117 protein-coding genes, 1 tRNA gene and 1 pseudogene (2 of these 119 only partly in view) are annotated in these 111,252 nt (G+C 62.0%); 70 read left to right on the plus strand and 49 right to left on the minus strand.

Annotated elements, in window-relative coordinates; translation table 11 throughout:
* The 6 genes from EP165_RS08860 to EP165_RS08885 form a co-directional block, all read left to right on the plus strand.
* Positions 1–581: the 3' portion of a beta-keto acid cleavage family enzyme gene (locus EP165_RS08860; RefSeq protein ID WP_127521555.1), read on the plus strand. It extends 277 nt beyond the left edge of the window; only the last 581 of its 858 coding nucleotides appear in the window; the start codon falls outside the window, past its left edge; its stop codon occupies positions 579–581.
* 68 nt (positions 582–649) lie between these two features.
* Positions 650–2,266 carry an acyl-CoA carboxylase subunit beta gene (locus EP165_RS08865; RefSeq protein WP_127521557.1) on the plus strand — a complete coding sequence of 539 codons (1,617 nt, stop codon included), beginning with the start codon at positions 650–652 and terminating at the stop codon, positions 2,264–2,266.
* A 10-nt stretch (positions 2,267–2,276) separates the two neighbouring features.
* A complete protein-coding gene (locus tag EP165_RS08870) occupies positions 2,277–4,211 on the plus strand; it encodes an acetyl/propionyl/methylcrotonyl-CoA carboxylase subunit alpha (RefSeq protein ID WP_281039997.1) in 1,935 nt (644 codons plus the stop codon).
* Positions 4,208–5,332, plus strand: coding sequence for an anhydro-N-acetylmuramic acid kinase (locus EP165_RS08875; protein ID WP_127521559.1), 1,125 nt, complete (start codon positions 4,208–4,210; stop codon positions 5,330–5,332). Before EP165_RS08870 ends, EP165_RS08875 begins: the two co-directional genes overlap by 4 nt.
* A 72-nt stretch (positions 5,333–5,404) precedes the next feature.
* Positions 5,405–6,592, plus strand: coding sequence for a TMEM43 family protein (locus tag EP165_RS08880; protein ID WP_127521561.1), 1,188 nt, complete (start codon positions 5,405–5,407; stop codon positions 6,590–6,592).
* A gap of 89 nt (positions 6,593–6,681) precedes the next feature.
* A tRNA-Gln gene (locus tag EP165_RS08885) sits at positions 6,682–6,756 on the plus strand.
* 42 nt (positions 6,757–6,798) lie between these two features.
* Here EP165_RS08885 and EP165_RS08890 read toward each other — a convergent pair.
* The 5 genes from EP165_RS08890 to EP165_RS08910 all read right to left on the minus strand — a co-directional run bounded on the left by EP165_RS08890 (position 6,799) and on the right by EP165_RS08910 (position 11,517).
* Complete coding sequence (locus tag EP165_RS08890; RefSeq protein ID WP_127521563.1) at positions 6,799–7,194, minus strand: OsmC family protein; 396 nt, start codon at positions 7,192–7,194, stop codon at positions 6,799–6,801.
* Positions 7,195–7,208: 14 nt separating this feature from the next.
* Entirely contained in the window at positions 7,209–8,498 is a 1,290-nt protein-coding gene (locus EP165_RS08895) for a TRAP transporter large permease (protein WP_127521565.1), read from the minus strand.
* 2 nt (positions 8,499–8,500) lie between these two features.
* Positions 8,501–9,043 (minus strand): TRAP transporter small permease, encoded by a 543-nt coding sequence (locus tag EP165_RS08900; RefSeq protein WP_206075890.1) that lies wholly within the window; start codon positions 9,041–9,043, stop codon positions 8,501–8,503.
* A 7-nt stretch (positions 9,044–9,050) separates the two neighbouring features.
* The gene (dctP, locus tag EP165_RS08905) at positions 9,051–10,064 is read right to left on the minus strand and encodes a TRAP transporter substrate-binding protein DctP (RefSeq protein WP_127521567.1); all 1,014 of its coding nucleotides are present in this window, start codon (positions 10,062–10,064) and stop codon (positions 9,051–9,053) included.
* A gap of 286 nt (positions 10,065–10,350) precedes the next feature.
* The gene (locus EP165_RS08910) at positions 10,351–11,517 is read right to left on the minus strand and encodes a diphosphate--fructose-6-phosphate 1-phosphotransferase (protein WP_127521569.1); all 1,167 of its coding nucleotides are present in this window, start codon (positions 11,515–11,517) and stop codon (positions 10,351–10,353) included.
* 153 nt (positions 11,518–11,670) lie between these two features.
* On the opposite strand from EP165_RS08910, the gene EP165_RS08915 reads away from it, so the two are divergent.
* The 3 genes from EP165_RS08915 to xylA all read left to right on the plus strand — a co-directional run bounded on the left by EP165_RS08915 (position 11,671) and on the right by xylA (position 15,859).
* The gene (locus EP165_RS08915) at positions 11,671–12,993 is read left to right on the plus strand and encodes a tetratricopeptide repeat protein (protein ID WP_127521571.1); all 1,323 of its coding nucleotides are present in this window, start codon (positions 11,671–11,673) and stop codon (positions 12,991–12,993) included.
* An 89-nt stretch (positions 12,994–13,082) separates the two neighbouring features.
* Complete coding sequence (gene xylB, locus EP165_RS08920; RefSeq protein WP_127521573.1) at positions 13,083–14,537, plus strand: xylulokinase; 1,455 nt, start codon at positions 13,083–13,085, stop codon at positions 14,535–14,537.
* Positions 14,534–15,859: a xylose isomerase gene (xylA, locus tag EP165_RS08925; protein ID WP_127521575.1), complete on the plus strand. Its 1,326-nt coding sequence runs from the start codon at positions 14,534–14,536 to the stop codon at positions 15,857–15,859. The genes xylB and xylA overlap by 4 nt, the downstream gene beginning before the upstream one ends.
* A gap of 28 nt (positions 15,860–15,887) precedes the next feature.
* On the opposite strand, the gene EP165_RS08930 is transcribed toward xylA, so the two are convergent.
* From EP165_RS08930 to puuE, 4 genes are read right to left on the minus strand one after another with little or no spacing between them, the layout of a single operon-like run.
* Complete coding sequence (locus EP165_RS08930; protein ID WP_127521577.1) at positions 15,888–16,481, minus strand: nucleoside deaminase; 594 nt, start codon at positions 16,479–16,481, stop codon at positions 15,888–15,890.
* On the minus strand, positions 16,474–16,980 hold the full coding sequence (locus EP165_RS08935; protein WP_127521579.1) for an ureidoglycolate lyase: 507 nt from the start codon (positions 16,978–16,980) through the stop codon (positions 16,474–16,476). The genes EP165_RS08930 and EP165_RS08935 overlap by 8 nt, the downstream gene beginning before the upstream one ends.
* A complete protein-coding gene (locus tag EP165_RS08940) occupies positions 16,977–17,810 on the minus strand; it encodes a bifunctional allantoicase/(S)-ureidoglycine aminohydrolase (protein ID WP_127521581.1) in 834 nt (277 codons plus the stop codon). The genes EP165_RS08935 and EP165_RS08940 overlap by 4 nt, the downstream gene beginning before the upstream one ends.
* 12 nt (positions 17,811–17,822) lie before the next feature.
* Positions 17,823–19,238, minus strand: a complete 1,416-nt coding sequence (gene puuE / locus EP165_RS08945) for an allantoinase PuuE (RefSeq protein WP_127522582.1) — start codon at positions 19,236–19,238, stop codon at positions 17,823–17,825.
* A 212-nt stretch (positions 19,239–19,450) separates the two neighbouring features.
* On the opposite strand from puuE, the gene uraH reads away from it, so the two are divergent.
* Genes uraH through xdhC form a run of 5 tightly spaced genes read left to right on the plus strand, consistent with a single transcriptional unit; the run spans position 19,451 to position 24,874 of the window.
* A complete protein-coding gene (uraH, locus tag EP165_RS08950; protein ID WP_127521583.1) occupies positions 19,451–19,816 on the plus strand; it encodes a hydroxyisourate hydrolase in 366 nt (121 codons plus the stop codon).
* A complete protein-coding gene (xdhA, locus tag EP165_RS08955) occupies positions 19,816–21,291 on the plus strand; it encodes a xanthine dehydrogenase small subunit (RefSeq protein ID WP_127521585.1) in 1,476 nt (491 codons plus the stop codon). The genes uraH and xdhA overlap by 1 nt, the downstream gene beginning before the upstream one ends.
* Positions 21,291–23,633, plus strand: a complete 2,343-nt coding sequence (gene xdhB / locus EP165_RS08960; RefSeq protein WP_127521587.1) for a xanthine dehydrogenase molybdopterin binding subunit — start codon at positions 21,291–21,293, stop codon at positions 23,631–23,633. The genes xdhA and xdhB overlap by 1 nt, the downstream gene beginning before the upstream one ends.
* A gap of 50 nt (positions 23,634–23,683) precedes the next feature.
* Complete coding sequence (locus tag EP165_RS08965) at positions 23,684–24,058, plus strand: hypothetical protein (protein ID WP_127521589.1); 375 nt, start codon at positions 23,684–23,686, stop codon at positions 24,056–24,058.
* 12 nt (positions 24,059–24,070) lie between these two features.
* Positions 24,071–24,874 carry a xanthine dehydrogenase accessory protein XdhC gene (gene xdhC / locus EP165_RS08970; RefSeq protein WP_127521591.1) on the plus strand — a complete coding sequence of 268 codons (804 nt, stop codon included), beginning with the start codon at positions 24,071–24,073 and terminating at the stop codon, positions 24,872–24,874.
* Here the strand turns inward: xdhC and EP165_RS08975 are convergent.
* Positions 24,871–25,791 carry a LysR family transcriptional regulator gene (locus EP165_RS08975; protein WP_127521593.1) on the minus strand — a complete coding sequence of 307 codons (921 nt, stop codon included), beginning with the start codon at positions 25,789–25,791 and terminating at the stop codon, positions 24,871–24,873. The genes xdhC and EP165_RS08975 overlap by 4 nt on opposite strands.
* A gap of 126 nt (positions 25,792–25,917) precedes the next feature.
* On the opposite strand from EP165_RS08975, the gene EP165_RS08980 reads away from it, so the two are divergent.
* Complete coding sequence (locus tag EP165_RS08980) at positions 25,918–27,138, plus strand: urate hydroxylase PuuD (protein ID WP_127521595.1); 1,221 nt, start codon at positions 25,918–25,920, stop codon at positions 27,136–27,138.
* Entirely contained in the window at positions 27,135–28,469 is a 1,335-nt protein-coding gene (guaD, locus tag EP165_RS08985; protein WP_127521597.1) for a guanine deaminase, read from the plus strand. The genes EP165_RS08980 and guaD overlap by 4 nt, the downstream gene beginning before the upstream one ends.
* Here guaD and EP165_RS08990 read toward each other — a convergent pair.
* From EP165_RS08990 to EP165_RS09005, 4 genes are all read right to left on the minus strand, one after another.
* On the minus strand, positions 28,466–29,440 hold the full coding sequence (locus EP165_RS08990) for a WD40 repeat domain-containing protein (RefSeq protein WP_127521599.1): 975 nt from the start codon (positions 29,438–29,440) through the stop codon (positions 28,466–28,468). The genes guaD and EP165_RS08990 overlap by 4 nt on opposite strands.
* Before the next feature lie 2 nt (positions 29,441–29,442).
* Complete coding sequence (imm45, locus tag EP165_RS08995) at positions 29,443–29,784, minus strand: Imm45 family immunity protein (RefSeq protein ID WP_206075891.1); 342 nt, start codon at positions 29,782–29,784, stop codon at positions 29,443–29,445.
* Positions 29,785–29,792: 8 nt separating this feature from the next.
* On the minus strand, positions 29,793–30,839 hold the full coding sequence (locus EP165_RS09000) for a CobW family GTP-binding protein (RefSeq protein ID WP_127521603.1): 1,047 nt from the start codon (positions 30,837–30,839) through the stop codon (positions 29,793–29,795).
* 101 nt (positions 30,840–30,940) lie between these two features.
* A complete protein-coding gene (locus EP165_RS09005) occupies positions 30,941–31,696 on the minus strand; it encodes a creatininase family protein (protein ID WP_127521605.1) in 756 nt (251 codons plus the stop codon).
* 150 nt (positions 31,697–31,846) lie between these two features.
* Between EP165_RS09005 and EP165_RS09010 the strand changes: the two genes are divergently transcribed.
* From EP165_RS09010 to EP165_RS09030, 5 genes are all read left to right on the plus strand, one after another.
* Positions 31,847–32,317 (plus strand): MarR family winged helix-turn-helix transcriptional regulator, encoded by a 471-nt coding sequence (locus EP165_RS09010; protein ID WP_127521607.1) that lies wholly within the window; start codon positions 31,847–31,849, stop codon positions 32,315–32,317.
* Positions 32,318–32,383: 66 nt separating this feature from the next.
* The gene (locus tag EP165_RS09015) at positions 32,384–33,304 is read left to right on the plus strand and encodes a DMT family transporter (RefSeq protein ID WP_127521609.1); all 921 of its coding nucleotides are present in this window, start codon (positions 32,384–32,386) and stop codon (positions 33,302–33,304) included.
* 84 nt (positions 33,305–33,388) lie between these two features.
* The gene (locus EP165_RS09020; protein WP_127522584.1) at positions 33,389–34,411 is read left to right on the plus strand and encodes a LacI family DNA-binding transcriptional regulator; all 1,023 of its coding nucleotides are present in this window, start codon (positions 33,389–33,391) and stop codon (positions 34,409–34,411) included.
* Positions 34,412–34,421: 10 nt separating this feature from the next.
* Positions 34,422–35,396 carry a 2-hydroxyacid dehydrogenase gene (locus EP165_RS09025; protein ID WP_127521611.1) on the plus strand — a complete coding sequence of 325 codons (975 nt, stop codon included), beginning with the start codon at positions 34,422–34,424 and terminating at the stop codon, positions 35,394–35,396.
* Positions 35,397–35,473: 77 nt separating this feature from the next.
* Positions 35,474–35,872 carry a hypothetical protein gene (locus EP165_RS09030; protein WP_127521614.1) on the plus strand — a complete coding sequence of 133 codons (399 nt, stop codon included), beginning with the start codon at positions 35,474–35,476 and terminating at the stop codon, positions 35,870–35,872.
* A 4-nt stretch (positions 35,873–35,876) separates the two neighbouring features.
* On the opposite strand, the gene EP165_RS09035 is transcribed toward EP165_RS09030, so the two are convergent.
* Positions 35,877–36,650, minus strand: a complete 774-nt coding sequence (locus EP165_RS09035; RefSeq protein ID WP_127521616.1) for a gamma-glutamyl-gamma-aminobutyrate hydrolase family protein — start codon at positions 36,648–36,650, stop codon at positions 35,877–35,879.
* Positions 36,651–36,921: 271 nt separating this feature from the next.
* Between EP165_RS09035 and EP165_RS09040 the strand changes: the two genes are divergently transcribed.
* From EP165_RS09040 to EP165_RS20825, 3 genes and pseudogenes are all read left to right on the plus strand, one after another.
* A complete protein-coding gene (locus EP165_RS09040) occupies positions 36,922–38,019 on the plus strand; it encodes a TRAP transporter substrate-binding protein (protein ID WP_127521618.1) in 1,098 nt (365 codons plus the stop codon).
* Between the two features lie 75 nt (positions 38,020–38,094).
* A complete protein-coding gene (locus EP165_RS09045) occupies positions 38,095–39,090 on the plus strand; it encodes a TRAP transporter small permease subunit (protein ID WP_127521620.1) in 996 nt (331 codons plus the stop codon).
* Positions 39,091–39,148: 58 nt separating this feature from the next.
* Positions 39,149–40,738, plus strand: a pseudogene (locus EP165_RS20825) (TRAP transporter large permease); the annotation flags it as partial.
* Between the two features lie 1,133 nt (positions 40,739–41,871).
* Here the strand turns inward: EP165_RS20825 and EP165_RS09055 are convergent.
* The 4 genes from EP165_RS09055 to EP165_RS09070 all read right to left on the minus strand — a co-directional run bounded on the left by EP165_RS09055 (position 41,872) and on the right by EP165_RS09070 (position 46,558).
* Entirely contained in the window at positions 41,872–42,090 is a 219-nt protein-coding gene (locus tag EP165_RS09055) for a hypothetical protein (protein ID WP_127521624.1), read from the minus strand.
* A gap of 104 nt (positions 42,091–42,194) precedes the next feature.
* Positions 42,195–42,974 carry a Bax inhibitor-1/YccA family protein gene (locus EP165_RS09060; protein WP_127521626.1) on the minus strand — a complete coding sequence of 260 codons (780 nt, stop codon included), beginning with the start codon at positions 42,972–42,974 and terminating at the stop codon, positions 42,195–42,197.
* A gap of 227 nt (positions 42,975–43,201) precedes the next feature.
* Positions 43,202–45,751 (minus strand): ABC transporter permease, encoded by a 2,550-nt coding sequence (locus tag EP165_RS09065; RefSeq protein WP_127521628.1) that lies wholly within the window; start codon positions 45,749–45,751, stop codon positions 43,202–43,204.
* Between the two features lie 102 nt (positions 45,752–45,853).
* Complete coding sequence (locus tag EP165_RS09070; RefSeq protein WP_127521630.1) at positions 45,854–46,558, minus strand: ABC transporter ATP-binding protein; 705 nt, start codon at positions 46,556–46,558, stop codon at positions 45,854–45,856.
* A 57-nt stretch (positions 46,559–46,615) separates the two neighbouring features.
* Here EP165_RS09070 and EP165_RS09075 point away from each other — a divergent pair, with 57 nt between their 5' ends.
* Positions 46,616–47,242: an arylesterase gene (locus EP165_RS09075; RefSeq protein WP_127521632.1), complete on the plus strand. Its 627-nt coding sequence runs from the start codon at positions 46,616–46,618 to the stop codon at positions 47,240–47,242.
* Between the two features lie 106 nt (positions 47,243–47,348).
* Positions 47,349–47,948, plus strand: a complete 600-nt coding sequence (thpR, locus tag EP165_RS09080; protein WP_127521634.1) for an RNA 2',3'-cyclic phosphodiesterase — start codon at positions 47,349–47,351, stop codon at positions 47,946–47,948.
* On the opposite strand, the gene EP165_RS09085 is transcribed toward thpR, so the two are convergent.
* On the minus strand, positions 47,849–48,367 hold the full coding sequence (locus EP165_RS09085) for a low molecular weight protein-tyrosine-phosphatase (RefSeq protein ID WP_127521636.1): 519 nt from the start codon (positions 48,365–48,367) through the stop codon (positions 47,849–47,851). The two genes, thpR and EP165_RS09085, sit on opposite strands and share 100 nt — an antisense overlap.
* A gap of 47 nt (positions 48,368–48,414) precedes the next feature.
* Here EP165_RS09085 and EP165_RS09090 point away from each other — a divergent pair, with 47 nt between their 5' ends.
* Complete coding sequence (locus EP165_RS09090; RefSeq protein WP_127521638.1) at positions 48,415–48,714, plus strand: 4a-hydroxytetrahydrobiopterin dehydratase; 300 nt, start codon at positions 48,415–48,417, stop codon at positions 48,712–48,714.
* A 40-nt stretch (positions 48,715–48,754) separates the two neighbouring features.
* Complete coding sequence (locus tag EP165_RS09095; RefSeq protein WP_127521640.1) at positions 48,755–49,141, plus strand: YkvA family protein; 387 nt, start codon at positions 48,755–48,757, stop codon at positions 49,139–49,141.
* A gap of 3 nt (positions 49,142–49,144) precedes the next feature.
* Here EP165_RS09095 and EP165_RS09100 read toward each other — a convergent pair whose 3' ends face one another.
* Both EP165_RS09100 and EP165_RS09105 read right to left on the minus strand, forming a co-directional pair.
* A complete protein-coding gene (locus tag EP165_RS09100) occupies positions 49,145–49,588 on the minus strand; it encodes a nuclear transport factor 2 family protein (protein WP_127521642.1) in 444 nt (147 codons plus the stop codon).
* A gap of 92 nt (positions 49,589–49,680) precedes the next feature.
* Positions 49,681–50,469 carry an IclR family transcriptional regulator domain-containing protein gene (locus tag EP165_RS09105; protein ID WP_127521644.1) on the minus strand — a complete coding sequence of 263 codons (789 nt, stop codon included), beginning with the start codon at positions 50,467–50,469 and terminating at the stop codon, positions 49,681–49,683.
* Between the two features lie 67 nt (positions 50,470–50,536).
* Here EP165_RS09105 and EP165_RS09110 point away from each other — a divergent pair, with 67 nt between their 5' ends.
* From EP165_RS09110 to pcaF, 3 genes are read left to right on the plus strand one after another with little or no spacing between them, the layout of a single operon-like run.
* Entirely contained in the window at positions 50,537–51,253 is a 717-nt protein-coding gene (locus EP165_RS09110) for a 3-oxoacid CoA-transferase subunit A (RefSeq protein WP_127521646.1), read from the plus strand.
* Positions 51,253–51,924 carry a 3-oxoacid CoA-transferase subunit B gene (locus EP165_RS09115; protein ID WP_127521648.1) on the plus strand — a complete coding sequence of 224 codons (672 nt, stop codon included), beginning with the start codon at positions 51,253–51,255 and terminating at the stop codon, positions 51,922–51,924. Before EP165_RS09110 ends, EP165_RS09115 begins: the two co-directional genes overlap by 1 nt.
* Position 51,925: 1 nt before the next feature.
* On the plus strand, positions 51,926–53,134 hold the full coding sequence (gene pcaF, locus EP165_RS09120; RefSeq protein ID WP_127521650.1) for a 3-oxoadipyl-CoA thiolase: 1,209 nt from the start codon (positions 51,926–51,928) through the stop codon (positions 53,132–53,134).
* Position 53,135: 1 nt separating this feature from the next.
* On the opposite strand, the gene EP165_RS09125 is transcribed toward pcaF, so the two are convergent.
* The 4 genes from EP165_RS09125 to EP165_RS09140 are packed head-to-tail and all read right to left on the minus strand — an operon-like array spanning position 53,136 to position 59,971.
* Positions 53,136–55,208 (minus strand): hypothetical protein, encoded by a 2,073-nt coding sequence (locus tag EP165_RS09125; RefSeq protein ID WP_127521652.1) that lies wholly within the window; start codon positions 55,206–55,208, stop codon positions 53,136–53,138.
* Complete coding sequence (locus EP165_RS09130; protein WP_127521654.1) at positions 55,205–58,036, minus strand: DUF4159 domain-containing protein; 2,832 nt, start codon at positions 58,034–58,036, stop codon at positions 55,205–55,207. Before EP165_RS09130 ends, EP165_RS09125 begins: the two co-directional genes overlap by 4 nt.
* The gene (locus EP165_RS09135; RefSeq protein WP_127521656.1) at positions 58,033–58,950 is read right to left on the minus strand and encodes a DUF58 domain-containing protein; all 918 of its coding nucleotides are present in this window, start codon (positions 58,948–58,950) and stop codon (positions 58,033–58,035) included. Before EP165_RS09135 ends, EP165_RS09130 begins: the two co-directional genes overlap by 4 nt.
* A 13-nt stretch (positions 58,951–58,963) precedes the next feature.
* Positions 58,964–59,971, minus strand: a complete 1,008-nt coding sequence (locus tag EP165_RS09140) for an AAA family ATPase (RefSeq protein ID WP_127521658.1) — start codon at positions 59,969–59,971, stop codon at positions 58,964–58,966.
* A gap of 179 nt (positions 59,972–60,150) precedes the next feature.
* Between EP165_RS09140 and EP165_RS09145 the strand changes: the two genes are divergently transcribed.
* Genes EP165_RS09145 through EP165_RS09155 form a run of 3 tightly spaced genes read left to right on the plus strand, consistent with a single transcriptional unit; the run spans position 60,151 to position 62,633 of the window.
* Positions 60,151–60,756, plus strand: a complete 606-nt coding sequence (locus tag EP165_RS09145; RefSeq protein WP_501981666.1) for a DUF1285 domain-containing protein — start codon at positions 60,151–60,153, stop codon at positions 60,754–60,756.
* A complete protein-coding gene (locus EP165_RS09150; RefSeq protein ID WP_127521662.1) occupies positions 60,757–61,386 on the plus strand; it encodes a CoA pyrophosphatase in 630 nt (209 codons plus the stop codon).
* Positions 61,383–62,633, plus strand: a complete 1,251-nt coding sequence (locus tag EP165_RS09155) for a CCA tRNA nucleotidyltransferase (RefSeq protein WP_127521664.1) — start codon at positions 61,383–61,385, stop codon at positions 62,631–62,633. Before EP165_RS09150 ends, EP165_RS09155 begins: the two co-directional genes overlap by 4 nt.
* Here EP165_RS09155 and EP165_RS09160 read toward each other — a convergent pair.
* The 3 genes from EP165_RS09160 to hemF form a co-directional block, all read right to left on the minus strand.
* Positions 62,630–62,815 (minus strand): DUF1059 domain-containing protein, encoded by a 186-nt coding sequence (locus tag EP165_RS09160; RefSeq protein WP_127521666.1) that lies wholly within the window; start codon positions 62,813–62,815, stop codon positions 62,630–62,632. The genes EP165_RS09155 and EP165_RS09160 overlap by 4 nt on opposite strands.
* A 76-nt stretch (positions 62,816–62,891) precedes the next feature.
* On the minus strand, positions 62,892–63,797 hold the full coding sequence (locus EP165_RS09165) for a LysR substrate-binding domain-containing protein (RefSeq protein ID WP_127521668.1): 906 nt from the start codon (positions 63,795–63,797) through the stop codon (positions 62,892–62,894).
* Between the two features lie 273 nt (positions 63,798–64,070).
* Positions 64,071–64,985, minus strand: coding sequence for an oxygen-dependent coproporphyrinogen oxidase (gene hemF, locus EP165_RS09170; protein ID WP_127521670.1), 915 nt, complete (start codon positions 64,983–64,985; stop codon positions 64,071–64,073).
* A 117-nt stretch (positions 64,986–65,102) separates the two neighbouring features.
* On the opposite strand from hemF, the gene EP165_RS09175 reads away from it, so the two are divergent.
* On the plus strand, positions 65,103–65,360 hold the full coding sequence (locus EP165_RS09175) for a hypothetical protein (RefSeq protein WP_127521672.1): 258 nt from the start codon (positions 65,103–65,105) through the stop codon (positions 65,358–65,360).
* A 24-nt stretch (positions 65,361–65,384) separates the two neighbouring features.
* Here the strand turns inward: EP165_RS09175 and EP165_RS09180 are convergent, their stop codons facing one another.
* From EP165_RS09180 to soxR, 4 genes are all read right to left on the minus strand, one after another.
* Positions 65,385–66,044, minus strand: a complete 660-nt coding sequence (locus EP165_RS09180; RefSeq protein ID WP_127521674.1) for a hypothetical protein — start codon at positions 66,042–66,044, stop codon at positions 65,385–65,387.
* Positions 66,045–66,054: 10 nt separating this feature from the next.
* Positions 66,055–66,903, minus strand: a complete 849-nt coding sequence (locus tag EP165_RS09185) for a hypothetical protein (RefSeq protein ID WP_127521676.1) — start codon at positions 66,901–66,903, stop codon at positions 66,055–66,057.
* A 128-nt stretch (positions 66,904–67,031) separates the two neighbouring features.
* Complete coding sequence (locus EP165_RS09190) at positions 67,032–67,526, minus strand: tRNA (cytidine(34)-2'-O)-methyltransferase (protein ID WP_127521678.1); 495 nt, start codon at positions 67,524–67,526, stop codon at positions 67,032–67,034.
* Positions 67,523–67,972, minus strand: a complete 450-nt coding sequence (gene soxR, locus EP165_RS09195; RefSeq protein ID WP_127521680.1) for a redox-sensitive transcriptional activator SoxR — start codon at positions 67,970–67,972, stop codon at positions 67,523–67,525. The genes EP165_RS09190 and soxR overlap by 4 nt, the downstream gene beginning before the upstream one ends.
* A gap of 98 nt (positions 67,973–68,070) precedes the next feature.
* Here soxR and EP165_RS09200 point away from each other — a divergent pair, with 98 nt between their 5' ends.
* From EP165_RS09200 to EP165_RS09215, 4 genes are all read left to right on the plus strand, one after another.
* Complete coding sequence (locus tag EP165_RS09200) at positions 68,071–68,454, plus strand: luciferase domain-containing protein (protein ID WP_127521682.1); 384 nt, start codon at positions 68,071–68,073, stop codon at positions 68,452–68,454.
* Positions 68,455–69,012: 558 nt separating this feature from the next.
* Positions 69,013–70,872, plus strand: coding sequence for an ABC transporter ATP-binding protein (locus tag EP165_RS09205; protein ID WP_127521683.1), 1,860 nt, complete (start codon positions 69,013–69,015; stop codon positions 70,870–70,872).
* 116 nt (positions 70,873–70,988) lie between these two features.
* The gene (locus tag EP165_RS09210; RefSeq protein WP_127521685.1) at positions 70,989–72,875 is read left to right on the plus strand and encodes an ABC transporter ATP-binding protein; all 1,887 of its coding nucleotides are present in this window, start codon (positions 70,989–70,991) and stop codon (positions 72,873–72,875) included.
* Positions 72,876–72,879: 4 nt separating this feature from the next.
* Complete coding sequence (locus EP165_RS09215; protein WP_127521687.1) at positions 72,880–73,194, plus strand: DUF6665 family protein; 315 nt, start codon at positions 72,880–72,882, stop codon at positions 73,192–73,194.
* A gap of 3 nt (positions 73,195–73,197) precedes the next feature.
* Here the strand turns inward: EP165_RS09215 and EP165_RS09220 are convergent, their stop codons facing one another.
* A complete protein-coding gene (locus tag EP165_RS09220; RefSeq protein ID WP_127521689.1) occupies positions 73,198–73,542 on the minus strand; it encodes a cupin domain-containing protein in 345 nt (114 codons plus the stop codon).
* A gap of 309 nt (positions 73,543–73,851) precedes the next feature.
* Between EP165_RS09220 and petA the strand changes: the two genes are divergently transcribed.
* The 4 genes from petA to EP165_RS09240 all read left to right on the plus strand — a co-directional run bounded on the left by petA (position 73,852) and on the right by EP165_RS09240 (position 77,259).
* Entirely contained in the window at positions 73,852–74,415 is a 564-nt protein-coding gene (petA, locus tag EP165_RS09225) for a ubiquinol-cytochrome c reductase iron-sulfur subunit (RefSeq protein ID WP_127521691.1), read from the plus strand.
* Between the two features lie 19 nt (positions 74,416–74,434).
* Entirely contained in the window at positions 74,435–75,742 is a 1,308-nt protein-coding gene (locus EP165_RS09230; RefSeq protein ID WP_127521693.1) for a cytochrome b, read from the plus strand.
* Positions 75,743–75,760: 18 nt separating this feature from the next.
* Positions 75,761–76,615, plus strand: a complete 855-nt coding sequence (locus tag EP165_RS09235; protein WP_127521695.1) for a cytochrome c1 — start codon at positions 75,761–75,763, stop codon at positions 76,613–76,615.
* Positions 76,616–76,713: 98 nt separating this feature from the next.
* The gene (locus EP165_RS09240; protein WP_127521697.1) at positions 76,714–77,259 is read left to right on the plus strand and encodes an adenine phosphoribosyltransferase; all 546 of its coding nucleotides are present in this window, start codon (positions 76,714–76,716) and stop codon (positions 77,257–77,259) included.
* A 38-nt stretch (positions 77,260–77,297) separates the two neighbouring features.
* Here EP165_RS09240 and EP165_RS09245 read toward each other — a convergent pair whose 3' ends face one another.
* Together EP165_RS09245 and EP165_RS09250 are read right to left on the minus strand one after the other, a co-directional pair.
* The gene (locus EP165_RS09245) at positions 77,298–77,597 is read right to left on the minus strand and encodes a DUF6958 family protein (protein WP_127521699.1); all 300 of its coding nucleotides are present in this window, start codon (positions 77,595–77,597) and stop codon (positions 77,298–77,300) included.
* Positions 77,590–78,138 (minus strand): GFA family protein, encoded by a 549-nt coding sequence (locus EP165_RS09250; protein ID WP_206075892.1) that lies wholly within the window; start codon positions 78,136–78,138, stop codon positions 77,590–77,592. The genes EP165_RS09245 and EP165_RS09250 overlap by 8 nt, the downstream gene beginning before the upstream one ends.
* A 208-nt stretch (positions 78,139–78,346) precedes the next feature.
* Here EP165_RS09250 and EP165_RS09255 point away from each other — a divergent pair, with 208 nt between their 5' ends.
* Entirely contained in the window at positions 78,347–78,832 is a 486-nt protein-coding gene (locus tag EP165_RS09255) for a DM13 domain-containing protein (protein ID WP_127521701.1), read from the plus strand.
* Between the two features lie 5 nt (positions 78,833–78,837).
* On the opposite strand, the gene EP165_RS09260 is transcribed toward EP165_RS09255, so the two are convergent.
* A complete protein-coding gene (locus EP165_RS09260) occupies positions 78,838–79,632 on the minus strand; it encodes a DUF2189 domain-containing protein (RefSeq protein WP_127521703.1) in 795 nt (264 codons plus the stop codon).
* A 336-nt stretch (positions 79,633–79,968) separates the two neighbouring features.
* On the opposite strand from EP165_RS09260, the gene EP165_RS09265 reads away from it, so the two are divergent.
* From EP165_RS09265 to EP165_RS09275, 3 genes are all read left to right on the plus strand, one after another.
* Positions 79,969–80,181 carry a cold-shock protein gene (locus EP165_RS09265; RefSeq protein ID WP_127521705.1) on the plus strand — a complete coding sequence of 71 codons (213 nt, stop codon included), beginning with the start codon at positions 79,969–79,971 and terminating at the stop codon, positions 80,179–80,181.
* A 278-nt stretch (positions 80,182–80,459) separates the two neighbouring features.
* Positions 80,460–80,672: a cold-shock protein gene (locus EP165_RS09270; RefSeq protein ID WP_127521707.1), complete on the plus strand. Its 213-nt coding sequence runs from the start codon at positions 80,460–80,462 to the stop codon at positions 80,670–80,672.
* Between the two features lie 277 nt (positions 80,673–80,949).
* The gene (locus EP165_RS09275; protein ID WP_164742991.1) at positions 80,950–81,393 is read left to right on the plus strand and encodes a BA14K family protein; all 444 of its coding nucleotides are present in this window, start codon (positions 80,950–80,952) and stop codon (positions 81,391–81,393) included.
* A gap of 72 nt (positions 81,394–81,465) precedes the next feature.
* Here EP165_RS09275 and EP165_RS09280 read toward each other — a convergent pair whose 3' ends face one another.
* The 3 genes from EP165_RS09280 to EP165_RS09290 form a co-directional block, all read right to left on the minus strand.
* Positions 81,466–82,107 carry an MBL fold metallo-hydrolase gene (locus EP165_RS09280; protein ID WP_127521712.1) on the minus strand — a complete coding sequence of 214 codons (642 nt, stop codon included), beginning with the start codon at positions 82,105–82,107 and terminating at the stop codon, positions 81,466–81,468.
* A gap of 68 nt (positions 82,108–82,175) precedes the next feature.
* Complete coding sequence (locus EP165_RS09285; protein ID WP_127521714.1) at positions 82,176–82,460, minus strand: hypothetical protein; 285 nt, start codon at positions 82,458–82,460, stop codon at positions 82,176–82,178.
* Between the two features lie 139 nt (positions 82,461–82,599).
* Positions 82,600–83,493, minus strand: coding sequence for a branched-chain amino acid aminotransferase (locus EP165_RS09290; protein WP_127521716.1), 894 nt, complete (start codon positions 83,491–83,493; stop codon positions 82,600–82,602).
* A 241-nt stretch (positions 83,494–83,734) separates the two neighbouring features.
* Between EP165_RS09290 and EP165_RS09295 the strand changes: the two genes are divergently transcribed.
* Genes EP165_RS09295 through EP165_RS09305 form a run of 3 tightly spaced genes read left to right on the plus strand, consistent with a single transcriptional unit; the run spans position 83,735 to position 86,432 of the window.
* Positions 83,735–84,253 (plus strand): MarR family winged helix-turn-helix transcriptional regulator, encoded by a 519-nt coding sequence (locus tag EP165_RS09295; RefSeq protein WP_127521718.1) that lies wholly within the window; start codon positions 83,735–83,737, stop codon positions 84,251–84,253.
* 13 nt (positions 84,254–84,266) lie between these two features.
* The gene (locus EP165_RS09300) at positions 84,267–84,971 is read left to right on the plus strand and encodes a response regulator (protein WP_206075904.1); all 705 of its coding nucleotides are present in this window, start codon (positions 84,267–84,269) and stop codon (positions 84,969–84,971) included.
* Between the two features lie 60 nt (positions 84,972–85,031).
* Positions 85,032–86,432: an ATP-binding protein gene (locus EP165_RS09305; RefSeq protein WP_127521723.1), complete on the plus strand. Its 1,401-nt coding sequence runs from the start codon at positions 85,032–85,034 to the stop codon at positions 86,430–86,432.
* A gap of 66 nt (positions 86,433–86,498) precedes the next feature.
* Here the strand turns inward: EP165_RS09305 and EP165_RS09310 are convergent, their stop codons facing one another.
* The 3 genes from EP165_RS09310 to EP165_RS09320 all read right to left on the minus strand — a co-directional run bounded on the left by EP165_RS09310 (position 86,499) and on the right by EP165_RS09320 (position 87,983).
* Positions 86,499–86,858 (minus strand): tRNA-binding protein, encoded by a 360-nt coding sequence (locus EP165_RS09310; RefSeq protein ID WP_127521725.1) that lies wholly within the window; start codon positions 86,856–86,858, stop codon positions 86,499–86,501.
* Between the two features lie 4 nt (positions 86,859–86,862).
* A complete protein-coding gene (locus EP165_RS09315; protein WP_127521727.1) occupies positions 86,863–87,363 on the minus strand; it encodes a type III secretion system chaperone family protein in 501 nt (166 codons plus the stop codon).
* A 314-nt stretch (positions 87,364–87,677) separates the two neighbouring features.
* Complete coding sequence (locus EP165_RS09320) at positions 87,678–87,983, minus strand: accessory factor UbiK family protein (protein ID WP_127521729.1); 306 nt, start codon at positions 87,981–87,983, stop codon at positions 87,678–87,680.
* 154 nt (positions 87,984–88,137) lie between these two features.
* Here EP165_RS09320 and lgt point away from each other — a divergent pair, with 154 nt between their 5' ends.
* The 6 genes from lgt (at position 88,138) to EP165_RS09350 (ending at position 93,768) form a co-directional block, all read left to right on the plus strand.
* Positions 88,138–88,992: a prolipoprotein diacylglyceryl transferase gene (gene lgt / locus EP165_RS09325; protein WP_127521731.1), complete on the plus strand. Its 855-nt coding sequence runs from the start codon at positions 88,138–88,140 to the stop codon at positions 88,990–88,992.
* Positions 88,979–90,058, plus strand: a complete 1,080-nt coding sequence (locus tag EP165_RS09330) for a class I SAM-dependent methyltransferase (protein WP_127521733.1) — start codon at positions 88,979–88,981, stop codon at positions 90,056–90,058. Before lgt ends, EP165_RS09330 begins: the two co-directional genes overlap by 14 nt.
* Before the next feature lie 52 nt (positions 90,059–90,110).
* Positions 90,111–90,905, plus strand: coding sequence for a peptidoglycan editing factor PgeF (pgeF, locus tag EP165_RS09335; protein WP_127521735.1), 795 nt, complete (start codon positions 90,111–90,113; stop codon positions 90,903–90,905).
* The gene (locus EP165_RS09340; RefSeq protein WP_127521737.1) at positions 90,905–92,056 is read left to right on the plus strand and encodes a M24 family metallopeptidase; all 1,152 of its coding nucleotides are present in this window, start codon (positions 90,905–90,907) and stop codon (positions 92,054–92,056) included. The genes pgeF and EP165_RS09340 overlap by 1 nt, the downstream gene beginning before the upstream one ends.
* A gap of 235 nt (positions 92,057–92,291) precedes the next feature.
* Complete coding sequence (locus tag EP165_RS09345) at positions 92,292–92,711, plus strand: hypothetical protein (RefSeq protein WP_348629556.1); 420 nt, start codon at positions 92,292–92,294, stop codon at positions 92,709–92,711.
* Between the two features lie 124 nt (positions 92,712–92,835).
* Positions 92,836–93,768, plus strand: coding sequence for a ribose-phosphate pyrophosphokinase (locus EP165_RS09350; protein ID WP_127521741.1), 933 nt, complete (start codon positions 92,836–92,838; stop codon positions 93,766–93,768).
* On the opposite strand, the gene chrA is transcribed toward EP165_RS09350, so the two are convergent.
* The 3 genes from chrA to EP165_RS09365 all read right to left on the minus strand — a co-directional run bounded on the left by chrA (position 93,765) and on the right by EP165_RS09365 (position 96,393).
* On the minus strand, positions 93,765–95,072 hold the full coding sequence (gene chrA / locus EP165_RS09355) for a chromate efflux transporter (RefSeq protein ID WP_245440086.1): 1,308 nt from the start codon (positions 95,070–95,072) through the stop codon (positions 93,765–93,767). The genes EP165_RS09350 and chrA overlap by 4 nt on opposite strands.
* Positions 95,069–95,356 carry a rhodanese-like domain-containing protein gene (locus EP165_RS09360; protein ID WP_164742992.1) on the minus strand — a complete coding sequence of 96 codons (288 nt, stop codon included), beginning with the start codon at positions 95,354–95,356 and terminating at the stop codon, positions 95,069–95,071. The genes chrA and EP165_RS09360 overlap by 4 nt, the downstream gene beginning before the upstream one ends.
* A 161-nt stretch (positions 95,357–95,517) precedes the next feature.
* The gene (locus EP165_RS09365; protein WP_501981667.1) at positions 95,518–96,393 is read right to left on the minus strand and encodes a LysR substrate-binding domain-containing protein; all 876 of its coding nucleotides are present in this window, start codon (positions 96,391–96,393) and stop codon (positions 95,518–95,520) included.
* Positions 96,394–96,496: 103 nt separating this feature from the next.
* Between EP165_RS09365 and EP165_RS09370 the strand changes: the two genes are divergently transcribed.
* The 4 genes from EP165_RS09370 to ychF all read left to right on the plus strand — a co-directional run bounded on the left by EP165_RS09370 (position 96,497) and on the right by ychF (position 99,736).
* On the plus strand, positions 96,497–96,745 hold the full coding sequence (locus tag EP165_RS09370; protein WP_127521748.1) for a hypothetical protein: 249 nt from the start codon (positions 96,497–96,499) through the stop codon (positions 96,743–96,745).
* A 267-nt stretch (positions 96,746–97,012) separates the two neighbouring features.
* On the plus strand, positions 97,013–97,681 hold the full coding sequence (locus EP165_RS09375) for a 50S ribosomal protein L25/general stress protein Ctc (protein WP_127521750.1): 669 nt from the start codon (positions 97,013–97,015) through the stop codon (positions 97,679–97,681).
* Between the two features lie 18 nt (positions 97,682–97,699).
* On the plus strand, positions 97,700–98,416 hold the full coding sequence (gene pth / locus EP165_RS09380; protein WP_127521752.1) for an aminoacyl-tRNA hydrolase: 717 nt from the start codon (positions 97,700–97,702) through the stop codon (positions 98,414–98,416).
* Positions 98,417–98,632: 216 nt separating this feature from the next.
* Positions 98,633–99,736: a redox-regulated ATPase YchF gene (gene ychF, locus EP165_RS09385; RefSeq protein ID WP_127521754.1), complete on the plus strand. Its 1,104-nt coding sequence runs from the start codon at positions 98,633–98,635 to the stop codon at positions 99,734–99,736.
* Positions 99,737–99,753: 17 nt separating this feature from the next.
* Here the strand turns inward: ychF and EP165_RS09390 are convergent, their stop codons facing one another.
* On the minus strand, positions 99,754–100,446 hold the full coding sequence (locus tag EP165_RS09390; RefSeq protein WP_127521756.1) for a DUF599 domain-containing protein: 693 nt from the start codon (positions 100,444–100,446) through the stop codon (positions 99,754–99,756).
* 124 nt (positions 100,447–100,570) lie between these two features.
* Positions 100,571–100,987 (minus strand): NAD(+)--rifampin ADP-ribosyltransferase, encoded by a 417-nt coding sequence (gene arr / locus EP165_RS09395; RefSeq protein WP_127521758.1) that lies wholly within the window; start codon positions 100,985–100,987, stop codon positions 100,571–100,573.
* 279 nt (positions 100,988–101,266) lie between these two features.
* Here arr and EP165_RS09400 point away from each other — a divergent pair, with 279 nt between their 5' ends.
* The 10 genes from EP165_RS09400 (at position 101,267) to uvrB (ending at position 110,947) form a co-directional block, all read left to right on the plus strand.
* Positions 101,267–101,893, plus strand: a complete 627-nt coding sequence (locus EP165_RS09400) for a metal-dependent hydrolase (RefSeq protein WP_127521761.1) — start codon at positions 101,267–101,269, stop codon at positions 101,891–101,893.
* Between the two features lie 99 nt (positions 101,894–101,992).
* The gene (locus EP165_RS09405; RefSeq protein ID WP_127521763.1) at positions 101,993–102,454 is read left to right on the plus strand and encodes a MaoC family dehydratase; all 462 of its coding nucleotides are present in this window, start codon (positions 101,993–101,995) and stop codon (positions 102,452–102,454) included.
* A complete protein-coding gene (locus tag EP165_RS09410) occupies positions 102,451–102,921 on the plus strand; it encodes a MaoC family dehydratase (RefSeq protein WP_127521765.1) in 471 nt (156 codons plus the stop codon). Before EP165_RS09405 ends, EP165_RS09410 begins: the two co-directional genes overlap by 4 nt.
* Positions 102,922–103,123: 202 nt before the next feature.
* The gene (locus EP165_RS09415; RefSeq protein WP_127521767.1) at positions 103,124–103,939 is read left to right on the plus strand and encodes an ABC transporter ATP-binding protein; all 816 of its coding nucleotides are present in this window, start codon (positions 103,124–103,126) and stop codon (positions 103,937–103,939) included.
* Positions 103,936–104,808 carry an ABC transporter permease gene (locus EP165_RS09420; protein ID WP_245440087.1) on the plus strand — a complete coding sequence of 291 codons (873 nt, stop codon included), beginning with the start codon at positions 103,936–103,938 and terminating at the stop codon, positions 104,806–104,808. Before EP165_RS09415 ends, EP165_RS09420 begins: the two co-directional genes overlap by 4 nt.
* A 40-nt stretch (positions 104,809–104,848) precedes the next feature.
* On the plus strand, positions 104,849–105,898 hold the full coding sequence (locus EP165_RS09425; protein ID WP_127521769.1) for an ABC transporter substrate-binding protein: 1,050 nt from the start codon (positions 104,849–104,851) through the stop codon (positions 105,896–105,898).
* Between the two features lie 79 nt (positions 105,899–105,977).
* Positions 105,978–106,331: a putative quinol monooxygenase gene (locus tag EP165_RS09430; protein ID WP_164742993.1), complete on the plus strand. Its 354-nt coding sequence runs from the start codon at positions 105,978–105,980 to the stop codon at positions 106,329–106,331.
* A gap of 39 nt (positions 106,332–106,370) precedes the next feature.
* The gene (locus EP165_RS09435) at positions 106,371–106,721 is read left to right on the plus strand and encodes a RidA family protein (RefSeq protein WP_127521774.1); all 351 of its coding nucleotides are present in this window, start codon (positions 106,371–106,373) and stop codon (positions 106,719–106,721) included.
* A gap of 65 nt (positions 106,722–106,786) precedes the next feature.
* Entirely contained in the window at positions 106,787–107,728 is a 942-nt protein-coding gene (locus EP165_RS09440) for a LysR family transcriptional regulator (protein ID WP_164742994.1), read from the plus strand.
* 87 nt (positions 107,729–107,815) lie between these two features.
* Positions 107,816–110,947, plus strand: coding sequence for an excinuclease ABC subunit UvrB (gene uvrB / locus EP165_RS09445; RefSeq protein ID WP_127521778.1), 3,132 nt, complete (start codon positions 107,816–107,818; stop codon positions 110,945–110,947).
* Between the two features lie 15 nt (positions 110,948–110,962).
* Here the strand turns inward: uvrB and EP165_RS09450 are convergent, their stop codons facing one another.
* Positions 110,963–111,252, minus strand: the 3' portion of a protein-coding gene (locus tag EP165_RS09450; protein ID WP_127521780.1) for a class I SAM-dependent methyltransferase. Its footprint extends 334 nt past the window's final position; only the last 290 of its 624 coding nucleotides appear in the window; its start codon lies off the right edge, out of view; its stop codon occupies positions 110,963–110,965.

Consider the following 111,252-nt stretch of genomic DNA (forward strand, 5'->3'; position numbering starts at 1 on the left):
ATCAGGCCGCGCTCGATGTGGTGATGGAGACAAGGCCTGAGATGGCGGCCTGCAATGCCGGCTCGCTCAACTATCTCAAGCTGAAGCGCGACGGCAGCTGGGCCTGGCCGCCAATGCTCTTCGACAACACGCCGCAGAAGGTGCAGCATTTCATCGATGCGATCACCGGTGTCGGCGCGGTGCCGGAGTTCGAATGCTTCGACACCGGTATCGTGCGCAGCGTGGGTATGTATCAGGCGAACGGCATGTTCAAAGGCACGGCGCAGGTGAATTTCGTCATGGGCGTGGCGTCCGGCATGCCGGCTCGCGGCGACCTTCTGCCGATCCTGAAAGACCTCGCGCCTGAAGATTCGCGCTGGCAAGTCACAGCAATAGGACGCGCCGAAATCTGGCCGTTGCACCGACTGGCGGCCGAACTCGGCGGTCATCTGCGCACGGGGCTCGAAGACACCTTCTATCTGCCCGACGGAGAGAAAGTTACTTCCAACGGCGCGCTGATCGAGGAGATGGCGCAAGTGGCCCGCGATGCCGGGCGCGACATCGCTTCGCCTGCCGAGGCCCGGGCGATTCTGGGCATATGAAATTGCATGCCGGTGATACGGTAGGCTGAGCGAAGCGCTGCTTGGCGCCGCAAGGACAGGACAGAGACATGCCGCAACTACAGACATCGGTTTCGCCGGCGTCACCGCAGTTTCAGACGAATGCCGATGGTATGCACGCGCTGATCGACGAGCTGCGCGGGATCGAGGCGCGTGCGATTGCCGCTTCCGATGCTTCGCGGGAAAGGTTCGAAAAGCGCAACCAGCTATTGCCGCGCGAGCGCGTTGCGCTTCTGCTCGATGCCGGGCGGCCCTTTGTCGAGCTTGCCAAGCTGGCCGGCTACTGCATGGATACGCGGAACCCCGAAAAATCGGTTCCGGGCGCGGGGGTGATCGCCGGCATTGGTTATGTATCAGGCGTGCGCACCATGGTCGTGGCGTCGGACTCCGGCATTGCCGCTGGTGCGCTGCAGCCGGGCGGGCTGAAGAAGATATTGCGCGTTCAGGAAATCGCGCTCGCCAACAAGCTGCCCTTCGTGCAGCTGGTGGAAAGTGCCGGCGCGAACCTCACCGCCTACCGGGTGGAAGACTTCGTCGAAGGCGGCGCGACCTTTCGCAATCTGGCCCGCATGTCGGCCGCCGGCCTGCCGGTGATAACAGTCACGCATGGCTCGTCCACAGCGGGCGGAGCCTATCAAACAGGGTTGTCGGATTACATCGTCATGGTGCGTGGGCGCACGCGCGCTTTCCTGGCCGGGCCGCCACTTCTCAAGGCCGCCACGGGCGAAATCGCGACGGAGGAGGAACTCGGCGGGGCGGAAATGCACACCGGCATTTCGGGCCTGGGCGACTATCTCGCCGAAGACGACAGGCATGCCATTGCGATTGCCCGCGAGATCATGGCAGGCATCGACTGGCCGCAGGAGGACAGCGAAGAACGCGATTTCGCTGCACCGCTCTATGAGGCCGAAGAGCTGCTCGGCATCATGCCGATGGATTATCGCCAGCCGGTCGACATGCGCGAAGTTATCGCGCGAATTGCCGATGGATCGGAATTCCTGGAATTCGGCGAGCGCTATGGCGGGCAGACCGTATGCGGCACGATCCGTCTTTGCGGCTGGCCGCTCGGGGTCATCACCAATAACGGGCCGATCGATCCGGCAGGTGCGTCGAAGGCAACGCATTTCATCCAGGCCTGCTGCCAGGCCGGTACGCCGATCCTCTATCTCAACAACACGACCGGTTTCATGGTTGGCCGCTCCTACGAGGAAGACGGCATCATCAAGCACGGTTCGAAGATGATCCAGGCGGTGACCAACGCGACCGTGCCGCAATTCACCATCTATTGCGGAGCTTCCTTCGGGGCCGGCAATTACGGCATGTGCGGGCGCGGCTTCGATCCGCGCTTCTGCTTCTCGTGGCCGAACGCCAAGACGGCGGTGATGGGCGGAGAACAGGCTGCGGGCACCATGATCGAGGTGCAGAAGGCGCGGGCGGCGCGCAAGGGCGAGGAACTCGACCAGGCGCAGCTCGATACGATGAAGGCTGCGATCGTGCAGATGTTCAACGGCCAGATGGATGCATTCTACAATTCGGCGCGGCTTCTGGATGACGGCGTGATCGACCCGCGCCAGACCCGCGAGTTGCTGGCCGAGCTCATGTCGATTGCGCGGGCGGGCGACCGGCGGCAGCCGAACCGCATGCAGTTTGCCGTGGCGCGGCCGTGAGGAAAGCGACGTGACGAAAATCACCAAACTCCTCATCGCCAATCGCGGCGAGATCGCCGTCAGGGTTATGCGCACCGCGCGGCAGATGGGCATCGCCACGGTCGCTGTCTATTCGGAAGCGGATAAGGGCGCGGTCCATATGACGAGCGCCGACGAGGCGGTTTGCATAGGCGGTGCAGCACCTGCTGAGAGTTATCTCCGGGTCGATGCAATCATCGAGGCGGCGCGGGCAACGGGCGCCGACGCGATCCATCCGGGCTACGGCTTCCTCGCCGAAAACCCGGCACTGTCTGCCGCCTGCGCCGACGCCGGCATCATCTTCGTCGGACCCTCGGCCGAGGCGATTGCCAATATGGGCGACAAGGCCGCGGCGAAGCGGCTGATGGAGGCGGCGGGCGTGCCATGCGTTCCCGGCTATGATGGTGCCGACCAGACACCTGCGACGCTGCTTGCAAAGGCGAAAGAGATCGGCTTCCCGATCATGATCAAGGCGACTGCCGGCGGCGGCGGACGCGGCATGCGGCTGGTGAACGCGGAAGCCGACTTCGAGGCAGCGCTCTCTTCCGCCGTGTCGGAAGCAAAGTCGGCTTTCGGCGACGGCACCGTTCTTCTGGAACGTGCCATAGTCAATCCGCGCCATGTCGAAATCCAGATCATGGCCGACTGCCACGGCAATGCGATCCATCTCGGCGAACGCGACTGTTCTGTGCAGCGGCGGCACCAGAAGCTGATCGAGGAAGCGCCGTCGCCTGCCGTAGATGCCAGTCTGCGCGCGCGCATGGGCGAGGCTTCGGTGAAGGCCGCACTTGCCATCGGCTATGAGGGTGCCGGCACGTTCGAATATCTGCTCGATAGCGACGGACAGTTTTATTTCATGGAGATGAATACGCGACTGCAGGTGGAGCACCCGGTGACGGAGGCCGTGACCGGGCTTGACCTCGTCGAGCTGCAATTGCGAATCGCGGCCGGCGAGGCGCTGCCGCTCGGTCAGGCGGATGTGACGATTTCGGGCCACGCTGTCGAGGTGCGATTGTGCGCGGAAGATCCCGACGAGGGTTTCATGCCGCAAAGCGGGCGGCTCGCTCGCTGGAAGCCGGCCAATAACATCCGCGCCGACCATGCCTTGCGCGACGGTGCGGATATCCCGCCGTTCTACGATTCCATGATCGCGAAGCTGATTGCGCATGGTTCCGACAGGGATGCCGCGCTGCGGAAGCTGATCGCCGGGCTCGGCGAAACGCAGGCGCTTGGCGTACGCACCAATCAGCGGTTCCTCGCTGACTGTCTGCGGCACCCGGTGTTTGCGGCGGGCCAGGCGACAACCGCTTTTATCGCCGATCAAAGTGCTGAACTGATGCCGGATCGGGAGGACGAAGATCGCGCCATGGCCGGTCTTGCCGGGGCACTGATGCGCGCCGCGGACGGTACCTCGCTGGCGCATGGCTTCGCTGCGCCGCTCGGGCTTGCGCGCGGTGAGCGGGTCTTCTCCCCGCGCATTGTCGCTTATGGCGGGGGACGCTGCGAGATCCACGATGGCGGCGAGGTCCGGTCGGTGAGAGTTACGGGCAGGGATAGGGATTCAATCCAGTTCGAGGATGGCGGGAGATCGCGAAAGGCAGGTCTTGTTCTGTCGGGCGGTGTGGCGTGGCTTCATCTGGATGGGCGGAGCCGCGATTTCACCGATCTCACTTTTGCGCCGGAAGTCACCGCCGATGCCGCGGGCGACGGCAAGGTACGCGCCTCGATGAATGGCACCGTCGTCTCGGTCGCGGTCAAAGCCGGCGACGCCGTTGCCAAGGGGCAAACCATGCTGGTGCTTGAAGCGATGAAAATGGAACACGCGCATGTGGCCGGCGCGGATGGCACGGTTGCGGCCGTTCACGTCGAGCCCGGCGCCCAAGTGACGGCGCATGCGGTGCTCGCCGAAATCGAGATCCAGTCATGAAGTCCGAATGGGCGATCGGCCTGATGACCGGCACAGTGCTCGACGGCAATATCGACGTCGCGATGATCCGCACCGACGGCGAAACGGTCGACGAGTTCGGCCCATATGCGCTGATGCCCTATCCGGATGGGCTGCGCGATCTGCTTTTCCGCACTTTCGATGCGGCGCGCGCCTGGGGCTTCGAAGGGCCCGAACCCGCAATATTCCGCGAAGCAGAGATCGCGCTCACCAAGGCGCAGTCCGATGGGGTGAACGCGTTTATTGCCGACCATGGCTTCAAGGCGTCGGAGATTTCAGCAGTCGGGTTCCACGGGCAGACCGTGCTTCACGCCGGGCCGCGAGAAGGCAAGCGAGGCAATACACGCCAGCTTGGCGACGGGGCAATGATGGCCCAGATTGTCGGAACCGATGTCGTCTTTGATTTCCGTTCGGCAGACGTTGCAGCGGGCGGGCAGGGCGCACCGCTTGCGCCGGTCTATCACCGTGCTTTGCTGAAGCGCATAGGTGCCGGGCCGGAAACCGCGATCCTCAATCTCGGCGGCGTGGCCAACATCACCTGGTGCGACGGCGAGGAAATGGTCGCCTGCGACACGGGGCCAGCAAACGCTCCCGTCAACGACTGGGTGCGCCGACACACAGGCGCCGACATGGATGTCGATGGGCGGATCGCCGCAAGCGGTACGGTCAACGAGACGCGGCTGACGGAGCTCCTACGGCATCCCTACCTCACCGCGCCATTTCCCAAATCGCTCGACCGATTCAGCTTTCTCGCCGAAATGGCGGAGGGCGAAACGCTGGAAGATGGCGCAGCACTGCTGACGGCATTTTCGGCGGCGGCAGTCGCCAAGGCGCTCGATCTTCTGCCCAATCGCCCCACGCGGCTGGTCGTTTGCGGCGGCGGGCGGCGCAACCCGACGCTAATGCGCGAAATCGACAGACGTACAGGTACAGCGGCGGTCGCGGCGGAGGATGTCGGTCTGCGCGGCGATGCGGTGGAAGCGGAGTGTTTCGCCTTTCTTGCGGTGCGATCGAAGCTTGGCTTGCCGCTAAGTTTTCCCACGACGACCGGCGTGAGCCAACCGATGCAGGGTGGCGTTCTTGCGCCTGCCGCAACTGCCTGAGTTTTCGGAGCGTGCGTCGCGCGCTCCGGTCGGCTATCCTGACAGCAATTGCGCGACTACGAGGGGCTGGCAATGAGCGATCAATTCACCGAAACCACCTCGGTTTCCTGGTTCGGCAGGCTTCGCCGCTCTGTCGGCGGTATTCTGTTCGGCCTGATCCTGCTTGTCGGCATGGTGATGCTGCTTTTCTGGAACGAGGGCCGGGCGGTGACGACCGCGCGCTCGCTGGCAGAGGGCGCGGGCATCGTCGTGTCGGTCTCCGCCGATGCGGTGAACCCCGCGAACGAGGGCAAGCTGGTGCATGTCACCGGTACGGTGGAGACGCAGGAACGCCTCACCGACACCGCGTTCGGCGTCACCACAAGTGGCGTGCGGCTGCGGCGCAATGTCGAGATGTATCAGTGGAAGGAGACCGCTTCTTCAAAGACCGAAACCAAGCTCGGCGGCGGTGAAGAGACGGTCACCACCTATTCCTATTCGCGGGAGTGGTCGTCGGTGCCGATCGGATCGTCTGGCTTCAAGCAGCCGGACGGTCATCAAAACCCGCCTATGAACATCGAAAGCCAGAGCTTCCAGATTTCGGCGGCCAAGCTCGGCGCATTCGATCTGCAGGCGAATGTCATCGGGCGTATTGGCGGTGCTCGGGACGTACCGGTCGGCCCCGACGTGGTCAACGCGGTACGGGTGGCGACCGGCGGCAACCAGCCGGTGTCTGCGCTCGACGGACGCATCTATATTTCCTACGACCCGAGCCGCCCGCGCGTGGGCGACTACCGTATCGGCTACTCGCTTGTGCCGCTCGGTCCGATCAGCGTGGTCGGCGAGCAGCAGGGCACGAGCTTCGACGCATACCAGACCGTCGCAGGCGACAAACTCCTGATGGTGCACAACGGGATATCGCCGGCGGAGGCGATGTTTGCCGACGCCGTCACCGGCAATACTGTCCTCACATGGGTGCTGCGGATCGTCGGGCTCGTGTTTCTCGGCGTCGCCTTCGGACTGCTGTTGGCGCCGATCGGCGTGGTTGCGGATGTCATACCGTTTCTTGGACGTATCGTGCGTATGGGCACAGGGCTAGTGGCGTTCGCGCTGGCCGCTCTGGTGGGCTCCATCACCATCGCCTTGGCATGGTTCTGGTATCGCCCGGTGCTGGCGCTGGTTATCCTGATCGTGGGTACGGGCATCTTCTATGGCGTTTCGTATCTTGGCAAAAAGCGGGAGGCGCAGGGCGGCGCAGAAGCCGCGGCCGAAGGCGGTTGATGCACTGTCCGCACGACTGGACCTTGTTATCGAATAAGGGTAAAGCGTGCGCGCCTGACGCGGGCTCATTCGCCCGCCGGCCGCATTGTTGGGGCGTAGCCAAGCGGTAAGGCAACGGTTTTTGGTACCGTCATGCGCTGGTTCGAATCCAGCCGCCCCAGCCAGCCTCCGCTTGCTTCGCAAGCTATGGCTGGGCAAGCCGGCAACTAGCCCGCAGCTTTAGCAGTTACTTCGCAGTTGAGCGTGTTGCTGACGGTGCACATCGCCTTGGCGCGCGCGATGATCTCAGCTTCTCCGTCGGGTGCCCAATCGGCGATGCCGCTCACCTCACAACGCACGGTTTGAAGCCGGCCTGGAAGGTCCAGAGCCTTCTCGCCAACCACCGAGACGCTGAAAGGTCCGGCGTCGAGCTTGTCGCCTTTAGCGACGATGATGACCGATTTCACCATGCAATGCCCGACGGACGCCAGCAGCATGTCGACCGGCGTGTCGACGGGCGGGTGGGGCAAAGCGGCTCCATCCGCCCCCATCTGGAATGTTACCTCCGACCGGTCGCTGATCCGTGTGATCACCGGGCCGAATTTCTTGGGTCTGATCTTCATGGTCGTCTCGTTCTCTAAAAAAGCAGGTCGGGCAAAAACAGTGCGATTGCCGGGAAGGCCGTGAGCACGGCAATCGCCAGGAGATGGGCCAGCCAGTAAGGCACCGTAGCCCAGGCAACGCGGCCAAGGCTGAGTTCGTTGTTGGTGAGGCTGGCGAGCACCGATAGGTTGAGGCCGACAGGCGGCGTGACCTGGCCGATTTCGATGACGATGGTGATCAGAACGCCGACCCATACAGGGTGAAAGTCGAGCCCGGTCAGTAGCGGAAAGACCACCGGCAACGTCATGATCATCAGCGACAGGCCGTCGAAGAAACAGCCGAGGATCAGATAGATGATCACCACCACGAGCAGAATGCTGTAGCGGTCCAGCCCGCTTTCGGCGACCGTCAGCAATATCTGCTGCGGGATGCCGAGGATGCTCACCGACTGCGCTAGAATGGTAGCGCCCAGAACCACAAAACCGATCGAGGCAAAGAGCAGGGTCGAGCGGAACGTGGCTTCGACCAGCCGCTTCAGGGTCAGGTCGCCCCACAGAAACGAGATGATCGCTGCCAGCACGACGCCCAGCCCGGCCGCCTCTGTAGGCGTGGCCAATCCGCCGATGATGCTGCCGATCACAGCGACGATCAGCGCCAGCAGCGGCCAGATCTGACCGAAACCCAGGAAGATCTGCCATGCGCTTCTGCGGGTGGGGTCGGGCGGGGCAACGCTCGGGTCACGCAGCGCCTTGAAGAAGATGTAGGTCATGAACATGGCCGCGACCATGATCCCCGGCAGGATACCTGCCACGAAAAGCTGACCGATCGAGGTCTCCGTCAACGCTCCGTAGATCAGGAAGGACAGGCTCGGCGGGATGAGCAGGCCGAGAGTGCCCCCGCCCGCCAGGCTGCCTACGATGACATCCTTGTTGTAGCCGCGGCGCGTCATCTCCGGGTAGGCAACGGAACCGACAGCCGCAGCAGTGGAGAGGCTCGACCCGCTGACTGCGCCGAACAGGGTGCATACGGCGATGTTGGTGTGCAGCAATCCGCCGGGCACACGGCGGAACAGGGGCGAGAAGGCTGCATAGGCTCGATTGCTGACGCCAGAGCGCAGGAGAATTTCGCCCATCAGAATGAAAAGCGGCACCGCGCTCAGCGTAAAGGAATTGAACACACTCCAGATGCTGTCGACGGCAAGCGACGTTGCGCCATTGGAATAGACATGGAGCAGGATCAGCCCGGTGAGGCCGAGGGCCGCGCCCAGGGCAACGCCCGTCGAGGCGGCGAGCACCAGCGTTCCGATCAGGGTCGTCCAGAACACGGTCAGCGATCTCCGCCGGAAGTAATGTCGGAAACGTCGTCGCGCACGGGAGCGTGCTCCGGTTCCAGCAACCCAACCAGCCGGCCAAAGAAGATGAGCCAGATGGCAGCCAGCGAGAGCGGCAGTGCCGCCATCCACGGATAGAGCAGGATGCGGGCGGTTTCGGTTTTCAGATTGCGCAGCCAGGCAAATTCGAACCAGGGAATAGAGACCCAGACGATCCAGCCGAAAAACACAAGGCCGACGAGCAGAGCAGCGACGCGCATCAGCGCTCCGAAGCGCGGTCCGAGCGCGTCCAGGACAATGGTGACCCGGATGTGTTGAGAACGAAGTGTGACGAGCGGCAGCGCCAGAAACAGTGCGGTGCTGAGCATCAGGCCAACCACATCTTCGGTGAGATGAAGCGGCGTATTGGCAAAGCGCCGCATCGTCACGCTGGTGACGATGATAGCAACGATGGCGGCCATCGACAGGGTCGAAAGCGCCGCCATGGCGAGGGCCAGATATTCCAGCCCTCGCGCAAAGACCAATCTGGCCCTGTTCATGTTATCGCTAGCGCCCGAGCGCCTTCAGCACACGTTCGCGGTATTCGAGCGCATTGCCGCCGGCTTCCTCGGCCAGCATCTGCCAGGTGGCGGACACCGCCTCGAGGAACTGCTGACGGTCGGCCTCGGGGAAATCGTCACCCCAGGTGATGCCTGCTTCGACCAGTTTCTCGCGAGCCTGCAGTTCAAGCTCGAGATCCTTGTCATATTGGTTGGTGCGGTCCCAGAGGTCCTGCGCAGCCTTGGTGATGGCGGCCTTGATCTCCTCGTCGGTGCTGTCCCAGCGCTCGTCGGCCACAGCCAGCGTGTAAGGCGCAGATGCCATGGGGTAGATGAACGACGCGTAGGACGTCACTTCCTGCAGCGAGATGGTGTGTGCGTAAAGTGCGGGGTAGAGTGCGCAATCGACAACACCGGTCTTGAGCGCGACATAAAGCTCTTCCTGCGGGACGATCTGCGCAGCGACACCCAGCTTGGTGAAGGTCTCCACCTGCTCGCGCGCCCAGACGCGCAGCTTGACGTTTTTCAGCTTCTCAAGCGTGTTGATGGGCTCGTCGCGGCAGAATACCGACACCGAAAGGGTGGGGATGGCGACATACCCGACGGTGGACACGCCCCATTCGTCATACTCTTCGGCGTAGATTTTCTGGACCTCGGGCAGCACTGCCTTCAGCTCTTCCACGGTGCTGATGGCGCCCTGGACGAATACCGATCCGAGAGCAGGTGCGTCGCGCCCCAGATAGTTGGACCACATCAGGCTCATCTCGACAGCGCCCGTGGGTATCACGCGCAACAGGTCGGTGTTCTTGAGGCCGAGCGAACCGCCGCTATAGACCGTGAGCGTAAAATCCTTCCCGGCCAGGACCGCATTCACCTCATCGGCGAATTGCTCGATCTGCGCGCTTTCGGGGCGCGTTTCCGGAAGGAAGTTGTTCAGGCGCCATTCCTCGGCGCCAGTTGCGCTGAGGCTGGCGCCGGTTGCAGCAAGCGCCAGAACTGCCGTGCGAACGAAATGCTTCATTTGAGTCCTCCTTCTTGTCGTCTGTCGACCATGCGAGAGCTTAGCGATCTTCCTGGATGACGTTGCCGCCAGCCGAGCCCGGCCGATAGGTTGTTCCCGGGCGCACCATAGCGGCTTTGGAAGGAATATCTTGTAGCGATTGCCCGTCGCGATGCGCGAAAATTCGAACTGTTTTTTTGAAAAGCGGGAAAAAATGAGACCGCATTTTGCCGAGGCCGCAGCGAAAGTTGCTGCGCGGCCCGGTTTTTTGCGCGCGTCAGCGGCAGCGAAATCAGCGCCGGAAAGCTTAGACGAAGGGCCGGCCCGGCATGAACCGGCGCGGCAGCAGGCGCTCCAGATACTCTGTCCCTTCGGTCGAGACGCGGTTTTCGTCTGCCTCCAGAAAACCGTCTGGCATGTGGCGGGTTTTCCCCGCCACGTATTCGAGCGGCACCAGCGCCGGCCTGGTCGCGCCGCCGGAGTATTGAAGCGCAACCGAGCCGCTGCCGCGTTCGGCGACCTCGACCGCGAAACATCCGGCTTCGAATGCCTCGCGCTGGTCGGTCTCGCTGATCATGGCAATGGCGCCGCGCGGCAGGTAACCCAGCGTATCGACGCGCGAACGGGTGCCGGTGAGGTCTTCTGCGAGAATGCGCTCGATCGCCTGGCCGAGATCGGTGCCGGAAAGGCGGACGTTGCCGTGGGCGTCCCGCTCAAGCATCTCGGCTGGCACCAGGTTTTCGACCAGCGAACGGCCATCGGCGCCCGAAACACCTTCCGACATCGCAACGATGCAGCGGCCATGGCGCGCCATAACTGAACGGATGTCGTCGACGAACCGCGCCCGATCGAAAGCACGCTCGGGCACGTATGTGAGATGCGGGCCGCCGTTCTCGTCCAACCGCCATGCGCTGGCTGCCGCGGTCAGGAATCCGGCGTGTCGGCCCATGACGATTCCGACATAGATGCCCGGCAGGGCACGAAAATCGAGATCGACGCTGAGGAAAGCGGCGGCCACGAACTCTCCCGCCGAGATAAATCCCGGCGTGTGGTCGTTTTCCATCAGGTCATTGTCGATTGTCTTCGGCGCATGAACGCAGGCAATGGTGCTGCCCGAAGCGTCGGAGAGGATCGCCTGCGTGCCTGCCGTGTCGTTGCCGCCGATATAGATGAAGGCGGACGCATCGACCTTCTTCAGGCCGGCCAGAACCTGCTCGCAATAGGCGGCGTCAGGCTTGTCGCGCGTGGAACCAAGGGCCGCACTCGGCGTGTTGGCAATACGCATCAGCTCGTCGTGCGGCAGGGCGCCAAGGTCCACGAATCTGCCGTCCCGTACGCCGCGCACGCCGTGCAGCGCACCCAGAATGCGGGCATTCGAATCGCGCCGCCGGGCTTCAACGACCGCACCTGCCATCGTCTGGTTGATGACGGCGGTCGGGCCTCCGCCCTGCGCGATCACGATGGTGCGTGGCATCGATGGTCCTTTCAATCCGCCGTCGCCCCGATCGATTTAAATCGATTGAGTTGGCGACCTACCGGCGTCTATCGAAAATAGGCCAGCGCGTCAAACGGCTTGGTTTTGGGCGTTGCAACACATACTCTGAAAGCGAAAGCGAAGGAGACATTCTTGAAACAGCGGGACAGGCAAGGGTTGGCCCTGAGCGGTGCCAGCGGAGCGAGCGTCGGCCACTACGAGACCGCGCTTGGCTCGTTGCGCTGCTTCATCGGTGATCCGATCGCGGCAGCCGAAGCAGCCATCAAGGCCGATCCGGGCTTTGTGATGGCCCATGTCTTCAAGGGCTACATGTACGGCCTTTCGACAGAAGCGGCGGCCATGCCGGTGGCGCTTGCCTGTGCGGAAGCCGCCGCGGCGCTGCCGGCAACGACGCGAGAACAGGGGCACGCCACGGCGCTGCGGCATCTGGCGGAGGGCCGTTGGCATCAGGCGAGCCGGACGCTCGAGGACCTGACGATCGAATATCCGACTGACGCGCTTGCCTTGCAGGCCGGGCACCAGATCGATTTCTTCACCGGCAATTCGCGCATGCTGCGCGACCGCATCGCACGGGCGCTTCCCGCATGGGATGAAGCAATGCCCGGCTACCACGCGATGCTTGGCATGCATGCTTTCGGGCTTGAGGAGATGGGCGAGTATCAGCGCGCGGAGCACAGCGGAAAACGAGCGGTCGAGTTGGAACCGCGCGACGGCTGGGCGCAGCATGCGGTGGCGCATGTCATGGAAATGCAGTGCCGGCAGGCCGAAGGGATTGCGTGGATGCGGCAGGATACTGACGCATGGTCGCACGAGAGCTTTCTTCAGGTTCACAACTGGTGGCATCTGGCGCTGTTTCACTTCGATCTCGGTCAGGAAAACGAAGTGCTGGCGCTTTACGACGGGCCGATTGCGGGCGGGCAGTCCGAGATCGCTCTCAACATGGTGGACGAGTCGGCGCTCCTTTGGCGGCTTCATCTGACGGGCGTGGATGTAGGGTCACGCTGGGACCCTTTGGCGGACAAATGGGAACGACAGGCCGGCCAGTCTGCATACGCGTTCAATGACGCACATGCGATGATGGCTTTCGTTGGCGCTGGCCGGCACGCGGCCGCCGAGGCCCTGCTTGAAGCTCAGCAGCATGCGCTGGCAAGCGCGGGCGACAATGCCGAATTCACCCGAGATGTGGGCCAGCCGGTGGCACTTGCCATTCGTGCTTTCGGCCGCGGCGACTTCAGCGAAACGGTACGCCTGCTGAGACCGATCAGGCACATTGCGCATCGTTTCGGCGGCAGCCATGCCCAGCGCGATGCCATCGACCTGACCCTTGTCGAGGCGACGATCCGCTCCGGCAGTCACGCACTCGCCCGCGCGCTTGCCGCCGAACGGTTTCATGCGCGACCGGACAGCCCGCTTTCGCGCCTTTTCCTCACCCGGGCCGAAGCTCTTCCCAAGTAAATTCAAAAGCGCCATTGATTTTTTTTGAGTTTCGAAAAAAATAGGCGAGGCGCGCTTGGCATGCGGCGCTATTTGGGAGGATCGCCAACATGTTTCTCGGTCTCGACCTGGGGACGTCGAGCGTAAAGGCGCTTTTGATCGACGAGGATCAGCGGATCGTCGGCTCGGCGACAAGCGATCTCAGCGTCCAGCGACCGAAGCCCGGATGGTCGGAGCAGGATCCCGCGAGCTGGATCTCGGCTTGCGAAGCGGCCATTGGGAAGCTGGAGCAGGCGCATCGGCAGGCACTCACCGCCGTGAAGGGCATCGGGCTTTCGGGCCACATGCATGGCGCGACGCTGATCGGAGCCGAGGGCGAGGCGCTGCGGCCGTGCATTCTGTGGAACGACACACGCAGCCACGCTCAGGCCGCAGCGCTGGATGCCGACCCGCGCTTTAGGGCTCTGACGGGCAATATCGTTTTCCCGGGCTTCACCGCGCCGAAGCTTGCCTGGGTGAAGGAAAACGAGCCACACATCTTTGCAGCGACGAAAAAGGTGCTTTTGCCCAAGGATTTTCTGCGGCTTTGGCTCACCGGCGACGCGATATCGGAAACGTCGGATTCGGCCGGTACCGCCTGGCTCGACGTGTCCAGGCGCGCCTGGGCGCCTGATCTCCTTGCCGCGACCGATCTCGACGAAAGCCACATGCCGGCACTGGTGGAAGGCACGGAGCCGGGTGGCACGCTGCGCGGCGCGCTGGCCTCCAAATGGGGCATGCGCGGCAATGTCGTGGTGGCCGGCGGGGCCGGTGACAATGCGGCATCGGCCTGCGGTATGGGCGTTGTGCGGCCGGGCGAGGCTTTCGTATCGCTTGGAACGTCCGGCGTGCTTTTCGCGGCGAACGAGGCTTATCGGCCGAATGCCGGCAGCGCGGTGCACACATTCTGCCACGCCCTGCCGAACGCATGGCACCAGATGGGTGTTATTTTGTCGGCTACGGATTCTCTCAACTGGCTTGCTTCCATCACCGGCAAATCGGCAAGCGAACTCTCGACAGAAGTGGGGCGTGAACTCAAAGCACCGGCCCGCGTGACGTTTCTGCCTTACCTTTCGGGCGAACGAACGCCGCACAACGACGCAACTGTTCGCGGTGTATTTTCCGGGCTTGCACATCAAAGCGGGCGAGCCGAACTGACACAGGCGGTGATGGAGGGCGTTGCGTTTGCGTTTCGCGACAGCCTTGAGGCGTTGAAAGCCGCCGGCACCGGCCTTGAACGGGCAACCGCGATCGGTGGCGGTTCGCGCTCGCGCTACTGGCTGGAGACGATCGCGACCGCGCTCGACATCGCCATTGATCTGCCCGGAGATGGCGATTTCGGCGCAGCGTTCGGAGCGGCCAGGCTCGGCCTTATCGCTGCGACAGCGGCGGACCCGCTGGCAGTCTGCACACCACCTGAGATCACAGAAACAATCGAACCGGAGAAAGCCCTGGTTCCGGCATTTGCCGAAGCCTATTCGCGCTATCGCGCGCTTTACCCGGCCATCAAAGGAGCGAGCACGTGAGCACCGGATATTTCGGCGATATCGAGAAAATTGCCTATGAGGGGCCGAACAGCTCCAACCCGCTTGCCTTCCGGCACTACGACCCGGACGAGAAGGTGCTCGGCAAACGGATGGAAGACCATCTGCGGTTCGCCGTCTGCTACTGGCACAATTTCGTGTGGTCGGGAAACGATCCCTTCGGCGGCCAGACATTCGAGCGTCCGTGGTACTCCGATGCTGGCGCTGCAGACACGATGGAACTCGCCAAGCTCAAGGCCGACGAGGCCTTCCGCATGTTCGAATTGCTTGGCGTTCCATATTTTACCTTCCACGATGCGGATGTGCGACCGGAGGCCGATACGCTTAAAGAAAGCATCGCCAGGCTGGATGAGATCTGCGACTATTTTGCCGGCAAAATGGAAAAAAGCGGCATCAAGCTTCTGTGGGGCACGGCGAACCTTTTCAGCCACCGGCGCTATATGGCAGGGGCCGCCACCAATCCCGATCCCGACGTGTTTTCCTATGCCGCAGCGACGGTGAAATCCTGCATCGATGCCACGCACCGGCTGGGAGGCGAAAACTACGTGCTGTGGGGCGGGCGCGAAGGCTACGAAACGCTCCTCAACACCGACATGAAGCACGAACTCGACCAACTTGGCCGGTTCCTTTCCATGGTGGTCGACTACAAGCACAAGATCGGTTTCAAGGGTGCGATCCTAATCGAGCCGAAGCCCCAGGAGCCGACCAAACACCAGTATGATTTCGACGTGGCGAACGTCTACGGTTTCCTGAAGAGTTACGGGCTGGAGAACGAGGTTCGCGTCAACATCGAGCAGGGGCACGCGATCCTTGCCGGCCATTCCTTCGAGCATGAGCTCGCGCTTGCCAATGCGCTCGGCATATTCGGCTCGATCGATATGAACCGGAACGACTATCAGTCCGGCTGGGACACCGATCAGTTTCCAAACAACGTTCCGGAGATGGCGCTGGCCTTCTACCAAATACTTCTTGCGGGCGGCTTCACGAGCGGCGGCACCAATTTCGACGCCAAGCTCCGCCGTCAGTCGCTCGATGCTGAGGACCTGCTGCTGGCGCATATCGGCGGCATGGATTGCTGCGCGCGCGGCCTGAAAGCTGCCGCCGGCATGCTGGAAGACAAGGCGTTGTCGGGTCCGCTCGCGGAGCGCTATGCCGGGTGGAACGGCGCGGAGGCCAAAGCAATGCTCGACGGCCAGCGTTCGCTCGAAGACATTTCAGAGCGAGTACTCTCCGGCGGGCTCGATCCGCAGCCGAAATCCGGCAAGCAGGAGCATCTGGAGAATGTCGTCAATCGCTATGTGTAAGTAATAACTTACGCACAGCGCGACGCTGCTAGTTTAGCGGAATGTCGTTGTCGGCCTTTGTCGCCTGATAGGTGTCCGACAGTTGGTTGAATTTGTCCGAAATCGCTTCGATGCGTTTCAGCGCTGCGTCGCGCTCTTCTTCAGGCAAGGCATTCGCCATGTCGCGAAGGGCGTGTGCCGTCCAGAACGCATTTTCGCGATTGTAGCCACCCGGATCGAGCCGGAAGACTTCCTTTAGGATCTTCAGATCGTGCGGGATGGCGAAGCTGTCGCGCGAGTCTTCGTGGCTGAAGAGGTAATAGAAATTGTCGAAGCCGGTCCAGGTGATGGCGGACAGGCAGAGCGAGCAAGGCTCGTGCGTTGCAAAAAACAGGCAGTCGCGCGTGTCAGGGCGCTTGTCCTTAGGCAGCTCATAGAAGCGCTTCAGCGCATGCACTTCGCCGTGCCACAGCGGATTTTCGATCTCATTGTTGGTTTCGGCGATGACGAGCGAAAGATCCGACTTACGCAATATCGCGGCACCGAACAGTTTGTTGCCGCCTGCCACGCCGGCCTGCGTCAGCGGCACGATGTCGTTCTCGATAACGTCCAACAGGCGGTTGAGCAGTTCGGCGTCAGTCATTCGCGGTTTCCGGCAGTTCGATCAGATAGGGTTCGTCGAAATAGTGTTCTTCGAGGTTGTTTCCCTCGCCGCCGCGGTCGACGACAAGGAAGTCCTGAACCTGCGAAATCGGGGTCAGAACCGCGTGCCACAGATGGCGGCGGTAGTTTACGCCCTGTCCGGGCCGGGTGACAAACACGCGCGGCGCAAGCGGACCGCTCGGACTGTCGTGACATACAGCAACCAGGAAGGGGCTGGGAGAAAGCGGCATGAAGGCCTGGCTGCCCAGCGGGTGGCGTTCCACCATCTTCAACTGCAGCGGAAATTCATAAGGCTGGCCGCGAAAGATGGAGACGAGAACGCGGGCCGCCTCGCCCGTCGCCTCCACCTTTGCCAGATCGTGGAAGCGCTCGGTCATGCCGCCATTGATCATGCGCGGAGCGTCGCCTTCCGTGTCCAGCACGTCGCCGAATTCGGCGAAGGCGGCGCGCGTCAGCGGCTCGGCGACGATCGTCTTCATAAAGCGCCCAGCGACAAACGTGGATGGCGGTTCACGTCCTTATAAAGCAGGTAGCGGAAGCGGCCGGGGCCGCCGGCATAGCAGGCCTGCGGGCAGAAAGCGCGCAGCCACATGAAGTCGCCGGCTTCCACCTCCACCCAGTCGTCATTGAGGCGGTAGACCGCCTTGCCCTCCAGCACGTAAAGCCCGTGCTCCATCACATGCGTTTCGAGGAAGGGGATCGCCGCCCCCGGTTCGAAAGTCACGATATTGACGTGCATGTCGTGGGTGAGATCGTCGGGATCAACAAAGCGGGTTGTCGCCCAGCGCCCGTCCGTACCCGGCATCGCATTGGGCTTGATGTCCTGTTCGTTGCAGAAAAGCGGCTCGGGCGCGTCGATGCCAACCGCCTTCTCATATCGTTTGCGTATCCACATGAAACGGGCGGGTTCGGAACCGTTGTTGCGCAGCGTCCAGCCGCTTGCAGGCGGCAGATAGGCGAAGCCGCCCGGCTTCATTCGATGCGTTTCGCTAGCGACGGTCACTTCAATCTCGCCGGACTGAACGAAGAGTGCTGCCTGCGCAGTCTCGTCCGGCTCGGGTGCGGTGGATCCGCCGCTGGGTTCCACCTCCATCGCGTATTGCGCGAAGGTTTCTGCAAAGCCGGAGAGCGGGCGCGCCAAAATCCATGCACGTGTCTTTTCCCAGCCCGGCAAAAGGCTGGTGACGATATCGCGCATCACTGAATGCGGGATCACCGCATAGGCTTCGGTGAAGATCGCGCGGCTGGTGGTCAGCTCAGTCTGTGCCGGGTGGCCGCCGGGCGGCGATTGGTAAGTCGGGCCTGCCATATGCTGTTCCTTCTAGGCGGGCAGAGTGTCTTTGAGCCGAAGCAGAGCGATACGCTCGACCTGCTCGCAGGCGGTGGCGAATTCGGTTTCGCGGTCGTTGTTGATGCGGGTCTGGAACGCGGCGAGTATCTCGTCCTTGGTCCGGCCCTTGACCGCGATGATGAACGGGAAGCCGAACTTCGCGACATAGGCGGCGTTGAGTTCGGTGAAGGTGGTGCGCTCGGCGTCGGTCAGCGCGTCGAGCCCGGCAGAGGCCTGCTCGGCAGTGGATTCGGCCGTCAGGCGTTTCGCCTGTGCCAGTTTGCCGGCGAGGTCGGGGTGCGCGGTGAGCACGCCCAAACGCTCCTTATCGCTGGCCGAACGGAACATGCGGGCCAGCGCATTGTGCAGGCCGCCGGCGCTGTCATGCGCGGGTCCGAGTTCCAGCTCAAAGGCGCGCTCCGCGATCCAGGGAGAATGCTCGAAAATACCGCCGAAGCGCGACACGAACTCGTCCTTCGCCATACGGCTCGGCCGCAGTGCAGGCGCTTCATACGGAAAGGTCGTTCGCCAATGCGCGGCGATGTCGGCGCGGCGAGCGACCCAGACTTGGTCGTGGCTCTTCACATAGTCGATGAAGCGCTGAAGTGCGGCCGCGCGGCCCGGCCTGCCGACCAGCCGGCAGTGCAGCCCGATATTCATCATGCCGGCGCGGCCCTCGCCGCCTTCGCGGTAGAGCGTGTCGAAACTGTCCTTCAAATAGGCGAAGAACTGGTCGCCGGAATTGAACCCCTGCGGCGTGGCGAAGCGCATGTCGTTGGCGTCGAGCGTGTAGGGGATGACGAGTTGCGGGGCGATTGCGTTGCCATGGCCGTCATGGTCGAGCCAGTAGGGCAGTTCGTCGTCATAGGTATCGGAAATCCAGTCGAAGCCGCCTTCCGCCGCCGCGATGCGGACCGACCACGCAGAGGTACGCCCCACATAAAGGCCGCGCGGCCGTTCGCCCACCACCTCGGCGTGAAGGCGGACAGCCTCGTCGAGATCGCGGCGTTCGTCTTCCTCCGAATAGTCGCGATAGTCGATCCATTTGAGGCCGTGGGAAGCAATCTCCCAATTGGCCTCTTTCATGGCGGCAACCTGGTCTGGCGCGCGGGCAAGTGCGGTTGCGACGCCGTAAACGGTGACTGGCAATCCGGCCTCCGTGAACATGCGATGCAGGCGCCAGAAGCCTGCGCGGGCGCCATATTCGTAGATCGATTCCATGTTCCAGTGGCGCATGCCGGTCCAGGGCTGCGCGCCGACGATCTCCGACAGGAACGCCTCGGAAGCCGCGTCGCCATGCAGGACGCTGTTTTCGCCGCCTTCTTCGTAATTCACGACGAACTGAACCGCGATACGCGCGCCGCCCGGCCATTTCGGGTCAGGCCGGCTGCGGCCGTAACCGCGCATGTCGCGCACATAGCGCTTGGTCAACGCAAACTCCCTTCGGTCCGCGATTCAGTTGCGCGGTTGCTTTACGATAGTCCATCGCAACTTGCCGGTATTCCCCTCAAAAAGTTTGAAAGTCTTTTCCCCCCGTTCCGTCGCTCCATGGCTTATGCAATGTTTCGCGATGGCCCAGAGTTGGGCTCACGTCCGCGATAACAAAGACAAGGAACACAATGACGGGCAGTTCATCGGCAAAGCTGACCACGCATGTTCTGGATACGGCCTCCGGCCTGCCGGCGGCGGGGCTGGAAATCACGCTCTACCGGCTGACTGGTGACGCGCGCGAGAAGTTGAAAACGGTCGTCACAAATGATGACGGGCGCTGCGATGCGCCGTTGCTTGCCGGAGCCGATTTCGCGACCGGCCAGTACGAGCTGGTATTCGCCGCGGGTGACTATCTGCGCCGCATGGGGGCAGCGCTGCCGGAGCCTGCCTTTCTCGACGTGGTGCCGATCCGCTTCGGCATGGCGGAGGAGAAGCACTATCACGTGCCGCTGCTCATCTCGCCCTATGGCTACTCCACCTACAGGGGAAGCTGATGGCCGGCGCGCGCGATCACATCAGGTTTCTGCTCAACGGCACGGAAGTCACGACCGGCGATGTCCGTCCGGACGAAACGCTGCTCGACTATCTCAGGCTGCAGCGCAAGCTGACCGGCACCAAGGAAGGCTGCGCGGAAGGCGATTGCGGGGCCTGTACCGTGCTCGTGGGCCGGCTTTCGGATGGCGAGCTCGTCTATGAGGGCGTCAATGCCTGCATCCGCTTTCTGGCGTCGGTCGATGGCTGCCATGTGGTCACGGTCGAGCATCTGAGGCGGCCGGACGGCACGCTGCATCCCGTGCAGCAGGCGATGGTCGATCATCATGGCTCGCAATGCGGCTTCTGCACGCCGGGTTTCGTGATGGGGCTTTACGGACTCTGGATGCGCAGGCCCGACCCGAGCGAGCAGGAAATCGAGACCGCGCTGCAGGGCAATCTGTGCCGCTGCACCGGCTATGAGCCGATCGTGAAGGCGGCGAAAGCGATATCCGGCTACGGCGCTGTGAAAGACGACCCGCTGGTCGCGGAGCGCGCCGAAGTGACAGCAACACTGAAGGGCTGGAAAGACGGCAGTCGCGTCGAAATCGGCACCGACGGCGAGCGCTTCATCATTCCCGGTTCGCTGGACGATTTCGCCGATGCCTACGAAGCCAATCCGGATGCAACCATCGTTGCAGGCGCTACCGATGTCGGGCTGTGGGTGACGAAGTTCATGCGCGAGATCGCGCCGGTGATCTTCATTGGCGGTCTGGAAGAGTTGCGGCAGTCCGGCAGGTCGGAGGGCGCGATCACTCTCGGAGCAGGGATAAGCTACACCGCGGCGCGCGAGATTCTGGCTGAGGCCATTCCGGCTTTCGGCGAGCTGATCGAACGAATTGGCGGCGACCAGGTGCGCAATATGGGCACTATTGGCGGCAACATCGCCAACGGCTCGCCGATCGGCGATACGCCGCCGCCGCTGATCGCACTTGGCGCGGAGCTGACACTTCGCAAGGGGAGCCGCCGCCGCACAATGCCGCTCGAGGAGTTCTTCATCGATTACGGCAAGCAGGACCGCCAACCGGGCGAATTCGTGGAAAGCGTGACCGTGCCGCTGCCGGCCAAAGGCGCGCATTTCGCAGCCCACAAGATCACCAAGCGGCGCGACGAAGACATCACCGCAGCGCTTGGCGCATTCCATGTGGAACTCGCCGGTGACGGAACCGTTGCGAGCGTGCGTATCGCCTATGGCGGCATGGCCGCGACCCCGAAACGTGCGCGCTCCGCCGAGGCCGTACTTGTTGGCAGGCCGTGGAGCGCCGACAATATCGAAGCGGCGATGGACGCCCTGTCGTCGGACTTCACGCCGATTTCCGACATGCGGGCCTCTGCTGATTATCGCATGCTCGTTGCGCGCAACCTGCTGAAACGCTTCTTCATAGAGAGCAGCGGCACCAAAAAGCCGGTGACCGTGAAGCGGTACGAGGTGGCGTGATGAACAGGCTCGCGTCAAACCTCTCGGCCACCAGGATCTCCGGCGGTGTCGCGACCGACCAGCAGCACGATTCCGCGCACAAGCATGTCACCGGCGAAGCCGTCTATATCGATGACATGCCGGAAGTGGCCGGCATGCTGCATGGCTGCCTCGGCCTCTCGACGGTAGCGCACGGGGCCATCCTCTCGATGGATCTTTCCGATGTCGAGAGCGCGCCGGGTGTCGTGGCGGTTCTCACGGCAGCCGATGTTCCGGGCGAGAACGACATTTCGCCAACCGGGCTGCATGACGAGCCGGTCCTTGCGGAAGGCAAGGTGCATTTCTTCGGGCAGCCGGTGTTCTGCGTGATCGCAGAGACGCGGGAGGCGGCGCGGCGCGCCTGCAAGCGCGCGCGGATTGACTATGACGAAAAGCCCGGCATTTTCGACATCGGCGGCCTCGACGGCGAAAGCGACAAACTGGTCACTTCGCCGCTCAAGCTGGAACGCGGCGACATAGCGCTTGCGCTCGGCTCGGCTCCGCATCGCATCAAAGGGCAGATGCGCGTCGGCGGGCAGGATCATTTCTACCTCGAAGGTCAGATCGCGATGGCGCTGCCCGGCGAGGATGGCGACGTCACCGTTTATTCCTCGACGCAGCATCCGAGCGAAGTGCAGCACATGGTTGCGCATGCGCTGGGCGTTGCCTCGCATGCGGTGACGATCGAAATCAGGCGCATGGGCGGCGGCTTCGGCGGCAAGGAAACGCAGGCGAACCAGTTTGCAGCGCTTGCCGCTATTGCCGCCAAGAAGCTTGGACGGGCGGTGAAAATCCGTCCCGACCGCGACGATGACATGACCGCCACCGGCAAGCGGCACGACTTTCTGGTCGATTACGAAGCCGGGTTCGACGACGACGGCAAGATACTCGGCGCTGATTTCCGCTTTGCCGCGCGCTGCGGCTTTTCGGCGGACCTTTCAGGTCCGGTGACCGACCGCGCTCTTTTTCACTGCGACAATGCCTATTGGTTTCCGGCGGTGCGCGCGCAGTCTGCGCCTTTCTACACCAACACCGTGTCCAACACGGCGTTCCGCGGGTTCGGCGGGCCGCAGGGCATGGTGGGCGGCGAGCGGCTGATCGAAGAAATCGCCTTCGCGCTCGGCAAGGACCCGCTCGAAATCCGCAAGCGCAATTTCTACGGTACCGACGAGCGCAATGTGACGCCCTATCACCAGGCGGTGGAGGACAATGTCATCGAGCGCGTTGTCGCCGAGCTGGAAGCGAGTTCCGACTATGCCGGCCGGCGGCGCGAGATCGCGGCGTTCAATGCCAACAGCGAAATCGTCAAACGCGGCATCGCGCTAACGCCGGTGAAGTTCGGCATTTCATTCACCGCGACGCATTTCAACCAGGCCGGCGCGCTGGTGCATGTCTATACCGACGGTTCGGTGCATCTGAACCATGGCGGCACAGAGATGGGGCAGGGGCTCTACGTCAAGGTCGCGCAAGTGGTGGCCGAAGAGTTCCAGATCGACATCGAGCGCGTAAAAATCACCGCGACGACGACCGGCAAGGTGCCGAACACGTCCGCTACCGCCGCCTCGTCGGGCTCCGATCTGAACGGCATGGCAGCGCAGAACGCGGCCAAGCAGATCAAGGACCGCCTGATTGCCTTCGCTGCCGAAAAGTACGAGGTGCCGGAGGAGCAGGTCGTGTTCCTGCCCAACCGGGTGCGGATCGGCAATCAGGAAATCCCGTTCGAGGAACTTGTCAGTCAGGCTTATATGGGGCGCGTTCAGCTCTCGGCCGCCGGCTTCTACAAGACGCCTGAAATTCACTGGGACCGCGAAAAGGGTCGCGGGCAGCCGTTCTATTATTTCGCTTATGGCGCGGCATGCGCGGAGGTTTCGGTCGACACGCTGACCGGCGAATACACAGTCGACCGCGTCGATATCCTGCACGAAACCGGCCGCTCGCTGAACCGCGCCATCGACATCGGTCAGATCGAAGGCGCCTTCATTCAGGGCATGGGCTGGCTGACGACTGAAGAGCTGGTCTGGGACGAGAAGGGCCGGCTGAGGACACATGCGCCGTCGACCTACAAGATCCCGCTGGCCTCCGACCGGCCGAAGGTCTTCAACGTTGGGCTGGCCGACTGGGCCGACAATGTGAAGCCGACCGTGCATCGCTCGAAGGCGGTTGGCGAACCGCCCTTCATGCTGGCGATTTCCGTGTTGCACGCGCTTTCCGATGCGGTTGCGAGCGTTGCCGACCACACCATATGCCCGAAGCTAGATGCACCGGCGACGCCGGAATGCGTGCTGATGGCGGTCGAAAGGCTGAAGCGCGAGATGGCGGGTTAGCGCACATGCATTCGTGCGTTATGCTCCCCCAGAACAGGGGGATGGAGTCGATGAAGAAAAGACTGAAAATCTGGATTGTGGCGCTATCTGTGGGTATCGCAGGCGTCGTTTCTGCCGCCGCACACGACGCCGATGTCTGCAACGAAGAATCGTTCGGATATTTCAGGATCGCGAACTTCAACGGCGGGCCACCTAGTGCCGAGCTGATGAATCTCAGCGAAAACCGTCTGGTGCAGATACAGATTAAGCCATTTGAGGTTGGCTATTCGCTAAAGCTGGACCTTAGAGACGAAAATGGGAAGGTTGAGACACTTTCCATAAACGCACAGGCAAGCATCCTGAGAGAAATAACCCACCTCTCGGCGAGTGTAGGATCGTATCCACCTGGTGCCGACTATCGGGGTTGTTATCGCTTTCTGGAGTGATCCGGAGCGGCGATGAGCTCAATCCTGTCAGGTCTCCAGGCGTTTCTGGCTGCGCATAACGCGGCAGCGCTCGTCGAAGTGGACAAGGCCAAAGGGTCCACGCCGCGCGAACAGGGCGCATGGATGCTGGTGTCGGCCGAAGCGATATTCGGCACGATCGGCGGCGGTCAGCTCGAATTCCTGGCGATCGACAAGGCGCGCGAACTGATTTCGCTCAACCAGGCGAGCGGGGCGCTGGACATCCCGCTTGGGCCCGAAATCGGCCAGTGCTGCGGCGGGCGCGTTGCGCTTTCGATCTCGCTGATGGACGACGTCAAGCGCGCCGATTTGCTGGCGAGAGCGAAGGCCGGAGATGACGAGCGCCCGCATGTCTATCTGTTCGGCGGCGGTCATGTCGGCCATGCGCTGGCGACTGCGCTTGAGCTTCTGCCGCTGAAGGTCGGCGTCGTCGAGACCCGCGCGAAAGCTCTGGAAGGTCTGCCGGATAGCGTTGTCGCCAGGCTAGCAGCCGTGCCTGAAGACGCAGTGCGCGAGGCGCCCGCCGGGTCGGCGTTCGTGGTGCTCACGCATGATCACGCGCTCGATTTCCTGATCGTCGCGGAAGCGCTGAAGCGGGATGATGCCGCCTATGTCGGCATGATCGGCTCGAAGACGAAACGCGAGACCTTCCGCCGCTGGTATCTCAAGGAAGGTGGCGGAAGCGACGCCGATGCGGCGCGGCTTGTCTGTCCCATCGGCGGAAGCGACATAGTCGACAAGCGCCCGGCTGTGATCGCGGCGTTGAGCGTTGCGGAGATCGTACGCGCGCTGGGCTAACGCCCGGCCAAGGTCTCGCGGATCATGCGCTGGCAGCGCTCTGCCATGAAGTCGAGCAGCAGCCGCACCTTCGGGTCCTGGAAATTCTTGTGCGGATAAACGGCCGCCAGTTGCACCGGCGACGGAGGAAAGTCCGGCAGGATGACCTTCAGCCGCCGGTCGCGAATGAAAGGCTCAACCTCAAAGCGCGGCTTGTTGGCGATGCCGTGCCCGGCGATCGCCCAACCGGTAAGAACATCGCCGTCGTCGGTGTCATACGGGCCTCGGACTTCGATTTTCTGCGGGCCCTCCGGTCCATTCAGCGTCCAGGTGAAGTCGCGCGAACCAGGGTAACGCAAGAGCAGGCAGTCATGTTTTTGCTGAACAAGGTCCGCCGGTCTGGCGGGTTCGCCGCGCTTTTCCAGATAGGTTGGGGCGGCAACCAGAACACGCTCGCAATCCAAAATGCCGCGCATGCGCAGGCTGGAATCTTCCAGCACGCCGACACGGAAGGCAACGTCGATGCCCTCCTTCATGATGTCGACATTGTGGTCCGACAGGCGCAGCCGCACCTCGATGTCGGGATAACGGTCGTGAAATTCGGGAATGCCGGAAGCGATCAGGCGCCGGCCGATGCCGAGCGGCGCGGTGACGCGAATCGTGCCGCGCGGGTGGCCTGAGAGCGCGGTGACGGCGGCTTCCGCTTCATCAACGGCATCGATGATGCGCTTGGCGCCGGTGTAGAAAACCCGGCCATGTTCGGTTGGCGTCAGCTGGCGCGTGGTGCGGTTGAAGAGCCTGACGCCAAGATGTTTCTCAAGTTCCTTGATGCGGTTCGAGGCGACAGCTGGAGAGATCCGCATGTCGCGACCGGCCGAGGAAAGGTTGCCCAGCTCGACGACCCTGACAAAGACTGCGACATTGTCGAGATAGGCCATGCGGCACCACGTTCAAAAAAGCCCGGCATTATTTTCCAGTTTTTTTTGAAAGTCATCGTGCATCTCGTCCCTTTCGCTTTGGAATGCACAGCCTAAAGTCGGTCACGCATATCGGCTGAGGGAAACATGCAGGATTTTGCAATCTTCTGGGACTGGCTGAGCTTTGCCGCGCGGTGGCTGCACGTCATCACCGGCATCGCCTGGATCGGCTCGTCATTCTATTTCATCGCGCTTGATCTCGGCCTGCGGCAACGGCCCGGATTGCCGGAGGGCGCGCATGGCGAAGAGTGGCAGGTGCACGGCGGCGGCTTCTACCACATCCAGAAATATCTGGTGGCGCCGGCCGAAATGCCGGAGCATCTCACCTGGTTCAAATGGGAATCCTACTGGACCTGGATGTCGGGCTTTTTCCTGCTGGCTATCGTCTATTACGGCGGGGCAGATCTCTATCTGATCGACCCCAACGTGCTCGAGATGTCGGCGCCGGTAGCGATCGCGCTTTCGGCCGGTTCGCTGGTGATTGGCTGGCTATTCTACGACCAGCTGTGCAAATCGCCGCTTGGCCGCAACGATACATCGCTGATGCTGATCCTCTATGTGATCCTGATCATCATCGCCTGGGGTTACACGCAGATCTTCTCCGGCCGCGCGGCGTTCCTGCATCTCGGGGCGATCACTGCCACAATCATGTCGGCCAATGTGTTTCTGGTTATCATCCCGAACCAGAAGATCGTGGTCGCCGACCTCATCGCGGGCCGCAAGCCGGACCCGAAATACGGCAAGATTGCCAAGACCCGGTCGCTGCACAACAACTACCTGACGCTGCCGGTCATCTTCCTGATGCTGTCGAACCATTACCCGCTCGCCTATGCGACCGAGTTCAACTGGGTGATCGCGTCGATCGTGTTCATGATCGGCGTGCTGATCCGGCACTATTTCAACTCCATGCATGCGCGAAAGGGGCAGCCGCACTGGACATGGGGCTTGTCGGCGGTGCTGTTCATCATCATCATCTGGCTGTCGACGGTGCCCGAGGAACTAACCGGCGAGAAGAAGCTGTCGATGACGGCCGAGCGTTTCGCTTCCGCGCAGCATTTCGAAGCCGCGCGCGATACGGTCATGGGGCGCTGCGCGATGTGCCATGCGGCCGAGCCGAGTTGGGAAGGCATCTACCACGCGCCGAAGAATGTGCGTTTCGACAGCGAAAACGAAATCGCGGAGCGGGCGCGCGAGATTTATCTGCAGGCTGGCGTCAGCCACGCCATGCCGCCCGGCAACGTATCGGGTATCACGCCCGAAGAGCGCGCGCTCCTGGTCGCCTGGTTCGAGGAAGGGTTGAGCAATTGAGTTCGCCTGTCGCCGGCAAAACGACCCTCATTCGCGGCAGGCTGCTTTCATTCATCACCGAACCAGAAAGCCCTGACGACCGGGCCTCCTATTACTACGAGGAAGATGGCGGGCTGCTCATCCGCGACGGGATGATCGAGGCTGTCGGCGATTTCGCGCAAGTGTCATTAGGTATCGGTGAGGGTGCAGAGGTGATCGACCACCGGCCGCATCTCATTATGCCCGGCTTCATCGATGCGCATGCGCATATGCCGCAGATGCAGGTGATCGCAAGCTATGGCGCGGAGCTGCTCGACTGGCTGAATAACTACACATTTCCGGCCGAGACCGAGTTTTCCGATGCTGAGCACGCGCGCCGAATTGCGGGCCATTTCCTGGACACGCTGATCGCCCACGGCACGACGACCGTCGCCGCCTATTGCTCCGTTCACAGGGTAAGCGCGGAGGCGCTGTTTGAGGCCGCGATGCTGCGGGAGATGCGGATTGTCGCCGGCAAGGTGATGATGGATCGCAACGCGCCGGATGGCCTGCGCGACACGCCACAGTCGAGCTATGACGACAGCAGGGCGCTGATCGAGCGCTGGCACGGGCGCGGGCGGCTCAGCTACGCAATAACGCCGCGCTTCGCCATCACCTCGACGCCGGAGCAGATGGAGATGGCCGGCGCGCTGGCATCCGAGTTTCCGGAGCTGCATATCCAGACGCACCTTTCGGAAAACCACGCCGAGATCGACCTCACCAACGAGCTCTATCCCGACTGTGGAGACTATTTCGGCGTTTATGAACGCTACAGCCTTGCTGGACCGAAATCGCTCTTCGGCCACTCAATCCATCTCTCGGAACGGGAGGCGGACGCTATGTCTAACAGCGGGTCGGTCGCGGTTTTCTGTCCGACCTCGAACCTGTTTCTCGGCTCCGGCCTGTTCGACTATCAGCGCTACCGCAAGCGGCCGAAGCCGCTCAGGATTGCAGCGGCAACCGATGTCGGCGGCGGCACCAACTATTCGATGCTGCGCACAATGGACGAAGGCTACAAGGTGATCGCGCTCAATGGCGAGAAGCTGAACCCGCTCGCCGCCTTCTGGCAGATCACGCTGGGCAACGCGAAGGCGCTCTCCTTCGAACGCCAGATCGGTGCGCTGCAAGAAGGACATGAGGCGGATCTGGTGGTGCTGGACGCGCGGGCAACGCCTGCGATGAGCATCAGGGCGGAGCGCATCGAGACACTGGCGGAAGAGCTGTTTCTGCTGCAGACGCTGGGCGACGACCGTGCGATTGCCGAATCTTATGTCGCCGGCAAGGCGATGAAGGGCAAGGCTGTTCAGGCTTAGCCCGAAATATCGATCACGCCGCAATCGCCGGCCTCGGAGCCGAACGCGACACGACGGCCTTCACTGTCCCAGGCCATAGAGGTGATTGCCCCTTTTCCGGGGCGGCGCAGAAGCACTTCCTTCTGGTCGGCGCAGCGTGCCGCAAGCACCATGCCGTCGGCAAAGCCGATCGCGACCACCTCGTCCTTCGGGTGGAAGGCGACGCTGCTCACCATCTGGTCGCCGCGTGTGCCGAGTTCGAGCGGCGATTTGCCCATCGGGCCGTCCTTGGCCTGAAACGGCCAGACGATCGCCGCCGGTGCGCCGGAGCTCGCCAGCCAGCGGCCTTTCGGGCCCCATGACATGCTCTTCACTTTGGCGGGGTAACCGGCCATGCGCATGTGTTTGCCGTCAGCGAGCTTCCAGCCGTGCAGCGCGTTTTCCTGCATGGCCGTGACGAGAAATTGCCCGTCCGGCGAAAAGGTGATGCCGGTGTGTGCGCCGGCCCATTCCAGTTCCGCGGGTTTGCCCTCGGTGGCCGGGAAATGCAGTGTTGCGCCGTTGTAACGCGCGACAGCGATGCGCATTCCCTTTGGGGCAAAGGCAACATCCTCGACGGTGCGCGGATGCTGGAATTCCTTCACTCTGCCGTCGGATAGGCGCACGAATGCCGAGCGTCCGGCTGCCCATGCCACAGCGCCCTGCGGCCCTGCGGCAACCGCGGTAATCCATTTGCTGCCGGCATTGCCGAGTTCGGAAGTTGAACCGTCGGCAGACAGCGCAAGTACCTTGCCATCCTCGCCGCCGGTGATCAGCGTCTTGCCATCGAGTGAGGGCCGAGCAGCGGCCAGCCCGTCATGCGCTTCGATGGTCTTGTGGCCGTGGTCGAGGCGGTGAACCGCGCCGTCGGCGAGAGCGAAATGCGGCACATCGCCCAGCCAGCAGGCGGCGATGCAGAAGGCAGAGAGATCGAGTGGAGCGACGGTGGGCACGGTCAGAGTTCCTGCGGCATGGTGCGGTTGTCGGTGCGCAGCACGAGCGCGGTTTCGAGCGGCGGCGAGCCGTCATGATAGGTGTAGACGATCCAGGTCCGCCAGTTGGCGATCAGCCATTCGGTGCTAAGCCCGCCATCGGCATGCATGCTTTCCTTTGGGAAAACATGAAGGATGAGACCTGCCTTATAACCGGACGCAACAATGAGGCCGAAACCGCATTCATCGTCGCGCGGGTCGAATACCAGAAGGTCGACCGGTTCGGAGCCCGGACCGGTGTCGTAATTGTCCGACAGGCGCAGGATGTCGCCGCGGTTGAGCCGCGGCTTGTCCAGTTCGCTCAACAGCGGCATCAGGCCTGGCAGGCTTCGAAGGTGCGTTTCAGGCGCTCGCCGTCGAGATCGCGGCCAATCAGCACCAGCCGGCTTTCATGCGTCTCGCCTTCCTTCCAGGCGCGCTGGTGGTCGCCTTCGAGGATCATGTGAACGCCCTGAACCACATAACGATCGGGATCGTCCTTGAGCGCGATGATGCCTTTGAGCCGCAGGATGTTCGGCCCGTCGATCTGGGTGGTCTTCTCGATCCAGGGGAAGAACTTGCGTGGGTCCATCTCGCCGGCGCGCAGAGAAATCGACTGGACCGAGACGTCATGAATGTCCGAAGCGTGATGATGATCATGATCGCAGTCGGGACCGCATTCATGATCGTGGCCGTGATGGTGGTCGTCTTCGGTGTCCAGAAAGTGGGGGTCGTTTTCGAGTGCACGGCTGAGATCGAACGCGCCACGGTCCAGTACCTCGGCGAGCGCCACGCCTGAGCGCTCGGTCTTGTGGATTTGGGCTGCTGGGTTGATGGCGCGCACGGTTGCTTCCACCTGGGCGAGTTCTTCGGCGCTCACCAGATCGGTCTTGTTGAGCACGACCACGTCGGCAAAGGCGATCTGGTCCTCGGCTTCCTTTGAGTCCTTCAGCCGGAGCGGCAGGTGTTTGGCGTCGACCAGCGCGACCACGGCATCGAGCCGGGTCTTGGAGCGCACGTCGTCATCCATGAAGAATGTCTGCGCGACTGGAGCCGGGTCGGCAAGGCCGGTGGTTTCGACCAGGATGGCGTCGAAGCGGCCTGGCCGACGCATCAGGCCCTCAACGGTACGGATCAAATCGCCGCGCACCGTGCAGCAGACGCAGCCATTGTTCATCTCGTAGATTTCCTCGTCGGATTCCACGATCAGGTCATTGTCGATGCCGATCTCGCCGAATTCGTTGACGATCACCGCATAACGCTTGCCGTGGTCCTCGGAGAGGATGCGGTTCAGAAGCGTCGTCTTGCCGGAGCCGAGATAGCCGGTCAGCACGGTGACGGGCAGCGGCGCGGGTGGATGGGAATTTGCTGCTTCAGGCATGGCTTGGCCTTCATGCTGGTCTGGAGATTTCCTGGCCGTCATATAGTTCGTGCGCGGGGCGATTGCATCAGCCAACCGGCGAGAGAATATCCGCCAGCCGCCTATTGCAGCCGCGACAGGTCAAAACGAGCCACGTCGGCAAGAAGCTCGCGGAAGCCGGTAACGGCATGGGCCAGAATGCGCTCGCCGGCCGCGGCCGTCGCATCGGCAGCGTTGCCGGTCACGCCGTCGGGCGACAGGTCTCCGATCTTCCAGCCAAAGGCGTGCGGGCCATAAGCGCGCAGATGCTTGAACTCTTCCTGGAAGCGGGCTTGGGCGTTGGGGAACTTGCGGGCCCTCGCCATGTCCACGAGGTCCGGCCGCAGCGCCAGCATGACCGACGTCTCGATGAAGCCGCCGTGGATATCGAGTGTTTTTACCTCGTCCGGCACAAGGTCTGCAGGATAACCGAAGCGGGTCCAGCTCGTCGCTACCGCGAGCATGCCGAAGCGCACGCGCAGTTCCGTCGCCACGATTGTCATCAATGGCGAGTTGCCACCATGGGCGTTGAGCATGACGAATCTGGCAGCGCCGCGCTTGTGAGCTGCCTCACCGGCAGCGATCCAGCGGTTGACCGCTTCATCGAAACCAAGGCTGCGTGTCGCTGGAAAATCCGCATGTTCGATAGAGTAGCCGGCTTTTTCGACCGGCAAGATTTTCAGTGTCGCGGGAAAGTCAGCCGCCGCGCGCGCCACGACGGCTTCGGCGATAATCCAGTCGGTTTCCGCAGGAAGATGCGGCCCGTGCTGCTCGGTCGCACCGAGCGGCAGGACAACGATCTCGCCAGATGCAATCTGTTCGTCGGCAATCATTGTCATAGAAATGAAAAATCACTCTGGCATGAGGGACATACATGTTGCCGGCAAAGTGCCGGCTTGCGAGGGTGCGGCTGAACGAATACCGGGCTGAAAGTACCACTGCTCGGCTCAGTGCCGCAAACAACAACGATGGATTTCAAGGGAGGCACCATGGCCAAGGCAGAAAAGGGCGCCACGATCGCGAGGCTGCAGTCCGCGGCGCGGCTTTCGCGAACGATGCTTGCGTCACGGCTCCTGCAACAGGGACTTTACGCGGGGCAGGACCAGATCATGCTCGCTCTCAACGATGAGGACGGGCAGACGCCGGGCAAGCTGGCAAACAAGCTCGGTGTTAGGCCGCCCACGATCACCAAGACGATCAACCGGCTTCAGGCACAGGGTTTCCTTGTGCGCCGGCCTAGCGAGACCGATTCGCGGCAGGCGCATATTTTTCTCACCGACGCCGGCCGGGAGACGATCCGTTCGATCGAGAAATCGGTCCGCAAGACGGAGAAGCAGGCCATGAAGGGGCTCGACAAAAAAGAGCAGAAAATGCTCGTCAAGTTCCTGAACCGTGTGGAAAGCAACCTTTCCAGCGTCGAGATCGAAACTGACGAGACGGATGACAGCGACGGCGAATGAGCGCCGCGATTGCGACATGCGCACAAAAGGTAGAATAGGGAGACCGTCCTCCACCAACGGTCCCCGATGATACCTCGTACAGATCACACGGAATCGCCCACGCCGCTTCTTGCGATTGGCCTTATCGTTCTTGCGTCCGTCATTTTCTCCGCGTTCGATGCGAGCGCAAAATATGTCGCGCTAGCCGGTGTCGCCCCGCTCTTCATGGCGTGGGTCCGATATGCCGTTCATGTGGTGGCGGTGGTGCTGTTTTTTCGCGCCTGGTCGAACCCGGGCGTGTTCAGGCCCAACAGTTACCTCATGCAGCTGTTGCGTGCATTTTGCCTGTTCGGCGCCACGGTGTTCACCTTCTTCGCGGTGCGTACGCTGCAGCTGGCTGAGATGATTTCGATCTTTTTTGCGGCGCCGGTCTTCATTACCGCCCTTGCGGGGCCGCTGCTCGGCGAGTGGGCCGGCTGGCGGCGCTGGCTGGCCGTCGCAGTGGGTTTCGCAGGCGTGCTTATCGTGGTTCGCCCAAGTATCGGAACGATTTCCGTCGGGCATCTTTTCGCGTTTGCATGCACGCTCAGCTACTCGTTCTATGCAATCCTGACGCGGCGTCTCAGCGCAACGGAAAGCGCACAGAGCATGATCTTCTTTTCCGGGGTTGCGCCGGTGGTTCTGCTCCTGCCGGTGGTGCCGTATCACGCGGCGCTGCCCGACGATCCGGTGGTCACGATTGTCTTGCTGATGCTCGGAATTCTGGGTGCAACGAGTCATCTGCTTCTCATCCAGGCAAACAGGCTTGCGCGCGCGACCGTGCTGGCACCGTTCTCCTATCTGCAGATGGTATGGGCCATCATCCTCGGCTGGCTCGTGTTCGCCGAATTGCCGGACATATGGGTGCTGATCGGCGCGGCGGTCATCGTGGCAAGCGGTGTTTATATCGCACGGCGCGAGCACAAGCTCGGTGTGAATGCCGATGCGCGGGCAAGCACGCGCAGCTGAGAACGGGCGAAAAAACTTTGACTTGCGCGCGCGCGATGCCATAAGGCGATTAAACACTTTAAGAGTGTGCGGGAGGCGGTGCCGCTGGCACAGAAGATCAAGCTATCGACGATTGCCGAGGGCCTGGGGGTCTCGACCGCGACGGTTTCACTGGCGCTTCGGGACAGTCCGCTGGTGGCGGATTCGACCAGGGACCGCATCAAAGCCCATGCGCGGGAGATCGGGTACATATACAACCGCCGGGCCGCCAGCTTGCGGACGTCGCGCTCGGGCATTGTCGGGGTTGTCGTTCACGACATCATGAACCCGTTTTATGCCGAAATCCTGCGCTCGATCGAAACCGAGCTCGACCGGTCGCGGCAGACATTTCTCCTATCCAATCACTACGACCAGATCGAAAAGCAGCGCACTTTCATCGATACGCTGCTGCAGCTTGGCGCCGACGGAGTGATCATGTCGCCGGCAATTGGTACGCCGCCCGAAGACATCATGATGGCCGAGGACAACGGTATGCCTGCGGTGCTGATCGCGCGATCGGTGGAGGGTGCCGCGGTGCCGGCATTTCGGGGCGACGACGCCTACGGGATCGGTCTTGCCACCAATCACCTGATTTCGCTTGGCCATACGCGCATCGCCATGATCGGCGGCACCGACCAGACCTCGACCGGCCGCGACCGATATCAGGGTTATGTCGCTGCGATGGAAAAGGCCGGTCTGGACGTACTGCCGTCGATGCGCATTCCAGGACCGCGCACCAAGCAGGGAGGTTTCGAGGCTGCCGTCACTTTCCTGGCGCTGGAGGAGAAGCCGACAGCGGCTGTCTGCTGGAACGATCTTGTTGCCATCGGTCTCATGAACGGCATTGCGCGGGCAGGGCTGGTTGCCGGCCGCGACATATCCGTGACCGGCTACGACGATCTTGAAGAGGCGGCGATCGCGACACCTGCGCTGACCACGGTGTGGAACGGACAACGCGAAGTGGGCCGGCTGGCCGCACGCATCCTGCTCGACCGGCTGAACGGTGCCGAACTTGAACCCAGGCAGCAGTTGATCAAACCCGAACTCCACATCCGGCAGTCTACGGGCAAGCCCGTCGAGAGAACCTGACGCGATTCCGATGACAGCCAAGACATCCGACATTGCCATTCTGCTTGCCGGAAAATCGCATCCGCATGTCAGCGTGCGCGTTGGCCGCGAGTTTCGCGCAATCGAGATCGGCAAGGGCGGGATTGCAGCACTCGATGAAGCGACACGACGGGCGATCCGCGGTGCCGCGGTGATGGCCCGCGTGGACGCTGCGTTTGTCGACGCGTTGCCGGCACTCGAAATCGTCTCGAGTTTTGGTGTCGGCTACGATCATGTCGATGCGGCCTACTGCGCCTCCCGGAATGTGATGGTCACCAACACTCCCGACGTTCTGAGCGAAGAGGTGGCGGATACGGCGGTCGGGCTGCTGATCAACACCGTGCGCGAACTGCCACGAGCCGAGAAATGGCTGCGCGACGGCCGCTGGAAAAAAGACGGTGCCTACCCGCTGACGGCGGCCACGCTTCGCGGCCGGCATGCGGGGATTTTCGGCCTGGGGCGAATCGGATTGGCAATCGCGCGGCGGCTGGAAGCGATGGGCCTGGCGGTGAGCTACCACAACCGCAGACCGGTCGAAGGAGTGGCGTATCATTATCACGCGAGCCTCAAGGATATGGCCGCTGCCGTCGACACGCTCATCTCGGTCGTGCCGGGCGGCGCAGCGACCGACAGGGCGGTAAATGCCGGGGTTCTCGAGGCGCTTGGGTCCGATGGCGTGTTCATCAACATAGGCCGTGGCAGCGCCGTCGACGAGCAAGCCCTCATCGAGGCCCTTTCGGCCGGGACCATTCGGGCTGCCGGGCTTGACGTGTTCGCAGACGAACCGAACGTTCCCGAGGCGCTGCTGGCGCTCCCCAACGCTTGTCTTCTGCCTCATGTGGGCTCCAGCACGCAGCATACCCGGCGCGCCATGGCAAATCTGGTTGTCGACAATCTGGTGTCGTGGTTCGACCGAGGCACGGTCCTGACGCCGGTGCCCGAGACGGCAGGCTTGAAGCAGGAATAAGTATCCAAAATCAGCAGGTTAACGTGTCTTTAACCGGCGCCTGAGAATGGTGATGCACCGTTCGAGGGGGCCGTGCCATGGGACTTGTCAAATCGGGAACTGCGATCCTGCTGGTTGCCGGCGCGGCGGCAGCATACATGTTTCCCCAACCCGGACAGCCGACACAGGTTCTGGCCGCGCCAGGCGCAACCGCAGGTGCGTATTCGCTTTTCCGCGCCGGGCAGCCGACAGGATGCACGTTGCGAAGGGGCGCCGCAGCGGGAGACACTCAGGCGGAACTGGTTATGGACGGTTGTCAGGAGAGCCTTGGCGACTATGCAGGCCTGCGCTTCTGGCGCGATCAGGCGGACGGATCGGTGGAGTTTGTCTCCACAAACGGCTCGGTGTTGCTTCAGTTTGCTGCAGGGGACGGTGCGGCATACGAAGCCTTCGGTCCCGGAGTGCCGCTGTTTTCGCTTTCGGACGGCGAGTACTGAGCAGCTACTCGGCTGCGGTCGCAAACGGGCGCCGCTTGAGACGGTGTTCCCTGACAGCGGCCCCGAAGGCGGCAAATATCTTTGCAGAACTATCGTCGCTGTGCACCCAGTACTCCGGGTGCCATTGCACACCAACCGCAAATGCAGGCGCACCCTTAACGGACACGGCCTCTACGGTGCCGTCGGGCGCGACGGCTTCGACGGCGAGATTGGCGCCGAGCCGGCCGGCTGCCTGGCGATGAACCGAATTTACGGTGATGTCTCCAGCACCATAGATTTCGGCCAGGCATGATCCTTCGGCTATCCGCACTGTGTGTTTCAGGGCGAAACGCTCGTCGCGATCGCCGGTGTCCGCGCCGCGGTGGTCCATGCGGCCCTCCAAACTCTGGATCTCGGTGGCCAGCGACCCGCCCAGCGCCACGTTCAGTTCCTGGATCCCGCGGCAAATCGCCAGCAGCGGCACGCCGGCATCAATCGACTTGCGAATCAGTGGCAGAGTCGTTGCATCGCGTTCCGGGTCGTAAGGGCCGTTTTCTTCGCTCGCCTCACCACCATAGTGCGACGGATGGACGTTCGATTTCGCACCCGTGACGAGCACGCCGTCGACGTTCTCAAGAAGCGCATCGAGGTCGATCCGGTCGCCCATCGACGGCACAATCACAGGCACGACGCCGGCCGCGGCGACAAGTGCCTCGAGATATTGTTCGGGCGTCGCATGCCAGCTGTAGTTGTCGAACATGCGCCTGTCTGCGGTGACGGCGACCAGTGGCTGGGTCATTCCTGTGTGCTCCGCGGCTTGCAATTGGGTTTAGATTTCAATGCCGTTCGACAGGCCTAGAGGCAGACACGGGCCTGAATTGGGCCAAGTGGCGCAAGTGCCGGTTTTTTATGCAGTTTACCATGCATGTAGGTAAAAATACCATACGGCGCCCAATAGCTGGCGTGGATGCTGGACTTGGGCAAACCACCGTGTATTGTCTCATCAGATTGTCACGCGGGGAAACTGCGGGCGATCACGGGATTCGTGAGTACCAATGGGAGGAATTTCTATGGATCGTCGTTCATTTATTAAAAAGGCGGGTCTTGCCGGTGCCGGGGCAGCGGCAGCAACCACGCTCGCCGCACCGGCTATCGCGCAGAGCTCGACCGATATGGTCATCGTCTCGACCTGGCCGCGCGACTTTCCGGGCCTTGGCCTGCCGGCGCAGCGCCTTTCGGCGCGCATTACCGAGCTGACCGACGGTCGCGTGAATGTGCAGTACTTTGCCGCCGGCGAGCGCGTCGGCGCATTCGACTCCTTCGACGAAGTCGCTTCCGGCAATGCGCAGGCCTATATCGGCGCCGACTACTACTGGATCGGTAAGCACGCCGGCTGGGCGGCGTTCACCGCAATTCCGTTCGGCCTGACAGCGACCGAAATCGACGCATGGTGCAAATATGCGGGTGGCCAGGAACTTTGGGACGAGCTTGGCGACGAGTTCGGTATCCAGCCGATGGCAGCCGGCAATACCGGCGTGCAGATGGGCGGCTGGTTCAACAAGGAGATCAACTCCGCCGACGACCTCAAGGGCCTGAAGATGCGCATTCCGGGCCAGGGCGGCCAGGTGCTCACGAAACTCGGCGCCTCCACGGTTTCGCTGCCGGGCGGCCAGATCTACGAAAACCTCGTTTCGGGCGCCATCGATGCGACCGAGTGGGTCGGCCCGTTCAACGACTACTTCCTCAAGCTCTACGAGGCGGCCAAGTTCTATTACTGGCCGGGCATGCACGAGCCGGGCGCACAGCTTACCCTGGGTGCGAACAAGTCCTGGTTCACCAGCCTTTCGAAGAATGATCAGGAGATCATCAAGGCTGCCTGTACGGAAGAGAACCAGCGTACGCTGGCCGAAACCAACGCCAATAACGGTGCATATCTCAACCGGCTGATCAACGAGCACGGCGTTGAGCTCAAGGAGTTCAACGACGATGTCTACGCCGCCTTCGGTTCGGCGGCGCAGGAAGTGCTCGAAGAATCCAAGGCTCACAGCGATCTGGCCGCGCGTATCATGACTTCGGTCGAAAAAGCGCGCGCCGAGATCGGTGCTTGGACCTCGATCTCCGACATGGCCTATGTGCAGAAGCGCAACAAAGTCCTGGGCATGAACTAAGCCGCCTTCGGACGAAGCTCGCTTGTCGGGGACGGGGTGAAAGCCCCGTCCCTGCTGCAAATGGGGTAAGAGGGGATGACCGTCGATGAGAGCGGGGCCGCTCCGCGGCCATCGGGCCTCAGCAGCCTTATTCTGATTTTCGGCTGGGTGAACTTGGCCGTTCTGGCCGCGTTTCTGGCCAACAATTTTCTCGTGAATGCGTTCGACTGGCCGGGCACGGCATTTTTCTCGCCGGCGACCGGCGGGCTGGCATGGGTGCAGTTCGGGCTTTACGCCGGGGCTGTCGTTGTAGGCGCCGTGTTTGCGTTTTCGCGCCGCGACGTCGCTTTGCGCGACGAAGCCGATCGTGTTTCCAACATAAATACGTTCTTCATACGCTGGGCGTTCTGGATGGTTCTGATCGTCGGCGTCGCCGACGTGACCATCACCTTCCTGCGGGTCGAAGGCTTCCTGGAGCAGATGCTCGGCACCGAAATGAACCGCAGCCTCGGGCTGCCGGCTTATCGCGGCGTCTATGTACATGTGCCGCTGATCCTGCTCAGCCTGCTTGTGGCGATGTTCACACGCACTTTGGGCTTCACCTGGCTCGCACTGCTTATCGTGGTCGCCGAGCTAATGATCGTGTTCTCGCGGTTCCTGTTTTCATACGAACAGCCGTTCATGGCCGATCTCGTGCGCTTCTGGTACGGGGCGCTGTTCCTGTTCGCCAGCGCGTACACGCTGCTGGAGGAAGGCCATGTTCGAGTGGACGTCTTCTATGCGTCTTTCGCATCGCGAACGAAGGGTGCGGTCAACGCTATCGGCTCCATTTCGATGGGCATCGTGTTCTGCTGGACAATCCTCATTGTGGGCATGGGCAGCACCGCTTCGATTATCAACGCTCCCGTATTCAACTTCGAGGTGACGCAGTCGGCAGCGTTCGGAATGTTCGTGAAATATCTTATGGCGGCGTTCCTCGGCATATTTGCAGTCTCGATGATGATCCAGTTTGTCTCCGCCATGTTCGCCGGGTTGGCCGACTGGCGTGATGACCCGGGTCATGTCGAACACGAGGGGGCGCACGCAAGCTAGGGCTTGGTGTCGGGCAGGCAATATGGAACTTCTCTTTCTTCTCGTTCTCGTTCTGCTCATGGCTGGGGCGCTGGCGTCGGGTTATCCCGTTGCGTTTGCGCTGCCAGGGTCGGCGATCCTTTCGGTTCTGATAGCCGCTATCTGCGGTTATCTGTTTGCAGGCAATGTCGACGCCTATTTCGCGCAGGGCGGGCCGGGGCAATGGCTGTCGGCCGGCGTTACCAATCTGCGCGGCATCTATTGGGAACCTGAACGAGATACGCTCATAGCCATCCCGCTGTTCGTGTTCATGGGCATCATGCTGCAGCGTTCCCGCATCGCTGAAGATCTGCTGATCGCCATGGCGCAGCTGTTCGGCCCGATTCCCGGCGGGCTCGGCATTTCGGTCGTGTTTGTCGGCGCGCTTCTGGCCGCCACAACCGGCATCGTCGGCGCGACCGTGGTGGCGATGGGCCTGATTTCGCTGCCTGCCATGCTGCGCAACAATTATTCGCAGCCATTGGCAACCGGCACCATCGCGGCATCCGGTACCCTGGGCCAAATCATACCGCCTTCGATCGTGCTGATCATCCTTGCCGACCAGCTGGCGAGCGCTTCCGATCAGGCGGGTACCGCGCGCACCGCGCTTTACAAGCAGGCGACCGGCGAACTGACAATGCCGAGCGTCTTCAACGTTGCGCCAACGAGCGCAGGCGAGATGTTTCTGGGCGCGTTTCTGCCGGGTCTGGTGCTGGTCGTGCTTTACATGATCTTCATTCTGGTGCGGGCGCTGATCAACCCGAAAGCAGCCCCCGCGGTGCCCTATGAGGGCAAGTATGACGCCGGCTTCGCCGGCCGCGTGCTTCTGGCCCTGGTGCCGCCGCTGGCGCTCATTTTCATCGTGCTGGGTTCCATCATTGCCGGCATCGCAACGGTCAACCAGGCAGGCGCGATCGGCGCCGCGGGCGCACTGATCATGGCCGGCTACAAACTGCACGACGGGAAAGGTTTGCGGCCCTACCTGCCTGCGCTGATCGCGATTTTCTCGCTGGTGATGATGGGGCTCATTCGCACCCAGTTCGATGTCAACGTGAAAGCGATCGAAACCAGCCGAGACATGACCGGCGTCGTACTTATGGCGCTGGCGCTCGGGCTGCTCGTCTTGGCCCTGGCATGGAGCGGCCTGAGGGCAATCCGCATCGACAACACCATGTATGGCGTGATGGTGGAAACTGCGAAGACCACATCTCTGGTTTTCATCATCCTGCTCGGCGCCGCGATGCTGACGGCCGCCTTCCGTTCGTTCGGGGGCGAGGAACTTGTGCGTGAATTCCTGACCGGAATGCCGGGGGGATTCTGGGCGCAATTCTTCATTGTCATGGTGGTCATCTTTATCCTCGGCTTCTTTCTCGACTTCATCGAGATTGCCGTGGTCGTGGTGCCGATCGTAGCGCCGATCCTGCTTGCCGACCCGGGAGCAAACGTAACCGCGGTTTGGCTCGGCGTGATGATCGGCCTCAACATCCAGACCTCGTTCTTGACACCGCCGTTCGGCTTCGCGCTTTTCTATCTGCGGGGCGTCGCGCCGGCGATCGTGAAGACGATCCAGATCTATCGCGGCGTGATCGCGTTCATTCTGCTTCAGCTGGTTGCGCTGGTAATCGTCGCCTACGCGCCGCCGCTGGTGAACTACCTGCCGAACCGAGTGGCTCTGCTTTCAGAGACCTCGCCGCCGCCGCGCAATCCGGCGCTGCAATATTGCGTCGACCGGTACGTGTTCGAAACGCTGGACAAAGACGGCGACCGGATTCGCGGTCTCCTGGCGAGCGCCCAGTCAGCCGATCTGAGTGTGCTGCCTGAACGCTTCCGCGGACGTCTCACCGAGAGTTTCGAGAATGCAGGCAGTGTCTTCGGTCTGATTGGCGACGTTCGCACGGCCGAGCAGGCGGTTATTGCGGCGACACCCCCGTACCGTCCGCTCCACACGGCAGTTCGTAGCGTCGAGCGTGATGTGAACCGCCACGAAAGGGAAATCGGCGAGCTCGAAACGCGCATCTCGCGCCTGCGCGGCGACGATCCGGAGATCGTCGAGCGGCGCGAGCGGCTTGCCGTCCGCCTTGAGATACTGGTGGCCGAAAAGGACGAGCTGCTCGCCCAGATACCGGACGAGTGGGAAGCCGTGCACGAAGAGTTCGCAAAACTCACGCGCGCCGAAACACAGGCCGGCAACAATTATCGGCGCGCCGCCGACAATGCCTACCGGCCTGTATCCGACGCGGTGGTATTGCTGCGGAGCGCCGAAGCGCTCGAGGCACTGCGCGCCCGCATTGTGGAGCTGCAGGGCCAGCTTGACAGCGCTGAGCCGGCCGATCTTGCCGGCCAACTTTCCGAACTGCAGTCCGAAACCGACGCGATCGACGGTGCGAGCGATGTCCGGTCGGGCCTCGGAGATGCCAGGCGTGCTCTGGAGGGCGACAACGCTGACAGGCAGGCCGCGGCTGACGGAGTGAACGAAGCGATTGCCGCTGCCGATGAGGAACTCGCGTGGCGCAAGCCCGCGGCGGCCGAGCTACTGCCGACGCTTGGCGCATATGAGGACGCCATTAGGACAAATATCGGCCTCAGGCAGCTGCCGCGCTTCCCGCGCGAACAGGCGCTCTATGTAGCGAGCTGCAACGCCTCGCATAGGGACGTGTCGCTGAACTTCTAGGGGAGTTGGTTACGCTCACGGCCATTCCGCCGCTCCTGCGGCGGGCCTGCGCGGGTGCGCCAAACTTTGTTCGTTTTGCGTGCTCCGCTTAGTCAGGTCGCGAATTCCATAGGGGCCGGAAACCGACTGTACTCGGTTCGCAGAAACGCTTTTGCCTCGTCTTCGGTGTCGACTGACTTCCAAATCTCGTAGGGATCAAGCTCTTGTCCCTCGGGGCACAGCACCCGGGGCGTTTGGGCAAATGAAGGCGCGGACAAGCCGGCGAGGCAAGAAAGTCCGAGCGGAATGACCAGCGTCAGATATCGCAGCATGTGGTGTGCTCCTCAAATCCAACTCCGGCTGGCAGCGTGGCGGCAAGCCCGTTAACAAAAAGGGCGCCTCGCGGCGCCCTTTCGTTTGGTCCGTCAGTTCGCTGCTATTCGCGGTTGCCCAGGAACTGCAGCAGGAACATGAACAGGTTGATGAAGTCGAGGTAGAGCCGCAGCGCGCCCATGATCGCCTTGCGGCCGGCAACAACAGCGCCATCACCCTCGTAATACATCTCCTTGATCTGCTGGGTGTCGTAGGCGGTGAGGCCTGCGAAGATCAGCACGCCGATGCCCGAGATCGCAAACTGCAGCGCGGGCGAGGCGAGGAAGATGTTCACCACCATGGCGATGATCAGGCCGATCAGACCCATGAACAGGAACGATCCCATTCCGGTCAGGTCGCGCTTGGTCGTGTAACCCCACAGCGACAAGGCGCCGAAGGAAGCCGCGGTGATGAAGAAGGTCTGCACGATCGAACCGGTCGTAAAGACCAGGAAGATCGAGGACAGCGACATGCCGACAAGCGCGGCGTAGACCCAGAAGGTCGTCTGAGCTGCTGACACGCTCATCTTGTGAACGCGGAAAGACAGGAAGAAGACCAGCGCCAGCGGCGCCAGCATTACCACCCAGCGCAGCGGCGAACCGTAAATTACGGCGCCGAACTGGGTAAGCATCTTGCCGTTTCCGAGCGTGGCGACTGCCGAAGCCGGGTCACCTGTCGTTGCGAGTGACACGGTGCCGAGCGCGGCCACGCCGGTGATTGCGAGACCCAGCGCCATCAGGTTGTAGACCCTGAGCATATATGAGCGCAGGCCCTCGTCTATTGAGGCGTCCGCGCGGCTTCCTACAGATGCCGTGCGTGCCTGATAATTGCGAAGGTCAGCCATGTGATTCCTCTAGTTGCTCCGTCCCGTCGGGAGTCGGGGCGCATTTCAGACATACGCCCAGGCGCCGCTGGCGGGACTCCAGCATGCCTGAGCGGAATATGTGTGTTCTTTGTGTTCAGGACAAGTCCCGCAAGCCGCGCGAAGCGCTTTATTTTGCAGGTTTGTTGCGCAAATTCACATTCCGTGAAGCCCGCGCAAGCTCTTGTTAACCTTACACAATGGCGGAACTACAGATTGCGCAGCACCGGGGCGGCCTTGTGTCCGAGAACTCGCCACGTGCCCGCGAGGCCGAAACCGACCGTCAGGACCAGCGCTATCACGATGGTGGAAATGGCGACTTCCGGCAGGAAGGAGGACGGCAGGGTCATGATCTGCGAAACCACATACCAGGCCGCAACCCCGCCGGCGAAAAGCGCAAAGACGGCGGTGGACAGGCCGATGATCAGATATTCGAGCGAGAACGCCGAGATCAGAGTGCGGCGTGTCGCGCCGAGCGTCTTCAGCACCACGGCGTCGTGGATGCGGGCCCGGTTGCCGGCCGCGAGCGCGCCCGACAGCACCAGCACGGACGCGATGAGCGCCACCGCTGCGGCGGCGCGAATGGCTGTCGCGAGCTGGGCGACCAGTCCGTTGACGATGTCCAGCGCATCTTTCACCCGCACGCTTGTGACGGCCGGGAAGGCGCGGGTGACGGCGTTGAGCAACCGCGCATCCTCGTCCACGCCAGCGTCGTCGTCGCTCAAAGTCGCCAGCCAGGAATGCGGGGCCCCGGCGAATGTGTTGGGCGAAAAGACCATGACGAAATTGATGCCCATCGATTCCCATTCCACCTGGCGAAGATTGGAAATGCGCGCGGTGATGTTGCGGCCGAGCACGTTGACGGTGACCGTATCGCCGATCTTGAGCCCGATCTCGCCGGCTTCCTCGGCCGAGAAGGAAACGAGCGGCTCGCCGGAATAGTCGGCAGGCCACCATTCGCCCTGCGTCAGCGTGGCATTGGCGGGGGTGGTCTCGGAATAGGTGATACCGCGGTCGCCGCGGAGCACCCAGGCCCCCTCGGGCGGCATTTCCATCTTGCGCACATCGACATCGTTGAGCGCCATGATCCGGCCGCGCAGCATCGGCACCTTGTTGAGCGTACCGGATGGGGACTGCTCGGCGACAAGTTCGCTGAAGGCGTCGATCTCGGTGCTTGGAATATCGACGAAGAAGAAGTTGGGCGCCTGCTGGGCCAGATTGCCGGAAATCTGGCTGCGCAGATTGCCGTCGATAAGTGCGAGCGTGACCAGCAAAGTGAGGCCGAGGCCAAGGGACAGGACCACGGACGGCGTCAGCGCTCCCGGCCGGTGGATGTTGCCGATGGCCAGCCTGAGCGCGGTGGAGCGTACCCGCGGGCTGCGGCGCGCAATATCCTGAAGCGCGACAGCCACGGCACGCAGTACCATAAACGCAAATGCCATGCCGCCGATGAAGATGACGGCAATGGTTCGTTCGCTCGACCACCAGATCGCGAACGCGGAAAGAAGCGCTGCTATCGTGACAGAGGCTGCAACATAGATGGTGCGGGGACGGCCGCGTGCGTCGATGCCCTTTTCGCGGAACAGCGCCGTTGCCGGCACGTCGCGCGCGCGGCCGAGCGGCATCAGCGCGAACACGAGCGTGACCATGAGGCCGAAAAGGACGCCGACGGAGAGTGCTGCCGGGTAGAAGCCGGCTTCGGCCGGCAGGGGCAGAAATCCGGAGAGGAACGCCACTGCCAGAAACGGCATCGCGGCACCGATCGCTACACCGGCGGCGATGCCGATCAACGCGATCATCATGATCTGCACAAGGTAGACCGTGAAGACGAAACCACCGGAACCGCCGAGGCTCTTCAGCGTGGCGATGACGCCGCGTTTGCTGTCGAGATAAGCGCGTACGGCATTGGCCACGCCGACGCCACCGACCACCAGCGCGGTCAGGCCGACCAAAGTCAGAAATTGCGAAAAGCGTGCCACATTGCTGGCGAGCGACGGCGCGGCGTTTGTGCGGGCGCGGATGCTCCAGCCCGCTTCGGGCAGCCGCTCGCCGGCCTCTGTGCGGATCGCCTCGATGTCGGCGTCTGTCGTACCGTCGGGCAGTTTGAGCTTATAGCCGAATTCGACAAGGCTTCCCGGCTGCAGCAATCCCGCGGCGCGGAGCCCTTCCAGCGAAACCATCATGCGGGGTGCAAAACCGAAGCCGTCGGAGATGGCGTCGGGTTCCGAGACGATGCTGGCACGCAATTCGAACTCACGGCCGCCGAGCACTATGCGGTCGCCGAGCGAAAGGCCAAGCCGCTGGAACAGAAGGTCGGCGCCGGCCGCGCCATATGCGCCGTCGCGCAGCGCGAACAGCTCTTCCACCGGCATAGCCGGTTCCGTCTCGAAGCCGCCATAGAGCGGGTAGGCGTTGTCGACCGCCTTCAGTTCGACCAGCGTCTGGTCGGATGCGTCGGTGAGCCGTACCATCGATCGCATGTTGGCGTTGACGGCGACCGCGCCCTTGCTTTCAAGGAAAGACTGTTCTTCGGGCGTTGTCTCCCGGTGAACGAGCTCGAACCGCATGTCGCCGCCAAGCAATACCTGGCCCTGGCCGACGACCGCGCCGGTGATCGCCTGAGCGACGGAGTTTACGCCGCCGATGGCGCCGACGCCGAGCGCGATGCAGGTGACGAAGATGAGAAAGCCCGAGAGGCCGCTGCGCATTTCGCGCAACGAGAAGCGGACGGCAAGGGCGAGCGTGCGGGAGAAAGTCACTAATGCGGCCTCCGGAAACGCATCGGATGGCTATGCTTGTCCCTCGTCAGCGGGAGATTGCCGGCGGCGCGGAGGCGGATCGTGCAAAAGGTCGTTCGCATGTCAGGCGGATGCCGCCAGCGAGGGGGACGAAACGCCGGCCTCGATCCTGCCCGAGCGCATGGCGACCTGGCGGCTGCAGCGGTCGGCAAGCGTCGGGTCGTGGGTGACCAGCACCAGCGTCATGGTGCGTTCCCGCGCTTTCGCAAACAGCAGATCGGCGATCTGGCGGCCGGTCGACTGGTCGAGATTGCCGGTCGGCTCGTCGGCGATGAGTATCTTGGGCGAGGGCGCCAGCGCGCGCGCGATTGCCACCCGCTGCTGTTCGCCGCCCGAGAGTTCGGAGGGGTAATGCGTGACGCGGTCGGCAAGACCCACGGCAGCCAGTTCGCGTTCGGCGGCAGCGAAAGCATCAGCCTTGCCGGCGAGTTCCAGAGGAACAGCGACGTTTTCGAGCGCAGTCATATTGGGAATGAGGTGGAACGACTGGAAGACGATGCCGACATTGCGTCCGCGAAAGGCCGCCACCTCGTCCTCGCTCCGGTCGTTGAGCAGATTGCCGGCAATGCGTACGGTTCCCGAATCGACCCGTTCCAGTCCGGCAAGCACCATCAGCAGTGTCGACTTGCCCGAACCAGACGGTCCGACAATGCCGATCGTTTCGCCGTATTCGGCAGTGAGACTGATGCCCTTGAGCACGTGGACGGATGAAGCGCCCTGACCAAGCGTGAGAGACACCTGATCGAGCTGAATGACGGGTTCAGTCACGGAGAAATCGTCCTATATGCAATTCGCGGGTCCGCATCATATGGGTTGAAATCGAACATGTTCAAACGTCTCGCCATCCTGTTTTTTGCAGCAATGCTGCCGGTTCTGGCGTATTCGGCCGCGAATTCGGCTGAGCCGGCCAAAATCGTCGCGTTTGGCGACAGTCTGATGGCCGGTTACGGCCTTTCGCCGGGAGAGTCTTTCCCCGAAAAGCTTGAACAGTCCTTGCAGCAGAAAGGTCACGATGTCGTGATCTCAGGTGCCGGCGTGTCAGGCGATACGTCTACCGGCGGCCTGCAGCGCCTCGACTGGTCGGTGCCCGATGATACCGACCTGGTGATTTTGGAGCTCGGCGCCAATGACATGCTGCGCGGGATTGCGCCGTCGATCACCCGCTCCAATCTGGACGAAATGATCACGAAACTGCGGGATCGTGAGATCGATGTTCTCTTGGTGGGCATGCTCGCGGCCCCAAATCTGGGGCCGGATTATGCAGAGGCGTTCAATCCGATCTATCCGGAGCTGGCGAACGAATACGGCCTGCCGTTCTATCCGTTCTTCCTCGATGGCGTTGCGGCGCAGCCGCAGCTTCTGCTTGGCGACGGCATGCACCCGAATGCCGACGGGGTGGACAGGATTGTGGAGGGCATACTGCCGCTTGTCGAAGCGCAGCTGAAGAAATGACTGTGGGCGCGGCGGCGGTGGCATGTGCCTTGAAAGAAAAAACCTTGCCCGGGCGGCCATTCGATGATTCGCTTGCCCTCAAGCAGTCGATTCGAGGAGGTATTTCATGCCGCGTCTGTTCACCGCCCTCGAAATTCCGCGCGATGCCGCGATGTCGCTTTCGCTCCTGAGGGGCGGTTTGCCGGGCGCGCGCTGGATCGACGTCGAAAACTACCATCTGACATTGCGTTTCTTCGGCGACATTGAAGGCCATGTCGCCGATGAGGTGGCAAACGCGCTCGACCGCGTGCGCCGACCCGACTTCACGCTCACCTTGAGCGGCGTCGGCGCCTTCGGTGGCAAGAAACCGCATTCGATCTGGGCCGGCGCGTCGGCATCTGCGGACATGCATGCGCTGCAGGCGGAAATCGAGCGCATCTGCCAGCGGCTCGGGCTGCCGGCGGACCCACGCAAGTTCAGCCCGCACGTCACGCTGGCGCGGCTTCGCAATACGAGCCCTGTCGACGTTGCCAACTATCTGTCGGCGCGCGGCAACTTCGCAACTATGCCGTTCCGTGTGGGGCGGTTCGTGCTGATGTCTTCGCGCGCATCGGTGGGCGGCGGCCCCTATGTGATCGAAGAGGCCTGGCCGCTGATGGGCGCGGACACGTCGCGCGCCCCCAGTTTCGAGGCCAGCGCCTCGGATGCCTCATGGAGTATGCGGTAGACCGTTTCGAAGCCATCCGCGCCGCCATAATAGGGGTCGGGTACATCCCGGTGTCCGATGCCGGCATATTCCAGAAACAGATGCACCTTGTGTTCGGCCCGGGCCGTCGAGCGACCGATCAGCGTCTCGACATTGGACCTGTCCATGCCAAGGAGCAGGTCGAAGTTTTCGAAATCGGCAGCGCTGACCGCGCGGGCGCGCTGGGCGGAAATATCGATTCCATGGCGGGCTGCCACCTGTATCGAGCGCGGGTCGGGCGGGCTGCCCGCATGCCAGGCGCCGGTGCCGGCTGAATCGATCGCGAACCGGTTGTCGGCGCCCACCGTCGCGGCAACTGAAAGGAAAATGCCTTCCGCAAGCGGCGAACGGCAGATATTGCCAAGGCAGACGAAAAGGATGCGGCTGGGCTGTGCGGGCATGCGGCCTGCATATCCGGGCCGACACCTACGGGCAACAGGAGGCAGATATGGCGCCAAGAAGATTTGAAGAAGCAGAAATCCGGCAGGGCATGAAGGATCTGCCGGATTGGAACCTCGCCGGCGACCTGCGTTCGATCAGCCGCCGCTTCACCTTCGCAGACTTCAACCGGGCGTTCGGCTTCATGACGCAGGTGGCGATGGAGGCCGAAAAGCTCAATCACCATCCTGAATGGGCGAATGTCTACAAAACCGTCGACGTAAAACTCAACACGCATGACGTGGACGGGCTGAGCGAGCTCGACTTCAAGCTCGCCCTTATGATGGACAAGCTCGCGGGCAGCCGGTGAGCCGATTGAAATCGGCAACGCCGATGCCCATCTGAAACAGATGACCGAACAGCTCGACCACGTCACGATCGGCGCAGTTCTGGCTCCGGTGAGCGCGGAGGAAACGCGCTGGCGGGAGGAGCGCGTGCGCTCGAAATTCTGGCGCACCGTAAAACGGGCCGTGCGGCAAATCCCGTTTATGGATGAGGTGGTGGCTGCCTACTATTGCGCGCTCGACACCGAAACGCCGACGCGCGCGCGGGGTATCCTGCTCGCCTCACTGGCCTATTTCGTGCTGCCGACTGACCTTATCCCCGACTTTCTGGTTGCGTTCGGGTTCACGGACGATCTTGCGGTGCTGACCGCCGCAATCACGGCCATCCGCCCGCATATCAAGGACCATCATCGCCAAGCGGCCAAGCGGGCGCTGGAAGACAACAACCGCTGATCGTTAGAGCCGGATGAAGATATCCGGCGATACCCCGTTGCGCGCCGCGGCAATCGCACTGTCCCTCAATGCCTCGTTCGCGACTATGCGGAACGGGGCGGTATCGGCAAATACCCGTTCTTCAAGAATCTGACCTTTGCCGTTGAGCACGAAGCGATCCATGCCGCGCCATTCGATCGATCGGCCGTAGATGGACTGCGATGTCTGCCATTCGACGTAGACGACGTCACCGGCCACGGCCCATCCAAGCAGGCTCCATTCCAGATCCGGCGACATCCTGACTTGCAGCGATACAAGCCTGGGAAGCTCGTGAGGCGAGACCGCGCGGTCGACAATCGGTGTGTAAAGCTTGCCATCGGGGTGCCAGAGCGCGCGCATGGCTGCGCCGTCCCGGTTCCGCCAGGCGGTTTCGAATTCTCCGACAAGTTGTTCGGCTGATCTTGTCATACGACCGTCTCGATTCGGCTTCAGTAGATCACTGGCGAACAAAGCGCGCTACTGAAACGCGGTCACGCGCGCGACACTCCTGACAGACCGCGCTACTGCACCGCGAAATAGTTTTCGATAGACGCGGCGGCCTTCCGCAGATGCGGCAATGTCCGCGCCTTCAATTCCGCGGATGTGTATCGTCCGGCCTGGGCCGGGACGTTGATCGCAGCGACCACCTTGCCAGCACGGTCGTGCACCGGCACAGCTATCGAGATCAGGCCAAGCTCCAGCTCTTCCTCCACGATCGCATAGCCCTCCCGGGCCACATCGAGGATGGCGGCTTCGATGGCGTCGGGGTCGACCAGCGTTCGTGGCGTGTTTTGCACGATCCTTGTCTGCGCAATCAGCTGGGCCCGGGCGGCCGCATCCATGCCGGCAAGCAATACCCTGCCCATCGATGTGCACCATGCCGGCAGCCGCGTGCCGACATGGAGCGCAACACTCATGATGCGCTGGCCGGGCACGCGCGCGACGTAAACAACGTCGGTTCCAGCGAGGATTGCGGCGGAACAACTTTCGCCGGTTGCTTCGGAGACGTCATGCAGGAACGGGTGCGCATAGTCCCACAGCGAGGCCTCGCTCAGCCATGCGCGTGCGATCGACAACAGACGTGCGGTCAGGATGAAGCGCCGGCCCTCCTGCCTGGCGTGGCCGGTGGCCACAAGCGTGAGCAGCAGACGGCGTGCACCGGCGCGGGTCAGGCCCGCTTTTCCGGCGGTTTCGGTGAGTGTCAGCCCCGCAGGATGTGCGGCGAGAATTTCCAACACACCGAGGCCGCGCTCGAGCGAGCCGACAATATCCCGCGCCTCGGGCGCGATTGACTCGTCCGGTCCAGTCATTCTAATAATATCACATAGAATACTTTTGTTCGCAATGCGAACTTTTTGAATACGCGGTGAGGTGACGGTGGACAAGATCTACCCAGGCATGGCGGACGCGATTTCCGACATTGAAGACGGCATGACTGTCATGATTGGCGGGTTCGGCGGGTCGGGTGCGCCGATCGAGCTGATCCACGCGCTGGTCGACCGCTACAAAACGACGGGGACGCCAGGCGGTCTCACGGTGGTGAACAACAATGCCGGCAATGGCGGCATCGGTATCGCCGCGATGATCAATGCCGGCATGGTCGCCAAAATGATCTGTTCGTTCCCGCGATCCTCGGATCCTCGCGCATTCACGGACAGGTATCTGGCCGGCGAGATCGGGCTAGAGCTTGTGCCCCAGGGTACATTGGCAGAACGTATTCGCGCCGGCGGAGCGGGAATTCCCGCATTCTATACGCCCGCAACCTTTGGCACGCAGCTCGCCGAGGGCAAACCCGTCGCAGAGTTCGACGGCAAGTCCTATGTGCAGGAACGCTGGCTGAAAGCCGATGTCGCGCTCATCAAGGCGGAACTCGCCGACCGCAAAGGCAATCTGACCTACCGCAAAGCGGCACGGAACTTTTCGCCGCTGATGGCCGCCGCCGCGAAGGTGACGATCGTTCAGGCACGGCAGGTGGTAGCGACGGGCGGGATCGATCCGGAACACATCATCACGCCCGGCATCTTCGTGAACCGCGTGGTCGAGGTAACCGACCCTCAACAGGAAGAAGCGCTGCTGCGCGCGGAGGCAAGCTGATGGCATCGAAGCTCACCAACGCCCAGATCGCCTGGCGCGCCGCGCAGGATCTGCCCGATGGCTCCTATGTCAATCTTGGCATCGGCTTTCCCGAGATGATCGCGAAGTTCAAGCCCGAGGGCCGCGAGGTCATTTATCATACCGAGAACGGCGTGCTGGATTTCGGTGAAGCGCCGCCCGTAGGTGAGGAAGACTGGGATCTGATCAACGCCGGGAAAAAGGCGATCACGCTGAATGCGGGTGCTGCCTTTTTTCATCATGCCGACAGTTTCGCTATGGTGCGCGGCGGCCATCTCGACGTTGCGGTGCTTGGCGCCTACCAGATCGCCGAAACCGGGGATCTCGCAAACTGGAGCACGGGGCCGGGCTCGGTGCCGGCCGTCGGCGGTGCGATGGACCTCGTGCACGGTGCAAAGCAGATCTGGGTCGTTACCGACCATGTCACCAAGAAGGGGCAGCCGAAACTGCTCAAATCCTGCACGCTGCCGCTGACAGGCGTGGGCTGCGTGACCACTGTCTATACCAGCCTGGCGGTGTTCGACATTCTCGACAAACGTTTCGTCCTGCGGGAAAAGCTGCCCTCGATGAGCCTCGACGAACTGCAGGCCGTCACCGAAGCAGAAATCGTCGTCAACGGTAAGCCGCGCGACCTCAACGTACCGGAGCTCTGAAATGGCCGAAGCCTTTATCTGCGACTACATCCGCACCCCAATCGGGCGCTTCGGCGGCGCTTTGTCGTCGGTGCGCGCGGACGACCTTGCCGCCATTCCGCTTGCTGCGCTGAAGGCGCGCAACGGCGGTGTGGACTGGGAGGCCGTGGACGATGTGATCTTCGGCTGCGCGAACCAGGCGGGCGAGGACAATCGCAACGTGGCGCGCATGGCGCTGCTTCTGGCCGGGCTGCCGGAGGCAATTCCCGGCGCCACGGTGAACCGGCTCTGCGGATCTGGCATGGACGCGCTGACCATCGCGGCCCGCGCCATCAAGGCAGGGGAAGCCGAGATCGTCGTTGTGGGCGGTGTGGAATCCATGAGCCGTGCGCCCTTCGTGATGCCGAAGGCCGACACCGCCTTTTCGCGCAATGCGGAGATTTACGACACCACCATCGGCTGGCGGTTCATCAATCCGCTGATGAAAAAGCAATATGGCGTCGATTCCATGCCGGAGACCGGCGAGAATGTCGCCGAGGAGTTCAAGGTCAGCCGTGCCGACCAGGACGCATTTGCCGTGCGCAGCCAGGCCAAGGCAGTGGCGGCGCAGGAGAACGGCCGGCTGGCAAAAGAGATTACACCGGTCACGATCCCGCAGCGCAAGGGCGATCCGATTGTCGTCGACAAGGATGAGCATCCGCGCGCAGGCACGACCATCGAAGCGCTCGCCAAGCTTGGAACGCCCTTCAAGAAGGAAGGTGGCACGGTGACAGCCGGCAACGCATCCGGCGTCAACGATGGCGCGGCGGCTTTGATCGTCGCTTCCGAAGCGGCCGCGAAGAAATACGGATTGACGCCGATCGTACGCGTTCTCGGCGGGGCGACTGCGGGCGTTGCGCCACGCATCATGGGTATCGGCCCTGCACCGGCCACAAAGAAGCTCTGTGCCCGCCTCGGTATCAAGCCGACGGATTTCGATGTTGTCGAACTCAACGAAGCTTTTGCCTCCCAGGGCATTGCTGTGCTCCGCGAACTCGGTATTGCCGAGGGCGCGGAGCATGTGAATCCGAATGGCGGTGCAATTGCACTTGGCCACCCGCTCGGCATGTCCGGTGCGCGGATTTCGGGAACGGCTGCCCTGGAGCTTAAGGAACGCGGCGCCAAGCGGGCGCTGGCAACGATGTGCATCGGCGTCGGGCAGGGTATCGCGCTGGCGATGGAGCGGGTTTAGGCTACCGCCCTTCGCGGTACCACATCGCGCCGAGCGCGAAGAGAAGCAGCCCCAGGCCGAAGAACCCGGTGAAAAGCGGCACGCGGCTGACCGATTTCAGGATGCTGTCGCCGGTCGTTCGAAGCCCCATCCAGTCGCGGCCGGACGTGGTGCCGTTGCCGCGTACGGGCACGATGCCCGGCAGATCGATACTGCCGGTCAGCCCGGTTCCGATATGCCGCACGGAGCCGCCGCTCGCCTGCGCCACCGGCGCCAGCCGCTCAGCCGTCGATACGACGTCGGCGAATTCCGGCGCGTTGACCGGACCGACATGGGCAAGTGCGAAGAGGTCCTCATTGCCAACCTGATAGAGGCCGATTTCGTCAACCTCCATTGCACCTGTGAAAAGGCCCGGACGTTCTTCCGTGAGCGCGATACTGGAGGTCTCGCCTGACGGTGAAATGACCTGTGCGTCGCCGGCCTCGTCTCCCATCGTCTGGCGGCGTACCTCGAGGATCATGCCGCGGCCGCCGGCAGTCAGCCGCTCTTCCTCAAGCTCCGGTTCTTTCATCAGCCAGTGAGCAACGCGCCGGTAGAGCGCGACATGCGGCCCGCCGCCCTCGAAACCGCGAGCCCACAACCAGCCGTGATCGGAGAGAAGCATGCCGACCCGGCCTTCGCCGCGGCGGTCGAGTATCAACAGCGGCGCTTCGCCGGTACCCTTCATCACCACCTGGCCCTGCGGTTCCGAGGTGCCGATAAGCCGGAACCAGCGGCTCCAGTTCGGTGGCTCGATGGCAGAGCCTTCCAGTCCGCGCGTGACGGGGTGGCGTGCGCCCGTCTCCGTCAGGCGCGGGAAATACGCTTCTTCCACTACCTCGCCGGTGGGCAGCGCGGGCAGTGCCGGCATCAGCGGGGTTCGTGCGATCGACTGTTCGCCCGCATATTCCGGCCCTGCGGCCACCAGCAGCGCGCCGCCGTTTTCCACATATTCGGCGATGTAGTCGTAATAGAGGATCGGCAGCACGTCGCGGTGCTGGTAGCGGTCGAAAATGATCAGGTCGAAATCGTTGATCTTTTCGACAAACAGTTCGCGCGTCGGAAAGGCGATCAGCGACAGCTCGTTGATCGGCGTTCCGTCCTGTTTTTCGGGCGGGCGCAGGATGGTGAAGTGCACGAGGTCGACCGATGCATCCGACTTCAACAGGTTACGCCAAGTGCGCTCGCCCGCATGCGGCTCGCCCGAAACCAGGAGCACACGCAGATTTTCGCGAATGCCGTCGACCAGGGCTATCGCCCGATTGTTGCTGTCGGTCAGTTCCTCGCTGCCGCGTTCTATCGAAAGCTCGACAATGTTGCGACCAGCGTGGGTGATCGCCGTGGTCAGCCCCATCTCCTGCCCGATAACGGCGGTGCGGATACCGCGTTGTTCGCCGTTCACGCTGACGCGCACGTCGATTTCGCCGGCCTCGCCCGCGGCGCCGATGACGCGGTAGGTCATTTCCATCTCACGGCCGACGATGCCGAAACGCGGTGCGAGCTCAAAGCGAATGCGGCGGTCGCTTTCGTCTTCCTCGCCTGTGATCAGCGCATGCAGCGGCCCGCCAAAGGTGGTCGCGTTTTCGGGAATGTCATGTACCTGACCGTCGGTGATCATGACCGCCCCACCTACGCGGGAAGGCGGGACATCGCGCATCGCGCTTTCCAGCGCGCCGAACAGGCGCGTCTGCGTACGTTCGTCGGCCGCGCTGGCGCGGCCGGTCTCGACCGTGCGCACCTCAAACTGGCCGAACCGGCCAAGCCTTGCCTGCAGTTCGGCGAGCGCAGCGTCGGTGGTTGCTTCCCGGTCGCCGATGTCCTGGCTCTGGCTGCGGTCTACGATGAGAGCCACAACGCTTTTCAGCGGTTCGCGTTCCTCGGCAAGCAGCGCCGGGTTCGCGACTGCGACGGCGAGCGCCACGACACCCACGAGGCGCAGCAGCGCACCGCGCTGGCGCAGGAACAGACCGAAGATCGCGATAGCAATGACCGGAACGGCGATGACCGCCAGCGCCAGCCAGGGGATCAGCGGATCGAAGGAAACCGACCAGTTCATTGGCCGAGCCTCTCAAGCAGGATCGGCACGTGCACCTGGTCCGATTTGTAGTTGCCGGTGAGCATGTACATCATGATGTTGACGCCGCCGCGCAGCGCCCACAGCCGCTGCAGCGGATCGGACGGTACCGTCGGCAGCAATGGCCGGCCATTATTGTCGATCGCCCAGGCACCAGCGAGATCGTTGGCTGTGATCATGATCGGCGAAACACCGTCGCCGGTGCGTACCGGTCGGTTTTCGGAGTTGTCCGCGTCGAGCGAGGATTCCACCCAGAGGGGGCCACCGGTGTAGCGGCCGGGGAATTCCTGCATGATAAAGAACGCCTTGGTGAGCACGTGGTCCGGCGGAACCGGCTCCAGCGGCGGAATATTGAGCGACGCCAGAATATCGCGCAGGCGCTGCGTGGCCGCGCTCGCGCCGTCGCTGCCGAAGCCGGTGGAGTACTGGTCGCGTGTGTCGAACAGCACGGTGCCGCCCTGCTGCATATATGCGTCGATGCGGGCCACGGCGTCCGGGCTCGGCATCTGGGCGGCGGGGTCGATGGGCCAGTAGATCAGCGGATAAAATGCGAGCTCGTCGGTTTCAACATCGACGCCGGCCGGCGCGCCGGGTTCCAGCGCGGTCTTTTCGGTCAGGAAACGCGACAAGCCGGTTAGGCCGGCGCGGCTCACCGCGTCGACGGAACTGTCGCCGGTGATCACATAGGCGATGCGTGTTTCGGTGATGGCGGCAATGGCTTCGGCATCGCCGGGGCGCGTGTCGTCGGCCAGAACGGGGGAGGGCGCCAGCGCCCATAGGCCGGACGCCAGGGCGGCAATTGCAAGGGTGGCAGTGGCATTGGCCGCGCGGCGGCGAACGCGCGCGGCGGCGAACACGCCGCTCATCCAGAACACGGCGAGCATGTCGAGGATCATGAATATCAAGGCCGCTGCCAGCAGGAAGCCACGAAGCTCCTGCGATTCATCAAAGGCGTAAGCGGCGCTGGACACAGGAATGCCGGTCTGCGGACGGTCGATCGGCAGCAGCGCCGCCTCGCGGCCGAGCAGGTTGTGGGCGAACACGCCTTCCTCACCGCCATAAAGGCCCGGCGGATTTTCGATGGTGACCGGCTGTTCGTCGGACATGATTTCGAGAGGCCGAGCTTCGGGCGAGGGCGGCACCAGCTGGCCGTCCGCCGAGATCATGCGGTAGGGCGGCAGAGCTTCGCGGGCGCCTTCGGGGCCGGCCTCGGCGCTGCCCTGATTGCGCGAAAGCTGTACCAGCCGGCGCAGCATCTCCACAAAAGTGCCGGAGATCGGCAGGTTGGACCATGTCGCCTGCGGCGTGACATGGAACAGCACCAGAGTACCGTCTCCGCGGCTGGCGCCGGTTACCAGCGGAGTGCCGTCGGCCAGGGTTGCCCATGAACGTTCGACGATATCGGGTGTCGGCTCGGCCAGAACCTGGCGGCTGACCGTCACCTCGTTGGGCGGTGTCAAATCGGCAAATGGGCCGGAAGCGGGGAACTCGGTGAGCGGCTGCGGTTCGGTCCATGACAGCGAGCCGCCCAGCTGCCGTTCACCCAGGCGCAGGCGCACCGGCAGCATGTCTTCGTCGTTTTCGGCCGCGGCCAGCCGGGAGCCGGCGAAGCGGACCAGCGTACCGCCGCCCTCCATCCACTCGATGAGCTGAGCACGGGCCTCATCGGGCAGCGTGCCGACATCGGCCATCACGATCATCGCCGGTTTGCGCTCAAGAAGCGCGGGGATCGCTTCCGTAAGGTCCGCACTCTCAGCCTCCACGAGATCGGCGAAGGGCGCGAGGGCGCGGTCGATGTAAAATAGCGGCGACAACAGGGGCTGTGCCTGGTCGCCTTCGGCCTGCGAAATGAGACCGACCCGGCGGCGCTTGGAGCTTTCGTCGAGCACACGTACCGCTGCTGCCTGGGCCTGACCGTCAATCGCAATCGAGGCGAAATCGTTGCGCAGTTCGAAGGGGACTTCGAACTGGGCGACAGCCTGCGAATCCGCCGGCCCGAAGCTCAGGGTTGCGTCGGCGATCCGGCGCCCCCGATCATCGAAGGCCCCGACTGTTGCTGCAGCGGGTACCGGGTCGCCCGGTAGGCGGACGGCCGAGACCTCGAAGGCTCTGGCGTTGTTTTCGGCCGTCCTCAAGCCGATCATGGGCAGGCTGTCGGGTTCGACCCAAACCAGGCTTGAGATGTCGCCCCCGAGCAGCTGTTCGAATGCCTGCCGGTCGCCCGGTTCGGCAAGGCCATCGGTGAGGATGACGACAGACGCGCCCGGAACGGCCTCAAGCGCGCCGGCGACGCGGGCGTAGACGGCCGGTCTGTCGGGCGGTACGGGCTGCGGTTTGATGGCGTTGAGGCGGTCGCGTGCTGCACCCGCGTCGAATGGACCGATCTCTGCATTCAACGGTTCGGCGGTGAACGCCAGAATGACCGGCACGCCGGCGTCAGCGGCGTCGTCGATGAAACGGGATGCCGTTGCGGCGCGGCGTTCCCAGTCGGTGGCTGCGGACCAGCTATTGTCCATGACAATGGCGACCGCGCTGCCTCCGGTCGAGACGTTTTCGCGCGGATTGTACACCGGTTCGGCCAGTGCGAGGATGACCAGCGCGGCCATGAGAAGCCTCAGCAATGTCAGCCACCACGGGCTCTGATGCGGCGTTTCCTCGCGGCGGACGACCCGCGCCAGAATGCGCAGCGGCGGAAACAGCTCAAGCTGCGGGCGCGGCGGGGTGAGGCGCAGCAGCCACCAGATGACGGGCAGAAGCAGCAGGCCGAACAGGACGGCCGGTGCACCGAAGCTAAGCGGAAGCCAGCTCATGAGTGCACCCCGTGGCCGAGGCCCGGATCGACTGTCATGGCCATATGTACCTTGACCAGTGCCTCCGACGCCAGCCGGTCCGTGTGATTGACGGTATAGCTCCAGCCCAACCGCTTGCACCACATATCGAGCTCGGTCCGGCGCGCGAGGTAGAGCCGGCGGTAGTCCGCACCCAGCGTTTCGGCGCGCCCTGCGGTCAGCCGCTCGCCGGTTTCAGGATCGTGAAATTCCGTACGGCCGGCATAAGGAAAGGTCTCTTCCGCAGGGTCCGCAACCTCAACCAGATGGGCCCGAACGCCACGCTGGGCCAGCGGGCCGAGCCAGGCCTGCGTTTCTTCCGCCGGGTCCAGAAAGTCGCTGACTACGACGATGTCGGAGAAGCGGCGGATGTGCGCCATCTCGGGCCGCGCCGAGGGCGATTGAATGTGCGCCAGGCGCGCCGCCAGCCGCTCGGCGCCGTCGCGGGCCGCGAAAGGGTCGGTCACACCGGGCCAGGCGATGCGCTCGCCGGAGCGCGACAAGAGTTCGGCCAGTGCCAGGGCAAGCACCAGCGCGCGCGATTGTTTCGAAACACTCGCGCCTGCCGACTGGTAAAGCATCGACGGTGAAGGATCGGCCCAAAGCCAGACCGTGTGCGCGGCCTCCCACTCCCGGTCGCGGATATAAATGTGGTCGTCACGGGCCGAGCGACGCCAGTCGATGCGCGCGTGCGACTCGCCGTCGACATAAGGCCGGAATTGCCAGAAGTTCTCGCCGATGCCACGGCGCCTGCGTCCGTGCCAGCCGGCGATGACGGTGTTGACCACCCGCCGCGCCTCTACCAGCAGATCGGGAACCAGCGAGGCGCGCAGCCGCCCGCGCGCGAGCGCGTCGGTTGTGGTAACGGGGGCTGCGGCTCCGCCGACCGGCGCCATCAGATGCCCAGCCTCAGCCCTGTGCCCTGACCAGACGGGCGATCACGTCACGAACGCTTGTACCTTCGGCGCGGGCCGCGAATGTCAAAGCCATGCGGTGCTGGAGAACGGGTTCGGCCAGCGCGTGGACATCGTCCACGGACGGCGCCAGCCGCCCGTCGTAAAGGGCACGGGCACGGGCACACAATGTCAGCGCCTGGCTGGCGCGCGGGCCCGGTCCCCAGGCAACCTGACGGTCGGTTTCCTCATTTCCCTGGCCGGGGCGCGCGGAGCGGACCAGCGACAGGATCGCCTCGACTACGGTTTCCGGCACCGGCATACGGCGAACCAGCTGCTGGATTTCGCGCAGCCGTGCCGCCGTCAGGACGTTTTCGGCGGGAGCCTCGTCGGCGCCCGTGGTTTCAATCAGGATGCGGCGCTCGGCCTCGATCTCGGGATAGGAGATGTCGACCTGCATCAGAAAGCGGTCGAGCTGCGCTTCCGGCAGCGGGTAGGTGCCTTCCTGCTCCAGCGGGTTCTGTGTTGCAAGCACGTGGAACGGCGAAGGAAGGTCGTGCCTGCGGCCTGCGACGGTGACGTGATATTCCTGCATCGACTGCAGCAGCGCCGACTGCGTACGCGGGCTTGCACGGTTGATCTCGTCGGCCATCAGCAGCTGCGCGAAGACCGGCCCGGAAATGAAACGGAAGCCACGTTTGCCGGCCTCGTTTTCCTCCAGCACCTCGGAGCCGAGGATATCGGACGGCATCAGGTCGGGCGTGAACTGGATCCGGTTGGCATCGAGACCGAGCACGGTGCCCAGCGTGTCCACAAGCTTGGTCTTGGCGAGACCCGGCACGCCCACCAGCAGCGCGTGGCCGCCGGCAAGAAGCGCCACCAAAGTACGCTCCACAACGGCGTGCTGACCGAAAATGACATCACCGACCGCGCCCTTGACCCTGGCGATATCCGCCAGTGCCTTTTCGGCCTCGGCGATCATCTCCTTTTCGGTCGGAGCCTTGTCCTTGACGATGACGCTCATGCCCCTTCAATCCTTTCAACGGAAGCCCTCGAGCCGCCGGCCCGGCAGGCATGTCGTCTCAAATTGGCGCGACTCACCCTATGTTGCGGTGCGCACAAGTTGAACATAAATCAGCCTTCGGGACTGACAAGCGCGATGACAGTGACTATTTCGTGACGATGGCCGACCGAACAGACCCCATGAAAGGCCTTGCAGCGGCCGGGGATACCGCCGGGCTGCAGGCACTGATCGCGCGTGCGGCGCGCGCCGGCAAAGGCCTGCCGCCGGTCGAGCGCTGGAACCCCGAATTCTGCGGCGATCTCGACATGGAGATCAAAGCCGACGGCACGTGGTTCTACATGGGTTCGCCGATCGGGCGGGCAGCGCTTGTGCAACTCTTCTCGACCGTTCTGCGCAAGGATGAGGACGGCAGAACGTATCTCGTGACCCCTGTGGAAAAGGTCGGCATCCGGGTCGAGGACGCGCCTTTTGTCGCCGTGGAGATGGATGTTTCGGGGCAGGGGACGAATCAGGTGCTTACATTTCGTACCAATGTGGGCGACGTGATCGAGGCTGGGCCAGGCCATAGGCTGCGGTTTGTCGACGAAGACGGAACCGGCGGACTGAAGCCCTATCTTCATGTGCGCGGACGGCTTGAAGCTCTGGTGGCGCGGCCGGTGATGTATCAGATCGTCGAGATCGGCGAGGAGGTCGAAATCGACGGTGAGACAATGTTTTGCGTGCGCTCCAGCGGCGAGGTTTTTCCGGTCATGCCGGTGGCAACGCTGAAACGCCTGAGCGCCTGAATGGACACTGCCGCCACAGGATCGTTTTCGGCGGAGGATTTTCGCCGCCGCGCGTCCGGCGCGTCCGGGGCGGTGGACGACGATTTCGGCGATCACCGGCTTAACCCCGATCTTCGCGACATGATCGTTCGGCCCGGGTTGCGCGATGCCGCCGTGCTGATCCCGGTTGTCGATCATGATGAGGGCGCAACCGTAATCCTCACGCAGCGCACGGAGAAGCTGCGCAGCCATTCGGGGCAGATCGCCTTTCCGGGCGGCAAGATCGATCCCGAAGACGCTTCGCCGGAGCATGCGGCTCTGCGCGAGGCCGACGAGGAGATCGGCCTCAACGGCGCTCATGTCGATATCATCGGTCGGTTACCCGATTATGTTTCGGGTTCCGGATTTCGCATCGCGCCGGTGCTTTCGGTCGTGCGCCCCGGCTTCGACCTCACGATCAATCCGCATGAGGTTGATGCGGCATTCGAGGTGCCGCTGGCGTTTCTGATGGACCCGGCCAACCACCGCCGGCAAAGCCGGGTGTGGAACAAGCGCGAGCGGTTTTTCTACGAGATGCCGTTCGGCGAAAGATATATCTGGGGTGTGACGGCCGGAATCATCCGCCAGCTCTACGAGAGGCTTTACCTGTGAGCGATGTATCTATCGCCCAAGCGCCCTGGCTGGGCGACGCCGGCCTGCAGAAACTGCTGTCGGTGTTGTCGGCCGGCGGCGAGGAGGCGCGCATTGCAGGCGGCGCCGTGCGCAACGCGCTTCTGGGCGAGGCGGTAACCGATGTCGATATAGCCACGACCAATCTGCCGGACGCCGTGATCGCGCGGGCCGAAAGCGCGGGCTTCAAGACCGTGCCGACCGGCAAGGAACATGGCACGATCACGGTGATCGCCGACGGTACGGCCTATGAGGTGACGACGCTGCGCGCCGATATCGAAACCGATGGACGGCACGCACGTGTCGCGTTCGGCCGCGACTGGAAGCGCGATGCGGAGCGGCGCGATTTCACGATCAACGGGATGTATGCCGAGGCCGACGGGCGTGTGATCGATCTCGTCGGCGGGCTGGCGGATCTTCAAAGCCGTACGCTGCGTTTCATCGGCGACGCCGACGAGCGTATCAAGGAAGACTACCTGCGGATCCTGCGCTTTTTCCGCTTTTTCGCATGGTATGGAGCCGGGCGTCCTGACGCCGACGGCATCAAGGCCTCGGCGCGTTTGAAGTCGGGACTCGACGGGCTTTCGGCCGAGCGGGTGTGGTCCGAATTGCGCCGGCTGCTGTCTGCGCCCGATCCCTCACGCGCACTCTTGTGGATGCGCCAGGCCGGCGTTCTCACGCGTGTGCTGCCGGAAAGTGAGAAGTGGGGCATCGATGCCGTGCCAGGTCTGGTCGATGCCGAGGGTGCGGAGGGCTGGAAGCCCGATCCGCTGCTCAGGTTGGCCGCGATTGTGCCGCCGGACGCGAAGCGGCTCGTCGGCTTGGCGGAGCGGTTAAAACTCTCGAATGCGGAGGCCGAAAGGTTGCAGGCCTGGGCGAATGCCGCATCGCCGGCTGCCGAATGCGGAGAGGCGGAACTTGCCCGCATGGCATATCGCGGCAAGGTGGGCGGTCTCACAGATCGCATGCGCCTGTCGTTTGCCGGCGCGCAGGCGAAATCGGACGCCGGCACCGCGGCGGGTTACCGGCGCTTGCTCGCTTTCCTGGCGGCCTGGGAAAAGCCGGCTATGCCGGTGACAGGCAACGATCTTCTGGCGGCCGGGCTAATGCCCGGCAAGTCGCTCGGTACAATTCTCAAATCGCTGGAAAGCGAGTGGATGGAGAGCAATTTCTCGCTGAGCCGCGACGCGCTTCTGAAACGCGCCGCGGAAATTGTTACGCAGAGCTAAGCCGCGTCGCGCGCAGTGGCGATGCGGGAGCGGATCGCTTCCACCATGGTTTCGCGGATATTCGTTTCGCCATGCGCTTCGCGCATATGCTCCACCGCGCGGCGCATCACCTCCGCCTCTTCTTCGTGGCGGGTGTGCCAGTCGCACCCGGGCACCAGCGAACCGCAATGATAGGTCTTCATTGGTTCCTCCTTGGCTCCGTTCGGATGTTCCGACCATAACACAGAATGCGGCGAGAGCAGGAGTTGCCGCCAATATTCAGAGCTGCTGTGCGAACATTTTTCGGGTTTCGCCCAGCTGGGTTTTGATCCACGACTTGAAGCTGCGAACCTTCGGGTCCTCATGCCGCGAGGTGGCCGTAACCGCCCAATAGTGCATGCCGGTCGGCGCGCGGTGGCGGAAGGGCGCAACCAGCGCGCCGATGCGCAGCGGATACTCGGCAAGCGTTTGCCATGACAGCATGACACCCTGCCCGGCGATCGCGGCATCCTGCGCGAGCGCGGCGTCGGCATAGGTGTTGCCGAAGGTCAGGTCGCCTTCGGACAGGCCGAATTCATCGAGCCACAATTGCCAGGGCAGCGTGGAATTGAAATCGGCGACGATGGGCACTCCGGCGAGGTCGGATGGATGATGCAGCCTTTGCGCCAGTGCCGGCACGCAGACGGGGAATATCTCCTGTTCCAGCAGCGGCTCGGCTGTCACGCCCGGCCAGCCGCCCGGGCCGACCCTGATCGCGATGTCGATGTCGGAAGTTGCCGGGTCGATGAGCTGCACCGTTGCGTCGAGCCTGACCTGTATGCCCGGGTGTTTCGCCATGAAATCGCTGAGGCGCGGTACCAGCCATTTCGAGGCGAGCACCGGCGCGACGGAAATGGTCAGCACGTCATCCGGATGTTGGGCGGCCGAAGCGACAGCCTGATCGAGCGCGGCGAAACCGGTTGTCAGCCGCGCCAGGAACTCTCGGCCGAAGCGCGTCGGTACGAGCCCGCGCGTGCTGCGTTCGAAAACCTGCCGGCCAAGCTGCTCCTCGGCGCGAATGATCTGCTGGCTCACCGCACCCACGGTCACGCCGAGTTCGGATGCCGCAGCCTTCAGCGAGCCCAGCCGGCCGCAGCTTTCCAGTGCACGCAAGCCGTTGAGATGCAGCCGGTTCAGGTCTTTCATATAGGTTTTCTATATCGCGACGGAGCAATTCTCCATTGAAATTTGGGCTTTTCAGGCGGAAATTTGGGCGTATTGGAAAAGGAGCCGACAAAAATGCTGCAGATAATCTGGAGTATGTTCCGGTCAGCACGACCGCGGAGCCGGGCCGAGCGCGGTAAAGACTGGCATTGCGACCCGCTCGCGCATCCCGCTCTGGAGCGTATGACACCGGCCGAACTCGGCGATCTGCCGCTCGGCTCGCTCAGGTGCGATTGCCGCCACGGCTGAGTGGCCTTACGGCCATTTCACCTCGGGTGGCATGCTCGACAGGATCGAGTTCACATTGCCGCCGGTCTTGAGCCCGAAAATCGTGCCCCGGTCGTAAAGCAGGTTGAACTCGACATAACGGCCACGGCGAATGAGCTGCTCCTCGCGGTCGGCTTCCGTCCAGTTCTCGTTGAAATTCGCGCGGACCATGTGCGGATAAACCACCGCGAATGTACGGCCCACATCCTGGACGAAGCGGAAATCGGCGTCCCAACCGCCAGCGTCATCGCCGGACTTCAGCCAGTCAAAAAAGATACCGCCAATGCCGCGTGGTTCATCGCGATGAGGCAGGTAGAAATATTCGTCGCACCAGGCCTTGTAACGGTCGTAGTCGGCGACACCGCGGTGCTTGTCGCAGACAAAACGCATCGCCTTGTGAAAGGCCAGGCTGTCAGGGTGCTCCTGGTTGCGGCGGCGGTCGAGCACCGGCGTCAGGTCTGCGCCGCCGCCGAACCATTGCGACGTCGTTACCACCATGCGCGTGTTCATGTGAACCGCCGGAACGCAGGGGTTCTGCGGGTGGGCGATCAGCGAGATACCGGAGGCCCAGAAGCGGGGATCGTCTTCCGCGCCCGGGATCTGCTTGCGGAATTCGGGCGAAAATTCGCCAAAGACCGTCGATGTGTGTACACCGACCTTCTCGAACACGCGGCCATACATCATCGACATTGTTCCGCCGCCGCCCTCTCCCTCGTCGCGGAGCCACTTCTCGGGTTCGAAACGGCCGGGCGCCCGGTGGGCGAGCGGCCCGGTCAGTTCATCCTCAAGGGTCTCAAAGGCAGCGCAGATGCGGTCCCGCAGTTCCTCGAACCAGCTTTTCGCCGCTTCCTTTTTGACTTCAATGTCGTCGGGCAGGCCGGGCGGCAATTCGGGGCGTTCCATCTGAGGCAGTCTCCTTACCCGGCAGCCGCCCGCGCGGAGGCGGCCTTTCATTCGGGACTCGTCAATTCAGCCGCCGTTCTCTAAAGTTCAGGCAAGGACGGTCAAGGAGTTCTTTTCTTGAAAGTGCCCGCACGTCCATCGCTGGATAGTCTCAAAACCCGGCTCGACAAAGGCCGCGCGACGGGCGAGCGCCTGACGCGAGATGGTTTTCTGCGCGAGACATTCGTTCTGCCGCGGGAAGCGGCGCGGGTGAAAGCACGCGAGTGGTTCGACCGCTGGCCGAAGCAGGCCTATTGGACGGCTATCGAAAGCTGGGCCGAGCGCCCGGACGATGAAATCGAGTTCACCATGCGCCGCCTGCCGACAGCCGATTAGGCTGCTCCAGCTGCAAAGTCGCGCTCAGACAAATGCTGAAAAATGCAGGAAATAGAAGAGGGTTCCGCATACGGCGTTCGTTAGAATGAAGATTGTGAGCGTCGTAGTCAGGCCGTCATGAATTTTGCGCGCGGTCCGGCAGCAGGCAAACACAATGGCGGTTGCGAGGAGGGCGCAAATTCCTACGACCACTAACGCTGCCCAATGATAGGTAATGTCAGCATCCATCAGATAGCCGACTGCAGATCGCCTATTGTCGGTAACCATGCTGGTCAGGCCATTTACGCCGATGAATACAACGAGCATCGTAAAAAAATTCAGCGCAAAATAGGTGGCCCATTTATTGGCAAGGCCAAGAACTGGAGCCGGGAGGTCGCCGTCATCTACGAACACCCCGTCAGCTGGTTCAATAATATTGACGAAATATCCGACGAAACCAACAAATGCGAGAGCCAGAATTGTGGACAGGACCGCTGTGCCCACACCGACAGTTGCGTTCGGAGTATAGAAGCCGATGGAAACGAGTAGGAGAGCGGCAATTACACTGAATGCGGAGGCGTTATATGCGGCATGTTGCGTGAACGTTGTCATATGCCTTGGGCTTATTTTCACGGTGCGCGCCAATGTGTGAAGGTAACGAAAGCCATCCAGCATATCGCGAAGAAATCTAGCGATTGCTTCCATCGCTGCCGCCCTACTCTACCAAAGTGAATGCAATGCGCGGACGGCGGCGGCCGAAATCGCCCGGCAGATAAGTGGAGAGGTCGTTGACTTCGATCTTGTGCTCGCCATGTGCGGGAACAGCAAAGCTGGCTGAGTGCACGTTGCCCCTGAAGCTGCCCCTGCCTATCTCGATTGAGATTCGCCGGTAACTGCTGGCCTCTGCAATGGCACTGCCCACTCCGAGCGCCCGCTTTAGCCGCACAAATAACCCAGGATCTGGATTGCCAATCGATGTATCGTAGAGCGCAAAAAGCTTTTTCAGTTCAGGAGAATCTGTCTTTTCGCATCGATCACGCGCATTCAGAAACCAGATGTGGAAGCCGCTTAAGTCGGGCCCGGGCGTGCCGCTCACATTCTTGTGGTAATTATTTACGCTATGGCCGTTCACGGCCTTCCGATCATATTCGCGGTTATCGAAGCGGCCACGCTGCTCGATAGGCCCTACTCGCCGGCACAATGTTTCGATGCGATCGCGATAGAGTTCAACGATGCTTTCTCTCGTGTCTCCATCCTTCCGCACTGCCATGATTTTGACGTTGAAGATGGGGTCGAAGGTTTCGGGTAAATTCTCATCCCCGAATATATAAGCAAATCTGTAGCTTGTTCCTCGAATTGCGGCGTCGCTACCGTTGAGTTCTCGTTTGCCCAGATGTCTCCAACACAATTCACGCCCGTTTCGCGCGAGGTAGAGGAGTTCACCGCCGCCGAGATGCCTACTCTCGCACAGCGGAAACGATTCGGTCCTTTTTTTACTTTGCGAATGCGCAAAACCGCATGAATACGCAATAAGAAGGATTGTTGCCAAAATTCGTGGAAACATAGATTTCCTCCGATCGGACATACTTTAACTATATATTATTACATGGCATCAAATTTGAATCCAATAGAATCTAAAGGATTGCTACCCCTAACGTCTATCTAGGCTTTTGAGGTTCGTCGGCAGGGCGCTCAGGAAGGGGCTATAGTAGAAACTTGCCGCATTGCTTCGCCTGCCGCCATCGCCGCTGACATTGCCAGATTGAGGCTGCGGCCGCTGCCCGGCATCGGGATCAGCAGGCGTGCGGCAGCGGCGGCGTGGACCTCCTCCGGCGCGCCGGACGATTCGCGCCCGAACAGAAGCGTGTCACCCGGGCGGTATTCGAACCGCGTGTAAGGCGTGTCTCCGGTCGTAGTGAAGAGGATCAGCCGCCGGCCCTCCGCCTTGCGGTTCTCCTCAAACGATCTCCAGTCGTCATGGCGGGCGAGCGCTGCCATTGCCAGATAGTCCATGCCGGCGCGCTTTAGCGCGCGGTCGGAAAAGTCGAAGCCGGCCGGTCCGATCACATCGACCCCGACACCCAGGCATGCGCCGAGCCGCAGGATGGCCCCGGTGTTTCCCGCGATGTCGGGCTGATAGAGCGCGAGACGGAACCGGGTCGGGGAAGCGGTTGAACCGGTGTTCATTTCGGCTGCTTGTCGCCCAGCCAGTAGCGCGGGCCGGCGCCCTTGCTTGCAGCCTTGTCGGCCGGATTGACCAATTTGCACTGCCGCATCGACAGGCAGCCGCAGCCGATGCAGTCCGCCAGACCTTCCTTGAGGCGCTGCAACTCGCCGATGCGTTCGTCGATGCGGTGGGCCCAGCCGGAGGAGAGCTTGTGCCAGTCCGATTTTGTCGGAGTGCGACCATCCGGCAGCTTGGCGAGTTCGGCGCCGATCTCCTCGAGGGTCAGTCCGACCTTTTGGGCGAACACGATGAACGCGATGCGGCGCAGCGTCGAACGGACGAAACGCCGGTGCGCCGAGCCATTGCGTTCGGAACGGATCAGGCCGCGTTCTTCGTAGAACCGAAGTGCCGACGCTGCGACACCGGACCGCTTCGCGACCGCACCGATTGTGAGAGTGGTTTCCATGTGCGCCTATTCATCACGATTTGCGCTTGACTTCAAGTTAAGTTGAACTTCTATTTGTCGCGCTCCCGTTCGAAAGACGATTTCAAGGAGCACCCATCATGGAAAGCAGAAGCCGGTTCGGCCGGCAAATAATCGATGAAGTCGGATCATGGTTCGGTGTCAGCGCCAGTCTGGGGCGGCGGGGCGAGATCCGCTTCAAGGTCAACCGGCACGAAATCGGATATCTGGACAGCGGAAACGCCGCCTTCTTCCGGTTCGAAGGCCCGCTGCGTGCGCAACTGAGGCATGCGGGGCGGGTCGCTGACCACCCGCTTTTTCCGCAAGGCGCGGGGCCGCTGGTGCGCCGCATCAGCTCGGAAGAGGACGCCCGCGATGTCGTGCGCCTGTTGTGGATCAACTACGAGCTTGCGATCGCCAGGTTCAATCGTCGCGCCGAACGGGCCGCCATGCCCGCGATGGCGGCCCGGATGGTTGCCAATTGACAACACTGAGGACGATAGTGGGTCTCCGCGCCGATACGGGCTGGCAAGCACGGGCGCGGCAGGCTATAAGCCGGCCTCTCGAAACCGAAGCCAATGGAGGCAGTGATGGATAACTGGATGCTCATCGCGACAGCGCGCCTCCGCAGCGGGGCGTTTGCCTGACGGCGGACTCGGTTCGGACCTTACTGACAATTTCATAACGCGTCGCCGAACTCCGCCGGAACCCCGTTCCGTTTCGAGAGAGTTCATCCATGCACGCAAGAAATCCCAAGGCCCGCAAGGGTCAAAGCCCGTCGCCGCTCCATCCGCTTTCGTCCGACGCGGCAATACTGCCGGAGCCCGCTCCGCCGACTCCTGACAAGAGGCTGTCGGCAGCATTCACCGCCGCGCTTGGCACGGCCGCACCGGCGACCGACAATAAGGACGCCGGGCAAAACAAAACCAAGGGCGGTCACGGCCGGCCTGACCAGACCAACAAAGCGGCGAAGCCTGCGACGCGACCGGGCTTTTCCGGTCACCGCAGCGGCCACCGCTGAAGCCCAGAGAAGGCATGAGACCATGTTCAAATGGTTTGAAACTCGACTGAACCCGTTCCCGCCCGAGGAACCTGTGCAGCCCCCGCGCAATCTGGCGGCATTCGCCTGGCATTATTCGCGCGGGGTCTGGCCATGGTTCGCGGTTGTCGGAGGACTGACCGCGATCATCGCGGTCCTTCAGGTGGTTGTGTTCAGCTTCCTGGGAGACATCGTCGACTGGTTGACGGGTGCGAATCCCGAGACGTTCCTGCGTGACGAGTTCTGGAGCCTTGCGGGGATGGCGGCGATCGTGCTGCTGCTCCTGCCGGCGCTGGGACTCGTGCACAGTCTCATCATGCACCAGACGATCTTCGGAAATTATCCGATGCTCATTCGTTGGAAGGCGCACCGGTATCTGCTGCGGCAGAGCCTTGCCTTTTATCAGGATGAGTTTGCCGGCCGGGTTGCAACCAAGGTGATGCAAGGCGCGCTTGGCGTGCGCGAGATGGTGACCAAGGCGCTCGACGTCTTTGTGTTTGTTGCAGTCTATTTCGTCTCGGCCATGGTGCTCGTGGCGAGTTTCGACCTGTGGCTGATGGTGCCGTTCGTTGTCTGGCTGCTCGCATATTCTACACTTCTGCGTCACTACCTGCCGAAGTTACGCGACATCTCGGGCAAGCAGGCGGACGCGCGTTCGCTCATGACCGGCCGTGTGGTCGATAGCTACACCAACATCATGACCGTGAAGCTGTTTGCCCATGCCGGCCGGGAGGAACGGTATGCGCGCGAGGCGATGTCGCAGTTCCTCGATACCGTGCATCCGCAAATGCGCTTTGTGACCAAGCTCAACTTCGGGCTGAACTTGTCGAATGCGATGCTTCTTGCCGCTGTCGGTGCTGTCGGCATCTGGTCGTGGACCGCGGGCGCGGTGACTGTCGGCGCGATTGCCGTTGCCATCGGCCTGGTCATGCGGCTGGAAGGCATGAGCCACTGGATCATGTGGGAACTTGCCGGCGTGTTCGAGAATATCGGCATGGCACAGGACGGCATGGACACGATCGCGCGACCGCGGCAGGTCCAGGACAGACCTGCGGCCGAAACACTCGATGTGAAGCGCGGCGAGATTGCGTTCAAGAACGTCCGCTTCCACTACGGCAAGGAAAAGGGTGTCATTGAGGACCTGACCCTGTCGGTGAAACCCGGCGAGAAGGTCGGTCTTGTCGGCCGGTCCGGCGCCGGCAAATCGACGCTGATCAATGTGCTGCTGCGCCTTTACGATGTCGAGGGCGGCAGCATCCTGATCGACGGGCAGGACATAGCCAACGCCACGCAGGACAGCCTGCGCGCCAATATCGGCATGGTCACGCAGGACACGTCTTTGCTGCACCGCTCGGTGCGCGACAACATTCTCTATGGCCGCCCGGATGCGACCGAGGAGATGATGATCGAAGCTGCGAAGCGGGCCGAGGCACATGAGTTCATTCTCGAACTCACCGACCCGAAGGGCCGCAAGGGCTACGACGCCTATGTCGGCGAGCGGGGCGTGAAGCTTTCGGGCGGGCAGCGGCAGCGTATCGCGATCGCACGCGTCATGCTCAAGGATGCGCCGGTGCTGATACTGGACGAGGCTACGTCGGCGCTCGATTCGGAGGTGGAGGAGGCTATTCAGCAGAACCTCTACCGGCTGATGGAAGGCAAGACGGTGATCGCGATTGCGCACCGGCTGTCGACCATTTCGGCTATGGACCGGCTTGTGGTTCTCGACCAGGGCCACGTGCTGGAGCAGGGCACGCATGACGAGCTTGTCGGCACAGGCGGGCTTTACGCCGAACTGTGGCGCCGGCAGTCGGGCGGCTTCATCGATGTCGATGCCAATGTGGAACGGCAGGACGCAGCGGAGTAGCCGTTCCTGCTTGACCATCTGGAGCGGTTGCCTTCGAGGGGTGCGCGCTCCAACTATGATTGCCGCCGCGGCCGTCGCGGCCGCGGCGGCGCGTTCCGCAACGAAAAGTGGGTCGGATGAGCGAAGCGAACGGCAAGCGTGACCGAATATGGAGCTGGGCCGAAAGGCTCATCGATCCGTTTTCCGACACGGGTCGCGAGGTGCTGCCGCGCGAGGCGCTTCGTTTCATCCTGTTTTTTGCCAATCAGGCCAAATTCCCGTTCGTGATGCTGCTGGTGATCGGCGGATTGTCCGGGGCGGTCGAGGCCGGCACCTATTGGGCCATCGGCTGGCTGATCGACATTCTGGATGCCACATCGCCGGCGGCGCTTATCGAAGATTACTGGCCGCACCTGACGGCGCTGCTGGTGCTCGTGCTGGTTCTGCGGGCCGCCGTGGTGATCGCCGCGGCCGTCGTCGAGCAGCAGATCATCGCGCCGCATTTCTTTCAGCTCGTACGCTGGCAGGCGTTTCGTCGCGTCATCGAGCAGCCCTACGAATTCTACCAGAACGATTTTGCGGGGCGCATTGCCACCAAGATACTGCAAGGGGGCGAGGCGACGGGCGATTTCATCGTGTCGTCGCTTCAGACGATGTGGTCATTTTTCACGTTCCTCGTGCTGGCGGTGACCATATTGACGGCGCTCGATCCGGTCATGGGCCTGGTTATGGTGGTGTGGCTCGCGGCCTATGGCGTGACGGCCTGGAAGCTGTTGCCGCCGCTGCGCGCCGCAGGCCGCAAGACTGCCGATGAAAGGTCGATCCTGAACGGGCGGCTTGTGGACGCGTTCACCAACATCATGGCTGTCAAGCTGTTCGACAGCGGCCGGCGCGAACACGCCTTCGTGCGTGACGGCATGGAACGGTTTCTGCAGGCAGTTCGGAAGCTGACGCGAGCGATCACCAAGGTGCGCGCGGCAGTTGCCATCATCAATGGGCTGATGATCGCTGCCGTCGGGATTCTCGTCGTACGGGGATGGATGGCCGGCGGCACCAGCACCGGCGAGGTGGCGGCGGTCATGGGTCTTTGCCTGCGCCTCAATCAGATGTCGGGCTACGTGATGTTCAATATCAACGGCCTGATCCGCAATTTCGCTACTGTGCAGGACGCGACGGGAACGATTTCGGTCGAACCCGCCATTCGCGACGCTGCTGACGCGCGGACGATGGAGCGAGCTTCGGGCGACATCGTGTTCGACAATGTCACTTTCAACTACGGCAAGGATGCCCACACGCAGGCCGATCGCGTCATTGCCAATCTCGACCTCCATATCCAGCCGGGCGAACGAGTGGCGCTTGTCGGTCCCTCGGGCGCTGGCAAGACGACGATAGCCAATCTGGCGCTGCGGCTGTTCGATGTCGAAAGCGGCCGGGTATTGCTCGACGGAAACGATATCCGCACGCTGACCCAGGGATCGCTGCGCCAGCAGTTCGGAGTCGTGAGCCAGGACCCGATGCTGATGCACCGCTCGATCCGCGACAACATCGCCTATGGCAAACCGGGATCGAGCGAAGACGAGATCATCGAGGCGGCGAAACGCGCCTCTGCGCATGAGTTCATCATGGGTGTGGCCGACCAGCGCGGCCGCAAAGGTTATGATGCCCATGTCGGCGAACGCGGCGTAAAGCTGTCGGGCGGCCAGCGGCAGCGAATCGCGATCGCGCGCATGATGCTCAAGAATGCGCCCATACTGATACTGGACGAAGCGACATCGGCACTCGATTCCGAAATCGAGGCGGCGATTCAGGAAAACCTGTTCACCATGATGGAAGGCAAGACGGTGATTGCGGTGGCGCACCGGTTGTCCACGATTGCCGCGCTCGACAGACTTGTCGTTCTCGATGAAGGGCGGATCGTGGAGGAGGGCCGCCATGACCAGCTTCTCGCCCGCGGCGGGCTCTACGCGCAGCTGTGGAAACGGCAGTCTGGTGGGTTCCTTCCAAGCCGCCTGGCCGCTGAGTAGCGCCTTGGCGGTTCGCCCTCCCAGCCAATATGCGAGATCCGCCATCGGCGGACCGGTCAATACACTCGGGCCGCTCGACCATGAAATCATGGGTGAAAAGGCGGCGTCGCTGGGCCGTGCGGGTGAGCGGGTGCAGCTGACGCTGCGGCGCTTGAACGAAGGCCGGCCGGAGGCGCGCGACCGGCTGCTCCGCGAGGCGGCACAGGCCGTCTATGCCTATTTTATCCAGCGTGAGCTTTGCGGCCTCAGGCGCCATGCGGATGTGATCCGCGAATATGCGATTCCCGGCGAAGTGCTCGCCCGGCTGGGCGCCAGCTAACGGCTATTCAAGCCACTCGGTCACGAAATCCTCGTTTTCGTGAATGTCGATCGTTTCCAGCCGGCCCGGCCCCAGGTTTGAAAATTTGTGCGGCAGGCCGGCAGGCACGGTGAGAATCTGTCCCGCGGTTGCCCGAATTTCGCGGTCGCCAACGGTAAAAAGCGCGTTTCCCGCCTTGATGATGAACGTCTCGGGGTAGGGGTGCGAATGCAGGCGCGGCCCGCCGCCGACGGTGTCGAAGTCATTGAATATCAGGCATATGCCGGCATCCAGTTGGCGCCCCAGAACTTCGCCGTTCCACTTTTCAGCGTCGCCCGACCAAGCAGATTTTTCGATCACCTTCACCATCCGGCAATCTTATCGCTCGGGCGCACGAGCGTCATGATCCTTCAGCACGGCTGGTTTGGGCCAGAAGCGCAGGCGGCAACGGCAGCAGCAGCAGCCGAAAAGAGAGGCTGGACCCATATCGCCGGCGGGCCGCGACAAACTGCCCACAACCTGCGCGGGCGTCTGGACAAGCCTAGCTCACGCGCATAGAACCCAACGCCGAACGCCGGGGGATTCCGCGCGCCGAAATGGCCTGCTTTTCGATACCGAGCGGCCATCGGGCGCAGGCCTCGTTCCGCCGGCAAGCAATGCCGAAAGGATAGCCATCCCGTGAGCGCGACCGAAACGACCGATCCGAACCGCCGCGACTTTCTCTACATAGCCACAGGAACGGCAGGCGCAGTAGGCGCGGCCGGCGTCGCATGGCCCTTCATCGACCAGATGCGCCCGGATGCCTCGACGCTGGCGCTGGCGACTATCGACGTGGATGTTTCCGGTGTCGAACCCGGCATGTCGATCACCGTGAAATGGCGTGGCAAGCCGGTGTTCATCCGCAACCGCACGCCTGAAGAGGTCGAGGCCGCGAAGTCCGTTCCGCTCGAAGAGCTGAAAGATCCGGTCGCGCGCAATGCGAATGTTGCATCCGATGCACCGGCCACAGACCTGGAGCGCTCGGCGGGCGAGGGCCGGGAAAACTGGATCGTCATGATCGGCTCGTGCACGCATCTCGGCTGCGTGCCGCTCGGTCAGGCAGGCGATTTCGGTGGCTGGTTCTGCCCCTGCCACGGTTCGCACTACGATACGGCCGGCCGCATCCGTAAGGGTCCGGCGCCGGAGAACCTGGCGGTGCCGACGTTCAATTTCATTTCCGAATCCACGATTTCGATCGGCTGAGGCAGGAGAGGGCACGCATATGAGTGGCGGACATTCCACCTACGAGCCGAAGACGGGCATTGAACGCTGGATCGACCAGCGTCTGCCGCTGCCGCGGCTTATGTATGATTCATTCGTGGCCTATCCGGTGCCGCGCAACCTGAACTACGCCTACACATTCGGTGGCATTCTCACCATCATGCTGGTGGCGCAGATTCTGACCGGCATCGTGCTGGCCATGCACTACACCGCGCATGTCGATCTCGCCTTCAATTCGGTCGAGAAGATCATGCGTGACGTGAACTCCGGCTGGCTGCTGCGTTATCTGCACGCCAACGGCGCATCGTTCTTCTTCATCGCCGTCTACATCCATATCTTCCGTGGTCTCTACTACGGCTCCTACAAGGCGCCGCGCGAGATGCTGTGGATTCTCGGCTGCATCATCTACCTTCTGATGATGGCGACGGGCTTCATGGGTTACGTGCTTCCCTGGGGTCAGATGAGCTTCTGGGGCGCCACGGTCATCACCGGGTTCTTCACCGCCATTCCGCTGGTGGGCGATTGGATCCAGCAGCTGCTGCTTGGCGGCTTCGCGGTCGACAACCCGACACTCAACCGCTTCTTCTCGCTGCATTACCTGCTGCCGTTCATGATTGCCGGCGTTGTAGTTCTGCATGTGTGGGCGCTGCACGTGACGGGTCAGACCAACCCGACCGGGATCGAGGTGAAGTCGAAGACCGATACGGTGCCGTTCACGCCGCACGCCACCGCGAAGGACATGTTCGCGATGATCGTGTTCCTGGCTGTGTTCGCCTACTTCGTCTTCTACATTCCGAACTATCTCGGCCACCCGGACAACTACACCGAAGCCAATCCGTTGAAGACGCCGGCACATATCGTGCCTGAATGGTACTACCTGCCGTTCTACGCGATCCTGCGTGCGATCACCTTCTCGATCGGGCCGATCGATTCCAAACTCGGCGGCGTGCTCGCCATGTTCGGTTCGATCCTGGTGCTGTTCTTCGTGCCGTGGCTCGATACCTCGAAGGTGCGTTCGGCGGTCTACCGTCCCTGGTACAAACTGTTCTTCTGGCTCTTCGTTGCCGACGCCATCTTCCTCGGATGGCTGGGCGCCAAGCCCGCGGAAGGTGCCTACGTGGCCATGGCGCAGATCGGCACTTTCTACTACTTCGCGTTCTTCATCATCATCATGCCCGTGCTTGGCCTGATCGAAACGCCGAAGCGGCTGCCCAACTCGATCACCGAGGCAGTTCTGGAAAAGAACAAGGGTGGCGAGGCTGCCGCGCAACCGGCTGCCAGCAATGCATCGCCCGAAACCCGAGGCTGAGGCTCGAAAGGACTTCTCATGAAACTGATCCTCAAGGGATTTCTCGCTCTCAGCCTGAGCATCGCCGGTGCCGGCATGGCCTCGGCGGCGGAGGATGGTGAAGGCGGCACACCGCACTATCCGATCGAGCATCCGCACGCCGCGGACTGGTCGTTCGCCGGGCCATTCGGCACCTATGATCGCGGCCAGCTGCAGCGTGGCCTGAAGGTGTACCGCGAATCCTGCGCGGCCTGTCACGGGCTGAGCTTCGTCTCGTTCCGTACGCTGGAGGATCTCGGCTATTCGGAAGCCCAGGTCAAAACGCTGGCGGCCGAATACACCGTGATGGACGGCCCGGATTCGGCAGGCGACATGTTCGAGCGCGCCGGCATCCCGTCTGACTATTTTCCGTCGCCTTTTGTCAATGAGGAACAGGCAGCGGCTTCCAACAACGGCGCCGCGCCGCCCGATCTTTCGCTGATCGCCAAAGCGCGCGGCGTGGAACGCGGGTTCCCGACGTTCGTCTTCGACATCTTCACCCAGTATGCCGAAAGCGGACCCGACTATGTCTACAGCCTGCTGACAGGTTATACCGACGAGATACCCGATCATGTGAGCGTGCCGGAAGGCGCGTATTACAACCCGTATTTCGTGGCGGGTCCCGCGCTCGCGATGCCTGCTCCGCTTTCCGATGGCCTTGTCACCTATGACGACGGGTCCCCCGAAACGGTCGACCAGTATGCGAAGGACGTGACAGCATTTCTGATGTGGGCGGCCGAGCCACACATGGAAGCGCGCAAGAAGACGGGCTTTGTGGTGCTGATCTTCCTGGTGCTGTTTGCCGGGCTGACCTATCTCACCAAACGCAAAGTGTGGGCCGACACCGCGCACTGAGCGAAACGGCCAGACATGCGATAGAGGGCGCCGCTGGCGCCCTTTTCATTTGCGGCCAAAGACTGCAAGAATGGCCGGGCTGGCAACGGGCGGGGCACATGAGACAATCACTGGAAGAAACGCTGCTTTCGGCGATCCGTACGATCCCGGATTATCCGAAACCCGGTATCCTGTTTCGAGACATCACCACCCTTCTCGGCAATGCGCGGGCCTTCCGGCGCGCTGTCGACGAGCTCGTTCACCCTTACGCGGGCGAAAAGATCGACAAGATCGCGGGTATCGAAGCGAGGGGCTTCATCCTGGGTGGCGCGATCGCGCACCAGCTTTCCTCCGGCTTCATTCCGATCCGCAAGAAAGGCAAGCTCCCGCACGAAACCGTGCGCGTCGCCTACAGCCTCGAATACGGCATTGACGAAATGGAGATGCACCGCGATGCGGTGAAGGAAGGCGAGAAGGTCATTCTGGTGGACGACCTGATCGCGACCGGCGGTACGGCGGAAGGGGCGGTGAAGCTGCTGACCCAGATGGGCGCAGATATTGTCGCCGCCTGCTTCGTCATCGACCTGCCGGATCTCGGCGGGCGCAAGAAGCTGGAAGCGCTTGGCGTCGATGTGCGTACGCTGATCGCCTATGAGGGGCACTGAGCCGGGCGCTGGGCATATCTGGCTCCCGGCCGCCAGCTTCACACCTTGTACAGCCGCACCGGGCTGCCCGGCGCCCGCTTGATCGTGCCGCGTGCCTCCTGATCGAGCTGCACGGCCTTCAGCCACCAGCCCGCCTTTTCGCCACTGGGAAAAAGATCGTCCGGCAGCAACGGCAGCAGACGCTTCTTCGTTTCCGCGACGGTGATGCCCGGAGCATCGGAAGGCAATACCTCGAGCATCGCATCGCGCATGGCCTCAAACTTCGGCCGATCCAGACGCGTCACGTAGCCGGGTGAGGTGATGCTCAGCACCTCGATCTTGCCGGATGAATCAGTCATCGAGATATCCTGTAACGTAGTCGATCCTGGGCGAACGGAAGCCCATGGCGATCCATGCTGAAAGCAGGCGCCACATGAACCGTCCGGAATGTTTGGCATAGCTCGGCAGGGCGTCGTGGAATTCAACGCCGGCGCGGCGGTCCTGTGTCATGGTGCGCATCTCGGTGGCCGGGCGCTCGCCGGGCGCAAGCCGGTCGCGATAGACGCTCAGCCAGTGACCGCCTTTGAACTCCAGGAACATTGGACTGTTGCAGCAGGTCGCGATCACACGTCGGGTCGGCGCCTCCGTTGAAAGCCGGTATTCCTTGAGGAATTCAGCTCCATGGTTGCAATGGACCCGGTCCTTGCGCTGCAGGACGTATGGTGTACCGCCGTCCGTTTGCAGAACGGGTTCCGCGCCGGCCAGGCCCTCAAACTTCAGCGCCGCCTTCTGGCAACTGGAGCAATAACAGGCGGATGTGACGATCGGCGCGCCTTTGAGAGCAAGCTCGCATTTGCCGCATCGGCAATGCGCCATTTTTTCCATGTCGTGTGACGGCATTTCGTTCTCCGGCAATTAAAATTAGACTGGACGGTCTAGTTTGAATTGTCAATCGTGTTCGCGTCTGCGGTCTGACTCCGCTGCCGATATATTCAAGGCGAATTGGTGCCGGCCCGCCGACACATGAAGCAAGTGCATTGTGCGTCCTGACCGGCCAGCTTGATCGAATGGTGATTTCGCTGCACTGTGCCAATCGAAGGGGGGCAGGATGCGCTTACTGGTCACATTTCTCTTCGGTGCGGTGTTCGGTGCCGCCGGCGGTGTTGCGCTCGGTTTCTTCCTGTTCCCTTATGTATTTCCGCCACCGCCCGCAGCGGAAGAGTTGCGTTCCGTGCAAGCCGACAAGCGTGCGGAAGGTACATTCATTCACGCCAACCCGAGCGATCCAATCCACTATGGCAGCGGTGGCGTTTCGGTCTATTCGGACACCGTATTTCTGCATGAGGACTTCGAGGTCGGGCCGGGGCCGAAATATCATGTCTATCTCGTGCCAAGGGCAAACATACGCTCGTCATCCGATCTTTCGGACGCGATGTATGTAGACCTGGGCCAGCTGCGCGCATTCAAGGGCAGTCAGAACTATGCGATCCCTGCCGGCCTGAACCTCGATGACTATCCCAGTGTCGTCATCTGGTGCGAACAATTTTCGGTGCTGATTTCTCCTGCCGATCTCCGTTTCGACACCTCAAGCTGACGCTTTTAGGCCGCGATCAGCCTGCGATAGAGGTGCCATGTGGCGTGGCCGAGCACCGGCAGTACGATGATCAGTCCCGCGAACACCGGCAGGCTGCCGACTACCAGGAGCACGGCGACGATCAGACCCCACACCGCGATTTCGAACGGGTTTGCAAGCGCTGCGCGCCAAGAGGTCGTGATCGCGGCCCATGCGCCGACGTCGCGATCAAGAAGCAGCGGGAATGCAACGACGCCGGTGCAGAGCGCTGCCACCGCGAAGGCGAAGCCCGCAAGATTACCGACGAGCATCAGTATGCGCCCTTCGGCGGTGTAAAACACGTTGGTGGCGAATTCGGTGATGGTGCCTGGCGGAATCGGGCCGAACAGCCATACATAAAGCCCTTGGGCAACCAGCATCCAGGCAACAAAGATGCCGACCATCAACGCGCCGACCCAGGCAATCGCCGGCAATGCCGGCGATTTGCGCACACTAAGCGCGTCGCGCCAGGTGGCGTTCTGGTTCATTTCGCGCCTGCGGCTGATCTCATAGAGGCCGATCGCTGCGAAGGGTCCGATCAGGGCGAAACCCGAGGCAAGCGGGAAAATCAACGGCAGGGCGCTCGCAGAAGAGGTCCAGGCGGCAAGCACAACCCCGACCAGCGGGTAGATGATGATTATGAAGATGATGTGCGATGGCATGGCGACAAAATCGTCGATGCCGGCGCGCAACGCATCGGCTAGGTCGTTAAGGCTTATACGGCGAACTTCCGGGTGCGGAACCGCACCCTTGGCGTCTGCGAGAACGTGGAACTGGCTCATGGTCACATCCCTCCTGCCGGACCAGGGCGGGAGGTGCGATGTCCCGCACCGGTCGCGGGTTTTGTTGGGTGAGGGGCCGTATCAGCTTTGGCTTCGTGCGGCTCAAACGGCCTACAAACTGCGCTCATTATAGCGCGTTGCAATAAATCGGCGAACTCAATCCAGCTTGTTTGTCGTTCAATTTCGTGGCATAGGCCCGCGCGTTCGGGCATTTACTGACCCGGAGACTGGATCGCCAAACGTGCTCCCTTCCCCGAAATCGTGAACTCTCGACATTAGCGAAACCGTGCACGCGGCACGGACGCGTTCATTCGCGGGAATTACGGAGTAACCGCAATGGCTCAGACAGGCACTGTCAAATTCTTCAACGCAAGCAAGGGCTTCGGCTTTATCACCCCGGACGACGGCAGCAAGGATGTGTTCGTGCATATCTCCGCCGTCGAAGCTTCGGGCATGCATAGCCTGGCTGAAAACCAGAAGGTCTCGTTCGACGTCGAGCCTGACCGCCGCGGCAAGGGCCCCAAGGCCGTCAATCTCTCCGCAGCCTGATTTCAGGTGCGGTCCGGGCGAGCGGTTCGCAAAAGTTTCGCTTGCCCGCCCCGACAAAATGGGGAACATTCGCCGGGTTCGGGCATTTGCGGGCCCGGAGATTGGACAATGGCTAGCGCCCGGGTAGCGTGACGATACTGCGCGCCGGGCTGTTTGCGCGACCGAAATAAAAAGAACGACGGCGCCTACCGGACTTTTTCTTCTTCCCGCAGTGAACGACTTCGACCTGCCCGGTGCGAGCCGGGCAAATGAAATTGGGAGAAAAAGGAGTTTCCCCAATGCCCCAGTCGGGAACCGTCAAGTTCTTTAACCATGCCAAGGGGTTCGGCTTTATCACCCCGGATGAAGGCGGCAAGGACATTTTCGTCCACATCTCCGCCGTCCAGGCGTCCGGGTTGCCCGGTCTCGAAGACGGACAGAAAGTCTCATTCGATACCGAGCCTGACCAGCGCGGCAAAGGCCCCAAGGCGGTCAATCTGTCGGTAGGCTGAAGCCGGCCGGGATTTTCCCGGCAACCGATCGAGCATGCACGGGGGCGATATCAATCCGCCCCCGGCTTCCAGCGGCGGCTGATGCCGCAATGCCCACGCGGGCCGCAGTGCGCGCGTATCCGGCGCTTTGTCTCAACACATAGCTGATTGCTGCAACGAACGCGGCTGGCCTTTGCCTCGCAGCGGGCTTCAGGCGTTCAGCTTCGGTTCATGCGCGTCTTCGTACCACTCCTGCCAACTAACTGCCGCACCTGGGCGCGGTACGAAGGAGATGAGAATGAAGAATTTCGCGCGGACTTTGGTCCTTTCGGTTTCTACCGCCGCGGTCGTGCTTTCTGCCATGCCAATCGCCGAGGCCGGCGACAGGCACCGTCGGCATCGCGTGGAGCGGCATGATGACCGTGTCGGTCAGGCAATCGGCGCAGGCATTATCGGGCTGGCGGTCGGCGCGATCGTTGTCGGTGTGCTCAGCGAACAGGCAAACGCACGCAACAACGCCGCGGCACAGAATCCGTACCGTCGCCCGCGTCCGTCGCCCGACCGCGACTTCTTCCCGCCGGCGCCGCGCAACTACGGCTACGAGACCGCATATTCCCGGTCGCTAGAGCCGTGGAGCCCCGGCTGGTACGAGTACTGCCGGGCACGCTACCGCAGCTTCCGCGCAGACACCGGTACATTCACGACCTATTCGGGCGACAAGCGTTTCTGCGTCGCCGAGTAGTTTCCGGACTTACCCCGGGGTTCCCTGCCCCTCAATTCGCGCCGCCAGCCATGGCGGCGCACTTTTTTGTCTTCAAACAAGAAACGGGTTGTTGCGGCGTTCATCGCCGATACGGCTGCCCGGCCCGTGCCCGCAGATAAAGCCGATATCGTCGCCAAGAGGCAGCAGCTTTTCCTTGATCGACTTGATCAGCGTGTCGTGGTCGCCGCCCGGCAGGTCGGTGCGGCCGATCGAACCGTTGAAGAGTACGTCGCCGACATGGGCGAATTTTGCCGCACGGTTGTAGAAAACAACATGTCCCGGTGCATGGCCGGGGCAGTGCAGGACCTCGAATTCGTGCTCGCCGAAAGAAACTTTTTCACCTTCGGTCAGAAATCTGTCCGGCGTGCAGTTTTTCATCGCACCGGGCAGGCCGAACTGCTCGGACTGGCGCTCGATATTGGAAAGCATCTGCCGGTCGGCTTCATGCGGTCCGACGATCTGGACATCGAGCGCATCCTTGAGTTCCATTGCACCGCCGGCATGGTCGAGGTGACCGTGGGTGAGCCATATTTCCTTGATGGAGAGGCCGTTCTCGGAAAGCGTCTGCAGGATCACTTCGACATCGCCGCCCGGATCCACGACCACGCCTTCCTTTGTCGCCTCGTCAAACAGAACCGTACAATTCTGTTGAAACGGCGTGACCGGCACTATTCCGGCGCGCAGCTGCCCCATGAGTATTTCCTTGTCTAATGTTGACGGCGGCCTGCAAACCAGGCCGCCGCACTATTTGTCTGACCGGGTCAGCGCTTGTTCATTGCGCCCATGATTGCACCGACGACACCGGTGAGAATTGCGCCGCCGCCCAATCCGCCGGCGGCATCGCCCAACAGTCCGCCCATGGCGCCTGCCGTTGCCGGGTCAGCGAGCAAGGTGCCGAGTATCTGTCCGCCGGCCACGCCGCCGACCGCGCCACTGATGATCTTGGGCAGTTGCGCCATTGCCGCTTGCTTGACCGCTGCGCCGACGGCCTGACCGCCAATGATACCGCTGACGATCTGTACGATGATGGGAACGAGTGATTCCATCGCTTCACCTCCTCAGTAGCGGCCCCGCTGGCCGCAAGGACATCAAACCGGGTTCATTGCCAATGTCAAAGAAAGAAACGGCATACAAAAAAGGCCGGGCGTGCGCCGCCCGGCCTTCAATCCGATGGCAAGCCGTCGTCTATTCGGCTGCGAGCGCGTGATTAGGAGTCACCTCGGCCGTATAGTCGTTCATGAGGTTCTGGGCGATTTCGCCGACCGTAAAGCGGTAGGGGCCAATCTCCGACACCGGCGTTACCTCAGCAGCCGTTCCGGTCAGGAAACACTGCTCGAAACCTTCCATCTCCTCAGGCATGATCTCACGCTCGACGACTTCATAGCCGCGGCGTTTGGCCAGATCGATAACCGTGCGGCGGGTGATGCCGTCCAGGAAACAATCCGGATCGGGCGTGTGAATGACCCCGTCCTGGACAAAAAACACGTTGGCGCCGGTGGCCTCGGCCACGCGGCCGCGCCAGTCGAGCATCAGCGCATCGGCATAGCCTTTTGCCTCAGCGGCATGTTTGGAAAGCGTGCATATCATGTAAAGGCCGGCCGCTTTCGATTTCGAAGGGGCCGTGCGCGGATCCGGACGGCGGTACTGTGCCATATCCAGGCGAATGCCCTTGAGCTTCTGCGCCGGGTCAAAATAGCTCGGCCATTGCCAGATCGCGATTGCGGCATTGATCTTGTTGTTTTGCGCCGAGACTCCCATCTGCTCGCTACCGCGCCAGGCGATGGGGCGGACATAGGCGTCGCGGAATCGCTGCATCTTCAGAAGCTCGCGGCATGCGTCGTCGATCTCGGCAACCGACCAGGGAATCTCGAAACCGAGGATACGCGCGGATTCGTGCAGACGCTCGGTATGTTCGGTCAGCTTGAATATCTCGCCGCCATATGCGCGTTCGCCCTCAAACACGGCGCTGGCATAATGAAGTCCGTGCGACAGCACATGCACCTTGGCGTCGGCCCACGGCACAAAAGCCCCGTTCAACCATATGTGGCCGTCGAGTTGATCAAAGGGAACTGTAGCCATTTGGTTCTCCCGCGAGCTTGCGGCCCGCTTGTCATTTGAAAATTGATCGGTTCCGGCCTATCAGGCCTTCCTGCTATTTGTCAGCCTATGCGAATAGGCGGCACGAATGAAAGATGTTCCAATCCTGGCCCATCACTCATGCATATTCGTTCGCATATCCTCCAAAAGATTGGCAAAAATTACCACCGGCCGAAATTTATGTCAATAAGGCTGACATATTTTCGCCATCAGGAACCCCAAGATGACTGAACGCCAGAACGAGGAGGCGGCATACGTGCCCGAGACGCCTGATAAACAAGGGGTTGCCGACATCGATTTCAGATTGATCGAGCTGCTCTTTTTCGCGTATCGCGACTTCACGTCGGACCCGGATGCAATTCTCGGCCCGATCGGTTTCGGGCGTGCCCACCACCGTGTCCTGCACTTTGTGAACCGGCGCCCCGGCCTCACCGTTGCCGAGCTGCTCGATGTTCTCAAGATCACCAAGCAGAGCCTGGCCCGGGTGCTGAAGCAACTTATCGACACCGGTTATATCGTCCAGGTCACGGGACCGACCGACCGCCGGCAACGGCAGCTCCATGCAACGGAGAAGGGAAAAGAGCTTTCGCTCGCACTGGCACGGCCACAGTCCCGCCGTATCCGTGACGCATTGGCGAATGGCGGGGCGGGCGACCGGGCCGCGGTGGAGAGGTTTCTCAAAGCGATGGTCAACCCCGAACTGCGGCGGCAGATCGGCAATCCGCCGGATGCCGAGGGTTAGAGAGGGCATGCGGATGGTAGCCGAAAACGCTATTCCGGACGATGACGCGCCACATATTCTGGTGGTCGACGACGACACGCGTATCCGCGATCTGCTGAAGCAATATCTTGCCGAACAGGGTTATCGCGTCAGCACCGCGGCCAATGCCAAAGAAGCACGCCGCCGGCTCGAGGGTCTCGATTTCGATCTGATCGTCCTTGATGTGATGATGCCGGGTGAAAGCGGCGTTGAACTCACACAATCGCTGCGCGAGCAGAAAGAGGTACCTATCCTCATGCTCACCGCGCTTTCAGAGATCGAAAGCCGCGTTTCGGGCCTTGCGGCAGGTGCCGACGACTATCTCCCGAAACCGTTTGACCCGCGTGAGTTGTTGTTGCGCATCAACAACATACTGCGGCGCGGTGCACCGCCGGCGACGCCGAAGGTCGAACAGGTCGTGTTCGGGCCCTATGCCTTTCAGCTTTCGCGGCGCGAACTGAAGCGCGGCGGCGAGGTGCTCAAGCTGACGGAGCGCGAGCAGGAAATTCTCGCAATGTTCTGCGAGCGGGCGGGCGAGACCATTCCGCGCCACGAGCTTGTCGGAGGCGAAGCGGAAGTTGGAGAACGTACCATCGATGTTCAGATCAACCGGCTGCGACGCAAAATCGAGCGCGACCCGTCCAATCCGCTTTGGCTGCAGACTGTGCGCGGTGTTGGCTACAGGCTGAGCGTGGAATAGGCTTGGCGGCAACGGGCTTTCTGTTCGGCGCGGCCCGCCACCAGCCGCCAGTAAGGGCTCATGACGTCCAGCGAAGCACAAATCGAGGATGACGAACCGGCAAAGGTTCCTGCCAAGCACGGGAGACCGGCCTGGCTGAAGCTGATCGGCCCATTGGTGCCTTACCTGCCGAAGCGGCTTTATGCACGCTCGCTCATTATCGTAATCGCCCCGATGCTTCTGCTGCAGTCGGTGATCGCGTTCGTGTTCATGGAGCGCCATTGGCAAACGGTCACGTTTCGCCTTTCGGCGGCGGTAACGCGCGATATCGCTGCGATTATCGACCTGATCGAAACTTATCCCGATGACGACGGGTACGGAGAAATAGTACGGATCGCTCAGGAGCGGCTGGAGCTGAACATCGACGTCCTTCCGCCCGATCCGCTACCCGCGCCGAGCCCGAAACCCTTCTTTTCGATTCTCGACCAGGCGCTGAGCTCGGAAATCGTCAAGCAGATCGACCGGCCATTCTGGATCGATACGGTCGGCAACTCGAACATCGTTGAAATCCGCGTCCAGCTGGACGGCAAGGTGCTGCGCGTGTTTGCGCGGCGCGGGCAGGCCTACGCGTCCAACACGCATATCTTTCTGTTGTGGATGGTCGGCACGTCGCTTGTCCTCCTGGCGATAGCGATCGCATTCCTGCGCAACCAGATCAGGCCGATCCTGCAACTGGCCGAGGCGGCGGAAAGTTTCGGTAAGGGCCGCCCGATGCCAGAGAATTTCGAGCCGCGCGGGGCCGAGGAAGTGCGGATGGCCGGCAATGCATTTGTTCAGATGCGGCAACGCATCGAGCGCCAGATCGAGCAGCGAACCACGATGCTTACGGGTATCAGCCACGATCTGCGGACTGTGCTGACGCGCTTCCGGCTACAGTTGGCACTGCTCGGCAGCAAGATCGACACTGCCGCGCTCAATCAGGACGTCGACGACATGCAGTCGATGCTGGAGGGCTATCTCGCTTTCGCGCGCGGTGAGGCGGAAGAGGATACCGGCGTCTTCGATCTGGCCGATTTTTTCGACAAGACAAGGGAAGACGCCGAACTGCACAAACGGAAGCTCAAGACCAGGCTGAAGGGATCGCCCGAGGTGCATGTCAGGCCTGGCGCATTTCGCCGCCTCCTCACCAACCTGATTTCGAATGCATTCCGCCACGGCAAACAGGTCACGATTTCGGCTGTTCACGGTGACGGCCGGCTCGTCGTTTCGGTGGACGATGACGGCCCAGGTATTCCGCCCGAGAAACGCGAAGAGGTTTTCAAGCCGTTCGTCCGGCTCGACGAGGCGCGCAATCAGGACGCGAGCGGCACCGGCCTGGGTCTGGCGATCGCCCGCGACATCGCACGCAGCCATGGCGGCGACATAACGTTTGAAGACAGTCCGATGGGTGGTGCCAGGGTTGTGGTCAGCGTACCGGCCTAAGCACGCCATGCGATATGTGGCGAGGTTCGGGGCGTGGATGCGCAAGCCTGTGCCGGCGCCGGTTTCTCAGAACAGCTTGCCGCCGTTCGGCACCTTGCGTTCGATCGCGGCTAGCACGACGTCGCCGTCTTCGTCCGGAAAGCCCAGCGTGAGCACTTCCGACATGAACTTGCCGATCTGGCGCGGCGGGAAGTTCACCACAGCCGTTACCTGGCGCCCGACAAGCTCGTCGGGCCGATAGTACTTGGTGATTTGCGCCGACGATTTCTTGATGCCGATCGATGGGCCGAAATCGATCTTCAGCTTGATCGCAGGCTTGCGCGCCTCAGGATAAGGCTCAGCCTCGACGATCGTGCCGGCACGAATGTCGACGCGATCGAAATCGGCAAAGGTGATTTCGGGCCTGAGGCTGTCGTCGCTGCTCATCAGATCAGGCGTTGCCGTGCGTCTCGAACATCACGTTTGAAAGCGCATCGCGGGCCGAAGTTCCGGACCATACAACCAGCTGGAAAGCCTGAAAGTAGCATTCGCAGGCCTCAAGTGCGCTGTGCAGCATCACTTCCACCTGGGCGCTGGTCGGCTCCGCGCCGCCGGACAGAAGCAGCGAGTGGCGGAACATGATCGCGCCTTCCTGCTCCCAGAGGTCGAAATGACCGAACAGCATCTGCTCGTTTATGACGGAGAGAAGCCGAAGCACCTCAAGAACCCGGTTTTCAGGAACCTTGAGATCGAATGCGCAGGCCAGATGCAGCGCCTCGAAATCCTCCATCCAGGAAATGGAGACATGGTAGTCGGTCCAGTTGCTGGCTACCGATATGGCGATCTCGTCATCCGCGGTGCGCTCGAATGCCCAGTCATTCGTGTTGGCAACGTGCTCAATCACATCGACCGGGTGCAGCTCACGCGCGATATCGAGTTCAAGGAGTTCCATCAGGCAATAAGTCTCCGTCGTTCGGGCAGCCTGTCCGGCTGTCCTCGTTCAGATGCACGCAACGCTGGCACAGGCCGAAGGCCATGGAGGGGGAAACGCAGTATACCTAGCCGGCCCACCGCCTACCGGCACTCAGGTGCGACACGAATCACGCAGTAAATTCAGTCTATTGAAGCGGAGTCGCGTGAGAAGCCCTTTTTTCGCGTGATCCTCTGTGAAGTGTGGAAAGCTCCAGCCGGCTCAATTGTCGCGGATGCGCCAACCGATTCACGGCAAAGCTTTTTTCGCGCTGCGGGCTTGTGGAAAAGACCAGCCTACTTTTTTGCCGCCGGGCGGGATTTGGCTGCCGATGCCGCCGGCTTCGACGCCTTGGCTGCCGGTTTCGCTTCGAGTTCGGCGATGCGGGCTGCCAGCTTTTCGTTCTCGGCACGCGCCTTTAGAGCCATCTCCCTGACCGCCTCGAACTCTTCACGCTGCACAAGATCCATAGATGAGATCATGCGTTCCGCCTGGGCGCGAAAGGCCGTTTCGACCTCGCGGCGCACGCCCTGTGCTGCACCGGCTGCGTCAGTCATCAGCTTGGCCAGTTCGTCGAATATGCGGTTCTGTCCGGTATTCATGGGCTCAATCCCTGCGTTTCAAAATGACGTAGTTGTGCAGCCTGAGGATTGCAAGATGGTGCGTGGTCGCGGCGAGGGCTGAGGCGTACCGCCGCCTTGACCTTGTCCGGACCTGCGCGCAAGGTCCGCGCGCTTCGCTAACCGGACCTTTCGGATGCCCGAATATCTGCTTTCAGCCCTGACCTTCCCGGCCATTGATCCGATAATTTTTCAGGTCGGGCCGGTTGCCGTACGCTGGTACGGGCTCGGCTATGTGGTCGGCATTCTGTTCGGCTGGTGGTACTCGCGGCGGCTGGCCGCGACGCCGCGGCTATGGGCCAACAACCAGCCCGCAATGAGCCCGGTCGATATTGACGATTTTCTCATCTGGGCGGCGGTCGGCATCGTAGCCGGCGGACGCATCGGCTACATTCTTTTCTATGATTTGCCTCGCTATCTGGCAGAGCCGCTGGCGATTTTCAGTGTCTGGGAAGGCGGCATGTCTTTCCATGGCGGCCTGCTCGGGGTGATCATCGCGATGATCCTGTTTGCGCGCAGGCGCGGCATCAAAGTCTGGAGCATGTTCGACGTGATCGCCGCGGGTGTGCCGGTGGGGCTCGGGCTGGTGCGTTGTGCCAATTTCATCAACTCGGAATTGTGGGGGCGTGTGAGCGAGGCTCCGTGGGCCTTTGTCTTTCCGAATGGCGGGCCGCTGCCGAGGCATCCGAGCCAGCTTTACGAGGCCTTCCTCGAAGGAGCGGTGCTGTTTGCGGCACTCGTTTGGTTCGTGTGGGCGCGCGGCCGCCTCGCGACGCCGCGCTTCGTGGGCGGTGCATTCATCGCCGGTTATGGTCTGGTGCGTATTTTCATCGAGTTCTTCCGCGAGCCGGATGCTCATATCGGCTACCTTCTCGGCGGTTGGCTGACGATGGGCATGATCCTGTCGCTGCCGATGGTGGTTGCCGGCATATGGGCAATGGCTACCGCACGGCCGCCGAAGGTTGCAGCAGCCGCGCATGACAAGCCTTAGGGGCCGCATAGCCCAAATAATTGCCGCGTCGGGTCCGATGAGCGTTGCCGACTACATGGCGGCGTGCCTGTTCGATCCTGAGGCCGGTTACTATACGACGCGCGAGCCATTCGGACGCTCTGGCGATTTCATCACCGCTCCCGATGTGAGCCAGATGTTCGGCGAGCTGCTCGCGGTCTGGCTGACCGTGCGCTGGCGGGAAGCGGGATCGCCCGCGAACGCTATCATTGCCGAGATCGGCCCAGGCCGCGGCACGATGATGGCGGACATGGCGCGCATATTCAGGCAGCTCGAACCGCAGATGTGCGCGGGTCCGCAGTTCGTACTCATCGAAATCAGCGAAAGGCTACGGCAGGAGCAGCGGCAGACGCTCGCCGGGTCGGGTCTGGATCCTGAATGGTTCGGAACGGTCGATGAGCTGCCGGACGGGCCGCTTTTCCTTGTCGGCAACGAGCTTTTCGACGCCGTGCCGATGCGCCAGTTCGTGAAGACAAAAGCAGGCTGGCGCGAGCGATGTGTCGGGATCGACGGCAGTGGCCGGCTTTGCTTCGTTGCAGGAATTACGGGAGCCGATACTGCGCTTCTGCCCCCGGGTGCGGGCGAAGCGCCGGAGGGCTCAATTGCGGAAGTCGCGCCGGCGCGCGAGGCACTTATGGAGACGGTGTGCGGGCGAATCGCGTCAAATGGCGGGGCGGCACTTTTTGTCGACTACGGTCATTTGCAGCCCGGTCTCGGCGACACTCTGCAAGCGATGCGGGGTCACGCCTATGACGACGTTCTGGCGCATCCTGGCGAAGCGGATATCACCTCGCATGTCGATTTCGCCGCACTTGCCGCCGTTGCTTCCGCGCATGGCCTCGATACTGAACTTTGCACTCAGGGCCGGTTTCTAGTGAATCTCGGATTGCTTGAGCGCGCAGGGCAATTGGGCGCCGAACTGGACGAAGCCGGCCGTGACAGGATACGCGATGCGGTGGAACGCCTGGCGGGACCGGATCAGATGGGCGAACTCTTCAAAGTGCTCGCCGTGACAGCGCCGGCTTCGGCTGCCCATAGGGCGGATTGACTTGGCAGGTGTGCTGCCCCACCATCCGGCGCGCTGAAGGGACCTGGAGCCGATGCTTGAAACTGTAAGACCGGAGCCTATCCGGTCCCCGGTGCTGGACGGTCTTGCCCGTTTCGGGATTAGGCACGGTTTTTACACCCGGGCAGGCGGGGTTTCTGAAGGTCTATATCGTGGTCTGAACGCTGGTGCCGGTTCGAATGACGAGGCCCGGCACGTGGCCGAAAACCGCTGCAGGATAGCGCAGTCGCTTGGCGCCGACCCGCAGCGGCTCATCACCGTGCACCAGATACATTCGGCTGACGCAGTGATCGTCGATGGACCTTTCGCCGGAGACCGCCCGCGCGCCGATGCCATGGCGACTGCCACTCCGGGGCTGGCGCTCGGCGTTCTGACCGCCGATTGCGGGCCTGTGCTTTTTGCAGACGGCGAAGCCGGTGTCGTTGGTGCAGCACATGCCGGCTGGAAGGGTGCGCTTGGCGGTGTGCTTGAGGCGACCGTTGGCGCGATGGAAAAGCTGGGCGCCGGGCGCCGGCGCATCGTCGCCGTGCTTGGCCCGACGATCAGCCAGGCGGCTTATGAAGTCGGGCCTGAGTTTCGCGAACGGTTTCTTGCAGCGGAGCCGGGCGCGGATGTCCATTTCGCGAGGTCTTCCAATGACGGGCGGTTCATGTTCGACCTGCCTGCCTATATCGTCGTGCGGCTGGAGCGGGCGGGCGTCGGTGCCAGCGATGTGTCCCGCTGTACTTATTCCGACGAAGACCGGTTTTATTCCTACCGCCGGTCTGTCCACAAATCCGAACCCGATTACGGGCGGCTTATGTCTGCAATCCTTCTGGAGGAGAATTGATGGCCCTTCATTTCGAGCGCGCGGAATTCGACGCGCGTCTGGACCGTCTGAAGATGGAGATGGCAGAGCAGAAGCTCGACGCCGTGCTGCTGTTCGCGCAGGAGAGCATGTACTGGCTGACCGGCTATGACACGTTCGGCTACTGCTTTTTCCAGAGCCTGGTGGTCAAGGCAGATGGGTCGATGGTGCTGATGACGCGCTCGGCCGATCTGCGTCAGGCGCGGCACACATCGACGATCGAAAACATCATCGTTTGGATGGATCGCGAAAACGCCCATCCGGCGTCCGATTTGCGAAATCTGCTCAACGATCTCGACCTGCTCGGCTGCCGTATCGGCGTCGAATACGAGACACATGGCCTGACGGCGCGAAACGGCCAGATGCTCGATGAACAACTCAAGACGTTTGGAACGATCGTCGATATTTCGGGGCTTGTCGGCGGGCTGCGTACCATCAAGAGCCCGGCGGAGATCAAGAAAGCCGAAAAGGCGGCGGCACTTTCCGACGAAGCACTCAAGGCCGCGTTGCCGCTCATCAAGCAGGGTGCCGACGAGGGCGACATTCTTGCAAAAATGCAGGGCACGGTATTTGCAGGCGGCGGCGATTACCCTGCCAATGAATTCATCATCGGGTCTGGCAGCGATGCGCTTCTGTGCCGCTACAAGGCGGGCCGCCGCAAGCTCACCAAAAACGACCAGCTGACGCTCGAGTGGTCGGGAGCGTTTCATCACTATCATGCTCCCATGATGCGCACGGTGCTGGTGGGCAAGGTGTCGAAGCGTCACCAGGAGCTCTACGACGCGGCGCGTGAAGCGCTCGAAGCGGTGGAAGGCAGGATGCGGCCGGAAAACACGTTCGGCGACGTCTACGACGCACATGCGAAGGTGATGGAGGCGCGGGGGCTGACGCGTCACCGTCTCAATGCCTGCGGTTACTCTGTCGGTGCCCGGTTCAGCCCGTCATGGATGGATGCGCCGATGTTTTATGCCGGCAACGAAGCCGGGATTGTCCCGAACATGACCTTGTTTGCGCATATCATCATCATGGATTCGGAGAACGACGCGGCGATGACCCTCGGGCAGACCTATCTGACCACGGATGGGGCGCCCAAGGCGCTGTCGCGCCACGATCTCGACTTGATCGTGCGATGATTGAGCGGTTGAAGGGCGCATAGTCCGGTTGCAGCGTTTGCCGGACGCAGTGACCGTGCGGGGTTTCATGTGGCATCGACCTAGAATCGCTGTTGCCCTTTCTGTGATGCTGGCGCTTTGCGCCTGCACGGGTTCCGCTGTCGAGCCGTCGTCACTTCAGCCGTTAACATCCGAGAGCGGGCAAAACACATCCGGCCAGCTTGCTTCTCCCGCAGGGACTCAGACCGAGAGCACGTTGTTCAGCAACAGCAGCGTCGCAGCCACACCCTCTCGCGTTGCTGCAATCAACAGCAGCGCCAGAATTCAGTTCGCGCCGGCCATTGGCGTTTCGGCCGAAGCCGTGCCGCCGCTCGCTGCGCGTCTCAGGGCGCGCGCTGCGCAGCGCGGTGTGACCGTCGCCGGCGCGGGCGGACCGTCTGCCACTCATGTTCTGAAGGGTTATTTCTCCGCCTTCAGCGACAAGGGAGAAACAACGGTCATCTATGTGTGGGATGTGCTCGATCCCGCCGGTAACCGGGTGCACCGCATTCAGGGGCAGCAGAAGGACGCGGGCAAAGGCGACGGCTGGGCGGCAGTCACGACGCCGACGATGGAAGCGATAGCCGACCGTACGATCGATGAGCTTGCGCTTTGGCTTTCGTCCGCGGCGGGGTGAGGTTCGCGGCCGGAAAGCAATCTTTTTTGGGCAAAGTCGGCCGCCAGCGGCCACTCGCTCTTGCAATGTAGGCTGACCCCGCTAAAAGCCCCGCAATCACCGAGGCGGAATCCAGGAAGCGGGCATGAAGCTTTTCGCGGGAAACTCAAACAGGGTTCTGGCGGAATCGGTCGCCCGCTATCTCAACATCCAGCTTGGGCGTGCCACGGTCAGGCGCTTTGCGGATCAGGAAATCTTCGTCGAGATACAGGAAAACGTGCGCGGCGAAGATGTCTTCGTGCTGCAGTCGACATCCTATCCGGCCAACGACCACCTGATGGAACTGCTGATCATGATCGATGCGTTCCGGCGTTCGTCGGCGCGCCGCATCACGGCTGTGATACCCTATTTCGGTTATGCGCGGCAGGACAGGCGTACCTCCGGCCGCACGCCGATATCGGCCAAGCTTGTTGCCAACCTGATCACCCAGGCAGGTGCGGACAGGGTGCTCACCCTTGATCTCCATGCCGGACAGATCCAGGGCTTCTTCGATATCCCGACCGACAATCTCTATGCCGTCCCGGTTCTGGCGCGCGACGTGAAGGCGCACTACCAGCTTTCCAACGTGATGGTGGTATCACCGGACGTCGGCGGCGTGGTCCGGGCGCGGGCACTCGCCAAACGGCTGGATGCACCGCTGGCGATCGTCGACAAGCGCCGCGACCGGCCGGGCGAATCCGAAGTCATGAACGTGATCGGTGATGTACACGGCCGCGATTGCCTTCTGGTCGACGATATCATCGATTCCGGCGGCACGCTCTGCAACGCCGCCGATGCACTGCTGGCGCATGGTGCGACGAGCGTGACTGCTTATTGTACGCACGGCGTGCTTTCCGGCGGCGCCGTCGCCCGTATTTCCGGTTCGAAACTGAAGGAGCTGGTCGTGACCAACTCCATTCAGCCATCTTCGACCGTTGAAGCGGGACATAATGTGCGCGTCATCACCATTGCCGACCTCATCGGCGAGGCAATCTCGCGCACGGCATCGGAAGAATCGGTTTCGAGTCTCTTCGATTAGAACCATGTACTTGCCGCGATGCCGCACAGCGCGGCAAGCGCCAACACGGCAATCAGGTTGATGTGGTAGCGCAGCAGCGCAATCGCGGCGGCCATTGCAATGACAGCCGCCGAGGGCACGAAACTCGCTGGCTCAGGTACCGGCAGACCCAGCGGGCCCAGCCTCAGCTCACCGACCGTGCCGAAGAACACGTGCAGGCCGAACCATAACGCCAGATTGGCGATTACGCCGACGACCGCCGCCGTGACGCCCGCGAGCGCCGCCGACAGCCAGCGCACATGGCGCAGGGTTTCGATGTAAGGCGCACCGGCAAAAATCCACAAAAAGCACGGTACGAACGTGAACCAGAGGGCCACCAGAGCGCCGAGCGTGCCGCCGGCAAGAGGGTCGAGACCCGCTTCCCTTACGCCGGCCAGAAAACCAACGAATACGAGCACCAGGATCAGCGGGCCGGGCGTCGTTTCGGCAAGGCCGAGGCCGGTCAGCATTTCGTCCGGCCGCAGCCAGCCATAGACCTCCACCGCCTGCTGCGCGACATAGGCAAGCACCGCATATGCGCCGCCGAATGTAACGGTGGCCATGAGGGAGAAGAAACGCGCTTCCGTCGCGAAAACGTGCTGAGGCCCAAGCATCACGGCCAGCGCCATCAATGGAGCGAGCCATATGGCCAGCCAGATGACGCTTGTGGCGAGGAACGATGCCAGCGTTGGGGAGCGCGGAGCAAGTGTTTCGGTCTCGACGCCTTTCAGTGGGGCAGGAGGAAGTACGAATGCACCTGCCACAAGCGCCAGCAGGATGATTACCGGAAACGGTATTCCGGCAAAGGCAATCGCCGCGAAAGCAACGATCGCGATGACGAGTGCGTTGCCCGATTTCAACGCGCGTCTGGAGATACGCAGCAATGCTTCAAGCACGACGGCAAGCACCGCCGCCTTTAGGCCGAAAAGCAGGCCTTCGACCGCCGGCACGCCGCCAAACGAGACATAGAGTGCGGAAAGCGCGGTGATGACCACCGCGCCTGGCAGCACAAACAGCAGCCCGGCGATCAGCCCTCCCACGACGCCGCGCAGCAACCAGCCCGCATAGGTGGCGAGCTGCATCGCTTCGGGTCCCGGCAGGAGCATGCAAAAGTTCAGCGCGTGCAGAAAGCGCGCTTCATCGAGCCATTTGCGCTCGTCGATGAGGACGCGATGCATCAAGGCGATCTGGCCTGCCGGCCCGCCGAATGACAGGACGCCAATGCGGCCGAAGACGCTGACGAGTTCGCCATAGGATGGGCTGCCGTTCATGATCGACGCGCTCATGGGTCTTTGCCCAGCGTATCGGTTGGCAGGCCTGCTGCCTGCCACGCTTCGAAACCGCCGGCCAAATAGTGCGCGTCGACGCCCTTTTCTTCAAAGAGCGCGCAGGCGGTCTGGCTGACCTCATGGCCGTGAACGCAAAAGAGGACGACCGTTTGTCCTTCAAATTCGCGCCACCGGGTGCCGGCGTCCTGCGGCAAGAGGCGCAAGGCGCCCGGTATTGTCCGCCCGCTTTTGAGCCGCGCCTGTTCCTTGCGCACATCGACGATGGCGGCGGTGTCCAACATTTGCGCGACATTCGATGGGGTTATTGAGCGAGGCATGGTTCCCTCCGCATAAGATACGAAGGGCGGAGCTTGGGCCGAAGCCTCAGGCGGGGAGTCCACCCATGCCCCCGCGCGCATGACGCTACAATGACAGCGTGCCCGCAACAAGCGGAAAGAGGTGCCTAGTCCGCTCCAGCACCGCCCGCATTCGCCTTGAACGCCTCGCGGATCGCGTCGGCCATTGCGGTGGTTGCCTTGCCCGTTGCGCCCGGGCGGCGGTACATAACCACGCTCGATGAATCGATCAGGCCGTAGCCGTCGACGGCGGTCAGTTCGCGGCACCCGGGGGGAATGTTGCTTCGCGACAGCGGCGCGATGGCGAGCCCTGAGGACACCGCCAGCCTGAGGCCGTTTCCGGTGTCGCTGCGGTAGGCGACGCGGTAGTCGATGCTACGGGCCTTCAGAAGCTCGATCGCGAATTCCGAACACCAGCCCGGGCTTTCATACAGTGCAACAGGCACGGGCCGCTCTTCGTGAACGCAGTGTTGATCCGACGTCGTCCATACCGTCGGATCCTGCATCAGGACTTCGCCTTGCGGTTCGCTCTCCCACTCGAACACGACAGCAAGGTCGATGTCGCCACGCTCCAGCGCGTCGGTATGCAACGACGAGCGGCCGTAGCGTACAAGAACCTCCACCTGGCGGTGGGCCTTGGCGAATGAACTCAGGGCGCGCGACAGCACGCTGGCGCTGTATTCCTCGGGAATACCGATGCGCACGCGCCCTTCGAGATCGGGCGCGCGAAGTGCCGCGGCGGTCTCGTCGATCAGATCGACAACTCGCCTCGCATTGACCAGAAGTTCGGTGCCGCGCGCCGTAAGCGCTACCCCGCGGGGCCCGCGCTCGAAAAGCGGTTCGCCAACCATCGCCTCAAGCCGCTTCATCTGCATGCTGACCGCGGATTGCGTGCGCCCGACCTCGTGCGCGGCGCGCGTGAAGTTTCGCGTGTCGGCGACGGAGACGAAGGTCCTGAGCAAATCGCTGTCGAGGTGAACCATCACAAGACATCAATTGGAAGAATGACGGAGATCATCGCAATTCGTTGGTCAAATGGCAATGCGCTCTCTAAGCAATCGGGTGGACGATGCCGGAGATGCCGCGATGGCTGTTGTTGCCGATGATCTTGAAGGCTGTTTGCCAAGCCAGCGCGCAGATGGCTTGAGGTACGCCCGGTATTTGCGGCGGATCCTGCGCCGCCTGATCCCGGCGGACCCGTCCTGGGCGGCGATCGTTGCAAAGAAGGACGACCGGCTGTTGCGCGACATAGGATTGACGCGGCGCGAGGCGCTCGGCACCAGCGACTATTTCTGGCACGAATGGAACCACAGCAGGGAACCCTGGTCGCTCTGACCTATCAGTCGCGCCCGACGCTCATATCTAAAGTTCCTCACTCCCCGCCGTCGCGAATGACGGCGGGTCTTTTTCTATGCGGCAACGCGGAAACAGCATATGTGTGCAAACTTGCGCGCCGAAAGGCGTTCCGCTATAGAGCCGCCACCCGCGCAGACACCCTTGGAGGCAGCGCGGGGGAGGGCGGCCGCTAATTCCGGCCGCTTTCGACGTTTCGGGTGCGCCATTGCCCCCCAAACGCTCCAGTTATGTTTGAAAGGAACTGCCATGAGCCAGAAGAGCTACGAGCTCCAGGCCGAGGCGCGCGATCGGGTCGGTAAGGGGTCCGCCCGGGCACTGCGTCGCAGCGGCCGCATACCCGCCGTCATTTACGGCGACAACAAGCCACCACTTTCGATTTCCCTGCCCTACAAGGAAGTCCATCTGAAGCTGAATGCAGGTGGGTTCATGACCACGCTTGCGACGATCAACGTCAACGGCGAGAAGATTCAGGTTCTGCCGCGCGACTATCAGCTCGACCCGGTGCGCGACTTCACCATGCATGTCGATTTCTTGCGTGTCGGCAAGGGTTCGGTGGTGACCGTGAATATTCCGGTCCACTTCGCGAACGAAGAAGCTTCGCCCGGCCTCAAGCGCGGCGGCGTGCTGAACATCGTTCGCCACGAGGTTGAGTGCTCGGCGCCGGCGACCGCTATTCCAGAGTTTATCACGGTCGACCTGACCGGTCTGGATATCGGCGATTCCGTCCACATCTCGGCCATCGCACTGCCGGAAGGCGTGAAGCCGACGATCACTGACCGCGATTTCACCGTGGCAACGGTTGCCGCACCGGCGAGCCTCCGCAGCGAGGACGACGAAGCAGCCGACGAGGATGCGGGCGAAGAGGCCGAAGGCGAGACTGAAGGCGAAGAGGCCGAGGGCGAAACCGAAGAGTAAGCCCTGTCGGGAGAGAAAATGCGACTTATCGCGGGTCTCGGAAATCCCGGCCAGAAATATCAGGACCACCGGCACAATGTCGGGTTCATGGCGGCGGACGCAATTGCCCGCCGCCATTCCTTTTCGCCCTGGTCGAAGAAGTTTCAGGGTTTGGTTGCCGAGGGTATTCTTGGCGGCGAAAAGGTACTTGTCCTCAAGCCGCAAACCTTCATGAACAATTCCGGCCATGCCGTCGGCGAGGCGCTGCGCTTTTTCAAGCTGGCACCGGCTGATCTGATCGTGATCTATGACGAACTCGACCTCGCGCCTGGCAAGGTGCGGGTGAAGACCGGCGGCGGCTCGGGCGGCCACAACGGAATCAAATCCATCGACGCCCATTGCGGCAAGGATTATCGCCGCGTGCGGGTGGGGATCGGGCATCCGGGCGCCAAGGAACGTGTGCACGGCCATGTGCTTGGCGATTTCGCCAAGGCCGATCATGCCTGGCTGGAGCCGCTGCTCGAGGCGCTGGCAGATGCCGCGCCGATGCTGGTTGCCGGTGACGACAACGGCTTCATGAACAAGGTGAGCCTTGCGGTGAAAGGCAGCGCGCCTGAAGCTGCTGCAAAGCCGGCCAAGGCCCCTGTGAAAGGACAGAGCCACATAAGGCAGGCGCGGGCCAGGAAACCCGCGGTCGACATTCCCGAAACCGGACCAATGGCAGCAATGCTCAAAAAGCTGTTCGGCAAGGACTAACCCCTTTTTCCAGGGCAGCAGCTACGCGGTAGCGGTGCCGGCAAGATCGCGCGCGCTTGACCGCCCCTTTAGGCGACACGAAATCAGGAAGTTCGTGTTTTCGTGGGAATGCGATGAAAAACGTTACGATCTCGGCGCGGCAAACGCTTGACGATCGTGGATCCTTTCGCCCATACGCCGGGGCAATTCCCCACTTCCCCTTAGGACTGAACGATCATGGGCTTCAAATGCGGTATCGTTGGCTTGCCGAATGTCGGCAAATCGACGCTTTTCAATGCGCTGACCAAGACGGCCGCTGCCCAGGCCGCCAACTATCCCTTCTGCACCATCGAGCCGAATACCGGTGAGGTAGCCGTTCCCGACCCGCGGCTTGGCAGGATCGCGGCGATCGCCAAGTCGAAAGAGGTGATCCCGACCCGCATTTCCTTCGTCGATATCGCCGGTCTGGTCCGCGGTGCATCGAAGGGCGAGGGGCTTGGTAATCAGTTCCTGGCCAATATTCGCGAGGTCGATGCCATCGTGCATGTGCTGCGCTGCTTCGAGGACGACGACATCACCCATGTCGAGGGCCGTATCGACCCGGTGGCCGACGCAGAGACCGTGGAAACGGAGCTTATGCTCGCCGATCTCGAAAGCCTTGAGCGGCGCACCGACCAGACGCGCAAGCGTGCGACGGGCAAGGACAAGGAAGCAATTACCGTTCTGCCGATGATGGAAAAGGCGCTGGCATTGCTGCAGGACGGCAAGCCGGTACGTATGCTGCTTGACGGCATCGCGGCGGAAGATCTTCGCATTCTGCAGCGGCTCAACCTGCTGACATCGAAGCCGGTGCTTTATGTGTGCAACGTGGCGGAAGCAGACGCGGCTGCCGGCAATGCGCACACAAAAGCCGTGGAAGCGATGGCGGCCGGACAGGGCGCGCGCTCGGTCGTCATTTCAGCGGCCATCGAGGCGGAGGTCGCTCAGCTCGACGAGGCGGAAGCGCGCGAATATCTCGACGCGATGGGGCTGGAAGAGCCCGGCCTCGATCGGCTGATCCGTGAGGGCTACACGCTGCTCGAGCTGATCACCTTCTTTACCGCAGGCCCCAAAGAGGCGCGCGCGTGGACGGTTCATAAGGGCGCCAAGGCACCGCAGGCTGCCGGCGTGATCCACACCGATTTCGAACGCGGCTTCATCCGTGCCCAGACGATCGCCTACGAAGACTATATCGGCCTGGGCGGCGAAGTTGCGGCCAAGGAAGCCGGCAAGGCACGCGACGAAGGCAAGGAATATGTCGTCCACGACGGCGACGTGATGCTGTTCAAATTCAACACCTGAAGCCGGGCCGCCGGAACTCAGTCCTCCAGCAGAAACCGGCGCGCGTTGGAAAAGAACTGGCGCCGGATGAGTACGGCGGCAACCGCCGTCGTTGTTACTGCCAACACCATGGGTCCGGCAAACCAGCCGAGATAGGCAAGCGCCATGAACAGGCTGCGCTGCCCGGCGGTGAAATGCTTGCCGGCGATGGTGTTCATTTCGCCCGCCCGCAGGGCCTGTTTGATCCGCGTTTCGGAGTCGGTTTCCTTTGGCTGCTGCACGGCGCCGATCAGGATCGAACAATAGTTGAACAGCCTGTACGACCAGCCGAATTTAAAGAATGCGTAGACAAAAATCAGGGTGAGGCCGGCCAGTTTGAGCTCGAATACCACGCGGCTTACACTGTCGATTACCGGGATGTCCTCGAACAGCCTCAAGGCCTCGTCTGTCGCCCCGAGCGCGGCAAAACAGCCGCCGATTGCCAGCATAGACGCGGTGCCGAAATAGGCGGCGCCCTGCTGCAGGCCGGCCAGGATGGTGGCGTCAACGATGCGCACTTCTCGCTCGGCGAGAACCAGCATCCACTCGCGCCGGCGGCGTGCCATCAGCCCGGACAGGGATTTGTGTCGCAAAGGCGAGTGATTGACCACAATTTCGAGCGTAATCCAGACGATCACGAAATAGGCCAGCGCAGACAGGTCGCTGGAACCCAATGCCAGCAGCTTGGTCATGGGATTGGCACCCCGCAGTTCGATACGGACGGCATAGGCACTCCCGGGTTGCTCCGCAAGCCGCCAAAACGGCGGCCGCCGCATGCGGGCGGCGCCCCTTGGGGGGCAGGGACGCCGCAAGGCGTCAGTCGATGATGATTGCCTTGCCCTCGGCTTTCATGCGGGCGAGCCCTTCCTTCATCTCTTCTATCCTCTCAGGCGGGTGCCCCTGCCACTTTGTGATTTCGGCGACAACGCGCAATGGCTCGCGCGAGCGATACGACAGTGTCGGGTTGCCCGGAAATCTCTTGTCGGTCACGTTGGGGTCATCGAAAATCGGGCCCGTCGGTTCGACGACATAAATGCGCTCCGGCGCGCTGCCGAGAGCAAGTTCGGCTCCCCAGATGGCCGCATCCAGAGTGCCGGCGAAATAGACCCAAGAGAGCGGTTTGTTTTCCGAGAAGTTCGATTTGTAGCCGACGACGATCAAGTCGCCAGGCTGCAGGGCTGCGCGCGTTCCGTGAAAGTACGATTGTGCAAACATACTGGCATGAGCGGGCATAGGATTTGGTCCTCCGGGACGGTTGGGGACCGGATACATGGCACACCCACCCTGTCTTGACGCAAGCCCCACCTCCCAATAGAGCGTAAGAATGGGACGAAGAAGCGGTTGACGCTCCGGTCCCCACCTCGCCCTGACATCGTGAAATCCGCTGAAGAACGCCGCTCGCAGCTGGGCCTCATCCGCCGGCATCGCCGCGATGGAACATGATCGGGGCGCATGAGGTTATCCGTCGCGAATTCCCATTGCTTGCCCGGCGCTCGCCGCTACTCTCGGCTTATGAACAGCCAGACGCATGTCATCATGGGGGCGGCGCTCTTCGGCAAGCCGATGCCCAGGCTTGCATGGGCCGCCGCTGCGGGCGGGATCGTGCCGGACCTGCCGATGTATTTGATCATCGCCGTTCTGCGTCTGAGCGGTTATCCGCTCAATCAGATATTCCGTGAAATCTACTGGGAACATTGGTGGCAGATCGCCAACGGGCTTGGCCACTCCTTCTGGATATGGGGAGGGCTCGCCATCATCTCAGGCGTTCTGGTTCACCGCCAACGCCATTCTGACGGACATGACGTAATGCTGGCCGGCCGCGCCGGCGCGGCGCCGCTTGTCTTCGCCTTTTCTGCGTCGGCGCTGCTGCACTCCTTCATCGATTTCCTGTGCCATCGCGACGATGCCCACATGCATTTGTGGCCGTTCACCGAATGGCGGTTCCGCTCGCCGGTGTCCTATTGGGACAGCCGCCACTATGGCGACTGGTTCGGCTTGTTCGAGGCGTTTATCGGCGTCGTGCTCGTGGTCGTCCTGTTTCGCCGCTACAAATCCCGGCTGCTGCGCGCCGCTCTGCTTCTTGTGCTTGCCCTCTACGTTGCCGTGCCCGCCTTCTTCTTTTTCAATCTGGGCGGCTGACCGGCCAGGCCGGTCAAAGCGTCGGGCCAATGACATGATGGGGAATTGTCTTTGCCGCCTCAGGCGGCGATGGTTGTTCAGACATGAACAGGATTCGCCATGACCGGAAAGAAATGGGCGTTCGAGGATTTCGAAGAGGGCGCGGTGATCGACCTCGGATCGAAGACCGTGACCGCCGATGAGATTATCGAATTCGCCTCGCAATTCGACGCACAGCCGATGCATCTCGATGAGGACGCCGGCAAGGCCAGCATTCTGGGCGGGCTTTCTGCGTCCGGCTGGCATACGTGCTGCATGTTCATGCGCATGATGTGCGACGGTTTCCTGCTCGATTCGACCTCTCAGGGCGCGCCGGGCATTGCCTATACGCGCTGGAAAAAGCCGGTACTTGCAGGCGACGTTCTCACCGGACGTTCAACTGTGGTTGTGAAGCGGGAATCGTCGTCGCGCCCGAATCTCGGCCTGGTTACCTGCCGCCACGAATTGCTCAACCAGCGCGGCCAGATCGTTCTGGAACTGGAAAACACCGGCATGTTCCTTAAGCGGGAGGCGGCCCGATGAGCCTCGACGACTATTTTGCATTGGGAACGACGATTACGTTGGGCTCGCACACATTCGGGGCCGACGAGATCAAGGAATTCGCGCGCAAATATGATCCGCAGCTGTTCCATACCGACGAAGCGGAGGCCGAGAGGAGCGTATTCGGCCGTCTATGCGCGTCCGGCTGGCACACCGCCTCGATGTGGATGCGTTATAATCTGAAGAAGCGCGAGGATATGGGCGCGCGGCCCTGGGACGGCCCCGGTCCGCGGCCGGAATTTGGGCCGTCGCCCGGCTTTACAGACCTTAAATGGCTGCGGCCCGTTTTTGCCGGCGACACGATCACATTCACGCGCACCGCGCTCAGTCATCGCGCGATGAACACGCGTCCCGGCTGGCGTATTCTCACCATCCGCTGCGGGGCGCACAATCAGGATGGAACGCCCGTGCTGACTTTCGACAGCGCCGTGCTGGTAAAAGCCGGGTAGGGGAATAAGCTTCTCGATCAAAATGGAATAGTCCAAGTCTGATTATCTCGATTTGATGATCAATTCCTAATCAATATATATTTGAATGCCGCCCTCATCCCCCACACACTGATTACCGACGCTGAGCAAAGGCTCGCAGGTGCATCAGCCTCGCTCGGCCGAAAGGCCGGGCGTTCTGGGAGGAAAAGGGGTGAGTATTCAGATGTCTGGGACAAAACCCAAGGCAGTCACGGGGTCATTGATCAGCTTCGAGAATGTCTCAAAGACATTCGAGCTTGCTGACCGGTCGGTGGCAGCCGTCGAGAATGTTTCACTGAACATCAAACGGGGCGAGTTTGTAGTTCTGGTCGGCCCTTCGGGTTGCGGCAAGTCCACATTGCTCAACATGACCGCCGGGCTATTTCTGCCGACCAGCGGCAGGGTGTTTTACGACGGTACGCTCGTTACCGGATACAATCTGAAGACCGGCTATATGACGCAGAACGACCACCTTCTGCCGTGGCGTGATGTCGTTGGCAATATTTCGACACCGCTCGAGATCCGGGGCATGGCGCGGGGCGAGCGACACGACAGGGTCGCTCACCTGATCGAACTGGTGGGGCTCGTGGGGTTTGAAAAATCTTACCCTTCGCAGCTCTCCGGCGGAATGCGCAAGCGCACCGCACTCGCGCGCCTGCTTGCCTATGACCCTGAAACGTTGCTGCTCGACGAGCCCTTTGCCGCTCTCGACGCGCAGTTGCGGCTGAACATGCAAATCGAGCTTCTACGGATCAGTCGTTCGCTCAACAAAACCATTCTCTTCGTCACCCACGATCTCGACGAGGCCGTCGCGCTGTCCGACCGGGCTGTCGTGTTTACGGCACGCCCGGGGCGCATCCGGCAGATATCCGATACGCCTTTGCCGCGCCAGCGCGACCTAGCCGGGTTGCGGCGTGACCCGGCCTACACGCGGATGACTGCAGAGTTGTGGGATCTCATCATGCCAACCCTGAACGAGACGAGAGGAGAGGCGTCGTGAGTAACGTCGAAATCGGTATGGGACAGCCCAACGCGGCACTCGCCGAGGCCGAGCGTCGGGCGCGAGCTGACAGAGCCAAAAAGGCCAAGCGGGTCGAGTCGCTCAAGCTCAATCTTTACCGGGTACTGCTCATTGGCGGCTTCCTGCTTTTGTGGGAATTCGCATCCGGGCGCCTGATCGCGCCGTTCTTCATCTCGGCCCCGAGCGCCATCTTCCGCCGTCTCTACGGCTGGATCGCCAGCGGCGACATCTTCTTCCATATGGGTATTACCGCGACCGAAGCCCTGTCGGGGCTGCTCTTGGGGAGCGTCATAGGGATCGTCGTCGGCACGATCCTTGGAATGCGGCCGTTTCTGGCGCGGCTTCTCGATCCGATCATCACGACCTTCTACAGCCTGCCGAAGGTTGCGCTGGCGCCGCTGTTCATCCTGTGGATCGGCATCGGCATCGATATGAAGATCACGTTCACCGCGGCGATCGTCTTCTTCCTCGTTTTCCTCAACACCTATACCGGCGTGCGCAATGTCAGCCGTGAACTGATCTCGATCCTCTATCTGATGGGGGCCAACGAGATGCAGGTACTGCGCCGCGTGGTGCTGCCGTCCGCGATCACCTGGGTGTTCGCCGGACTTCGCATCTCCGTTCCCTATTCGCTTATCGGCGCGATCGTCGGCGAGCTGATGGCTTCCAACAAGGGGCTGGGCGCGCTGCTTGTACGTGCTCAGGGCGAATTCGACACGGCAGGCGTATTTGCGGCCCTGGTGGCGATCATGGCGCTGGCGGTCATCTTCAACATGGCTGTGCGCCGGCTGGAACGCAAACTCATGCCCTGGAAACAGGCAGAGCAGGACCAACAGGCGGCCGTGTGACGCCTCTGCTCGACCAGATCAAAAAAGGGAGGAACAGGAAATGAAACGTAGATTGCGATCTGCCGCTGCCGGCATTGCGACCTTTGCGCTTACGGCGCTGGCGGGAAATGCATGGGCCGCCGACAAGGTTAGCGTCGGTCTTTCGAGTGACGGGCTTTTGTTCGTGCCAGCCTTCGTGGCCGATGTGATGGGCTATTACGAGGAAGAGGATCTTGATGTCGAGCATCTTATCCTGGGCGGCGCGACAAAGGTTTATGCAGCTCTGGTAAGCGGCGAGGTGGAATTCAGCATCTCCTCGTCGGTCTCGATCCTAAGGGGCCGGGCCGGCGGCACCGATATGACGATGATCGGTGGCGCGATGGACCAGCATGCGTCGAATATCGTCGCTACGCGAGAATGGTTCGAGAAATCGGGGCTGACGCCGGAAAGCACCTATGAAGAACGGCTGGGTGCGCTGGAAGGCATCACCATTTCGGTCGCCTCAGCGGCAGGCGGCAGTGCGCAGCTGGTGCGCTTTCTCGCCGGGGAAGCCGGCATCGACCCCGAGCGCGACATGACCCTTACCGTGCTGGGAGTCGGCGATACAACGCTGGCGGCCTTTGCCCGGCGCCGGGTGGATGCCATCACCCACTCCTCGCCCATCGCCGTTCGCGCCATTCGTGAACATGACGGGGTCATGTTGTTTCACATGTCGGGCGGTCAGGTGCCGGCCTATAACGGTTTTCTTTATCTCACCTATACCGGTCGCGAGAGCTGGATGAAGGAAAATCCGGACACGACGGCGCGTTTTCTTCGGGCGATGCAGAAGGCACACAACGCCATCCACGACCCGGCCCTGGCCGACACCGTGCGCGACAAGGTGCACGCAAAATATCATGAAAGGATCGACGCCGGTCTTTATGTGGATGCCTGGGCTGACTACGCCGGCGCGTTTCCCAAATCGATCGAGATCTCGGGTGAAATGGTCGACAGGGTGAATATCCTCGCCTCCAAAGTCGAGAACGCCGATCCGGTCCTGCCTGAGCATGTCGAAGCCTCGTGGACCAACGAATACGCCGCTGAAGCGGTCAAGGGCCTCGACGCCAACTGAACCACCGACAACCGGGGATCCTGCGGCACTGGCGCGCTTGCCGGGTCCCCTTAACTTTGCCCAACACAGGAGACCGGACGTGGAAAGAATTGACCTAACAGAGCAGGTGGTTCTCATTATCGAGTATGAAGTCGCGGAAGAAAATCGCGCGCGCTTCATGCAGCTTATGGCGGAAAGCTGCGAGGATACCATCCGCGATGAAGGCTGCATGCGCATGGAACTCTGCCAGCCTCAGAGCGGCGAGGACGGTGTCTATTTCCTGACAGAGCTCTGGCGCGATCAGTCCTGCATCGAAAAGCACCGCCTGAAACCCGGTCATTCCAAAGTGCATGAAGATATCGACGCTTTGCTCGCCAAAAAGCGGGTCTCCAAACTCAACACATTTGCGGTGAACGGCTGGACTCAAATTCCGGCGGCGATGGCGAAAGCGTGAGTTCGCACCAGGCCTAATATCAGGACGAGGATACAATTCATGATTGAGCGATTTGACTCTGCCGGCGCATTTCATCGCGTGGTGAGCCATGGGGACCGGCTGATGCTTGCCGGTGTCACAGGAGGTGCCGAGCACCAGGGGATGCGCGCGCAGACGGCGGCTGCGCTGGAGCGCATCGATGCCTTGTTGGAGGCGCATGGTTCTGACAGGAACCACGTCCTCCACGCTACGGTTTATGTGACAGACATGACCCTGAAGGACGAGATGAACGAGGCGTGGCTGAACTTCTTCGATGCAGCGCAGCTGCCCGCAAGGGCTACGTTGGGGGTGGCCGATCTGGGCCCCGGCCTTCTGATCGAAATCGTCGCCCAGGCAATTCGCAAAGATTGACGCGACAGGCCGACACCTGATTCTCTGGCAACACCGCGTCAGCGACGATGCCAGGGGGAGGTGTAGTGGTGGTGGTGATAGAGCGGCAATCCAAAATCAAGCTTCGGCATATCGAGGCCTTTGTAGCGATTGCGGATGCCAGCAGTTTTCGTGAAGCCAGCGAACAGCTGCTGGTCTCTCAATCTGCGCTCACCGTCACCATCCGCCAGCTGGAAGAGATTGTTGGCATCCGCCTTTTCGACCGTACAACGCGACGGGTATCCGTAACCGAAGCCGGTGCGGCCTTCTTGCCAGGTGCGCGCCGCCTTTTGCAGGACCTACGGTCGGTATTGGGTGAGTTGGAGACCTTTGTCAGCTTGGACAGAGGTTGCGTCAGAATGGCCGCGTTGCCCTCGATTGCCGCTGAATGGCTGCCTTCCGCAGTATCGCGATTTTCGAGAAATTACCCCAAGATCGACTTTGAATTTCACAGCGATGACTCGCAGGGGATCTACCGGCAACTGCTGGACCGCGAGATCGATTTCGGACTCGCGGGCCAGGTTCTTCCTCATCCTGAAATCAGCCACCAGAAGGTCGTGTCTCAACCGGTAGCTCTCGTCACCTGGCCCAAGCATCCATTTGCGCAGCGTGCACAACCTGTTCGGTGGACGGAGCTGAAAGGGGCGACCTTCATCCACGCTGGGAACAGCGATTCCATTCGCGCTGTTGTGGAGGAGCATCCCGAACTTCAGGAGACGTTCTCGAACACGCGATACAAAACCAACAAGGCGAACATAGTTGCGGCTCTGGTCCGCGAACAACTGGGAGTTACAGCGGTGACCCCGGTGGTGATACCGAAAGAAATCCGCGATGATCTGGCCGTGTTGCCACTGATTGAGCCGGAAATCATACGCAACGTATATGTGGTGAAGCGCTACGATACGAGCCTGCTTCCCGTGACCCATGAGTTCATGGGGTTCATCGTGGAGCAGATGCAACAAGCACGGCGGGCTAGCGTAACCTCCTGACAACACACTGTCAGCAGGAGTTATCCCAGCCTGCCGATTGTGCAGTCCGGCCTTTCTTTCGCGGCGCACTCTGACCATATTGGCAGCATGGCCCGCACTCCCAAGAAGACATCCGCCGACAAGGCGGCCGACAACGCCCCGCGCCGACGCGGCAGCCCGCTGACGGACTATATGGACGCCTCCGAGCCGCTGGAACGGAAGGGTTTTTCGGAAGCGCCGCAGCAGGAGCTGACGGGCGCGCCGCTGAGCGGTAGTGTAAGCGATTGGGCGAAACAGATCTCGGACGAGGCGGAGTTGGACGTCGAGCGACAGGCCAAACCGTCGAAAAAGAAGATTCCGGAACGATCCTCAGCCCCGACCAAGACGGCGCGCGGCACCTCTATGGGCGGTGCGGCCAGCCCGCGTGAACGCGCCGCGGCAGGCCTCAACCCGATCGCGGGTCTCGACGTCAGCCTGGAAGATGCGGAAACGATTTCGTCGTCCGGCGTCACTGCCACCGTCGCGGCACTCTCGCGGCTGATCGAGGGTGGCGACCCGAACGTCAAGCAGGACGCCTGGGTGCCGCACCGGCCGGAGCGGCCGGAGAAATCCGAAGGCGGCATCGCGCTGAAAATGGAGACGGAGTTCAAGCCGTCCGGCGATCAACCGACCGCAATCCGCGATCTGGTCGAGGGCGCGAACGAGGCGGAGCGCACGCAGGTGCTGCTGGGCGTCACCGGCTCAGGCAAGACCTTCACCATGGCCAAGGTGATCGAGGAGACGCAGCGGCCTGCGCTGATACTGGCACCTAACAAGACGCTCGCTGCGCAGCTCTATGGCGAGTTCAAATCGTTCTTCCCGAATAACGCCGTCGAGTATTTCGTTTCCTATTACGACTACTACCAGCCCGAGGCCTATGTGCCGCGGACGGACACCTATATCGAGAAGGAATCGTCGATCAACGAACAGATCGACCGTATGCGCCACTCGGCGACGCGCGCGCTGCTGGAGCGCGACGATGTTGTGATCGTGGCCTCCGTATCCTGCATCTACGGTATCGGCTCGGTCGAAACCTACACGGCGATGACTTTCCAGATGCAGATCGGCGACCGGCTCGACCAGCGCCAGCTGCTCGCCGACCTCGTGGCCCAGCAATACAAGCGCCAGGATCTGAATTTCGTGCGTGGCTCGTTCCGGGTGCGCGGCGACACGATCGAGATATTTCCCGCCCACCTTGAAGACCGTGCCTGGCGTATCTCCATGTTCGGCGACGAGATCGAGACGATTACTGAATTCGATCCGTTGACCGGACAGAAGACCGCCGACCTCAAATCGGTGAAGATCTATGCAAACTCTCACTATGTGACGCCGAAGCCGACGCTGGCCCAGGCGACGCGGTCGATCAAGGAAGAGCTGAAGCACCGGCTGGTGGAGCTGGAGCGCGCCGGGCGGCTGCTGGAAGCGCAGCGGCTGGAGCAGCGCACGCGCTTCGATCTGGAGATGCTGGAAGCGACCGGCTCCTGCGCCGGGATTGAGAACTATTCGCGCTATCTCACCGGCCGCAAACCGGGCGAGCCGCCACCGACTCTATTCGAATACATTCCAGACAACGCGCTGGTCTTCGTCGACGAGAGCCATGTCACGATCCCGCAGATCGGCGGCATGTATCGCGGCGACTTCCGACGTAAGGCAACGCTCGCCGAATACGGCTTCCGGCTGCCCTCCTGCATGGACAACCGGCCGCTGCGCTTCGAAGAATGGGACGCGATGCGCCCCTCAACGGTTGCGGTGTCGGCGACGCCCGGTAATTGGGAAATGGAGCAGGCCGGCGGCGTGTTTGCCGAGCAGGTTATCCGGCCCACCGGCCTGATTGATCCGCCGGTCGAAATCCGCCCGGCGAAAAGCCAGGTCGACGATGTGCTGGGCGAAATCCGCGAAACGACCGCCAAGGGTTACCGCACGCTGGTAACGGTGCTTACCAAACGCATGGCGGAAGACCTGACCGAATATCTGCACGAGCAGGGCATCCGCGTCCGCTACATGCACTCCGACATCGACACGCTGGAGCGCATCGAGATCATCCGGGACCTGCGGCTCGGTGCATTTGACGTGCTGGTGGGCATCAACCTTCTGCGCGAAGGCCTCGACATTCCGGAGTGTGCGTTCGTTGCGATCCTCGATGCCGACAAGGAAGGGTTCTTGCGCTCCGAGACATCACTCGTCCAGACGATCGGGCGCGCGGCACGAAACGTGGACGGCAAGGTGATCCTCTACGCCGACACGGTCACTGGCTCGATGGAACGTGCGATGGCCGAGACCGAGCGCCGGCGCGAAAAGCAGCTCGAATATAACACCGAAAACGGCATCACGCCGGAAAGCGTGAAAAAGAACATCGCCGACATTCTGGACTCGGTCTACGAGCGCGACCATGTGCGCGCCGACATTTCCGGCCGCACGAAAGACGCCGGCGCCATGATGGGCAACAACCTCAAGGCGCATCTGGAATATCTGGAAAAGGAAATGCGCGACGCGGCAGCCGATCTCGATTTCGAGCGTGCGGCGCGGCTGCGCGACGAGGCCAAGCGTTTGCGCGAGACCGAGCTCGCCATCTCCGACGACCCGCTGGCGCGCGAGGTGGAGTTGCAGTCCCCGTCGTCGGGACGCGAGAAGGGTAAGCACAACAAGGGCCGGCAGCGGCACCGCACCGTCGAAGACCAGGAGCGCATCCGCCAGCGTGAGGAAGCACGCGCCGCCGAAGAGGCAGCCAAGGCTGCGCGGCCGAACATGTTCCGCAAGCCGGGTCTCGACGAGATGGGCACTTCGGGCGACCACGCCGTGCCGCTCGGCAAGAATGACGGCGATGGCTCGCTGTTCCGCAAGCAGGATCACCGCGAAGCGCACCGGCCCGATTACGGAACGCCCGGTGACGGGCGAGGCCCGGGCCGCCGACCGGCGGCCGCGCCCGATGGCGCGCCCTCGCGGAGCGAGCCGCGTAGCGGCGACGGCGTGAGCGAAGAAAAGCAGTCGCTGTTTCGCCGGAATACGCTTGATGAAATGACGGTCGGTCGCACCGAAAAGCCGGTGCAGGGGCGCAAGCCTGCCAAACCCGCACCGAATGACAGCGGTGAGGATGATGGCCCTGTTCGCCGCCACCGCCCGGGCATTGGTTCTTATGAGGACCCGGCGGATGAGAGGCGGGCGGCAAGACGGTCTAAGAAGACCGGCAGGCCGGGGCGGTAGGCCGGCGGGGCTCTCTTATTTCTTTCTGGCTACGATGAATGGTCGCGAGTCGCCATGAAACTCGGATGCGACGATCTCGAAGCCGGAATTGCGCATCATCGTCTCAAGCTGTTTTGGCGTGAAGAAGCTCAGCCCTGACGGCGCTTTGCCAAATAGCTGCATCACCCCAATCAACGGCTGCAAAGCAAACCTGCGCAGACCGCCGATATTCGCGGTCTTGGAAATCAGCAGTCCGCCCGGGCGCAGCAACTGGGCCAGCCGCCGCAAGGTCGCGGTTACGTCCGGCGTCAGATGCAGGAAGTTGA

Origin of the sequence: Mesorhizobium sp. Z1-4, from assembly GCF_004000235.1 — a bacterium.
In the GTDB taxonomy this organism is placed as follows: domain Bacteria; phylum Pseudomonadota; class Alphaproteobacteria; order Rhizobiales; family Rhizobiaceae; genus RCIO01.

Excerpts from the sequence above, each read along its gene's own strand:
- EP165_RS08865 (WP_127521557.1), top strand. The coding sequence starts at position 650 with ATGCCGCAACTACAGACATCGGTTTCGCCGGCGTCACCGCAGTTTCAG.
- EP165_RS08875 (WP_127521559.1), top strand. The coding sequence starts at position 4,208 with ATGAAGTCCGAATGGGCGATCGGCCTGATGACCGGCACAGTGCTCGAC.
- EP165_RS08880 (WP_127521561.1), top strand. The coding sequence starts at position 5,405 with ATGAGCGATCAATTCACCGAAACCACCTCGGTTTCCTGGTTCGGCAGG.
- EP165_RS08890 (WP_127521563.1), bottom strand. The coding sequence starts at position 7,194 with ATGAAGATCAGACCCAAGAAATTCGGCCCGGTGATCACACGGATCAGC.
- EP165_RS08900 (WP_206075890.1), bottom strand. The coding sequence starts at position 9,043 with ATGAACAGGGCCAGATTGGTCTTTGCGCGAGGGCTGGAATATCTGGCC.
- dctP (WP_127521567.1), bottom strand. The coding sequence starts at position 10,064 with ATGAAGCATTTCGTTCGCACGGCAGTTCTGGCGCTTGCTGCAACCGGC.
- EP165_RS08910 (WP_127521569.1), bottom strand. The coding sequence starts at position 11,517 with ATGCCACGCACCATCGTGATCGCGCAGGGCGGAGGCCCGACCGCCGTC.
- xylB (WP_127521573.1), top strand. The coding sequence starts at position 13,083 with ATGTTTCTCGGTCTCGACCTGGGGACGTCGAGCGTAAAGGCGCTTTTG.
- EP165_RS08930 (WP_127521577.1), bottom strand. The coding sequence starts at position 16,481 with ATGACTGACGCCGAACTGCTCAACCGCCTGTTGGACGTTATCGAGAAC.
- EP165_RS08935 (WP_127521579.1), bottom strand. The coding sequence starts at position 16,980 with ATGAAGACGATCGTCGCCGAGCCGCTGACGCGCGCCGCCTTCGCCGAA.
- EP165_RS08940 (WP_127521581.1), bottom strand. The coding sequence starts at position 17,810 with ATGGCAGGCCCGACTTACCAATCGCCGCCCGGCGGCCACCCGGCACAG.
- puuE (WP_127522582.1), bottom strand. The coding sequence starts at position 19,238 with ATGCGCGGTTACGGCCGCAGCCGGCCTGACCCGAAATGGCCGGGCGGC.
- uraH (WP_127521583.1), top strand. The coding sequence starts at position 19,451 with ATGACGGGCAGTTCATCGGCAAAGCTGACCACGCATGTTCTGGATACG.
- xdhA (WP_127521585.1), top strand. The coding sequence starts at position 19,816 with ATGGCCGGCGCGCGCGATCACATCAGGTTTCTGCTCAACGGCACGGAA.
- xdhB (WP_127521587.1), top strand. The coding sequence starts at position 21,291 with ATGAACAGGCTCGCGTCAAACCTCTCGGCCACCAGGATCTCCGGCGGT.
- EP165_RS08965 (WP_127521589.1), top strand. The coding sequence starts at position 23,684 with ATGAAGAAAAGACTGAAAATCTGGATTGTGGCGCTATCTGTGGGTATC.
- xdhC (WP_127521591.1), top strand. The coding sequence starts at position 24,071 with ATGAGCTCAATCCTGTCAGGTCTCCAGGCGTTTCTGGCTGCGCATAAC.
- EP165_RS08975 (WP_127521593.1), bottom strand. The coding sequence starts at position 25,791 with ATGGCCTATCTCGACAATGTCGCAGTCTTTGTCAGGGTCGTCGAGCTG.
- EP165_RS08980 (WP_127521595.1), top strand. The coding sequence starts at position 25,918 with ATGCAGGATTTTGCAATCTTCTGGGACTGGCTGAGCTTTGCCGCGCGG.
- EP165_RS09000 (WP_127521603.1), bottom strand. The coding sequence starts at position 30,839 with ATGCCTGAAGCAGCAAATTCCCATCCACCCGCGCCGCTGCCCGTCACC.
- EP165_RS09005 (WP_127521605.1), bottom strand. The coding sequence starts at position 31,696 with ATGACAATGATTGCCGACGAACAGATTGCATCTGGCGAGATCGTTGTC.
- EP165_RS09010 (WP_127521607.1), top strand. The coding sequence starts at position 31,847 with ATGGCCAAGGCAGAAAAGGGCGCCACGATCGCGAGGCTGCAGTCCGCG.
- EP165_RS09015 (WP_127521609.1), top strand. The coding sequence starts at position 32,384 with ATGATACCTCGTACAGATCACACGGAATCGCCCACGCCGCTTCTTGCG.
- EP165_RS09025 (WP_127521611.1), top strand. The coding sequence starts at position 34,422 with ATGACAGCCAAGACATCCGACATTGCCATTCTGCTTGCCGGAAAATCG.
- EP165_RS09030 (WP_127521614.1), top strand. The coding sequence starts at position 35,474 with ATGGGACTTGTCAAATCGGGAACTGCGATCCTGCTGGTTGCCGGCGCG.
- EP165_RS09035 (WP_127521616.1), bottom strand. The coding sequence starts at position 36,650 with ATGACCCAGCCACTGGTCGCCGTCACCGCAGACAGGCGCATGTTCGAC.
- EP165_RS09040 (WP_127521618.1), top strand. The coding sequence starts at position 36,922 with ATGGATCGTCGTTCATTTATTAAAAAGGCGGGTCTTGCCGGTGCCGGG.
- EP165_RS09045 (WP_127521620.1), top strand. The coding sequence starts at position 38,095 with ATGACCGTCGATGAGAGCGGGGCCGCTCCGCGGCCATCGGGCCTCAGC.
- EP165_RS09055 (WP_127521624.1), bottom strand. The coding sequence starts at position 42,090 with ATGCTGCGATATCTGACGCTGGTCATTCCGCTCGGACTTTCTTGCCTC.
- EP165_RS09060 (WP_127521626.1), bottom strand. The coding sequence starts at position 42,974 with ATGGCTGACCTTCGCAATTATCAGGCACGCACGGCATCTGTAGGAAGC.
- EP165_RS09075 (WP_127521632.1), top strand. The coding sequence starts at position 46,616 with ATGTTCAAACGTCTCGCCATCCTGTTTTTTGCAGCAATGCTGCCGGTT.
- thpR (WP_127521634.1), top strand. The coding sequence starts at position 47,349 with ATGCCGCGTCTGTTCACCGCCCTCGAAATTCCGCGCGATGCCGCGATG.
- EP165_RS09085 (WP_127521636.1), bottom strand. The coding sequence starts at position 48,367 with ATGCCCGCACAGCCCAGCCGCATCCTTTTCGTCTGCCTTGGCAATATC.
- EP165_RS09090 (WP_127521638.1), top strand. The coding sequence starts at position 48,415 with ATGGCGCCAAGAAGATTTGAAGAAGCAGAAATCCGGCAGGGCATGAAG.
- EP165_RS09095 (WP_127521640.1), top strand. The coding sequence starts at position 48,755 with ATGACCGAACAGCTCGACCACGTCACGATCGGCGCAGTTCTGGCTCCG.
- EP165_RS09100 (WP_127521642.1), bottom strand. The coding sequence starts at position 49,588 with ATGACAAGATCAGCCGAACAACTTGTCGGAGAATTCGAAACCGCCTGG.
- EP165_RS09105 (WP_127521644.1), bottom strand. The coding sequence starts at position 50,469 with ATGACTGGACCGGACGAGTCAATCGCGCCCGAGGCGCGGGATATTGTC.
- EP165_RS09115 (WP_127521648.1), top strand. The coding sequence starts at position 51,253 with ATGGCATCGAAGCTCACCAACGCCCAGATCGCCTGGCGCGCCGCGCAG.
- pcaF (WP_127521650.1), top strand. The coding sequence starts at position 51,926 with ATGGCCGAAGCCTTTATCTGCGACTACATCCGCACCCCAATCGGGCGC.
- EP165_RS09125 (WP_127521652.1), bottom strand. The coding sequence starts at position 55,208 with ATGAACTGGTCGGTTTCCTTCGATCCGCTGATCCCCTGGCTGGCGCTG.
- EP165_RS09130 (WP_127521654.1), bottom strand. The coding sequence starts at position 58,036 with ATGAGCTGGCTTCCGCTTAGCTTCGGTGCACCGGCCGTCCTGTTCGGC.
- EP165_RS09135 (WP_127521656.1), bottom strand. The coding sequence starts at position 58,950 with ATGGCGCCGGTCGGCGGAGCCGCAGCCCCCGTTACCACAACCGACGCG.
- EP165_RS09140 (WP_127521658.1), bottom strand. The coding sequence starts at position 59,971 with ATGAGCGTCATCGTCAAGGACAAGGCTCCGACCGAAAAGGAGATGATC.
- EP165_RS09145 (WP_501981666.1), top strand. The coding sequence starts at position 60,151 with ATGAAAGGCCTTGCAGCGGCCGGGGATACCGCCGGGCTGCAGGCACTG.
- EP165_RS09150 (WP_127521662.1), top strand. The coding sequence starts at position 60,757 with ATGGACACTGCCGCCACAGGATCGTTTTCGGCGGAGGATTTTCGCCGC.
- EP165_RS09160 (WP_127521666.1), bottom strand. The coding sequence starts at position 62,815 with ATGAAGACCTATCATTGCGGTTCGCTGGTGCCCGGGTGCGACTGGCAC.
- EP165_RS09165 (WP_127521668.1), bottom strand. The coding sequence starts at position 63,797 with ATGAAAGACCTGAACCGGCTGCATCTCAACGGCTTGCGTGCACTGGAA.
- hemF (WP_127521670.1), bottom strand. The coding sequence starts at position 64,985 with ATGGAACGCCCCGAATTGCCGCCCGGCCTGCCCGACGACATTGAAGTC.
- EP165_RS09180 (WP_127521674.1), bottom strand. The coding sequence starts at position 66,044 with ATGGAAGCAATCGCTAGATTTCTTCGCGATATGCTGGATGGCTTTCGT.
- EP165_RS09185 (WP_127521676.1), bottom strand. The coding sequence starts at position 66,903 with ATGTTTCCACGAATTTTGGCAACAATCCTTCTTATTGCGTATTCATGC.
- EP165_RS09190 (WP_127521678.1), bottom strand. The coding sequence starts at position 67,526 with ATGAACACCGGTTCAACCGCTTCCCCGACCCGGTTCCGTCTCGCGCTC.
- soxR (WP_127521680.1), bottom strand. The coding sequence starts at position 67,972 with ATGGAAACCACTCTCACAATCGGTGCGGTCGCGAAGCGGTCCGGTGTC.
- EP165_RS09200 (WP_127521682.1), top strand. The coding sequence starts at position 68,071 with ATGGAAAGCAGAAGCCGGTTCGGCCGGCAAATAATCGATGAAGTCGGA.
- EP165_RS09205 (WP_127521683.1), top strand. The coding sequence starts at position 69,013 with ATGTTCAAATGGTTTGAAACTCGACTGAACCCGTTCCCGCCCGAGGAA.
- EP165_RS09210 (WP_127521685.1), top strand. The coding sequence starts at position 70,989 with ATGAGCGAAGCGAACGGCAAGCGTGACCGAATATGGAGCTGGGCCGAA.
- EP165_RS09220 (WP_127521689.1), bottom strand. The coding sequence starts at position 73,542 with ATGGTGAAGGTGATCGAAAAATCTGCTTGGTCGGGCGACGCTGAAAAG.
- EP165_RS09230 (WP_127521693.1), top strand. The coding sequence starts at position 74,435 with ATGAGTGGCGGACATTCCACCTACGAGCCGAAGACGGGCATTGAACGC.
- EP165_RS09235 (WP_127521695.1), top strand. The coding sequence starts at position 75,761 with ATGAAACTGATCCTCAAGGGATTTCTCGCTCTCAGCCTGAGCATCGCC.
- EP165_RS09240 (WP_127521697.1), top strand. The coding sequence starts at position 76,714 with ATGAGACAATCACTGGAAGAAACGCTGCTTTCGGCGATCCGTACGATC.
- EP165_RS09245 (WP_127521699.1), bottom strand. The coding sequence starts at position 77,597 with ATGACTGATTCATCCGGCAAGATCGAGGTGCTGAGCATCACCTCACCC.
- EP165_RS09250 (WP_206075892.1), bottom strand. The coding sequence starts at position 78,138 with ATGCCGTCACACGACATGGAAAAAATGGCGCATTGCCGATGCGGCAAA.
- EP165_RS09255 (WP_127521701.1), top strand. The coding sequence starts at position 78,347 with ATGCGCTTACTGGTCACATTTCTCTTCGGTGCGGTGTTCGGTGCCGCC.
- EP165_RS09260 (WP_127521703.1), bottom strand. The coding sequence starts at position 79,632 with ATGAGCCAGTTCCACGTTCTCGCAGACGCCAAGGGTGCGGTTCCGCAC.
- EP165_RS09265 (WP_127521705.1), top strand. The coding sequence starts at position 79,969 with ATGGCTCAGACAGGCACTGTCAAATTCTTCAACGCAAGCAAGGGCTTC.
- EP165_RS09270 (WP_127521707.1), top strand. The coding sequence starts at position 80,460 with ATGCCCCAGTCGGGAACCGTCAAGTTCTTTAACCATGCCAAGGGGTTC.
- EP165_RS09275 (WP_164742991.1), top strand. The coding sequence starts at position 80,950 with ATGAAGAATTTCGCGCGGACTTTGGTCCTTTCGGTTTCTACCGCCGCG.
- EP165_RS09280 (WP_127521712.1), bottom strand. The coding sequence starts at position 82,107 with ATGGGGCAGCTGCGCGCCGGAATAGTGCCGGTCACGCCGTTTCAACAG.
- EP165_RS09285 (WP_127521714.1), bottom strand. The coding sequence starts at position 82,460 with ATGGAATCACTCGTTCCCATCATCGTACAGATCGTCAGCGGTATCATT.
- EP165_RS09290 (WP_127521716.1), bottom strand. The coding sequence starts at position 83,493 with ATGGCTACAGTTCCCTTTGATCAACTCGACGGCCACATATGGTTGAAC.
- EP165_RS09295 (WP_127521718.1), top strand. The coding sequence starts at position 83,735 with ATGACTGAACGCCAGAACGAGGAGGCGGCATACGTGCCCGAGACGCCT.
- EP165_RS09300 (WP_206075904.1), top strand. The coding sequence starts at position 84,267 with ATGGTAGCCGAAAACGCTATTCCGGACGATGACGCGCCACATATTCTG.
- EP165_RS09305 (WP_127521723.1), top strand. The coding sequence starts at position 85,032 with ATGACGTCCAGCGAAGCACAAATCGAGGATGACGAACCGGCAAAGGTT.
- EP165_RS09310 (WP_127521725.1), bottom strand. The coding sequence starts at position 86,858 with ATGAGCAGCGACGACAGCCTCAGGCCCGAAATCACCTTTGCCGATTTC.
- EP165_RS09315 (WP_127521727.1), bottom strand. The coding sequence starts at position 87,363 with ATGGAACTCCTTGAACTCGATATCGCGCGTGAGCTGCACCCGGTCGAT.
- EP165_RS09320 (WP_127521729.1), bottom strand. The coding sequence starts at position 87,983 with ATGAATACCGGACAGAACCGCATATTCGACGAACTGGCCAAGCTGATG.
- lgt (WP_127521731.1), top strand. The coding sequence starts at position 88,138 with ATGCCCGAATATCTGCTTTCAGCCCTGACCTTCCCGGCCATTGATCCG.
- EP165_RS09330 (WP_127521733.1), top strand. The coding sequence starts at position 88,979 with ATGACAAGCCTTAGGGGCCGCATAGCCCAAATAATTGCCGCGTCGGGT.
- pgeF (WP_127521735.1), top strand. The coding sequence starts at position 90,111 with ATGCTTGAAACTGTAAGACCGGAGCCTATCCGGTCCCCGGTGCTGGAC.
- EP165_RS09340 (WP_127521737.1), top strand. The coding sequence starts at position 90,905 with ATGGCCCTTCATTTCGAGCGCGCGGAATTCGACGCGCGTCTGGACCGT.
- EP165_RS09350 (WP_127521741.1), top strand. The coding sequence starts at position 92,836 with ATGAAGCTTTTCGCGGGAAACTCAAACAGGGTTCTGGCGGAATCGGTC.
- chrA (WP_245440086.1), bottom strand. The coding sequence starts at position 95,072 with ATGAGCGCGTCGATCATGAACGGCAGCCCATCCTATGGCGAACTCGTC.
- EP165_RS09360 (WP_164742992.1), bottom strand. The coding sequence starts at position 95,356 with ATGTTGGACACCGCCGCCATCGTCGATGTGCGCAAGGAACAGGCGCGG.
- EP165_RS09365 (WP_501981667.1), bottom strand. The coding sequence starts at position 96,393 with ATGGTTCACCTCGACAGCGATTTGCTCAGGACCTTCGTCTCCGTCGCC.
- EP165_RS09370 (WP_127521748.1), top strand. The coding sequence starts at position 96,497 with ATGGCTGTTGTTGCCGATGATCTTGAAGGCTGTTTGCCAAGCCAGCGC.
- EP165_RS09375 (WP_127521750.1), top strand. The coding sequence starts at position 97,013 with ATGAGCCAGAAGAGCTACGAGCTCCAGGCCGAGGCGCGCGATCGGGTC.
- pth (WP_127521752.1), top strand. The coding sequence starts at position 97,700 with ATGCGACTTATCGCGGGTCTCGGAAATCCCGGCCAGAAATATCAGGAC.
- ychF (WP_127521754.1), top strand. The coding sequence starts at position 98,633 with ATGGGCTTCAAATGCGGTATCGTTGGCTTGCCGAATGTCGGCAAATCG.
- EP165_RS09390 (WP_127521756.1), bottom strand. The coding sequence starts at position 100,446 with ATGACCAAGCTGCTGGCATTGGGTTCCAGCGACCTGTCTGCGCTGGCC.
- arr (WP_127521758.1), bottom strand. The coding sequence starts at position 100,987 with ATGCCCGCTCATGCCAGTATGTTTGCACAATCGTACTTTCACGGAACG.
- EP165_RS09400 (WP_127521761.1), top strand. The coding sequence starts at position 101,267 with ATGAACAGCCAGACGCATGTCATCATGGGGGCGGCGCTCTTCGGCAAG.
- EP165_RS09405 (WP_127521763.1), top strand. The coding sequence starts at position 101,993 with ATGACCGGAAAGAAATGGGCGTTCGAGGATTTCGAAGAGGGCGCGGTG.
- EP165_RS09410 (WP_127521765.1), top strand. The coding sequence starts at position 102,451 with ATGAGCCTCGACGACTATTTTGCATTGGGAACGACGATTACGTTGGGC.
- EP165_RS09415 (WP_127521767.1), top strand. The coding sequence starts at position 103,124 with ATGTCTGGGACAAAACCCAAGGCAGTCACGGGGTCATTGATCAGCTTC.
- EP165_RS09425 (WP_127521769.1), top strand. The coding sequence starts at position 104,849 with ATGAAACGTAGATTGCGATCTGCCGCTGCCGGCATTGCGACCTTTGCG.
- EP165_RS09435 (WP_127521774.1), top strand. The coding sequence starts at position 106,371 with ATGATTGAGCGATTTGACTCTGCCGGCGCATTTCATCGCGTGGTGAGC.
- uvrB (WP_127521778.1), top strand. The coding sequence starts at position 107,816 with ATGGCCCGCACTCCCAAGAAGACATCCGCCGACAAGGCGGCCGACAAC.